The 115,343-nt window shown below is 29.8% G+C and carries 106 protein-coding genes and 2 pseudogenes (2 of these 108 running past the window's edge); 64 read left to right on the top strand and 44 right to left on the bottom strand.

Features of this window, described 5'->3' with window-relative positions; translation table 11 throughout:
* The 7 genes from AQ1685_RS15960 to AQ1685_RS15930 all read left to right on the top strand — a co-directional run.
* Window positions 1–1,952 carry the 3' portion of a hypothetical protein gene (locus AQ1685_RS15960; RefSeq protein ID WP_095073810.1) on the top strand. 457 nt of this gene lie to the left of the window's left edge, so 1,952 of the gene's 2,409 nt are visible here — the last part of the coding sequence; the start codon falls outside the window, past its left edge; its stop codon occupies window positions 1,950–1,952.
* A gap of 8 nt (window positions 1,953–1,960) precedes the next feature.
* Window positions 1,961–3,583 carry a contractile injection system tape measure protein gene (locus tag AQ1685_RS15955; protein ID WP_095073808.1) on the top strand — a complete coding sequence of 541 codons (1,623 nt, stop codon included), beginning with the start codon at window positions 1,961–1,963 and terminating at the stop codon, window positions 3,581–3,583.
* A gap of 36 nt (window positions 3,584–3,619) precedes the next feature.
* A complete protein-coding gene (locus AQ1685_RS15950; RefSeq protein WP_095073806.1) occupies window positions 3,620–4,999 on the top strand; it encodes an ATP-binding protein in 1,380 nt (459 codons plus the stop codon).
* A gap of 235 nt (window positions 5,000–5,234) precedes the next feature.
* Window positions 5,235–6,545 carry an eCIS core domain-containing protein gene (locus tag AQ1685_RS15945; protein WP_095073804.1) on the top strand — a complete coding sequence of 437 codons (1,311 nt, stop codon included), beginning with the start codon at window positions 5,235–5,237 and terminating at the stop codon, window positions 6,543–6,545.
* Window positions 6,546–6,680: 135 nt separating this feature from the next.
* On the top strand, window positions 6,681–7,457 hold the full coding sequence (locus AQ1685_RS15940) for an N-acetylmuramoyl-L-alanine amidase (RefSeq protein WP_157730258.1): 777 nt from the start codon (window positions 6,681–6,683) through the stop codon (window positions 7,455–7,457).
* 140 nt (window positions 7,458–7,597) lie between these two features.
* Window positions 7,598–8,266, top strand: coding sequence for a hypothetical protein (locus AQ1685_RS15935; RefSeq protein WP_095073800.1), 669 nt, complete (start codon window positions 7,598–7,600; stop codon window positions 8,264–8,266).
* A 3-nt stretch (window positions 8,267–8,269) separates the two neighbouring features.
* Window positions 8,270–8,848 (top strand): hypothetical protein, encoded by a 579-nt coding sequence (locus AQ1685_RS15930; protein ID WP_095073798.1) that lies wholly within the window; start codon window positions 8,270–8,272, stop codon window positions 8,846–8,848.
* An 80-nt stretch (window positions 8,849–8,928) separates the two neighbouring features.
* Here the strand turns inward: AQ1685_RS15930 and AQ1685_RS15925 are convergent, their stop codons facing one another.
* Window positions 8,929–9,594, bottom strand: a complete 666-nt coding sequence (locus tag AQ1685_RS15925) for an ABC transporter ATP-binding protein (RefSeq protein WP_095073796.1) — start codon at window positions 9,592–9,594, stop codon at window positions 8,929–8,931.
* A gap of 88 nt (window positions 9,595–9,682) precedes the next feature.
* Window positions 9,683–12,184, bottom strand: coding sequence for a DUF5916 domain-containing protein (locus AQ1685_RS15920; protein ID WP_095073794.1), 2,502 nt, complete (start codon window positions 12,182–12,184; stop codon window positions 9,683–9,685).
* A gap of 267 nt (window positions 12,185–12,451) precedes the next feature.
* Between AQ1685_RS15920 and sucC the strand changes: the two genes are divergently transcribed.
* Window positions 12,452–13,648: an ADP-forming succinate--CoA ligase subunit beta gene (gene sucC / locus AQ1685_RS15915; protein ID WP_095073792.1), complete on the top strand. Its 1,197-nt coding sequence runs from the start codon at window positions 12,452–12,454 to the stop codon at window positions 13,646–13,648.
* A 69-nt stretch (window positions 13,649–13,717) separates the two neighbouring features.
* On the opposite strand, the gene AQ1685_RS15910 is transcribed toward sucC, so the two are convergent.
* Window positions 13,718–15,259 carry a carboxypeptidase-like regulatory domain-containing protein gene (locus tag AQ1685_RS15910; RefSeq protein ID WP_157730257.1) on the bottom strand — a complete coding sequence of 514 codons (1,542 nt, stop codon included), beginning with the start codon at window positions 15,257–15,259 and terminating at the stop codon, window positions 13,718–13,720.
* A 314-nt stretch (window positions 15,260–15,573) separates the two neighbouring features.
* Here AQ1685_RS15910 and AQ1685_RS15900 point away from each other — a divergent pair, with 314 nt between their 5' ends.
* The gene (locus AQ1685_RS15900) at window positions 15,574–15,918 is read left to right on the top strand and encodes a hypothetical protein (RefSeq protein WP_095073788.1); all 345 of its coding nucleotides are present in this window, start codon (window positions 15,574–15,576) and stop codon (window positions 15,916–15,918) included.
* 59 nt (window positions 15,919–15,977) lie between these two features.
* Here AQ1685_RS15900 and AQ1685_RS15895 read toward each other — a convergent pair whose 3' ends face one another.
* A complete protein-coding gene (locus tag AQ1685_RS15895) occupies window positions 15,978–16,442 on the bottom strand; it encodes a hypothetical protein (RefSeq protein WP_157730256.1) in 465 nt (154 codons plus the stop codon).
* Window positions 16,443–17,045: 603 nt separating this feature from the next.
* Here AQ1685_RS15895 and AQ1685_RS15890 point away from each other — a divergent pair.
* Complete coding sequence (locus tag AQ1685_RS15890) at window positions 17,046–17,396, top strand: hypothetical protein (RefSeq protein ID WP_157730255.1); 351 nt, start codon at window positions 17,046–17,048, stop codon at window positions 17,394–17,396.
* A gap of 58 nt (window positions 17,397–17,454) precedes the next feature.
* On the opposite strand, the gene AQ1685_RS15885 is transcribed toward AQ1685_RS15890, so the two are convergent.
* The 7 genes from AQ1685_RS15885 to AQ1685_RS15855 all read right to left on the bottom strand — a co-directional run bounded on the left by AQ1685_RS15885 (window position 17,455) and on the right by AQ1685_RS15855 (window position 29,346).
* Window positions 17,455–18,273, bottom strand: coding sequence for a hypothetical protein (locus tag AQ1685_RS15885; protein WP_095073783.1), 819 nt, complete (start codon window positions 18,271–18,273; stop codon window positions 17,455–17,457).
* Between the two features lie 60 nt (window positions 18,274–18,333).
* Window positions 18,334–20,325 (bottom strand): excinuclease ABC subunit UvrB, encoded by a 1,992-nt coding sequence (uvrB, locus tag AQ1685_RS15880; RefSeq protein WP_095073782.1) that lies wholly within the window; start codon window positions 20,323–20,325, stop codon window positions 18,334–18,336.
* A gap of 56 nt (window positions 20,326–20,381) precedes the next feature.
* On the bottom strand, window positions 20,382–23,309 hold the full coding sequence (locus AQ1685_RS15875; protein ID WP_095073780.1) for a T9SS type B sorting domain-containing protein: 2,928 nt from the start codon (window positions 23,307–23,309) through the stop codon (window positions 20,382–20,384).
* A gap of 96 nt (window positions 23,310–23,405) precedes the next feature.
* Complete coding sequence (locus tag AQ1685_RS15870) at window positions 23,406–26,915, bottom strand: T9SS type B sorting domain-containing protein (protein WP_095073778.1); 3,510 nt, start codon at window positions 26,913–26,915, stop codon at window positions 23,406–23,408.
* Window positions 26,916–26,960: 45 nt separating this feature from the next.
* Window positions 26,961–27,809, bottom strand: a complete 849-nt coding sequence (locus AQ1685_RS15865; RefSeq protein ID WP_095075098.1) for an ABC transporter permease — start codon at window positions 27,807–27,809, stop codon at window positions 26,961–26,963.
* Window positions 27,810–27,819: 10 nt separating this feature from the next.
* A complete protein-coding gene (locus tag AQ1685_RS15860) occupies window positions 27,820–28,716 on the bottom strand; it encodes an ABC transporter ATP-binding protein (protein ID WP_095073776.1) in 897 nt (298 codons plus the stop codon).
* Window positions 28,717–28,845: 129 nt separating this feature from the next.
* Window positions 28,846–29,346, bottom strand: coding sequence for an IS1096 element passenger TnpR family protein (locus tag AQ1685_RS15855; protein ID WP_095073774.1), 501 nt, complete (start codon window positions 29,344–29,346; stop codon window positions 28,846–28,848).
* A 73-nt stretch (window positions 29,347–29,419) separates the two neighbouring features.
* Between AQ1685_RS15855 and AQ1685_RS15850 the strand changes: the two genes are divergently transcribed.
* From AQ1685_RS15850 to AQ1685_RS15840, 3 genes are read left to right on the top strand one after another with little or no spacing between them, the layout of a single operon-like run.
* Entirely contained in the window at window positions 29,420–29,848 is a 429-nt protein-coding gene (locus AQ1685_RS15850; RefSeq protein WP_095073772.1) for a PaaI family thioesterase, read from the top strand.
* Complete coding sequence (locus AQ1685_RS15845) at window positions 29,841–30,686, top strand: alpha/beta fold hydrolase (protein WP_095073771.1); 846 nt, start codon at window positions 29,841–29,843, stop codon at window positions 30,684–30,686. Before AQ1685_RS15850 ends, AQ1685_RS15845 begins: the two co-directional genes overlap by 8 nt.
* Window positions 30,683–31,735, top strand: coding sequence for an isochorismate synthase (locus AQ1685_RS15840; protein WP_095073769.1), 1,053 nt, complete (start codon window positions 30,683–30,685; stop codon window positions 31,733–31,735). Before AQ1685_RS15845 ends, AQ1685_RS15840 begins: the two co-directional genes overlap by 4 nt.
* A 77-nt stretch (window positions 31,736–31,812) precedes the next feature.
* On the opposite strand, the gene AQ1685_RS15835 is transcribed toward AQ1685_RS15840, so the two are convergent.
* Both AQ1685_RS15835 and AQ1685_RS15830 read right to left on the bottom strand, forming a co-directional pair.
* Window positions 31,813–32,172: a PUR family DNA/RNA-binding protein gene (locus AQ1685_RS15835; RefSeq protein ID WP_095073767.1), complete on the bottom strand. Its 360-nt coding sequence runs from the start codon at window positions 32,170–32,172 to the stop codon at window positions 31,813–31,815.
* A gap of 80 nt (window positions 32,173–32,252) precedes the next feature.
* Window positions 32,253–34,007, bottom strand: coding sequence for an ABC transporter ATP-binding protein (locus AQ1685_RS15830; protein WP_095073766.1), 1,755 nt, complete (start codon window positions 34,005–34,007; stop codon window positions 32,253–32,255).
* 176 nt (window positions 34,008–34,183) lie between these two features.
* Between AQ1685_RS15830 and AQ1685_RS15825 the strand changes: the two genes are divergently transcribed.
* The 12 genes from AQ1685_RS15825 to AQ1685_RS15770 all read left to right on the top strand — a co-directional run bounded on the left by AQ1685_RS15825 (window position 34,184) and on the right by AQ1685_RS15770 (window position 43,733).
* The gene (locus tag AQ1685_RS15825) at window positions 34,184–35,284 is read left to right on the top strand and encodes a Glu/Leu/Phe/Val family dehydrogenase (protein ID WP_095073764.1); all 1,101 of its coding nucleotides are present in this window, start codon (window positions 34,184–34,186) and stop codon (window positions 35,282–35,284) included.
* Between the two features lie 75 nt (window positions 35,285–35,359).
* Window positions 35,360–36,298: a transcription antitermination factor NusB gene (nusB, locus tag AQ1685_RS15820; protein WP_095073763.1), complete on the top strand. Its 939-nt coding sequence runs from the start codon at window positions 35,360–35,362 to the stop codon at window positions 36,296–36,298.
* 41 nt (window positions 36,299–36,339) lie between these two features.
* Window positions 36,340–36,804, top strand: coding sequence for a DUF1573 domain-containing protein (locus AQ1685_RS15815; RefSeq protein ID WP_095073761.1), 465 nt, complete (start codon window positions 36,340–36,342; stop codon window positions 36,802–36,804).
* Window position 36,805: 1 nt separating this feature from the next.
* Window positions 36,806–37,117, top strand: a complete 312-nt coding sequence (yajC, locus tag AQ1685_RS15810; protein ID WP_095073759.1) for a preprotein translocase subunit YajC — start codon at window positions 36,806–36,808, stop codon at window positions 37,115–37,117.
* An 80-nt stretch (window positions 37,118–37,197) separates the two neighbouring features.
* The gene (locus AQ1685_RS15805; protein ID WP_095073757.1) at window positions 37,198–38,133 is read left to right on the top strand and encodes a CdaR family protein; all 936 of its coding nucleotides are present in this window, start codon (window positions 37,198–37,200) and stop codon (window positions 38,131–38,133) included.
* A gap of 4 nt (window positions 38,134–38,137) precedes the next feature.
* The gene (coaE, locus tag AQ1685_RS15800) at window positions 38,138–38,719 is read left to right on the top strand and encodes a dephospho-CoA kinase (RefSeq protein WP_095073755.1); all 582 of its coding nucleotides are present in this window, start codon (window positions 38,138–38,140) and stop codon (window positions 38,717–38,719) included.
* 117 nt (window positions 38,720–38,836) lie between these two features.
* Entirely contained in the window at window positions 38,837–40,405 is a 1,569-nt protein-coding gene (locus tag AQ1685_RS15795) for a sensor histidine kinase (RefSeq protein ID WP_095073753.1), read from the top strand.
* Window positions 40,406–40,419: 14 nt separating this feature from the next.
* Window positions 40,420–41,121 (top strand): response regulator transcription factor, encoded by a 702-nt coding sequence (locus AQ1685_RS15790; protein WP_095073752.1) that lies wholly within the window; start codon window positions 40,420–40,422, stop codon window positions 41,119–41,121.
* A gap of 84 nt (window positions 41,122–41,205) precedes the next feature.
* A complete protein-coding gene (locus AQ1685_RS15785) occupies window positions 41,206–41,826 on the top strand; it encodes an L-threonylcarbamoyladenylate synthase (protein WP_095073750.1) in 621 nt (206 codons plus the stop codon).
* Window positions 41,816–42,517: a ceramidase domain-containing protein gene (locus AQ1685_RS15780; protein ID WP_095073749.1), complete on the top strand. Its 702-nt coding sequence runs from the start codon at window positions 41,816–41,818 to the stop codon at window positions 42,515–42,517. Before AQ1685_RS15785 ends, AQ1685_RS15780 begins: the two co-directional genes overlap by 11 nt.
* Window positions 42,504–43,229: a helix-turn-helix transcriptional regulator gene (locus AQ1685_RS15775; RefSeq protein ID WP_095073747.1), complete on the top strand. Its 726-nt coding sequence runs from the start codon at window positions 42,504–42,506 to the stop codon at window positions 43,227–43,229. Before AQ1685_RS15780 ends, AQ1685_RS15775 begins: the two co-directional genes overlap by 14 nt.
* Before the next feature lie 42 nt (window positions 43,230–43,271).
* Window positions 43,272–43,733, top strand: a complete 462-nt coding sequence (locus AQ1685_RS15770; RefSeq protein ID WP_095073746.1) for a GyrI-like domain-containing protein — start codon at window positions 43,272–43,274, stop codon at window positions 43,731–43,733.
* Window positions 43,734–43,775: 42 nt separating this feature from the next.
* Here the strand turns inward: AQ1685_RS15770 and AQ1685_RS15765 are convergent, their stop codons facing one another.
* Window positions 43,776–44,774, bottom strand: coding sequence for a glycosyltransferase family 2 protein (locus AQ1685_RS15765; protein ID WP_095075097.1), 999 nt, complete (start codon window positions 44,772–44,774; stop codon window positions 43,776–43,778).
* Window positions 44,775–45,022: 248 nt separating this feature from the next.
* Between AQ1685_RS15765 and AQ1685_RS15760 the strand changes: the two genes are divergently transcribed.
* Window positions 45,023–45,736: a response regulator transcription factor gene (locus AQ1685_RS15760; RefSeq protein WP_095073745.1), complete on the top strand. Its 714-nt coding sequence runs from the start codon at window positions 45,023–45,025 to the stop codon at window positions 45,734–45,736.
* Here the strand turns inward: AQ1685_RS15760 and AQ1685_RS15755 are convergent.
* A complete protein-coding gene (locus AQ1685_RS15755) occupies window positions 45,733–46,179 on the bottom strand; it encodes a type I restriction enzyme HsdR N-terminal domain-containing protein (protein WP_095073743.1) in 447 nt (148 codons plus the stop codon). The genes AQ1685_RS15760 and AQ1685_RS15755 overlap by 4 nt on opposite strands.
* A gap of 45 nt (window positions 46,180–46,224) precedes the next feature.
* On the opposite strand from AQ1685_RS15755, the gene holA reads away from it, so the two are divergent.
* Entirely contained in the window at window positions 46,225–47,226 is a 1,002-nt protein-coding gene (gene holA, locus AQ1685_RS15750; RefSeq protein WP_095073742.1) for a DNA polymerase III subunit delta, read from the top strand.
* Here the strand turns inward: holA and AQ1685_RS15745 are convergent.
* Window positions 47,223–48,458 (bottom strand): tRNA modification GTPase, encoded by a 1,236-nt coding sequence (locus tag AQ1685_RS15745; protein ID WP_095073740.1) that lies wholly within the window; start codon window positions 48,456–48,458, stop codon window positions 47,223–47,225. The genes holA and AQ1685_RS15745 overlap by 4 nt on opposite strands.
* A 60-nt stretch (window positions 48,459–48,518) precedes the next feature.
* On the opposite strand from AQ1685_RS15745, the gene AQ1685_RS15740 reads away from it, so the two are divergent.
* Complete coding sequence (locus AQ1685_RS15740; protein WP_095073738.1) at window positions 48,519–48,971, top strand: DUF1569 domain-containing protein; 453 nt, start codon at window positions 48,519–48,521, stop codon at window positions 48,969–48,971.
* Here the strand turns inward: AQ1685_RS15740 and AQ1685_RS15735 are convergent, their stop codons facing one another.
* Window positions 48,972–49,217: a hypothetical protein gene (locus AQ1685_RS15735; protein WP_095073737.1), complete on the bottom strand. Its 246-nt coding sequence runs from the start codon at window positions 49,215–49,217 to the stop codon at window positions 48,972–48,974.
* Window positions 49,218–49,389: 172 nt separating this feature from the next.
* Here AQ1685_RS15735 and AQ1685_RS15730 point away from each other — a divergent pair, with 172 nt between their 5' ends.
* Window positions 49,390–50,199, top strand: a complete 810-nt coding sequence (locus tag AQ1685_RS15730; RefSeq protein WP_095073735.1) for a DNA alkylation repair protein — start codon at window positions 49,390–49,392, stop codon at window positions 50,197–50,199.
* A gap of 2 nt (window positions 50,200–50,201) precedes the next feature.
* On the opposite strand, the gene AQ1685_RS15725 is transcribed toward AQ1685_RS15730, so the two are convergent.
* The 6 genes from AQ1685_RS15725 to rlmH all read right to left on the bottom strand — a co-directional run bounded on the left by AQ1685_RS15725 (window position 50,202) and on the right by rlmH (window position 54,648).
* Entirely contained in the window at window positions 50,202–50,564 is a 363-nt protein-coding gene (locus AQ1685_RS15725) for a DUF1304 domain-containing protein (protein WP_095073734.1), read from the bottom strand.
* Between the two features lie 61 nt (window positions 50,565–50,625).
* Window positions 50,626–51,663, bottom strand: coding sequence for a M28 family metallopeptidase (locus tag AQ1685_RS15720; protein ID WP_095073733.1), 1,038 nt, complete (start codon window positions 51,661–51,663; stop codon window positions 50,626–50,628).
* A 69-nt stretch (window positions 51,664–51,732) separates the two neighbouring features.
* Window positions 51,733–52,530 (bottom strand): ABC transporter ATP-binding protein, encoded by a 798-nt coding sequence (locus AQ1685_RS15715; protein ID WP_095073732.1) that lies wholly within the window; start codon window positions 52,528–52,530, stop codon window positions 51,733–51,735.
* Between the two features lies 1 nt (window position 52,531).
* Entirely contained in the window at window positions 52,532–53,563 is a 1,032-nt protein-coding gene (locus tag AQ1685_RS15710; protein ID WP_095073730.1) for a FecCD family ABC transporter permease, read from the bottom strand.
* On the bottom strand, window positions 53,564–54,142 hold the full coding sequence (locus tag AQ1685_RS15705; protein ID WP_095073729.1) for a non-canonical purine NTP diphosphatase: 579 nt from the start codon (window positions 54,140–54,142) through the stop codon (window positions 53,564–53,566).
* A gap of 32 nt (window positions 54,143–54,174) precedes the next feature.
* On the bottom strand, window positions 54,175–54,648 hold the full coding sequence (gene rlmH / locus AQ1685_RS15700) for a 23S rRNA (pseudouridine(1915)-N(3))-methyltransferase RlmH (protein ID WP_095073728.1): 474 nt from the start codon (window positions 54,646–54,648) through the stop codon (window positions 54,175–54,177).
* A gap of 122 nt (window positions 54,649–54,770) precedes the next feature.
* On the opposite strand from rlmH, the gene AQ1685_RS15695 reads away from it, so the two are divergent.
* The 15 genes from AQ1685_RS15695 to folE all read left to right on the top strand — a co-directional run bounded on the left by AQ1685_RS15695 (window position 54,771) and on the right by folE (window position 69,400).
* Entirely contained in the window at window positions 54,771–56,150 is a 1,380-nt protein-coding gene (locus tag AQ1685_RS15695) for a glycoside hydrolase family 71/99-like protein (protein ID WP_157730254.1), read from the top strand.
* Between the two features lie 78 nt (window positions 56,151–56,228).
* On the top strand, window positions 56,229–57,089 hold the full coding sequence (nadC, locus tag AQ1685_RS15690; protein ID WP_095073725.1) for a carboxylating nicotinate-nucleotide diphosphorylase: 861 nt from the start codon (window positions 56,229–56,231) through the stop codon (window positions 57,087–57,089).
* A 24-nt stretch (window positions 57,090–57,113) separates the two neighbouring features.
* A complete protein-coding gene (locus AQ1685_RS15685; protein WP_157730253.1) occupies window positions 57,114–57,554 on the top strand; it encodes a hypothetical protein in 441 nt (146 codons plus the stop codon).
* The gene (locus AQ1685_RS15680; protein ID WP_095073723.1) at window positions 57,554–58,174 is read left to right on the top strand and encodes a CatB-related O-acetyltransferase; all 621 of its coding nucleotides are present in this window, start codon (window positions 57,554–57,556) and stop codon (window positions 58,172–58,174) included. Before AQ1685_RS15685 ends, AQ1685_RS15680 begins: the two co-directional genes overlap by 1 nt.
* A gap of 9 nt (window positions 58,175–58,183) precedes the next feature.
* Complete coding sequence (locus tag AQ1685_RS15675) at window positions 58,184–60,292, top strand: M3 family metallopeptidase (RefSeq protein ID WP_095073721.1); 2,109 nt, start codon at window positions 58,184–58,186, stop codon at window positions 60,290–60,292.
* A 139-nt stretch (window positions 60,293–60,431) separates the two neighbouring features.
* Window positions 60,432–61,679, top strand: a complete 1,248-nt coding sequence (locus AQ1685_RS15670) for a hypothetical protein (RefSeq protein WP_095073720.1) — start codon at window positions 60,432–60,434, stop codon at window positions 61,677–61,679.
* Window positions 61,680–61,691: 12 nt separating this feature from the next.
* Window positions 61,692–62,123: a hypothetical protein gene (locus tag AQ1685_RS15665; protein WP_095073718.1), complete on the top strand. Its 432-nt coding sequence runs from the start codon at window positions 61,692–61,694 to the stop codon at window positions 62,121–62,123.
* 66 nt (window positions 62,124–62,189) lie between these two features.
* On the top strand, window positions 62,190–63,386 hold the full coding sequence (locus AQ1685_RS15660; protein ID WP_095073717.1) for a hypothetical protein: 1,197 nt from the start codon (window positions 62,190–62,192) through the stop codon (window positions 63,384–63,386).
* Between the two features lie 44 nt (window positions 63,387–63,430).
* Window positions 63,431–64,321: a hypothetical protein gene (locus AQ1685_RS15655; protein WP_095073715.1), complete on the top strand. Its 891-nt coding sequence runs from the start codon at window positions 63,431–63,433 to the stop codon at window positions 64,319–64,321.
* 181 nt (window positions 64,322–64,502) lie between these two features.
* Entirely contained in the window at window positions 64,503–65,207 is a 705-nt protein-coding gene (locus tag AQ1685_RS15650; protein ID WP_095073714.1) for a hypothetical protein, read from the top strand.
* Between the two features lie 54 nt (window positions 65,208–65,261).
* A complete protein-coding gene (locus AQ1685_RS15645; protein ID WP_095073713.1) occupies window positions 65,262–65,834 on the top strand; it encodes a pentapeptide repeat-containing protein in 573 nt (190 codons plus the stop codon).
* Between the two features lie 100 nt (window positions 65,835–65,934).
* Window positions 65,935–66,279: a hypothetical protein gene (locus tag AQ1685_RS15640; RefSeq protein WP_231970209.1), complete on the top strand. Its 345-nt coding sequence runs from the start codon at window positions 65,935–65,937 to the stop codon at window positions 66,277–66,279.
* 19 nt (window positions 66,280–66,298) lie between these two features.
* On the top strand, window positions 66,299–67,228 hold the full coding sequence (locus AQ1685_RS15635; RefSeq protein WP_095073710.1) for a YihY/virulence factor BrkB family protein: 930 nt from the start codon (window positions 66,299–66,301) through the stop codon (window positions 67,226–67,228).
* A 69-nt stretch (window positions 67,229–67,297) separates the two neighbouring features.
* Entirely contained in the window at window positions 67,298–68,662 is a 1,365-nt protein-coding gene (gene hisS, locus AQ1685_RS15630; RefSeq protein ID WP_095073708.1) for a histidine--tRNA ligase, read from the top strand.
* 48 nt (window positions 68,663–68,710) lie between these two features.
* A complete protein-coding gene (gene folE / locus AQ1685_RS15625; protein WP_095073706.1) occupies window positions 68,711–69,400 on the top strand; it encodes a GTP cyclohydrolase I FolE in 690 nt (229 codons plus the stop codon).
* 389 nt (window positions 69,401–69,789) lie between these two features.
* Here folE and AQ1685_RS20540 read toward each other — a convergent pair whose 3' ends face one another.
* Window positions 69,790–72,660 carry an FAD-dependent oxidoreductase gene (locus AQ1685_RS20540; RefSeq protein WP_231970208.1) on the bottom strand — a complete coding sequence of 957 codons (2,871 nt, stop codon included), beginning with the start codon at window positions 72,658–72,660 and terminating at the stop codon, window positions 69,790–69,792.
* 239 nt (window positions 72,661–72,899) lie between these two features.
* On the opposite strand from AQ1685_RS20540, the gene AQ1685_RS15610 reads away from it, so the two are divergent.
* Entirely contained in the window at window positions 72,900–73,967 is a 1,068-nt protein-coding gene (locus AQ1685_RS15610) for a hypothetical protein (RefSeq protein WP_095073704.1), read from the top strand.
* An 81-nt stretch (window positions 73,968–74,048) separates the two neighbouring features.
* On the opposite strand, the gene AQ1685_RS15605 is transcribed toward AQ1685_RS15610, so the two are convergent.
* The 6 genes from AQ1685_RS15605 to mtaB form a co-directional block, all read right to left on the bottom strand.
* On the bottom strand, window positions 74,049–74,300 hold the full coding sequence (locus AQ1685_RS15605; protein WP_095073703.1) for a hypothetical protein: 252 nt from the start codon (window positions 74,298–74,300) through the stop codon (window positions 74,049–74,051).
* 80 nt (window positions 74,301–74,380) lie between these two features.
* Window positions 74,381–77,386, bottom strand: coding sequence for a T9SS type A sorting domain-containing protein (locus AQ1685_RS15600; RefSeq protein ID WP_095073701.1), 3,006 nt, complete (start codon window positions 77,384–77,386; stop codon window positions 74,381–74,383).
* A gap of 358 nt (window positions 77,387–77,744) precedes the next feature.
* On the bottom strand, window positions 77,745–78,692 hold the full coding sequence (locus AQ1685_RS15595) for a lytic transglycosylase domain-containing protein (RefSeq protein WP_095073699.1): 948 nt from the start codon (window positions 78,690–78,692) through the stop codon (window positions 77,745–77,747).
* A 31-nt stretch (window positions 78,693–78,723) separates the two neighbouring features.
* Entirely contained in the window at window positions 78,724–79,383 is a 660-nt protein-coding gene (locus AQ1685_RS15590; protein WP_095073697.1) for an alpha/beta hydrolase family protein, read from the bottom strand.
* 8 nt (window positions 79,384–79,391) lie between these two features.
* Window positions 79,392–80,156 (bottom strand): DUF6438 domain-containing protein, encoded by a 765-nt coding sequence (locus AQ1685_RS15585; protein WP_095073696.1) that lies wholly within the window; start codon window positions 80,154–80,156, stop codon window positions 79,392–79,394.
* Between the two features lie 42 nt (window positions 80,157–80,198).
* Window positions 80,199–81,533, bottom strand: a complete 1,335-nt coding sequence (gene mtaB / locus AQ1685_RS15580; protein ID WP_095073694.1) for a tRNA (N(6)-L-threonylcarbamoyladenosine(37)-C(2))-methylthiotransferase MtaB — start codon at window positions 81,531–81,533, stop codon at window positions 80,199–80,201.
* A gap of 40 nt (window positions 81,534–81,573) precedes the next feature.
* On the opposite strand from mtaB, the gene AQ1685_RS15575 reads away from it, so the two are divergent.
* From AQ1685_RS15575 to AQ1685_RS15545, 7 genes are all read left to right on the top strand, one after another.
* Window positions 81,574–82,074 (top strand): GNAT family N-acetyltransferase, encoded by a 501-nt coding sequence (locus AQ1685_RS15575; RefSeq protein ID WP_095073692.1) that lies wholly within the window; start codon window positions 81,574–81,576, stop codon window positions 82,072–82,074.
* Window positions 82,071–82,388, top strand: coding sequence for an antibiotic biosynthesis monooxygenase family protein (locus AQ1685_RS15570; protein ID WP_095073690.1), 318 nt, complete (start codon window positions 82,071–82,073; stop codon window positions 82,386–82,388). The genes AQ1685_RS15575 and AQ1685_RS15570 overlap by 4 nt, the downstream gene beginning before the upstream one ends.
* Entirely contained in the window at window positions 82,372–83,973 is a 1,602-nt protein-coding gene (locus AQ1685_RS15565) for an ABC transporter substrate-binding protein (RefSeq protein WP_095073688.1), read from the top strand. The genes AQ1685_RS15570 and AQ1685_RS15565 overlap by 17 nt, the downstream gene beginning before the upstream one ends.
* Window positions 83,974–84,135: 162 nt before the next feature.
* Window positions 84,136–87,387, top strand: coding sequence for a M36 family metallopeptidase (locus AQ1685_RS15560; protein WP_095073686.1), 3,252 nt, complete (start codon window positions 84,136–84,138; stop codon window positions 87,385–87,387).
* Between the two features lie 248 nt (window positions 87,388–87,635).
* Window positions 87,636–88,007, top strand: a complete 372-nt coding sequence (locus AQ1685_RS15555; protein WP_095073684.1) for a hypothetical protein — start codon at window positions 87,636–87,638, stop codon at window positions 88,005–88,007.
* 179 nt (window positions 88,008–88,186) lie between these two features.
* The gene (locus tag AQ1685_RS15550; RefSeq protein ID WP_095073682.1) at window positions 88,187–89,335 is read left to right on the top strand and encodes a DUF3419 family protein; all 1,149 of its coding nucleotides are present in this window, start codon (window positions 88,187–88,189) and stop codon (window positions 89,333–89,335) included.
* 7 nt (window positions 89,336–89,342) lie between these two features.
* Window positions 89,343–89,969: a class I SAM-dependent methyltransferase gene (locus AQ1685_RS15545; protein ID WP_197697484.1), complete on the top strand. Its 627-nt coding sequence runs from the start codon at window positions 89,343–89,345 to the stop codon at window positions 89,967–89,969.
* 13 nt (window positions 89,970–89,982) lie between these two features.
* Here AQ1685_RS15545 and AQ1685_RS15540 read toward each other — a convergent pair whose 3' ends face one another.
* From AQ1685_RS15540 to AQ1685_RS15505, 8 genes are all read right to left on the bottom strand, one after another.
* Window positions 89,983–91,122: a geranylgeranyl reductase family protein gene (locus AQ1685_RS15540; RefSeq protein WP_095073679.1), complete on the bottom strand. Its 1,140-nt coding sequence runs from the start codon at window positions 91,120–91,122 to the stop codon at window positions 89,983–89,985.
* Window positions 91,123–91,157: 35 nt separating this feature from the next.
* Window positions 91,158–92,180: an endonuclease/exonuclease/phosphatase family protein gene (locus tag AQ1685_RS15535; protein ID WP_095073678.1), complete on the bottom strand. Its 1,023-nt coding sequence runs from the start codon at window positions 92,178–92,180 to the stop codon at window positions 91,158–91,160.
* A 5-nt stretch (window positions 92,181–92,185) separates the two neighbouring features.
* Complete coding sequence (locus AQ1685_RS15530; protein ID WP_095073677.1) at window positions 92,186–93,046, bottom strand: rhomboid family intramembrane serine protease; 861 nt, start codon at window positions 93,044–93,046, stop codon at window positions 92,186–92,188.
* Window positions 93,046–93,771, bottom strand: coding sequence for a rhomboid family intramembrane serine protease (locus AQ1685_RS15525; RefSeq protein ID WP_095073675.1), 726 nt, complete (start codon window positions 93,769–93,771; stop codon window positions 93,046–93,048). Before AQ1685_RS15525 ends, AQ1685_RS15530 begins: the two co-directional genes overlap by 1 nt.
* 2 nt (window positions 93,772–93,773) lie before the next feature.
* Window positions 93,774–95,639 carry a DNA mismatch repair endonuclease MutL gene (mutL, locus tag AQ1685_RS15520; protein ID WP_095073674.1) on the bottom strand — a complete coding sequence of 622 codons (1,866 nt, stop codon included), beginning with the start codon at window positions 95,637–95,639 and terminating at the stop codon, window positions 93,774–93,776.
* A gap of 3 nt (window positions 95,640–95,642) precedes the next feature.
* The gene (locus AQ1685_RS15515) at window positions 95,643–95,933 is read right to left on the bottom strand and encodes a riboflavin synthase subunit beta (protein ID WP_095073673.1); all 291 of its coding nucleotides are present in this window, start codon (window positions 95,931–95,933) and stop codon (window positions 95,643–95,645) included.
* Window positions 95,934–96,097: 164 nt separating this feature from the next.
* Window positions 96,098–96,604, bottom strand: a complete 507-nt coding sequence (gene ribH, locus AQ1685_RS15510) for a 6,7-dimethyl-8-ribityllumazine synthase (RefSeq protein ID WP_095073671.1) — start codon at window positions 96,602–96,604, stop codon at window positions 96,098–96,100.
* A gap of 3 nt (window positions 96,605–96,607) precedes the next feature.
* Window positions 96,608–97,396, bottom strand: coding sequence for a tetratricopeptide repeat protein (locus AQ1685_RS15505; protein WP_095073669.1), 789 nt, complete (start codon window positions 97,394–97,396; stop codon window positions 96,608–96,610).
* A 101-nt stretch (window positions 97,397–97,497) separates the two neighbouring features.
* Here AQ1685_RS15505 and recF point away from each other — a divergent pair, with 101 nt between their 5' ends.
* The gene (recF, locus tag AQ1685_RS15500; protein ID WP_095073667.1) at window positions 97,498–98,577 is read left to right on the top strand and encodes a DNA replication/repair protein RecF; all 1,080 of its coding nucleotides are present in this window, start codon (window positions 97,498–97,500) and stop codon (window positions 98,575–98,577) included.
* Window positions 98,578–98,580: 3 nt separating this feature from the next.
* Window positions 98,581–98,877: a DUF721 domain-containing protein gene (locus tag AQ1685_RS15495; RefSeq protein WP_095073664.1), complete on the top strand. Its 297-nt coding sequence runs from the start codon at window positions 98,581–98,583 to the stop codon at window positions 98,875–98,877.
* 71 nt (window positions 98,878–98,948) lie between these two features.
* Here AQ1685_RS15495 and AQ1685_RS15490 read toward each other — a convergent pair whose 3' ends face one another.
* Window positions 98,949–99,368 carry a nucleoside-diphosphate kinase gene (locus AQ1685_RS15490; protein ID WP_095073662.1) on the bottom strand — a complete coding sequence of 140 codons (420 nt, stop codon included), beginning with the start codon at window positions 99,366–99,368 and terminating at the stop codon, window positions 98,949–98,951.
* Between the two features lie 59 nt (window positions 99,369–99,427).
* Window positions 99,428–100,432 carry an alkaline phosphatase D family protein gene (locus AQ1685_RS15485; protein ID WP_095073660.1) on the bottom strand — a complete coding sequence of 335 codons (1,005 nt, stop codon included), beginning with the start codon at window positions 100,430–100,432 and terminating at the stop codon, window positions 99,428–99,430.
* Between the two features lie 83 nt (window positions 100,433–100,515).
* Between AQ1685_RS15485 and AQ1685_RS15480 the strand changes: the two genes are divergently transcribed.
* The 5 genes from AQ1685_RS15480 (at window position 100,516) to AQ1685_RS15460 (ending at window position 104,555) form a co-directional block, all read left to right on the top strand.
* Window positions 100,516–101,541 carry a DHH family phosphoesterase gene (locus tag AQ1685_RS15480; protein WP_095073658.1) on the top strand — a complete coding sequence of 342 codons (1,026 nt, stop codon included), beginning with the start codon at window positions 100,516–100,518 and terminating at the stop codon, window positions 101,539–101,541.
* On the top strand, window positions 101,534–102,079 hold the full coding sequence (gene gldI, locus AQ1685_RS15475; RefSeq protein ID WP_157730250.1) for a gliding motility-associated peptidyl-prolyl isomerase GldI: 546 nt from the start codon (window positions 101,534–101,536) through the stop codon (window positions 102,077–102,079). Before AQ1685_RS15480 ends, gldI begins: the two co-directional genes overlap by 8 nt.
* Entirely contained in the window at window positions 102,066–102,863 is a 798-nt protein-coding gene (locus AQ1685_RS15470) for an FKBP-type peptidyl-prolyl cis-trans isomerase (RefSeq protein ID WP_095073654.1), read from the top strand. The genes gldI and AQ1685_RS15470 overlap by 14 nt, the downstream gene beginning before the upstream one ends.
* Before the next feature lie 65 nt (window positions 102,864–102,928).
* Entirely contained in the window at window positions 102,929–103,981 is a 1,053-nt protein-coding gene (locus AQ1685_RS15465; RefSeq protein ID WP_095073652.1) for a peptidylprolyl isomerase, read from the top strand.
* Complete coding sequence (locus AQ1685_RS15460) at window positions 103,971–104,555, top strand: phosphatase PAP2 family protein (RefSeq protein ID WP_231970207.1); 585 nt, start codon at window positions 103,971–103,973, stop codon at window positions 104,553–104,555. The genes AQ1685_RS15465 and AQ1685_RS15460 overlap by 11 nt, the downstream gene beginning before the upstream one ends.
* A gap of 8 nt (window positions 104,556–104,563) precedes the next feature.
* On the opposite strand, the gene AQ1685_RS15455 is transcribed toward AQ1685_RS15460, so the two are convergent.
* Window positions 104,564–106,207, bottom strand: a complete 1,644-nt coding sequence (locus AQ1685_RS15455) for an ArnT family glycosyltransferase (RefSeq protein ID WP_157730249.1) — start codon at window positions 106,205–106,207, stop codon at window positions 104,564–104,566.
* Between the two features lie 133 nt (window positions 106,208–106,340).
* Between AQ1685_RS15455 and AQ1685_RS15450 the strand changes: the two genes are divergently transcribed.
* From AQ1685_RS15450 to AQ1685_RS15435, 4 genes and pseudogenes are all read left to right on the top strand, one after another.
* Window positions 106,341–107,363: a DUF6588 family protein gene (locus AQ1685_RS15450; RefSeq protein ID WP_095073648.1), complete on the top strand. Its 1,023-nt coding sequence runs from the start codon at window positions 106,341–106,343 to the stop codon at window positions 107,361–107,363.
* Between the two features lie 120 nt (window positions 107,364–107,483).
* Window positions 107,484–108,494, top strand: a pseudogene (locus tag AQ1685_RS20650) (outer membrane protein assembly factor BamB family protein); the annotation flags it as partial.
* A 1,024-nt stretch (window positions 108,495–109,518) separates the two neighbouring features.
* The gene (gene mdh / locus AQ1685_RS15440; RefSeq protein ID WP_095073642.1) at window positions 109,519–110,445 is read left to right on the top strand and encodes a malate dehydrogenase; all 927 of its coding nucleotides are present in this window, start codon (window positions 109,519–109,521) and stop codon (window positions 110,443–110,445) included.
* A gap of 82 nt (window positions 110,446–110,527) precedes the next feature.
* Window positions 110,528–111,016, top strand: coding sequence for a GNAT family N-acetyltransferase (locus AQ1685_RS15435; protein ID WP_095073640.1), 489 nt, complete (start codon window positions 110,528–110,530; stop codon window positions 111,014–111,016).
* 136 nt (window positions 111,017–111,152) lie between these two features.
* On the opposite strand, the gene AQ1685_RS15430 is transcribed toward AQ1685_RS15435, so the two are convergent.
* From AQ1685_RS15430 to AQ1685_RS15420, 3 genes and pseudogenes are all read right to left on the bottom strand, one after another.
* The gene (locus AQ1685_RS15430) at window positions 111,153–111,857 is read right to left on the bottom strand and encodes a glycosyltransferase family 2 protein (protein ID WP_262509604.1); all 705 of its coding nucleotides are present in this window, start codon (window positions 111,855–111,857) and stop codon (window positions 111,153–111,155) included.
* 31 nt (window positions 111,858–111,888) lie between these two features.
* The gene (locus AQ1685_RS15425; protein ID WP_095073635.1) at window positions 111,889–112,986 is read right to left on the bottom strand and encodes a glycosyltransferase; all 1,098 of its coding nucleotides are present in this window, start codon (window positions 112,984–112,986) and stop codon (window positions 111,889–111,891) included.
* Window positions 112,987–113,187: 201 nt separating this feature from the next.
* Window positions 113,188–113,706, bottom strand: a pseudogene (locus AQ1685_RS15420) (cell division ATP-binding protein FtsE); the annotation flags it as partial.
* A 134-nt stretch (window positions 113,707–113,840) separates the two neighbouring features.
* Here AQ1685_RS15420 and AQ1685_RS15415 point away from each other — a divergent pair.
* Window positions 113,841–115,343 carry the start of a tetratricopeptide repeat protein gene (locus tag AQ1685_RS15415; RefSeq protein WP_095073631.1) on the top strand. 1,503 nt of this gene lie beyond the right edge of the window, so the window shows 1,503 of its 3,006 coding nt (coding positions 1–1,503); the start codon lies at window positions 113,841–113,843; its stop codon lies beyond the right edge, outside the window.

Here is a 115,343-nt window from a genome sequence, read left to right as displayed (position 1 = left end):
AATTACATAAAAATAGAGGACTGTGTGAAGATTTTGAGGAAATAAGATTACTTGATAAGCAAAAGATTAGATTTTCTGGAGTTATAGAAATTTCTGATGCAACAGAAAATATTAATGAACTAATAGCAGATGTTTTATACAGTTTACATTGGCATTTATCACCTGGAATTACATTTCATTCTTTACAAGAGTTACAAAAAAATGGAAAGTCGGTTGAAGAAATTTTTGATGGTCCAACTTTAGCACATGGTTTTATAACAGATGAAGAATTAATCAAAAGATTAAGAAAATTAGAGATTCATACTTCAGATATTTTTAAAGTAGTTATGGATATTACAAATGTAATAACCATACAGAATTTCACTATAGCTTCTGGAACAAATACAGTTAAAAATTGGGTGTTTCCTTTAGATGAAACAAAAACACCAAGTTTAGATGTAATTGCTACTTTAGAAGGTTTAGCATTTCGTGTCAATGGTTTAATAGTTTCTACTAATAAAGAAAGAATTTTAGCGCTTTATAATCAGAAAGTAAAATCATTTACAAGTAAAAAGGTATTGCGTTTCAATGAGAAAGACATTGCAATTCAAAAAGGAGAAAATCAAGAAATAGAAAATTATTACAGTATTCAAAATGAGTTTCCCGCTAATTATGGAATAGGCAATACAGGATTACCTAGTTCTGCATCAAAAAGGAGACAAGGTCAGTCAAAACAGTTAACAGGTTATCTTACTTTGTTTGATCAGGTTTTAACGAATTACTGTGCGCAAATAGCTAATTTTTATCAATTAGTTGGTATAAATCCAGAAAGTACTACTACAAAGTTCAACCAAACTTTATTGGGAACAGTGCCAGGATTAGAAAACCTTATTCAAGATGAAAACATAGATGGTTATGAAGCTTATGTTAGCGGAGAAACATTAGATCCTCTAGAAGAAATTCAACAAAAACACACTTTTTTAAATCACTTATTAGCGCGTTACAGTGAAACATTTAAAGCGTATGGAATGGTTTTACAACGAGAAAGTGAAGATGTTTTAGAGAAAGAAAGAAAACTAATTCAAGACAAAATCGCTTTTTTGAATAACTATCCTAAAATAAGTGCAGAACGAGGAAAAGCCTTTGATTACACTAAAAGTACTTTAGAAAGTTCAAATAAATCAGGCTTGGAGTTTAGAATTCTTCAAAAGTTAGGTTTAGCTACTACTGAAAATATATATATGGTAGAACATATTTTATTACGACCAAAAAAATCAGATAAAACTACTGTAGATAATTATTACAAGATTCACGATGTAGAACAGTTCGACTTAATAGAAGAACAGTTCAAAATTTTTGGATCTAATCATGGGTTAGTCACTGGAATGTTTGTTGCCATTTTTGATAATCAGCAATTTCTAGGAGATTTTAAAGTAATAAAAACTACAGCAGATTCTTTTGAGATAGAAGGAGAGATGAATACGGAAATTATTACAGAAAATCCGAAGTTATCTTGGAGAAGAACAGATGCAGATTTACGTATTCATGTTTTAACAAATTCGATAACATCTTTTGAAACTACAGCAACAGGAACTACATTTTGCAATACAAAATATCAAGTTGAAAAAGGAGATGAAATTACTATTCTTGGATCCACATTTTACGATGGGAAACATTTTGTGAAAAGTGTAACCAACCAAGGTTTTGAAATTGAGCACTCTTTTATTGGAGAAGAACAGACCAAACCTCGTTTTAAAATATCAAAAACAATATCAGATCAATATACATTACAGGTAACCTTTATATTACCCAATGATGAGAAAAAGTTTCAAGATCAAACATTCAGAGATTTTGTAACAACTACAATTCGAGAAGAAACACCAGTGCATATCACAACACATTTTAAGTGGTTGTCTACTGAAGAAATGCGTGATTTCAAGAATGAATATCAAAAGTTTATAGCTGTTATTTAATAGAAACAATGTCTGTAACCCAGAATCATATCATTAATAAACAAATCGTTGAATTTCAGATTTCTGAAGCTAACTATAGTCTTGATATACAAAATACTATAAGTAAGTTATATCATGATCAATGGAAAAGTATAATTAATACTGTATTAGATGATCAGTTTGAAAATCCCAATGTACATTATCAAATAGATCGATTAACGATAGATTTGGGAGAAGTTACTTTAAAAAATATCACAGGAAAGCTGTCCAAGCAAATGACTGCTGTTCTAAATCAGGTAATACATAAAGAAGAAATACAAGCAGAAGAAGTAAAACATACTATTCCAGCTGAAGTTAAACCTTTACAAGCACTGATTTATTTTTTAGAAAAAGGTAGAATGCCTTGGTGGGGAATTCGTACAAAAACAGAATTAACTGCAGAGTTGGATGTGATATTACAGAAAACATCAACAGAATTAAAACAGCTATTAGTAAAGCTTAAAGAAAATAGAACATATGTTCAGCGTTATGTGCAAATATGTTCAAAAGAACAATTACGAAATTCAATACAAATCATTCTCGACTTATCAAAAGGAGAGTTATTAAATTTTGAAAATGATGTAGTGGCAATAGTAAAACAAAAAACATCAAAACAAAGTAAAGAGAAAAACATTTTAGAGATAGTCTATTCAATATTATTTCAAGAGTTAGATACTCAACTTTCATTAAAACAATATAAGAAGATCGTATTATCTAATATTGCCTCTAAGCTTTCTTTTTCATTTAAAGAAGAATCAAAGCACGAATATTACAAAGAGATAAAACATATAGATGATTTAATACAGAAATATCAAAAGTTACATACAGAAAATAACAAGTGGCAGGAGTTACTGAGTTACATTTTTACCTTGATTCAAGGAGATAATTTTGAAAAAATCCCTGTATTAGCTTTAAATGGCTTGCGAAAAGGATTAGAAAATCTTGACACATATGAAGAGAATGATTTTGATACAAAAGAAAAGATCAAAACAGAAAAATTAGTTTATTTAACAAAGCAACTGGTCACATTACAAAAAACAATTCAAAAGAATGAAATAAATGAAAAAACTACATTTATAAAGAGTAGAATTTCAGCCTTTGATAGTACAGATTTTATCAGTGTAGAAAATTCTGGTTTAGTTCTTTTATGTGCCTTTTTACCCCAGCTCTTTAAACATTTAAAACTTACCGAAGACAGAGCATTTTTAGATTTAACATCTGCTTATAAAGCATTAGCTGTATTACATTTTGTTTGTTATGGTGACAACATTTCTTTCTTTGAAGGTCAACTTTCGTTAATCAAAATTTTATGTGGATTAGATGCGGAGGAAAGTATTGAAATACAAGAATTATCAACTCAAGAAAAAACAATAATAGAAGACTTTCTAGCTGTAGTAATTGCACAAGGAGAAAGTTGGGGAAAACTCTCAATAGATGGCTTTAGAGCATCGTATTTATTAAGACAAGCTTCTTTAAAAATCAGGGATAATCATTGGCAATTACAGATAGAGACCAAAACACATGATATTGTATTAAACAAGATACCATGGAATTTTAAAATTATAAAATTACCATGGATGAAAAGAGTACTTATGGTAGAATGGAATGGTTAACGTTCGCATTAGAAATTTTACTTAAAAAGAAATAAAATGCAAATACTAAAAAACATAAAAAAAGAAACTTACACGATATCAGAAAGTGCAATTGTTTTAGAAAAAGAATTGGCTTGGTTAAGTGAAGTAATACATACAAGAATTGCCTTGTATTTTGAGCATGAAACAACGTTAACCTCAATACAAGATGTTTTACCACCAGAGTTATTAAATTACAATACTCCTTACGTAAACTTTATCAAACATGAGCGTTTAAGTGTAGAGGAAAGATTGCTGCTAATTTTAGCTTTAGTACCTCATTTAAAACCTGCATTATTAGATATTTTATCCACTAAGAACAAGGAGTACGATCGCCGATTTAGTGAATTTGGAGGTGTTTTTTTAGATGGCTATTCAAGTTTTATACCTACAGCACAAACAGCCTTATTCATTTTAACAGGAAATAATATAGCTGAAAGATTAAGATATCAACCTTTAGTAATTAATAAGGGAACTATCATAAAAAAAGATATTATTCAAAAGCAGCTTAGCAAATCGTCAACTAGTGATTTAAATAAAGTATGGAAAGTTGCTCAAGAATATGTTGATTATTTTCTATACGGAAAACCTTATGAGATTGGGTATAGCCCCGATTTTCCTGCACAGAAAATTGACACAAAACAATCTTGGGAAGATTTAGTTGTGGCCAAGTCGACAGGTAAAAAATTACAAGAAATTCGAGATTGGATAACACACGGAAAAACAGTTTTAGAAGATTTAGGATTGGAAAAACGATTAAAACCGGGCTATAAAAGTTTATTCTATGGAGCTCCAGGAACTGGAAAAACTATGACCGCAGCACTTTTAGGAAAAAGCACAGGGAAACAGGTATACAAAATAGATTTAAGCATGACGGTTTCTAAATATATTGGAGAAACAGAGAAAAATTTAGCCAAGGTTTTTGACCAAGCAGAACAGCACGATTGGATTTTATTTTTTGATGAAGCAGATTCATTATTCGGACAACGAACTCAAGTAAATAGTGCCAACGACCGCTACGGAAATCAAGAAATAGGGTATTTGTTACAACGTATAGAAGATTTTCCAGGTGTAGTGATTTTAGCCTCAAACCTGAAAGATAACATTGATGATGCCTTTACAAGAAGGTTTCAATCTATGATAGAATTTAAAGTCCCAGATGTAGAACAACGTTATCAATTATGGGAACAATCGTTTTCAGAAAGAATTCCCTTAGCAACAACAATTGATCTGTGGAAAATCGCTAAACAATATCAAATTTCAGGAGGCGTAATGATGAATGTAGTACGAAAATGTACGTTACAAGCCGTAGCAAAACAAGAAACTGAAATTACACAACAAAGTTTTGTGATGGCGATACAACAAGAAATGCAAAAAGAAGGAATTGTATTGACTTAGGTTGGTTGAAGTATAAAGTTGATTGTTGGTTCGATAGTAGGTAAAATATCACTTAGAAAGAGTAAGCCAAAGGAGTAAAAATATTTTATAGATATCAAGTTATCGTCAAGCTGAATTTATTTCAGCTTCTCATCAAGCGTCAGAGCTTAACTCATTATTTATTTATTTATTTATTAGAAAGTTTAATAAGAATATCATCATTAAGTAGAATATATATTTAAAACTATTCACAAAAATGAAAACAAAGGAAACTACACAGGAAGTAAAAAAAGATACAGTACAACGCGTACAGAAGGAAACAAGTACTGGAGGAAATGCGACTATAGTCAATAATCGACCTGAAACTTCTTACCAGAGAAAGGCAAAGGACGCAATGCAGCGTACAACAGTAAAAAGTCCAGTGATTCAACAAAAAAATACTCGTCCTGAGCTAAGTCGAAGAAACAATACAGGTTTACCAAATAACCTAAAGTTAGGTATCGAAAATTTATCGGGTTACAGTATGGATGATGTAAAAGTACATTACAACTCAAGTAAACCAGCACAATTACAAGCGCATGCTTACGCACAAGGAACAGATATTCACTTAGCACCCGGACAAGAAAAACATTTACCGCACGAAGCTTGGCATGTCGTACAACAAAAACAAGGCCGTGTAAAACCTACTAGACAATTGAAAAGTAAGGTGAATATTAATGATGATGCTGGGTTAGAGAAAGAAGCGGATGTAATGGGAGCTAGAGCAATACAGACAGAAAATATAAACATAGAATCATTAATCTATAGTAAACAATCTACTCAAAATAATCAATTAGTTCAACGATACGTCTATGAGAATAATGACGGCAACGATATAGCTTATGATCCGAATAATAATAATGTAACAGGTTATCAACCTTTGAATGCTGTAGTGAGAGTTGCTAGTAAAGGAATTTTGAGAAGAGTTTTAAAAGCATCAGAGCCTACAATTGATGAATCAGAGAGACATTTTATATCAAATGAATTATGGAATAGGTTTGGGAATAACCAAAACGATCATATAAATATGAGATTAGTAAGTCAGATAGTAAAAGACTTTAAGAAAAACAAAATGCATTTAACTTTTCACTCATTTAAATCTTTCCTTGATTCATACCTTGATATTCGAGAAACTAGTTTAATAAATAGGGATTCTGATACTCTTATTTTAGGGAAATATGTACCAACTGTTCAAGGAGGTCTAGATGATTGGTGGTTTCGAGGGCCTGGTAGTTATATACAGTTAGCAAGAGATAACGATGGAATGTATTTTAATATGGGTAATAGATGGGATGAGTTAATTCAGAGCAATAAATATGACTTGACAGATAGTGATTTATTTAACCTTTTTAATACTTACGTATTAGATTATGCTGTAGAAAGAAATGTTGAAATAGTATTTGTAGATCATCCAGAAGAATATAGGGGATCTGCTTTATATGATGAATGGATTTACCTACAAGAAAGACATGGTTATAAATCATTATATGCTAATGGAGAAGGTGAATATATTGCAAGTATAGTATAGTTTCATGAATTCATATCATTTATAAATTTATTTATTCAGAGATTCAAATGGAGATTAAACAGAATAGATTAGTAATCGAAACTCTCTGTGATATTTTTTAATAAAAATTACCAAAAAAAAGAAGAACCAAATAATATGAAAGCTACAAGTATTCCAAAACACGAAAAAACTTTTTTTGAGACCGGACGAGATTCCGACGGGAAACAATTTACACTAACAGAAATGACAGTGCCAATTAAAGGCAGCAATGAGGTTATGCGATATATAAACTGTAGATTAAAAAATAAGGACGAGTCATTTTTTGAGAAAGAAAAAAATACCAAAACACAAATAGTATTACATTATACAGCAGGTTACCTTAAAGGAGATGTCGCCGCATTATCTAGACCCAATTACCGAGTGTCTACAGCATTTATTTTACCAAGAAACGGAAAAATATTAAACATGTGGTCTTCTGCATACTGGTCGTATCATTTAGGCTCAGGAGCCATTGGTGGAAATACCAATGGGAGTAAACGTACCATAGGAATAGAAATTTCTAACATTGGTTTTTTAAAACGAATAGGAGACAATTTAGTTACGGTATACAGCGATACTGATGTGTATTGTACCATTCATGATACTAACTTGTATATCAAACTAAACACACCTTACAGAGGTGAAATGTATTTTGCAACTTTTACTGAAAAGCAATACCAAAGTTTACAAATTTTACTTCGTTATTTAACTGCAACCTATAACATTCCAGCAACTTTCCTTCCCGAAGAAAAAAGATATGATATTGTATCAAAAAATGAATTGGTAAATTTTAAAGGAATCGTTTCGCATGTAAATTATCGAACATCTGGAAAATGGGATATTGGACCTGCTTTTGATTGGGAGAGAATTATACAGGGCGTACAACAATTATAAAAAGTCGGTAAAGTGCTAGTTTTTGTCGGTATTGTGAAGCTAAATAAAGAAAGCAAAATAGAAATTTGTAATTAAAATAATTCAATAATCTACAAACTAACCTCCTAATGAAAGCAATACATAAAATAATCGTACTGATAATGATAATTTTGTGCATTTTATCTTGCAAGTCAACGTATTATGCAAATGGTAATCCAGCTTTAAAAACAACGGCTTCTAAAACGGAACAAGAGATTAAAAAAATTAAAAAAATAGCAAGTTCAGAGCAAAAGAAAGATAAAGATGCAAGTGGAGGTTTATCAGTTTTAAAAACAATTGATAAATTAGAAGACAAACAAAAAGAGTTATTTTATTTATTAGACGGTTGTAATGAAAGAAGTGCTTTAACCACCGAATATTTAAATTCATTAGAAGAGAGTTACAAAGCACTACAAAAAGTAGCCAAAGAAAAAGAAATTGTAAAACGCCAAAAAACTTTAGAGGCTATTTACTTAGATTATAAAGCTAAAGAAATAGCTATAAATTCAAGTGAAAATAATGATGCCAATACTAAAGTAAAAGTTATTGTAGATTCGAGTGAAGATCAAGGCTTCTTTGTGTTTGGAAAATTATCTTTTGAAGGAAACCTAAATATTAAGCGTTTTCGATTTACCAAACCAACACAACAGGCATCTCAAGATTTTGTTCCAGGATATTATCTTTTTTGGTTAGAAAAAGGTGATTTAATAGGAAAACCTGAACTTCATCTCATTACAATTAGTGGAGAAGAAAAAGAAAAAATTTTAGTTTTAAAAACACCAAAGAAATAAGCTATGCAAGTAACGAAGCTTAAAGATATTTGGAAAGAAATTGTATTGTTAAGTACATGGATTGTAACAGTTACGAGTGCTTTCATAATTCCGTTACCTTCATGGAACGCAACAGATGAGAATACAGGCTCTTTTGTAAAGTTTGGAGTATTTATTGCTACGATTCTTGCAGGTTTTATGATCCTTTTTTCATTACGAAATAAAATCATAAAAATATGGATGCGTTTATCCGTTCTTTTTTTAATACTTTTTATGGGATCTTATATCAGTTATCATTACTTAAGAGGTTCTAATACATTACCATATTTAGAAAAAGATATTGTTGTTGGTAATGAGCTTGTTAAAAATAATCCTTTTAAAATATTTGAAGACACTCATGGTTTTTTACCAGATAGAAAAGAAAGAATGTTAATACTACTTGGTGATCCAGAAAAAGCTTGGACTAAGAAAAGCATCCGTTGGAACAGAATAGAATTAATGATTTCGTTGTTTTTGTGCTATTTGTTTTCTGCAGTATTTATGATTTCTTTTTCTAACCTTATTCTACTGTATAAAGAAAAATATAAACAAAGTGACAATTAAATTAGAATCATAAAAACGTAGAATTTAGATGCTAATTTAATTAAGATTAAAAATTGCGAATTTTTGAAAAAGTTGTAAGTTTAAATATCAATAACAACTCCATCTTTCATTGTTAAAGTACGATCTGCCATAGCAGCCAACTCTTTATTATGTGTTACTAAAACAAAGGTTTGTCCGAATTTATCTCGAAGTTCAAAAAACAATTGATGTAAATTTTCAGCCGAAGATGAATCTAAATTTCCTGAAGGCTCATCTGCAAAAATTACTGATGGATTATTAATTAAAGCTCTGGCTACAGCAACACGTTGTTGTTCTCCACCAGAAAGTTCACTAGGTTTGTGATGCTCTCTGTGCGAAAGTCCAAGAAACTCTAATAATTCTTTAGCTCTTTGTTCTGTTTCTTTTTTAGGCTTTTTAGCAATAAATGCAGGAATACAAACATTTTCTATCGCAGTAAATTCAGGAAGTAATTGGTGAAACTGAAAAATAAAACCAATATGTTTATTTCTAAACATGGCAAGTTCGTTATCTGAAAGTCCTTTGATAGAGGTGTTATTTATCGAAAGGTTATAATTCTGTTCTTTATTTGCTTTGTCTAATGTTCCTAAAATCTGTAATAAAGTTGTTTTACCAGCTCCAGACGGACCAACAATAGCAACAATTTCTCCTTTTTCAATATTGATGTTAACACCTTTTAGAATTTCAACATCACCATAACTTTTATGTATATTTTTTCCTGAAATCATTTCGCTTATTCAATACAACGAATGTAAAAAAAAGAAATCAGACTAAAAGATATAATCTGATTTCTTACAAAAACAAACTAACGTAATGTTAGAAAATCTTTTTTATGTTGTTATAATCGATAAAGTATACTAATCGCAACGAAAATGTGTGCATCATGTTCTCATCAAAAAGACGATTAATATTATCTGAAAAATCGATGTCTGCCGGAGCAAAATCAGAATTAGGATTAATAGAATTTCTATAGAAAGCTATTAATTGACTTCCAGGAGCAAATTGCCAAACATAATTTAAATCTAAATTCCAGCTATTAAAATTTCTATCATAATTTCCCGTATGTGTACTTGGAAGTAATTGTCCGTTTGTAGTATCTAATTTTAATAATTGATCTTGATAAGGAACTTTACTCCAATTATGTCTAAAAGCTAAGGACAAAGAAGCATTGGTATTAAAACTATATTTTCCAGACAAAGAGTTTTCATAAGTACTTCTATTACGATCACCAAAAATGATATCACCATTATCTAATTGATCTACATAACCTAAATCATTGTCTACTTGATTATATTCGAAAGAATATGACATTGAAAAGCGGTTGTTAAAACGATATTGCGGAGTAAGACCAAATCCATAAGCATCCTTTTCAATAACATCAAAAAAAGTATGATAGAAAAAGTAGTTTAAAGCAAACTTTTTTCTAAAATCAGTATTTCCCCAATGATTAAAATTTACTCTTGTTGGGCGTTCAAAGAAAACACCAGAAGTACTACCTTGTCTTGGTTCAAAATAATCTTTTGTTGTAGTTCTTACGTTTAAATTTCCACCAAAATTGAATCGGTTACGCGTTTCAGACCAAAATGAAAGTCCAGTATTTGTTCCAGTGTAAATTCCAGATTCATGTTGAAAATTAATATTATACCACCAGTTTACACCGAAGTTGTTAAAAATTCCAACAGGTTTTAACTGACGATATCCTGTAAAACCATATACTGTTTGTTCGTTATTACTGAAAAGAATTCCTAAATCGTTAGGATTGAAATCTTTATTTTCAAAGTTATATCCAATTTCCCAACGCCAAGCTCCCGATTGTTTACCAATACTAGTATCGAAAGAGTAACCAGTTGTTGCATTGGCAGGATCGTCACTAATATCTGTCATTCTAAAACTACCATCAATATTATAGGTACTAGATTTATCTTCTACGTGCCACAATAATCCAGTTGCATTTGCATCTCTAAATCTTCCATCTCTAGTCACGTTAGTGTTAATTAAAGTAATAGCAGAATTTTGATTGAATTGCTTGTCTAATACCATAATATTATAATTGGTAAAAGGTTCAGTAACAGCTTTACGTTGGCTTTTAGTTGTAATAACTTCAGTGCCAATTTGAGTTTGTTCAGTTCTTTCAATGGTAGCTTCAGTTTTTTCAGTAATTGCATTAAAAAAACCAATACCCAGTCCGTCTTTAGTTCTTCCTGAAATTTTTATAGCGTTCAGCATTTGAACTTTTCCAGGATTATCAATAACTTTTTCATTTACTTTTTTGCCAGCGACAAAATCGTCGTCGTTTTGTAAATTTCCACCTACATTAAATTGATCTGTAGGGGAGCCACCAATTCTTCTTGAATAAAATAAACCACCTTTTGAAAATAACTCTGTTCCTTCAGTAAAAAACTGACGTTGTTCTGTGAATTGTTGCTCAAACGGACCTAAATTTAGTTGTACATTATCAAAACCAACTTGGCTAAAATCTGGAATTAATGTAGCATCTAATGTGAAATTTTCTGTTAAACCATATTTAATATCCATACCAACACTCCAATCGGTTTCTGTATTTCCTTCTTCGGTAATTACAGTTCCTGAGGCATAAGGATATAAATTTAATCGAGTAGGAGGAGAGATGTTACGAAAACCTTCTATAAGTCCATCATATTGAGTCCATCTTCCAACAGAATTATCAATGTAATTCCAAGTATATCTTTTATTTAAATTTCTAACTTCTCTATGAAAATTCATTCCCCAAGATTGCACTTCATTATTTGCAAATCGTAAAGCACGATATGGAATTTTCATCTCTACATTCCAACCATAATCTGTAATTTTAATATCGCTATCCCAAACGGCACTCCAGTTATAATCCTCATTATTACCATTAGATACTTTTGCATCTATTTGTACACCAGATGCATTTACAATAAACATTACCGGATTTTGTCCATCATCAATAGGATTTATCATGGCAAAAAAGAAATCTGAATTACCAAAGTTATCTCTATTTGTAAACTCAGCAGGAATTTTTTGAGGATTTGGATCAAGCATTTTAGCCGCTATATAAATTGCATTATCATCGTAAATTAATTTTACTTCTGTTTTATAGTCAGCTAATTCATTTTTACCATTATCTGGCCTAAATTCCATAAAATCTTTTGCAACTGGTATGTTTTGCCAGACAGCATCATTTAAGTTTCCATCAATTTTAGGAGATGATTTCACTCTTGTTGCTGAAAGTTTTTTTCTGTTTGCATTTACTTGAGCATTTGTGTAGGATATATTTAATACACAAATGACAAGTAATATAGTTAGTTTCTTCATTTTTAATATAGCACTTGATAATAGTTAAATAGTATAATAGTTGTATAGTCTGTTTGTTCTCCAGAAAAAATTGATCAATTACAGTAAAGACCACCGAAAAAAGAGACCGTTACAGATTTAAATTTTTTTAACAAATTTTTAGGAGAGCTAGAATCCAAAGAAAAAAACATCTAAAAGAAAAGTGAAATGATAATTTTTTAATGTGTCAAAGCTATTTTAGTTTGAATTGAATTTGTATTTTTGTTCGACTTTTAAAATTCATAACGAATGAACTTACACGAATATCAAGGTAAAGAAATATTAAGTAGTTTCGGCGTTCGTACACAACGCGGTATCGTTGCTAGTACTCCTGAAGAAGCTGTAGAAGCAGCAAAAAAATTAACTGAAGAAACAGGAACTGGTTGGCACGTAATTAAAGCTCAAATTCACGCAGGTGGACGTGGAAAAGGTGGAGGAGTTAAATTAGCTAAGAATTTAGATGAGGTAAAGAGCATTTCTAATGATATCTTAGGAATGATGTTAATTACACCTCAAACTTCTGCTGAAGGTAAGTTAGTAAACCAAGTTTTAATTGCTGAAGATGTTTACTACCCAGGTGATAGCGAGCCAAATGAATTTTATATGTCAGTTTTATTAAACCGTGCTACAGGAAGAAACATGATTATGTATTCTACTGAAGGTGGTATGGATATTGAAGCTGTTGCAGAAGAAACTCCACATTTAATTTTTACTGAAGAGGTTGATCCAGGAACAGGATTATTACCTTTCCAAGCTCGTAAAATAGCTTTCAACTTAGGTTTAAGCGGTGGAGCTTTAAAAGAAATGGTAAAGTTTGTTACTGCCTTATATACTGCTTATGTAAAGTCTGATTCTGCTTTATTCGAAATCAATCCAGTATTAAAGACTTCTGATGATAAAATTTTAGCTGTAGATGCTAAAGTAACTTTAGATGAAAATGCATTATTCCGTCACAAAGACTATGCTGCTTTAAGAGATGAGCGTGAAGAAAATCCAATTGAGGTAGAAGCTAAAGCTGCAGGATTAAATTATGTAGATTTAGATGGAAATGTTGGATGTATGGTAAACGGAGCTGGTTTAGCAATGGGAACTATGGATTTAATTAAGCAAGCAGGTGGTGATCCAGCTAACTTCTTAGATGTTGGAGGAACTGCTGATGCTAAGCGTGTTGAAACTGCTTTTGAAATTATTTTAAAAGACCCTAACGTAAAAGCTATTTTAGTAAATATTTTTGGAGGTATTGTACGTTGTGATCGTGTAGCACAAGGTGTTGTAGATGCTTACAAAAATATGGGAGATAAAATTAATGTGCCTATCATTTGTCGTTTACAAGGAACAAATGCTAAAGAAGCTAAGGAATTAATTGACAATAGTGGAATGGAAATCATTTCTGCTACAGAATTCCAAGAAGCTGCTGATAAAGTAGGTGAAGTGTTAAAAGCATAAAGATATTAGTGTGTAAACTAATTCTTAATTAAATATAGTAAAAGCCTCATTCATTTTGAATGAGGTTTTTTATTTTGGTACCGATTTCATCACTTTCATTAAAGGAGAATTAATAATATACTTATTAGTATTCGTAAAAGGTGTTAGTTTAGCTTTTGAAAGTGGTTTAAATTTATTTACGAAAGTTGTATTAGAATCGATTTTTTTATTTTTAAAAACTTCTTGTACAAAAAACTCTCGATATTGATAAATAGGTACTTCCTTAGTTTGGTAGATGAGTTGGTTGTAATGATCTCTAATATTTTTAAGTTCTATTTTAAACAGATCTTTATTTTTAAAGATAGCATTTTCATTAATTATAAGATTAGGAGTACTTACCAGTATCTTTTTTTCATTGATAACTTTAATAAGCTTTATCGGAACTTTTTTTCCTTGGTATGTAATTTTAAAATTCTGTTTTTTTAGAGTTTTCGTATCTATTTTTCTATTAAATTCAATATATAATGCTTTACTATCTTTATTATAACTGATACTTTTTTCCTTAAAAAAATCATTATCAGTAAAAAGAAACTTATTATGAAAACTCATGTAGTTTAAGTACATTTTATCATGAATCTTTTTATATTCAATATCTATATGAAGTATGGGGTCTGTAGAATTCAATTCATAAACCGTATATTCAAAACTATAGATAGAATAATCTAATACAGAGATTTTAAGTTTACCGTCTACAGTATAATTGTTTCCAATGCTATTTTTTTTGTTGAATATTATAGTTTGAATGACATCATCATCTGTACTAATTTTTTTGTCTTTTTTAAAGTTGTGATTTCGAATGAAATCGTTTTGCATTTCATTAACAAAAGAGAAAGAATTATGATTGAATAGTCGAATAGGATTGTGAGATTTTAAAATGCTAAGTTCATTTCCTCCAAAACTTAAAAGCTTAGCATCTCTAATATATTTACTAGAATCATTATAAGGTGTAATTAAGGTACTATCAGTTTTAAAATTTAAATTAGTTTTATAAGAATACAAAAGACTTTGATTTTTAGTCGCTGTTATTTTATGTGACAGTATACCACTATCAAACTCTTCAACAATCCCTTCATTTAAGTTGCAATATTCTCTTTCATTATTAATTTGATAGTCTCTATAGTAACCGATGTATGAATGTGGTGTGTCTGATAAGTTTTTTTTAATGGCTTTAATGGCTCTTCTAACAAGTTTAATTGCAGAGAGTTTTTTCTTTCTTTTTCCTTTTATAACTACTGTTGTTAAAGTCTCTTTAGAAGGAAATAGTTTGATTATGTTTATTTTCTTTAGAGAAAATGTGTTGATGTTAAAAGATGTTGTTTGATATCCTATAGAAGATATTTCTATACTAGTTATATTTTTGATTTTATCAAGTGGAAGTCCAAATTGACCATTATAATTAGCAATAACACCTCGTTGAGTTCCCATCAATTTCACAGTAGCAAATGAAATAGGTTCAAATGTTTCAGCATCTATAATCTCAGCAGTTATTGTTTTTTGTGCATAAACTGAACTGATTCCGATATATGCAAATAGTATACTAATTATAGTAGTTACAGTTTTTGTTGTTTTCAAAGCAATACAATTTTTAATACTTAAATATATTAAGAAAAGTTTTAATGGGATGATTATATTTTCTTAGTTTTCTTAAAAAGTTTAAGTTTTGTTTTTCAGTATTTTAACTCATTGTTAAGTTAGTTTTGAGATTACTATATTTTAGTAACATAAATCTTTCTTTTTGTTAATTCTATGATAACTAGCTTCTTATAGATGTAGTTTATTTTTGTATCGGTTAAGCGCTAAACCCATAGGCTCCTTATTAACAAAGATTAAATAGAATACAAACAGAATTAAGAATTATTAAAATCAGAAAACAAAAACCTACCCCGATGAAATCAATCAAATCACTATTAATTATTGTTGCATTTGCATTTGGATCTTTATTGTATGCAACTAACACAAATCCTGAAGCTAAAAAAATGAAATCTGTAGTGAGTCAGGAAGTTCAAAAACTATTAAAGAATCCTAACTTTTTAGTGGATAAAGATATGCAAGTTACCGTGAGACTTACGATTAACAAAAAAAATGAAATTGTTGTATTATCAGTAAATTCAAATAGAAAAAGTTACGAGATAGAAGACTTTATTAAAAGTAGATTAAACTATAAAAAATTATCTGAAATTGTAGAAGCTAAAGTATATACATTACCAGTACGAATGGTTTCTGTAATATAAATATCATTTTACATTCTCTCTTATAAGCTTCATAAATCTATTATGAAGCTTTTTTGGTTTTAGTTCTTTATGGTTGATTTCACTTGCTTTACAGCTATATTAATATTCGTTTTATTTAAAGGAATTCGAAATGTTAAGTTGTTGTAGAGGTGTTTTTTAAATTTTTCAGAGCTAACACTATAATAATTAAGTTTTTGAGTTATAAACTCATGAAGTTTTGGATAAATAGATATTTCATCTTTATTTTCCCCATCATAAGAATTTTCTAACATTATTAAATAATAGTGTATTTTTTTAATTTTTATACCTTCTTTTCTTTCTACTTGTTCATAAGTATAGTCTTTAAAATTAATTGAAACTTCTACAAGAGCGTTTTTATCTGTAAACGTTTTATGTATCGCATTTAAGTTGTTTAAAACAAATTCATAAGTATCAAGTTGAATTTCTTGAATACTGCATTTTTTTATTTGACTAAAAGTCAGATTATGCATTGCTATTGATATTATCAAGATTATTTTTTTCATAGGCATTGTTTAATTTGACTATTTCAAATTTTATCCATTTATTATTTATCCTCTTTTGATCTTTTTTTAGATTAAAGTTTTGTTCTTCATCGCTTTTAAATCGAAAAATTAGCGACGCTTTGCGAATAACTATTGTTTTTTTATGTTTAAGTCCAATAAAAAAACTGAGTTAAGACAGGTTTCTAACTGAGGAAGATGTGATCTTAGGAAATTGAAAACGTTGTAGTATATCTTTGAATTTTTGATTGTAAATTAAAAGTTAATAAATTGTAAATTAAAAGTTAATCAATATAAAGTAGGATTACATTATATTGATAAAAATGGAAGAAGAATTTTAAGAGATCATAATTATATTACCTTACTTTTTTACAAATTGATAAAGAATTGTTTTTTCTTGTTTTTCAGGTTTTAGAAACGAAAAAATTTCAACCGTTTTCGTAAGAATAGTGCTCTTTTTTGTTAAACTAGCGATAACATTAGTATTGTTTTCCTGTTGTAATTTTACATCAGATTTGCAAATCGAAATAGAGGATCATTATTAACACAATGTTAAATGTTTTAGTAACAGAAAAATCATTAAATGACAATTAAAAAACGATCACTATGAAATCAATTAAATTATTATTATTAGTATTTGCATTTGCATCTAGTATGATGACATTTGCTACCAACCCAAAAGCGGAAGACAAAAAGAGAGTTAGTGTAGAAGTGAGCCAACAAATCCAGGACTTATTAAAGAACCCTGAGTTTGAAGTAGAGAGAAATATGAACGTAACTGTAAAGTTTACTGTAAACGATAATAATGAAATAGTTGTTTTATCAGTAGATTCATACTCAAATGTAAAACAACTATCAAGTTTTATTAAGAATAGATTAAACTATAAAAAGCTTTCTACTAGAATTCAATCTAAAGCAATATACATATTGCCTGTAAAGATGATCTCTGTAGTTTAAATAGTTATTTTGTATAAATTTTAAGTAAAAATGAGCCTCACTTTTTAGTGAGGCTTTTTTATAATATTTTTGCTACACTTTTTTCCCACTTCTTTCGCTTTTTATTGAAATATTTCTTCTTTAAAAGCTTACTTGTTGTATTTGAACTACCGCCAAAAGAAACATAATTTTTATTTCCATAAAAAGAAAAATAGAATTGTCCATCAGGATAAATTATAATGACCTGATAACTTTTCACGGCTTCCTTAAAAGATTTCTTAAGCACAGAATAAGAGTCTTTGTAATAATTATAGTTTTCTAATACTTCTTTTTCTATACCATGATTGGTGTTATAAAAGTGGATTAATTCCGCAGTTTCACCTTTTTCAAAAGATTGAATTTCTTTCTTGATATCTGTAATATAATCTTCATAATTTCTCATGTGCTTGTGGTAGCTCGATTTAGAAGAAATACTATCAAATAAAGCATCATTTGATCCATAAGGAACATAGCCTATAAGTTCATTATTTTTATTATAATATGCATTACCAGATTTTTTAGGCATTTTTTCTTTGTCTGGTATAGAATCTATATAATGAATAAACCATGTTTTTGTTGTATCTATATGATATCTAACACTATATAGTTTTTTCATTTGCTGATGCTTGGTTTTATCTAAGTTTCCAAACACTTCGTTATACATTAACTTTTTAATGTAAGCAGTATCGTTTTGATATGTTACAGTTTTAAATAATTTAGATTTTTCTTGTTTTTTAAATTTTAAAAAAGGAATTTCTTTAAAATTAGCATCATAATAATGATACTTTTTTGTGTGAGCTGCTTTCTGAGCATTTATACTAAATACTAAGAATAGAGCAACAAAAATAAGCTGTTTCATTAGGTTTTTATCAGTTTAGATTTTGTTAAGAGTTACTTAAGTTCAGAAATGTTACCCGATTTAAACTAAATGTTCTTTCAGGACTTTTATTTCATCACGAAGTTTTGCCGCTTCAATAAAATCTAATGCTTTAGCAGCAGTTTCCATTTGTTTACGTTTTTCTCTAATTCTTTTTTCCAATTCTGGTTTTGGTAAGTATTCTAAATCTTGTTCTGCAGCTTTTTGTGTAGCCGATTCATATTGATAAGAAGTGGTTGTATTTTTTGATAAAGTATTGTCTATCTTTTTATTAATTTGTTTAGGAGTAATACCAAATTTAGTATTGTAGTTTACTTGTTTTTCTCTTCTTCTATTAGTTTCATCAATGGTTTGTTGCATGCTATTGGTAATTTTATCAGCATACATAATTGCTTTACCATTTACATTACGCGCAGCTCTACCAATGGTTTGTGTTAAAGATCTGTTTGAACGTAAAAAACCTTCTTTATCTGCATCTAAAATGGCAACAAGAGAAACCTCAGGTAAATCTAAACCTTCTCTTAGTAAGTTTACTCCAATTAAAACATCAAATAAACCTTTACGTAAATCTTGCATAATTTCAACACGTTCAAGAGTATCTACATCAGAATGAATATAACGACAACGTATTTGAATTCTAGTCAAATATTTAGCCAGCTCTTCAGCCATTCTTTTCGTAAGAGTAGTTACTAAAGTTCGTTCATCTTTTTCTACACGAACTTGAATTTCTTCAATTAAATCATCAATCTGATTTAAACTCGGACGAATTTCTATTTCTGGATCTAATAATCCAGTCGGACGAATAACTTGTTCTACAAATAAACCTTCTGTTTTCTGTAATTCATAATCTGCAGGAGTAGCAGAAACATAAATGACTTGATTTTGTAACGCTTCAAACTCTTCAAATTTTAGAGGACGGTTATCCATTGCTGCAGGAAGTCTAAATCCGTATTCTACCAAGTTTTCTTTTCGACTTCTATCTCCACCATACATAGCATGAACTTGCGGAACGGTTACATGACTTTCGTCAATAACCATGATATAATCATCTGGAAAATAATCTAGCAAACAGAATGGGCGTGTTCCAGCTTCTCTACCATCTAAATATCTTGAGTAGTTCTCAATTCCTGAACAGTATCCTAGTTCACGAATCATTTCTAAATCGAATTCTGTTCGTTCTTTTAAACGTTTAGATTCTAAATGCTTTCCTATTTCAGAGAAGTAATCGCATTGTTTTACTAAATCATCTTGAATTTGATGAATAGCGTTTTGTAAAACATCTGGAGATGTTACAAATAAGTTTGCTGGATATATATTTAAATGTTCAAATTCTTCTACAATTTGATTATTTTCAATATCAAAAGCTTCTATTTCTTCAATTTCATCACCAAAGAAATGAACACGATATCCATTGTCTCCGTAAGAAGGGTAAATTGTAACCACATCTCCCTTTACTTTAAATGTCCCGCTTTTAATTTCTATTTCAGAACGAGCATATAAACTAGTAACTAATTGATGTAAGAATTTTGTTCTTGAAATTTGTTGTCCGACTTCAATCTCAATCACATTCTTTTTAAATTCAATTGGATTTCCAATACCATACAAACAAGAAACTGAAGCGATTACAATGACATCTCTTCTTCCAGACAACAGAGAAGAGGAAGTACTAATTCTTAAACGCTCAATTTCATCGTTTATAGAAAGATCTTTTTCTATATAAGTTCCAGTGACAGGAATGTAAGCTTCTGGTTGGTAATAATCATAATACGAAACAAAATATTCAACAGCATTATTCGGAAAGAATTGTTTAAATTCTGAATATAATTGCGCGGCTAGAGTTTTATTATGAGCTAAAACTAAGGTCGGACGATTGACTGTTGCAATAACATTAGCAACACTAAATGTTTTACCTGATCCTGTTACTCCTAATAAAGTTTGATATTTTTCATCTGCGTTAATTCCATCAGCTAATTGTTTTATAGCTTGTGGTTGATCTCCAGTTGGTTGAAATTCTGAAACTAGTTTGAAATCCATAAAACAAAAATAAGCATAGTTTGGGTGAAAATCTATGCTTATTCATGTTGATTGTATTATTTTCTTAATAACGAAAAATGTCCTCTTCTAGTAAATGTTTTTCCGTTTCTATCTGTAAGTTCTATATTGAACCAATAATCGTTAGAAGGTAAATTTCTTCCATTGTAAAGTCCATTCCATCCTTCTCCATCAATTTGTAAGGAAGTTATTAATTTTCCGAAACGATCGAATATACTGATGTTACTTTTAGGGTAGAAAAAAGAATTGGTTCCTCTAACATTCCATAAATCATTAACTCCATCATTATTTGGGGTAAAAAAGTCTGGGAATTCTAAAACAGAAACATCAAGTTGAGCAACACCACAATTGTTCTTATCTCTGATAAGAATGGTGTAAATTCCCCCTTGTAAATTTTCAAACTTAGGCGAATCTTGAAAGTCTATCACAATTTGATTGGTTTCATCTTGTAAAGCAAATTCATAATCACCAATTCCTAAATTTGTACTAGAGTTATCAATTGTTATACTATTGTTTTGAGAATCATCTACAATAGTAACATCATTTTGATTTACCGATGCGATGATGGATTCGTTCACGATTATAGTTTTAGACCTTCTACATAAAGTAGTGGTATTTATAGCAGTTACTTGATAAGATCCACCTCTAGTTAAATCTAATGTTTGGTTATTTCCAATTACAGTTGGATCGCCATTTCTAGTCCATTCGTAATTATAGTTTCCATCAGGATTTTCAGCTTCAATACTAGAAAGATTATTCAAGCATAAAATTTGAGGCGAAGTAACATCAAAATTAGGTAATGGTAGTGTTCTAATAAAAAGTTTACTTAATCCAGTACAATTGTTATTGTTTCTATTTACGATTTTAACAAATACAGTTTGTTGAGTATTTGCAGGAATATTGGTGTTTCTGTAGTTTCTGATATCCGTAATTTGATTTGTAACAATATCTCTATCAGTTTCATTTTCAAAGAATAAAATATTTAGATCATTTCTTATGGCTGGAGCGAAAAGATCTTTGATTTCAGTTTCAGCATTGGAAAGATCAAATACTGTAATTCCATCAGTATCGTCATTGTTAGAAGTGTCATTTCCATCAGCATCAAGAAAATCGTCACAAGCTGTAAATTCTTTATCGTAGACAATATCCGCTGCGAAATTGATAGTGATATCAAGTTGAGATATTCTAAAACAGCCTTTATCAGATATGGTTCTAACCCAAACAGTGTCGTTATTATTTGCAGAATAATTAACAGGATCAGTAATTTCAGCAGAATCAGCTATAGCATCAGGCTGTGTAGGATAATATTTAAAGGTTTCGTTGGTATGATTATTAGAAATATTAATCTGTGCTTGTGTTAAATTGATAGTTGCAGCAAGATCACCGTCATTTTCACATTGTTCAATAAGTACATTAGGATTAGTTAAAACAGGTAAAGGATTAACAACAAGTTCAAACGGTAGAAAACTAGTTCCGGGTTCAGAAACTGTAAAACAATCGGTATTTGCTCTATTTTCTACTCTTACATATATAGTCTGTTCGTTTGTTGTAGTATTTCTATACGCGGCGTTTTTGTCAATACGATCAGTAGTATTATCAGTTTGTGCTCCGGAAAGTGAGGTATGATAAGTTACATTGTATTGAGCTGCAGAAAGACTACCTAAAATTTCATTGTCTTTTGAAGAAAGTATAAAATTGTTGAAAAATCCATCTGTATCACCACCATTTGCGGTATCATCACAAGCTTCATAATCTACAGGTTGAGTTGGAATAGGAAGAGAACTTACATTTAACATAAAAGAGGTTACATCAAAGCAAACATCAGGATTTCCGTTGTTGTGAATACGTGCGTATATAGTTTGATTGCTATTTGGAGAAGGATTGGTGTAGGGATTTGGTAATGCATTAGCCGTATTATTAGAATTTGCATCTCCAATATCTGAAAAGTAGACAACTTCAAACTGACTAGCAGATTGTGTTCCTAAAATTTGAGGATTAATATCGTTTTGTAAGTCAAAACTATGTAAACCATCACTATCGGAATCACAGAAGTCTATATTAGTTATATTGTTAGCAATGGGAACTGGTAAATAGGTGATTTGGATTTCATCCTCAGCTGTATTTCCAGTATCATCAGTTATAATTACTTTATAAATTCCAGATCTATCATCGTTTATAGTTAATGTAGCGGCATTTTCTCCTGGAATTGTAGTAAATCCTGATCCTGTATCTATTTGCCATTCGAAAGCAGTTGCTGTACCTCTAGTAGGAGTTCCATCTAATGTAATTGGAGTTCCATTACATTGTGCTTGATCGGGTCCTAATTCACCTGTAACAATAGAACAATCTGTTACACCAGCACCAGCAATACCAAAGTTAGTTTGTTCCAATTTTATTCTACCAGGAAGATTGTCGAAATTCGTTATTAATAGCACATAAAATTCGCCTGCCTGAGCATTATTAATGGTAAAATTTTCTATTGGAGAAGGATCAAAACTACAATCTACAATATTAGTTCCGTCTAAATTATCTGTATAAAAATTAGAAAAGCCTGGAGTGGTATTCGTTTGACAATCAATGGTAACTCCTGCAGAATTTACACATGTTCTAGCCAGAGAAGTACAATTACTATCAGGAGTAGCAAATGGTCCCCAAGCTACAAAATCAACATCAATTCTTCCACCAGTTGCGTTTCCAGCAGTATCAAAATCTGTAGCTTGAATAATTTGAAAATTTAAATTTCCACTATTTTGAACTCTAATAAAAAACCATGCAGGATTTGGTGTATTGGATAAACAACCAATAGGTCCACTATCAGGAATATTCACAACATTATCAAATATTTTTACTCCTCTACTATCCGAACACATCGGCTCAGCAGCATCACACGTTGAAGCTCCATCTTGAGCATTTATTTTCAAAAGAAAAATAAATAAAAAAGAAAGAAAAAGTATTTTTTTAATCATAGTTTCATAAAAGTAGAGTTTGTAAGTTAAACTAAGTTTTAACCTATGTAATATAACAGTTAAAGTTAATGAATTCCTACTTTTTAGACTAATCCTTTACTTTCTTAATAGTGAAAAGTGCCCTCTTCTAATTAATGTATTTCCATTTCTATCAGTAAGTTCTATATTGAACCAATAATCGTTAGAAGGAAGGTTTTTACCATTGTAAAGTCCATTCCATCCCTCTCCATCAATTTGTAATGAAGTTATTAATTTTCCAAAACGATCGAATATACTGATGTTGCTTTTAGGGTAGAAAAAAGAATTGGTTCCTCTAACATTCCATAAATCATTAACTCCATCATTATTTGGGGTAAAAAAGTCTGGGAATTCTAAAACAGAAACATCAAGTTGAGCAACACCACAATTGTTTTTATCTCTGATAAGAATGGTGTAAATTCCCCCTTGTAAATTTTCAAATTTAGGCGAATCTTGAAAATCTACTACAATTTGATTGGTCTCATCTTGTAAAGCAAATTCATAATCACCAATTCCTAAGTTTGTACTGGAATTATCAATTGTTATGCTATTGTTTTGAGAATCGTCTACAATAGTAACATCATTTTGATTTACTGACGCGATGATGGATTCGTTCACGATTATAGTTTTAGATCTTCTACATAAAGTAATGGTATTTATAGCAGTTACTTGGTAAGATCCACCTCTAGTTAAATCTAATGTTTGGTTACTTCCAATTACAGTTGGATCGCCATTTCTAGTCCATTCGTAATTGTAGTTTCCATCAGGATTTTCAGCTTCAATACTAGAAAGATTATTCAAGCATAAAATTTGAGGCGAAGTAACATCAAAATTAGGTAATGGTAGTGTTCTGATAAAAAGTTTACTTAATCCAGTACAATTGTTATTGTTTCTATTTATGATTTTAACAAATACAGTTTGTTGAGTATTTGCAGGAATATTGGTGTTTCTGTAGTTTCTGATATCCGTAATTTGATTCGTGACGATATCTCTATCAGTTTCATTTTCAAAGAATAGAATATTTAGATCATTTCTTATGGCTGGAGCAAAAAGATCTTTAATTTCAATTTCAGCATTGGAAAGGTCAAACACAGTAATTCCATCAGTATCATCATTGTTAGAAGTGTCATTTCCATCAGCATCAAGAAAATCGTCACAAGCTGTAAATTCTTTATCGTATACAATATCCGCTGCGAAATTAATAGTGATATCAAGTTGAGATATTCTAAAACAACCTTTATCAGATATGGTTCTAACCCAAACAGTGTCGTTATTATTCGCAGAATAATTAACAGGATCAGTAATTTCAGCAGAATCAGCTATAGCATCAGGCTGTGTGGGATAATATTTAAAGGTTTCGTTGGTATGATTATTAGAAATATTAATTTGTGCTTGTGTTAAATTGATAGTTGCAGCAAGATCACCGTCATTTTCACATTGTTCAATAAGTACATTAGGATTAGTTAAAACAGGTAAAGGGTTAACAACAAGTTTAAAAGGTAGAAAACTAGTTCCCGGTTCAGAAACTGTAAAACAATCGGTATTTGCTCTATTTTCTACTCTTACATATATAGTCTGTTCGTTTGTTGTAGTATTTCTATACGCGGCGTTTTTGTCAATACGATCGGTAGTATTATCAGTTTGTGCGCCAGAAAGTGAGATATGATAAGTTACATTATATTGAGCCGCAGAAAGACTACCTAAAATTTCATTGTCTTTTGAAGAAAGTATAAAATTATTAAAGAATCCATCTGTATCACCACCATTTGTGGTATCATCGCAAGCCTCGTAATCTACAGGTTGAGTTGGAGCAGGTAATGCAGTAATAGATAATTTAAATTGAGTTATATCAAAACAAGCATTCACAGCATCTTTATTGTGAACACGAACAAAAATATCTTCTGAAATAAAAGCAGTGGTATTCGTGTATGGAGAAGTAATTGCGTTTGTAGTGTTATTATTTTCGGCATCAGCTCTATCAAAATAGTAAAATACTTCAAACTGGCTAGAACTTAATGCTCCTAAAACCGTAGGTGTTACATCAGTATCAAAATCAAAAGAATTAAAACCGTCACCGTCAACATCACAAAAATTAATATCAGGTACACTACTAGCAGTTGCAGGAGCAAAAACTTCGATAGTAAATGTACCTTCTAATTTTGTAATTTCTCCACAGTTATTAGTAAGATTTACAGTTAAAGTGTAGGTTCCATTATTACTTGGATCTATATTATTCAGGGTTAATTTGGGTTGATTGGAAATGGTTGTTGTTGTAGTTCCGTTATTGAACGTCCATTCGTAAGTAATACCAGAACCCGTTACAGAGCCAGAATCAATCTCAATGGTGTCGCCAATACAATATTTTCTGTCTTGATTGTTGATGATTTCTCCAGAAGTTAAATCGATAATCTCTATAGGTAATAATAATGAAGAAATAAACGGAGGTAATCCTTGGGTTGACAATTTTCCTCCTAAATCGATAGCATCTTTTGTAAAGATAATATCTCTAGCTTTTGCTGTTGGATTTTCAATAACATCTAAATTAGGATCATCACCTCTAGGATCATCAAAAGCTAAGGGAATAGTTACATAGATTTTACTATCAGGACCTAATTGTAAACCGCCTCTAAATCCTGTTTCTTGGTGAATTAAACTTTTAGAACCTGGAATATCAGTTTCATTTAAATCAAAATGAAATAAACTATAAGTTGTTGGAGGATCATTTAAATCAAACCTAAAACTAGAAACAGTTGAGATGTATAATTTTCTTGAATCAACAGAAAATTCAACACCATAAGGACCACCATCGGAAACTCTGGTTAGAATGATTTCAGAACTAGGATCTACAGTTCCGTTGGTTGCATTAAAGTTGTAAAGATTAGCTGTTCCTAATTGATTGGCCACTGCAAGTTTAGTTCCATCAGGAGAAAGTTTTAAATAACCTCGAGCAGTAGTCGTAGTTGTTACTGTAGAAATTACAGGAGTCGTATTTACCCCAGTGTCATCAACTTTAAACGCATGAAAAGTATTGTTAACAGCAGAAACTACCCAAAATGTATCACACTCAGTTCCTCGAACTGCCGCTACTTTTTCAGACCAAATATCTGCTAAACTACCAGATAAAGGAATTGGACCATCTACAACTTCACCAACACCGCCATTCTTTGAGATATCAATAGTGTAAAGATTCAATCCTCTACCAGGTTGCCCAGGTCCACTAGGTCCATCGTCAACAGTAAAAAGATAGTAAATAGAGGTAGACTTTGGCTTTGGTATAATCATACCAGATTGACTACTAGAAGGATTTCCTAATAAGTCAATCGCTGGTCTTCCATCTGAATATTTCATTACATCGTGGTTTTTATCCCAAACTGTAATTCCATCAGAGTAAAATAGAAGATTTCCATTTTCATCAGAAAATGTAGAACATCCTTCTAAAGTATTTATTTGCCCGTCTGTTAAAACAGTTGGTGGAGATGTGTTGAAATCGATACCTGCATTTCTACCAAAGTACCAAATATTAGCTTCTTTTTGAGCATAAATATTTGTACTTATGATAACGACTAATAGTAATAAGGCTTTTTTCATTTTTGAACGTCCCAATTAGAGGAGATCAAAAATAAGGAAAACTACCTATAAATCACGCTTTTTTAACAAGGCGTAAGAAAGATAAACAAACAAAGCAGTCCAAAATAAAACGATAATTATGTCTGTGTAACGCACTGAATGATCTACTACAATATCCTCTCCAATTTGACGCGCAACTGATTTTACAGCTCCAAGTCTGGTAAAAGGTTCACGTATTAAATTAGATATAGCTTCTAAAGGAAAAAACTGCATGATTTCATTCGCGTGAGAAAAAGCTTGTTGTTTTAAATGTTTAAAATTCCATAATAAATATCCTTTAAATAAACTCTCTACAACTAGCCAAACAATCATTCCAGCAACTGCAAAAGCAGATCGTTTAATTAAAATACCTAAGAATAAACCGAATGAAAAGAATCCTACTAACTTTATGAAGAATGCTAACAAATATTCTAAGTCTGAAAGAATAATGCTTATCTCATTAAAGTCTGAATAAATTAATCCTAATACCAATGAAACTACAAAAACAAATATTGTAGAAATTAAAGCAAAGGCTATAACGGTGTAGAATTTAGAAAGTATAAATTCTTTTTTGCTTAGTCCGTCTATGAGGTTTTGTTTCAGGGTTTTATAGCTATATTCGTTAGCCATCATTGATACGATAACTAATAGAAGGAAAAATTTTAAAATAGCAGCAATGTAAGTGTTAAAATGCCATATATAAGGAAAGTTAAAAATACCTTGATCGGCTAAATGAAACTTTATAGGACCTATATTAAATTTAATAGCAGCGATTAGTGCTATTGAAGTCAATAGTCCGAAATATATTAGTGATAAAACTTTACTTGCACGATTGTGCATTAGTTTATGAAATTCTATTTGTAAAAGACGTAGCATAGTAATTTTTTTAGTAGTTAGTAAGGTTAAGGAATTGTTCTTCAAGGCTAGGCTTTCGTTTAACTAAGTGAGAAACGATAATTCCTTTTTCAAACAAGTATCGATTGATGTCAGTTGCAGAAGTTTCGTTTTCTAAACGAGCAATAATTAAATTGTCTTCAACATTAACAGTAGCAATATCATAATAGTTTTTTAAAGCATTAACTAGAGCTTCTTGGTCACCATCAGTTTTAACTTCAATAATTCCATTAGAAGCCACCATGTTTTCTACACGTCCGCTATATAGTTTTTCTCCTTTTCTAATAACAACTACATGAGAGCACACTTTTTCTACTTCATCAAGTAAATGTGAAGCAAGTAAAATCGTAGTTCCATTTTTAGCAATTTTCTTTATGATTTGTCTAATTTCATGAATCCCTTGAGGGTCTAATCCGTTAGTTGGTTCATCTAAGATTAAAATTTCTGGATCGTTAAGCAATGCTGAAGCAATAGCAAGTCGTTGTTTCATTCCTAAAGAATAGGTTTTGAACTTACTGTGTCTGCGCTCAAATAAGTTAACGACTTTTAATTTATCATTTACATTTTCTTTAGAAACTCCTTTAATTTTACAGATAAGCTCTAAGTTTTGAACTGCTGTCATGTAAGGATAAAAGTTTGGTCGCTCAATAATTGCCCCTACTTTTTTTAAAGCTTCGTGTGTAGACATTGCTCCATTAAACCAAGAGAATTCTCCAGAAGTTTTATTAACAACGTTTAAAATAATACCTAGAGTTGTAGATTTACCACTTCCATTAGGTCCTAATATTCCGTATACATTTCCTTTTTCTATATCAAAAGAAAGATTTTTCACCGCATGAACTCGTCCAAATTTCTTGTCGAGATTTTTAATTGATAAGATAGTATCCAATCGCAAAAAGTTTAGTTAATTTCTTATATGACGAACAAGATACCAAATTGTTACTATTAACAAGCTTAGCTAAGTAAAAAAATAAAATTTTAAATTTTAGTAATGTTTTGAAATTAAGAATATTATTGTCTAATATTTGTCAAAGTCAATATCATCAATATTATCAAAATCATTAAAGGAATCGTTGAATTCAGAATCAAAATCATCATCGATTTTATCAGATTCAAAAACTTTATTTGGAGCTTCTTTAGGAACATCTCCAACGCTTAAAATAATTTTTGTCTCAGAAATTTTTTCTTCTGTTTTTTCAATTACTTCCACATAGAATGTCCACATTTCAAGAAAATCATAGACATAAATTAATTTATCATTTTGGTGAGGTAAAATTTCATTTAAAATACAAGTGGTCATAGATAAACCTACACCAGTTTCCGACATGTTGAAAAGAGGTATTTCTTCTCCTTGATTCCAACCGTTATCACTAGTGTAAAAAGAAGCCATTTCATTTCCATCGAAACCAAAAGCATTTGCTATTTGTATATGTAGCTTTTCTAATGTTTGATGCTCATCTACAACTAATGTTCTAATCACATCTTCTTCTACGTCTAATATTACTCGAACTTTGTACATTATTCAATTTTTAATCACTACAAAAATACGTATTTTTATCCTCCATAATTTTATATTGATATTTTTATCAAAAATGAATTTAGAAGAAACCTTACAAAGACTCAATTCTTACAATAAAAATACACTAATGGAAACTCTAAGTATAGAGTTTGTTGCTGTTGGAGAAGAATCAATAACAGCAAAAATGCCAGTGAATTCCACTGTTCATCAGCCTTTTGGGATTTTACACGGAGGAGCTTCTGCAGCTTTAGCAGAAACAGTAGGAAGTGTTGCTTCTTTATTTTTTTTAAAAGAAAAAGATAAAGTTGTAAAAGGAATTGAATTGAGTGTAAATCATCTTAAAAGTAAGAAAGATGGTGTGGTTTATGCTACTGCACTACCTATTCATAAAGGAAAAACAACACATTTGTGGGAAGTTAAAATCACAGATGAAGAAGATAATCTCATTTCCATATGCAAACTCACAAATATCATTTTAGATAAAAGTAAAAATAATGCTTAAGAAAGTGCTTAAAATAGTTGGTGTAATTATTATTTTAATTGTTGTAGGATTATATTTTGCTTTCAGAATTTTTACTGCTCCAAAACCTGATGCTAAAATTCTTGAAGCTTATGAAAATAGTCTTGTAAAGCCAGTTCTAACAAGTGAAACATACAATGGTTTTAATTATAGAAAGCTTTCATTAATAGTTAATGATTCTTTACCAACAATGGTTTTTGTTCATGGTACAATTGGATCGATTAACGATTTTTCAAAATATATATCGGATAGAGATTTGCAGACTAAATGTAATATGATTGCTTATGATAGAATAGGTTATAATTACAACGATGAAAATCACGTACAAGAAAGCATCAATTTTGAAAGGAATATGTTAAAAGATGTGATAAGTAATTTACCTTCTGAAAAAACTATTTTAGTTGGGTATTCTTATGGCGGACCAATAGCTTTGGCTGTTAAGGAAAAGGTTAAAAAAATTATTTTATTAGCGCCTGCTGTCCATAGTAGCGTAGAACCAATGCCTTGGATGATTAATTTTTACAAATGGAAATTAACACGTTGGCTGGTTCCAAGAATTTGGAAAGAAGCGTCTAAAGAAAAACTTTCTCATAAAAAAGATTTGAAACATTTTGAAGGCGATTGGGAAAGTACACCTAATAAAGTTGTCAGCATACACGGTTCTGGAGATTGGATTGTACCTTATGAAAATTCAAAATTATTGGAAGATCAATTTCCAGAAGATCAATTTAAGTTAGTAACAATAGATAAAGCTAATCATGGGTTAGTTTGGTCTAATTTTGAAACGATTAAAAATCAATTTTTAAAGATTTTAGATTGAAAATATTTAAAAAAATAAAATTGTCTTTACAAGATAATTTACCTTTTGTGGTTTACAGAAAACCAAACTCTAAACAAGTACAAAGTTTTTTTCAGAAAAATACTACTTTGTTTTTTTCAAATGAATTTGATGAAGAGGGTTTTGTTTTTGCTCCTTTCGATAATACTAAATCATCTATTTTAATTCCTTTGAATGAGTCGGAAGTTATTCATGAAAACTTGGATGATTTGTCAGATAATTCTAAGGTTGTGTTTGAAAGTGATTCACTTAAAAATAAAGCGGATATTCATATTGATTTGGTAAAAGATGCTATAAATGCTATTAAGAACAATCAATTTAAAAAAGTAGTATTGTCTAGAGATGAAGAGGTATTGTTAAAGGATTTTGATGCTATAACTGTTTATCAAAGGTTATTGGTGAATTATCCAACAGCTTTTTGTTATCTGTGGTTTCATCCAAAAGTAGGATTATGGATGGGAGCAACACCAGAAACTTTATTAGATATTAAAGACAATGAATTTTCTACAATGTCATTAGCTGGAACACAAATTTATAATCCTGAAAAAGAAACTTCTTGGGGAGAAAAGGAGCTAGATGAACAGCAATTAGTTACAGATTATATAACTGAAAAACTTAGAGAGGAAAGCGAGTATTTGACTGTGGATAATTTAGAGACTATTAAAATTGGAAACTTACTCCACTTACGAACTAAGATATCTGGTCGTGCCAAATATGATATAAAAAGTGTGATTAAAGTTTTGCACCCTACACCTGCTGTTTGCGGATTTCCAAAGGAAGAATCAAAATCATTTATACTAAAGAATGAAAATTATGATCGAAGTTTTTACACGGGTTTTTTAGGTGAATTGAATCTTACCGAAAACAACACGAGATTTTCTAGTCTATATGTAAATCTCAGATGTATGCAAATAAAAGAAGATAAAGCTATTCTTTATATTGGAGGAGGGATTACAAAAGATAGTGATCCAGAAAAAGAGTGGGAGGAAACTAAAGTAAAATCTTTAGCAATGAAACGAGTTCTATCATAAAAATAAAAACCACTAATGAAACTATTGTAGTTAATTAGCGGTTTTACATTGTGTAAATTGAATTTGAACTAAATCGTTTATATATCGTCGAATGAAACGTCTGTAAAACTCTCTGCAGTTTGTTCTACAAAACTTTCAGTACTCTTTTTAAAATCTTTTTGATGTCTTTCACTAATTACTTCGCTACCTTTTTGAGTAACAATGTAGTCAGTTGCTTTGTTTAACATCTCTTTAAAATCGTTAAAATCTTCTTTATAAAGATAAATTTTATGTTTTTGATAATGGAAAGATCCATCATCATGTGTAAATTTTTTACTTTCAGTTACTGTTAAGTAATAGTCGTCAGCTTTGGTTGCTCTAACGTCAAAAAAATACGTTCTTCTTCCTGCTCTTAATACCTGTGAAAAGATCTCTTCTTGTTCAACTCTCTCGCCCATAATTCAAATCTTAAAATACTAGTTAATTGTTTTTTTCACTAACAAATCTAACAAAATATTTCACTTATGCATACAAAACACTAAATTTCTTTTTCTAAAAGTTGTTGTTCATATAGTGAATTATAAATTCCTTTTTGATTTATTAATTGATTATGAGACCCTTGTTCGATGATTTTTCCTTCGTCTAAAACTATGATTTTATCAGCGTTTTTGGCAGATGATACTCTGTGGCTAATAATGAAAGTAGTTTTGTCTTTGGAAATTCGTTGCAAGTTACTAAGAATTTTCTCTTCAGTTTCAGTGTCTACGGCAGATAAACAATCATCAAAAATTAAAATTTTAGGATCTTTGATAATAGCTCTAGCTATAGAAGTACGTTGTTTTTGTCCTCCCGAAAGTGTAACACCTCTTTCTCCTAAAATAGTTTGGTATCCATTTGTAAAACCAGAAATATTATTGTGTATTACAGCATTTTTAGCTGCTTCAACAATTTCATCTTGAGTTGCATCATTTTTACCAAATTTGATATTGTTTTCAATAGTGTCAGAAAATAAAAAAGGATCTTGCGGCACAAAACCTATTTGGTCTCTAATATCATTTAAGTTTAAGTCTTTTATAGGTTGATCATCGATAAGTATTGTTCCTTCTGTGGTATCATACATTCTTGAAACTAAATTTGCAATAGAGGATTTTCCGCTTCCAGTTTTTCCCATAATAGCTATAGTTTCCCCTTTATTAACATCAAAAGAAATTTTGTTTAAAGCAGTAATGTTTGTGTCGTCATAAGTTAAAGAAACATCTTTAAACTGTATTTTTCCGTTTACATCTGTTTTTGAATTATTAAAGTTTCTAATTTCAGGTACTTGTTGTAGAAATTCATTAATTCTTTGTTGTGAAGCTTCTGCTTGCTGAACAATTGAGGTTACCCATCCCACAACAGCTACAGGCCAAGTTAAAATGTTAACATATAAGATAAACTCAGCGATAACACCGATTTTAATTTCTCCAGCTATGTATTGTTTTCCTCCTATATATAACACTAAAATATTGCTGATACCAATTAACAATATCATTAAAGGAAAGAATAATGCTTGAATCTTAGATAACTCGATATTTTTCTCTTTAGCTTTATCAGCAAGTTCATTAAAGTTATTTAAAACTGATTTCTCAATAACATAAGATTTCACCACATTGATTCCAGAGAAAAACTCTTGGTTAAATGTGGTAAGTTTAGAAAGGTATTCTTGTACTATCGTTGTTCTTTTATTAATCTGTTTACTTAAAATGAAAATAGATACAGACAACACAGGGAAAGGTATTAAAGTATACAATGTAAGTTGTACGTCTGTTTTTAACATTTTAGAAAAACCAATGGTAAATAAGACAATCATATTTAATGAATACATAATTGCTGGTCCAAAATACATTCTAACTTTTGAAACGTCTTCAGAAATACGATTCATCAAATCACCAGTTCTATTTTTTTTGTAAAAATTAACTGATAATTTTTGATACTGCTCGTAAATTTCATTTTTCAAGTCAAATTCAATTAATCGAGACATAACAATAATGGTTTGTCGCATTAAAAAAGTGAAAAAACCAGCGAGTAAAGTAATACCAACTATGATTAAAATATTGTAAAAAAGCTGCTCTTTAACCATAGATAAATCTGTCGTTTCACCATTTAAATATTCTTCAACAATATTTAAAGAGTTCTTTATGATCTCAGGTATTTTTAGTGCTAATAACTTGGATAGTACAGTAATAAGAATTCCAATAAGCAGTCTCCACTTATATTTTATGAAATATTTATTTAAGTATTGTAAGGCTTTCAATTTATATTATATAATTATTGAGTGTGTTTTTTGTTTATATGTAAAAGAAAACGTTTTCTTTTTATGTATTTTTCAATTTACAAGTCTTTTTTTGGTTTGTAATTGCAGAATCTGTATTTTAGCAGTCCTAATATTAAGGAATAGTTAAATTCTTTTTAAGTAAAACGTAATATACTATGATGTCTGAAATTATTGATACTAAAGACCTTAAAAACGATCCTGTTTTCGGACAGTTATCTTTTGACGGTCACGAACAAGTTGTTTTTTGCAACGACGAAGATACAGGTTTAAAAGCAATTATTGGTATACACAATACAACTTTAGGTCCGGCACTTGGAGGTACAAGAATGTGGCAATATAAAACAGAGTGGGAAGCTTTAAACGATGTATTACGTTTATCAAGAGGTATGACTTATAAGTCCGCTATCACTGGTTTAAATTTAGGTGGAGGTAAGGCTGTAATTATCGGAGATGCTAAAACTCAAAAGAATGATGCTTTAATGCGTAAATTCGGAGAGTTTGTAAACTCTTTAAGTGGAAGATATATTACTGCTGAAGATGTTGGTATGGAAACTAGAGATATGGATGTTATTCGCGAAGTAACTCCACATGTAACTGGTGTTTCTGAAGCTATTGGAGGATCAGGAAATCCTTCTCCTGTGACTGCTTACGGTGTTTACATGGGAATGAAAGCTGCAGCTAAATATAAATTTGGAACAGATAATTTAGAAGGAAAGAAAGTTTTAGTACAAGGTGTTGGTCATGTAGGTGAAACTTTAGTAAAGCATATTACTGATGAAGGTGCTCAAGTTATCTTAAATGATATTAATGAGGCTAGATTAGAAGAATTGAGTAAAAAATATAATGCAAATGTTGTTTTAGGGAATGATATTTACGGTTTAGACCTTGATATCTATGCGCCATGTGCTTTAGGAGCTACAGTTAACGATAATAGTATTTCACAATTAAACGCTAAAGTAATAGCTGGGGCAGCCAACAATCAGTTAGCAAATGAGTTAAAACATGGTAAAATGTTGCAAGAAAAAGGAATAGCTTATGCTCCAGATTTCTTAATCAATGCAGGAGGAATTATCAATGTTTATGCTGAAGTAGCAGGCTATGGTAAAGAAGAAAGTAAGAAAAGAACAGAAAATATATATAATACTACGCTAGAGATATTTGAATTAGCGGAGAAAGAAAATATTACAACTCACCAAGCAGCTTTTAATATTGCACAAGGAAGAATTGATGCACGTAAAAAAGAACAAAATAGCTAAGGTAAGTCGATAAAAGTTTTATTTTTGCAGGGCGATAGAAAAAATTCTATCGCCTTTTTTAAAGTCCTCAATTTAATGATAAACAGAAGACATATTCGTTTAAAGGTGATGCAGTCTGTATATGCAATGCAGCAATCACACAATACCGATCTTGTTAAAGAAGAGAAGTTCTTAAAATTTAGTATTCAAAAGATGTTTGATCTATATGTTTTGAATTTTCAATTGCTTCTTGAAGTACAAAAATTGGCTCATAAAAAAATTGAGCTTTCAAAAAAGAAAATCTTAGCAACAAAAGAAGATTTAAATCCAAATACCAGATTTATAGATAACACACTTTTAAATCAAATAAAAGACAGTGTGAGCTTAGAAGGATATGTGGAGTTAAATAAATTAGACAACTGGGATTTAGATGATGAGTACGTTAAAATCGTTTGGGAAGAACTAAATAAAAGCGATTTTTACAAAGAATATATGACTTCAGATGACAGCTCATATAATACTGAAAAGAATTTTATTATCACGTTTTTTAAGGAAATTATTGCTCCAAATGAAAAACTAGCAGATTATTTTGAAGATGAAATGATTTCTTGGGTTGATGATATTCCTTTTGTGAATACATGGGTAGTGAAAACTTTAAATAAACAAAAAAGTTCTTCTCCTTTTGTTTTAGGTAATCTTTATAAAGATGAAGAAGATAAAAGATTTACTTCTGATTTATTCAAGAAAGTAGTGCTTAATCAACATAAGTACGATGATGATATTAAGGAGAAAACTCCTAATTGGGAAACTGATAGAATTGCTGATATTGACATGATTTTAATAAAAATGGCAATTACAGAATTTTTACATTTTTCTTCAATACCAAGTAGAGTAACTATAAATGAATATATTGAGTTAGCTAAAGATTACTCTACAAGTAAAAGTGGATATTTTATTAATGGAGTTTTAGATAAACTATCAAAAGATTATCAAGAAAATAATAAGATGGTAAAAATAGGTAGAGGTTTGCTATAGCTATTTTAATTAATTATTTTTAACCAATAAATTTATAAACAATGAGAAAAGCAATAATAACATTATCAGCTGTTTTATTATCAGTTGTGTTAGTATCTTGTAAGGAAGGTAATGCTGCCTCTAAAGTAAATCTTACTAATGTAGAGCAAGCACAAAAAAGAGATAAAGAGATCAAAGTAGGTGCTCCTGAAGTAGTTTTTGATAGAGAAATACACGATTTTGGAGTTGTAGATGAAGGATTCGTAGTTGAAACATCTTTCAAAGTAACAAATACTGGAAAATCTGATTTAGTGATCACAGATGCAAAAGCTTCTTGTGGTTGTACAGTTCCTACTTGGCCAAAAGAACCAATAAAACCAGGTCAAACTAGTGAAGTTCAAGTGAAGTTTAATACTTCTGGGAAACCAAATAAACAAAGTAAAACAGTTACTTTATACACAAATACTGTAAAAGGTAGAGAAGAAGTAAAGATTTCTGGAATGGTAACACCTAAAAAGAAAGCATAATATGTTTCAAATGATTTTTTTACAAGCATCTGAACCAGGTATGATGAATATGTTGATGCTAGTTGCTTTTATAGCTGTTTTTTATTTCTTTATGATTCGTCCACAAATGGCAAAGCAAAAGAAAGAAAAACAATTTAGATCTGAGATTAAAAAAGGTATTAATGTGGTTACCACTAGTGGTATTCATGGAAGAATTGTAGAAGTTAATGATACCAATAATACAGTAGTTATAGAGACTGGTGCAGGTAAAATCAGATTTGAAAGAGCAGCAATTTCTATGGAGTTAACTAAGAAATATTCAGAAAGCAAGTAAATTAAATAATTTCAGGATAAAAAATTTGGTGAGCTTTTTGCTCACCATTTTGTTTTTAATTAGATTGCAATAAAAGACTATTGGCTAAAACATTACAAATACCTAAAATTTTCTTTGGATTTCTAACGGCTTCATTTTTAATGTGGATGTTAATTAATTTATCAAAAACATATACGTCTAAAATTGTTTATAGAGTTGAGTATACCGATTTACCTCAAAATAAAATACTTCAAGAAGAACCACTAAAGAAAATTTCAGTAACAGTAAAGGGTAATGGATTTAATCTTTTGGCTGCTAATTTCTCTTCAAAAAAAATAATATTATCGTTAAAAAAGATAGTAAGAAAGAACACAAACGATTTCTTTTTGCTTACTGCCAATCAACAAGAAGAAATTCAAAAAAGATTAAATTCAGGTCTAAGTTTAGAGAAAGTGAACAGAGATTCTATTCATTTTAAATTAGGAACATTAGGTAGTAAAAAAGTGCCAATTCAATCTGATTTAAATCTGAATTATAAACTAGGATATGGATTAGAAGAAATAAATTTAAGTCAAGATAGTGTTTTGGTCTCAGGCCCCGAATTGCAATTAGCAAAGATTAATGTAATAAAAACAAACACTATAACACTTCAAGAGATAAGTGAAGATGTAGATTTATCACTAGATTTATTAGTTCCAGAAGGTTCTACAGGAATAAAAATGAAGTTAAATAAAATTAAAGCTAATATTCTGGTAGATAAATTTACCGAAGGTACTTTCGAAATACCAATAAAGATTATAGGTATTCCTAATCGATTAAAATTAAGTACTTTCCCAAAGAAAGTAAAGGTGATCTATAAAGTTGGGCTTAAAAACTATCAAAAAATAACTGAAGATCTTTTTGAAGTTGTTTGTGATTATCGAAAAACAATTAACGATGATCTTTCTTATTTAATGCCTGAAATTAAAAGAAAACCAGAATTAATTTCTTCCATAAGAATTTCACCTCAAAGAATAGATTTTTTAATTCAAAAATAAGACAATGTTAGTTGGTATTACAGGAGGAATTGGTAGTGGAAAAACTACAGTTTCTAAGATGTTTTCACAATATGAAAATGTTCAAATTTATCATGCAGATGATGAAGCTAAAAAGTTGATGAATACGAATGAGAACATTAGAAAACAAATAATTCAAGAGTTTTCAGAAGAAGCCTATAACTCAAATGGGTTGAATAGACCTTTTTTAGCAAAAATAGTTTTTGAAGATAAAACAAAATTGAAGTTGTTAAATACTATAGTTCATCCAGAAGTTCATAAACATTTAGAAAACTACATTCGTATGCATTCTGACAAGGATTATATTTTATATGAAAATGCGATACTGTTTGAAAATAATAGTCATGTTCTGTGCGAAAAAATAATTATGGTTTCTGCTCCTGAAGAAATTAGAATACAACGTGTTATGGAAAGAGATCAGGTATCTAGAGAATCAGTCTTAAATCGAGTAAAAAATCAATGGTCAGACACTAAAAAAACGATACAATCTCATTATCTGATTATTAACACTAATTTGAGTGATGTTGAGGTTATAGTGAGTAGTATTCACAATAAATTAACACAATAATTTTAATTAATTATTGATATCTTAACATATTTCTTAAAATTCTCTTAAAAACATATTATCTTTGTTAATCTAAGTTAAAAGCAATTGAGCTTTAGCTTATTAGTTTATTTTTGATCGATGGGAAAAAGAATTTTTATTCTAATTGTACTGCTCATGAGTATTTCCTTAACAGGAATAATTGCAGTTCAGTTATATTGGGTTAAAAATGCCGTAAAGAGCAAACGTTCGGAGTTTGAAGATAATGTGAAGATAGCTCTGGCAAAAACATCCGAAAGAATAAAGGAAAGAGAGTATAATGAATTTGTTGATAAACATAAAAAGGTCTTTGAAAATAGTGAATCTATAAGCACAGCTGAGCTTAAAAATTACCTATTCCAACAAATAGATACTGTAGCGAAGAAAAAATTTACATTCGGAGCTACAATTCTAGAAGAAAACTTTAAGATCCCCGTTGATTTTGTAAATAGTGATACAATAATCATCAAGAGGTTTTCAGGAAAGGAAGATTTTTCACAAACCATTACTTATAGCTCTGATAATGGAGATTTTAAAAGTTACACAGATGAAAATAAATATTCAAGACTTTTAAAATATCCTAGTTGGCAAAAAAAGCAAGTTGAGTATTTGTTTAGTCAAAATCAGAAGCACATGCCTATTCATAAAAGAATAAGTAACAGAGAGTTAAATAATACTCTTAGAGACGAATTAGGCAAAAGAAATATAGATCAAGAATTTAAATTTGGTGTATATGAAGGTGGTTTGGCTACAAAAATAAAATCTGGTTACTTTAAAATAGATGAAGAAAATAGTTATTTCTATCCGTTGTTAGAAGACGATAGTGGAAACAGTAATTATAAATTATATGTTACGTTTCCAAATGAGAAACAAAGTCTTTTATCAAGCATGATGTATGCGCTATTATTATCATTATTTTTTATAGGTATTGTTATAGCGGCTTTTTCTACTTCTTTGTATCAATTAGTGAGGCAAAAGAAAATTTCTGAAATAAAAACAGATTTCATTAATAACATGACACATGAATTTAAAACACCTATTGCCACAATAAATTTGGCATTAGATGCTATTAAAAATCCTAAAATTATTAATGATGAAGAAAAAGTAAAACGTTATGTAAAAATGATTCGTGACGAGAATAAACGAATGCATGGTCAGGTAGAAAATGTATTAAGAATATCGAAGTTAGAAAAGAATCAGATTGAAATAACAAAAGAAGCAGTTGAAGCTACAGATATCATAGAAGAAGCAATAGACCATGTTAGTTTATTAGTATCAGACAAACAAGGAACAATAAATACACATTTTAAGGCGATTTCTTCTGAGGTTTTAGGAAACCAGTTTCATTTAACTAATGTAGTTGTTAATATATTAGAAAATGCAATAAAATATTCAGAAGGAACTCCCAAAATAGATGTATATACAGAAAATACAAACAAGTATTTTATATTTAAAATAAAAGACGAAGGAATAGGTATGACTAAAAATGCTCAAAAATATATTTTCGATAAATTTTATCGAGAACATAAAGGTAACATTCACAATGTGAAAGGGCATGGACTAGGATTAGCCTATGTAAAAGAGATTATCGACAACCACCATGGCACGGTTCATGTGGCAAGTGAGAAAGGTAAAGGAAGTACATTTACAGTTAAACTACCATTAATATAAATTGAAGGGTAACAATGGGAACTAGAAAAATTCTATTAGTAGAAGACGATCCAAATTTTGGAACAGTATTAAAAGATTACTTAGCATTAAATGATTACAATGTAACTCATGCTAAAGATGGAATCGAAGGTTTGATTATGTTTAAAAATTCAGAATACGATTTATGTATTTTAGACGTAATGATGCCTAGAAAAGATGGTTTTTCATTAGCGCAAGATATTCGAGCGACTAATAAAGAAGTGCCAATTATTTTCTTAACTGCTAAAACAATGAAAGAAGATGTTTTAAAAGGATATCAAGTTGGAGCAGATGATTATTTAAATAAACCTTTTGACTCGGAAGTTTTATTACATAAAATTAAAGCAATTTTACAGAGAAAAGAAACTGAGAAATCAAAAGACGATGATCAGTTTGAGTTTACAATTGGAAGATTTGCGTTTAATTCTAAATTAAGACATTTATCATTTAATGGAGATGATCCATTAAAACTATCGCCAAAAGAAAGTAAACTTTTACGCATGCTAGCAGTGCATAAAAACGATTTAATGCCTAGAGAATTAGCATTAACTAAAATTTGGAGAGACGATAATTATTTTACGTCTAGAAGTATGGATGTGTACATCGCTAAACTTCGTAAATATTTAAAGTTAGATGAAAACGTTGAAATTTTAAATATTCATGGAGAAGGTTTCAGACTAATAGATAACGAAGCTTAACTACTAAAAAATATAAAAAAAACTTCCAATATGATTACATGTTGGAAGTTTTCTTTTTAGCTTTATATTAAAGTTCAATTTATAATGGCTCAATTTTTAAAAATATATAATGATAATCCGAATCCAAAAGAAATAGATAAAGCTGTAAAGGTATTGCAATCTGGAGGTTTAATTATTTATCCTACGGACACAGTTTACGGATTAGGTTGTGATATTACCAATATGAAAGCAATGGAAAAAGTTGCTCGTATTAAAGGGGTGAAATTAGAAAAATCTAACTTTTCTTTTGTTTGTAATGATTTGAGTCATTTATCAGATTATGTTAAGCAAATAAGCACACCAGTTTATAAAATTTTAAAGAGAGCCTTACCAGGGCCTTATACTTTTATCTTACCTGGAAGTACAAGTTTACCGAAAGCATTTAAGAAAAGAAAAACTGTGGGTATACGTGTGCCAGATAATAATATAGCACGAGCTATTGTGCAACAATTAGGAAATCCTATTGTTTCAACGTCAATTCATGATGAAGATGAAGTAATTGAATACACTACAGATCCTGAACTGATCTTCGAAAAATGGCAGCAAATTGTTGATGTTGTTATAGATGGAGGTTATGGAGATAATTATGCGTCTACAGTTATTGATTTAACACAAGATGAGCCAGAAGTAGTAAGAGAAGGAAAAGGAAGCTTAGATGTTATTTAGTATTATTCAGAAATTCCCAAATGACAGCGGACCAATTTATCAAGAAACCATAGAAGGAAGATTACCAGTAGAACCCTTCAATACATTTAGTAATCTCATATTTATCGGTATTTTAATTTATTTTGGTTCAAAGATCTACAAAAATCCTAAAAAACATCCTTTTTTTCTATTTGCAATCCCTGTAATTTTCGCGAGTTGGATTGGAGGAACAATGTTTCACGGTACAAGAAGTCATGAGTTTTGGTTAGTTCTAGATTGGTTGCCAATTATGGTAGTTTGTCTTGGAGGAATTATTTATTTTATTGGCAAAATTGAAAAACAATGGTGGAAAAGAATTTTACTATTATTAGGCTTTTTGGCATTGTCAATTTTTCCAAGAAAAATTCCTCTTCCTGATGAGTATAGAATTTCATTTGGTTATTTAGTAACAGCTTTAGCAGTGGTAACTCCTTTTGTTTGGTATGCTTATAAAACAAAATGGAAAAATGCTAAACTCATATTATATGGATTTTTAATATTCGGAGTAGCAGTTTCATTTAGAACTTTAGATAATTTAGTAGTGAAAGGAACTTTAACTCCAATTTTACCTATGGGAACACATTGGTTGTGGCATTCTTTCGGAGGTGTAGCTGTTTTTTTCTTATTAAATTACATTTATAAAGACAGAGAAGAATTATCTGATGAACAATAAGCCGCGTATTTCTCGCTTAACAGCAATTATTACACAATTACAATCAAAGAAAATTGTAACAGCAACTTATTTGGCTGAAAAATTTGGGGTAAGCGTTAGAACTATATATAGGGATATAAGAACTATCGAAGATTCTGGTATTCCAGTTTATACTGAAGAAGGAAAAGGATATTCGCTTCTAGAAGGATATTATTTGCCTCCAGTAATGTTTACTGAAGAAGAAGCCAACGCTTTAATTACAGCAGCTTATTTAATAGGTAAAAATAAAGACCAATCTTTAGTTGAAAATTATGAGAATGCTATAACGAAAATAAAGTCTGTTTTTAGAAAACAACAACAGCAAAAATCAGAATTATTAGAACAAAGAATAGAGTTCAGATACAATCCAGAAAAAGCAACAACAAGTAAAAATTTAATTACATTACAAACAGCAATAACAGACTTTAAACTAATTAAAATTAAGTACAATTCTCTAGAAAATAATTTGACAAAACGAATAATAGAGCCTTTTGCATTATATAGTACAAATGAAAACTGGCTTTTAATAGCATTTTGCCGACTTAGAAATGACTTTAGAGTTTTTCGAATCGATTTAATCGATCAGATAGAAAATTTAGATAGCAACTTTACTCCACACGAAATGACGCTCAAAGAATACTTTGATATTTGTAGAGCAAAATATTATCCTACCCCTGACACACCTTTGACATAAGCTGGTTTTAGATTTGTGGTAAATAATTTTAAAACTACAAAAATGAAGAAAACACAAATCGATTCGTTCAACATTATTGGAATTAAAGCAAGAACAACTAACGCGAATATGCAGGCAGCAAAAGATATTCCTGCATTATGGGGAAAGTTTATGTCTGATGATGTTTTAAGTAAAATAAATCATAAACAGAATAATGATGTTTATGCTATCTACACGAATTATGAATCTGATTTTACAGAAGCCTATGATATTATTATTGGGTGCAAAGTTGATCAGCTAAAAGATATCCCAGAGGATATGATCGGTATTCAAATAGCAAAAGGTAATTACGAAGCATTTTCAGCAGAAGGAAAGTTAGAAGATAATATAGTGTATAATAAATGGATGGAAATATGGAATAATACAGATTTGGACAGGAAATATGAAGCAGATTTTGAAGTTTATCCAGCAGATGTCGATCAACAAAAAGAAACAGAAGTTAAAATTTATATTTCTACAGAATAAGAGTAATGATAGCTGTTTGAATGTAGAAATTCGAACAGCTTTTTATTTTAAGGTGTTAAATTTTTTACGCTGTAGAACAAAATGTTGCCAAACTACCGAAGTGTGAATGCTATAATTTGATTTACGCTGAATTTGTTTTCTCTTCTTAGTGAATTTTACCAAGTTTTTATAAAAACTAAAATGCGCTTTTACTATAGACCATGTATGTATTGGCCTTAGTTCTACTATAAATTTTAAACCAGCAACGCCATCTAAAATTAGGCGCATAAAAATAACTAAGAATAAATTTTTACTTGGAACATTTTTTAAAGCGGTTAACAAGCTATTTCTAAAATTGAGGTAGGTTTTTCTTGGATTAGATTCTTGTAATGTAGCTCCTCCAACATGATAAACAGTAGAATTTCCCACGTACTTTACTGAAAGTCCTTCATTTTGAGCTCTCCAACAAAGATCAATTTCTTCTTGGTGCGCGAAATAATCTTCGTCAAATCCTTCTAACTTATGGAAAACTTCACTACGGATAAAAAAGCAAGCTCCAGAGGCCCAAAATATTTCTGATGTTTCATCAAATTGACCAGTATCAGTTTCAAGACAATTAAAAACTCTTCCTCTACAATAAGGATAGCCTAAAGTATCGATAAAACCTCCAGCTGCACCAGCGTATTCAAACTTTGTTTTATCTTTAAAATCTAAAATTTTTGGTTGAATAATAGCTGTATTCTCATCATTTTTAAAAGTCTCAATAATCGGAGTTAACCAGTTTTGAGTTACTTCAACATCAGAGTTAATTAAACAATAAATATCAGCTTCAATGTGTTGTAAAGCATCATTGTATCCTTTAGCGTATCCGCCATTAAATTTATTAGCTACAATTTTTACCTGAGGAAAATTATTCTTAACAAATGTTATGGATTGATCTGTCGATGCATTATCAGCTACGTAAATAGTTGCATCATCAGAAGAAAAGTTAATAATAGAAGATAAAAATTGTTCTAACAACTTTTTCCCATTCCAATTTAATATGACTACAGCAGTTTTCAAGTTTGCAAACATACACCAATAAAATTATTTTAAAATGTAAAGAAGTATTAATTTTTTAGAACGTTGAAAAAAATAATGTTTAAAGGGTAGGAATTTTATGAATTCAACTGTATTATATATGTACTTGGAATTCTTTTGGGGATAAGAAGTAAGCAATTGTAATTGAGAGTGATAAAATGTAATATGCTCACTGTAAGATTGTTTGTAAAAGTACGACTAGAAATTAGGGGGCATAAAAAATATATTTAATGAGGTCGATAAAAATTTTATTGATAGATGAAGATGTAGACTTTGGAATGGTATTAAAGAATTATTTACTTTTAAATGGTTACAATGTAACTTTTACAAGTTCAGTAAATGATATTTCTTTATTAATAAGTAGTTCTAGGTTTGATTTATCTATCGTTGATTCTAAGTTGATTACAACAAGTAGAACAGAGTTTATAGATTCTGTTAGAAAAAATAACAATGATTTTCCTGTGATTTTCCTTTCAGAAGAAATTCTGTTAGAAGATGTATTTGAGATAAATAAAATTCCTTTAGTTGATTATTGTTTTAAAAAACCATTTTCAACAGAAGTTTTAATTGAAAAAATAAAAGGAATAATAAAATCAAAAGAAAGGGAACATAACAAGAGATTTAGTGCAATAGAATATACTATTGGAGATTTCACGTTTAATTACAGAACGCGTCAATTGTCGTTCAAAGGAGAAGAACCAAGAAGACTTACTCCAAAAGAAAGCAAGTTATTAAAGTATTTATCTGAATATAAAAATGCAATTATGCCGAAAGCCATAGCATTAACAAAAATTTGGAGAGATGATAACTACTTTACTTCTAGAAGTATGGATGTTTATATAACTAAACTTAGAAAATACTTAATGTGTGATGAAAACATAGCTATTGTAAATGTTAGAGGTGAAGGATATAAGTTGTTAGATAATACAGTACAAAGTGCTTAATTTTTGTATTCAGGAATATCTCTTAAAAAAGTATAGTTTTCATCCTTAGTATTCATGATACAATAGTAATGTTCTATTCCATTGGTTACAATCAAATACTTTGCATTTAATTTTAAATTATAGCGAGCTATTTGATCGAAAGTATCTTGAGTAATTTTTATAGAAGGAGCTTTACATTCTACAATAATATCAGGAGTGCCATTTGAATTAAAAATCAAAATGTCGCTCCTTTTTTTTAGGTTATTAATAACCAACTGTTTTTCAATGGCAATTAAAGAAACAGGATATTTTTTTTCTTGTATTAAGAGCTGTACAAAATGTTGTCTTACCCATTCTTCTGGTGTTAAAACAATATATTTTTTTCTAATTTCATCAAAAATCAGATAGTGTTTTTCATTACTTTTGATCTTGAAAGTGTAAGAAGGTAAATTCAATTTTTGCATCGATCAAAAGTAGTAAAAGTTTGAATTAAATTTTGTTGAAAATTAATGAACGAAGTAAAACAAATTGTCGACGATATAAAACAAGGTAAGTTAAAACCTATTTACTTTTTAATGGGAGAGGAACCTTATTATATTGATAAAATTTCAAGTTACATAGAAAACAATGTGCTAGATGAATCTGAAAAAGGATTCAATCAAATGGTAATGTATGGAAGAGATGTAACTGTAGATGAAATCGTTTCTTCTGCAAAAAGGTTTCCCATGATGGCTGAACATCAAGTTATCATTGTGAAAGAAGCTCAGGATTTAAGTCGATCTATTGAAAAATTAGATAGTTATGCTGAAAATCCGCAACAATCAACAGTTTTAGTTTTCAATTACAAATACAAAAAGTTAGATAAGAGAAAGAAAGTATACAAAGCAATAGCAAAAAATGGATTGATTTTCGAAAGTAAGAAGCTATATGAAAATCAGGTTGGTGATTGGATCGCAAGAGTTTTAAAAGGTAAAAAATTTACAATAGAGCCAAAAGCAGCTCAAATGTTAGTTGAGTTCTTAGGAACAGATTTAAGTAAAATAAGCAATGAATTAGATAAGCTTACTTCTGTTTTAGAAGCTGGAACTATAATAAACCCAAGTCATGTAGAAGAAAATATCGGGATTTCTAAAGATTTTAATAATTTCGAATTACGAAAAGCTGTTGGTCTTAAGGATGTTGTAAAAGCAAATAGAATTATTAATTATTTCAGTCAGAATCCAAAAAATAATCCACTGGTAATGACGATTTCATTATTGAATAGTTTTTTCACACAGTTATTATCATACCACGGGTTAAAAGATAAATCTAAAGCTTCTGTTGCACGAACACTAGGAGTAAATCCTTATTTTGTTGATGATTATGTTAATGCAGCAAGGAACTACCCAATGCGTAAAGTATCTCAAATTATAGGATTATTAAGAGATGCAGATGTAAAAAGCAAAGGTGTAGGAGCAAATCAGTCCCACAGTGATATTTTAAAAGAGTTAATTTTTAGAGTATTACATTAAAACAAAGCGTAACCTAAAATAATAGAATTTGTGCTAAATTCTGAATCCCAATTTGTTAAGTTTTTCAGCTTTTTATTGGTGTAGTGTCTAAATTCTAAGATAAATCTTTTGTGTTTTAAACCAGCGCCAATGGCATAGTTGTTAGTAAAAGAGATACTTAAAGGATTTATCGTAGGGCGATCATTTTCAGAAATAAATTCAATACTTGAAGAATCAAAAGTATTATTAAAAACGACTTGTAAATTTACAAATAAACTTAATTTTTCGTTTAAAAACATGTAATGGCGAATACCTACAGGTATTTCAAGTGATTTATATGTTATTTTACCTTGTTCATTAGCTAAAGAAACAGGATTTACAAATTTCTGCCCCAAAGATTCATATTCAAAATAATTAGCTTCAATAATTACACTCCATTTATTTTTATTAAAAGGTAAAAGCAATTCTGCTTCAATACCTAATCCAAAATTTGTTTTACTCTCAAAAATAGCACTCCTAAATCCTTGAAAAATTGAAGAGTTAGCGATAGATAAAGAGCTGTTGTTTATTCTCGGTCTTACATTTAAATTAAAGAAGTCAGAGAAACTCTTAGAATCATTTTTAATTTGATTGGTATTTAATTCGTTAGTTGATTCATTGTATAAAGAAAAAATACCTTTTAAGCTTTTTAAATTATACTTCAGCCATTTAATTTTACTATTTGATATTTTATCTGAATCTAAATTCTTTAAAATTTGTTGTTTGTAATAATTGTTAGTCTTAATCTCGCTAACATTAGCTAAATATCGTTTATATACTAACTGTGTAATTTTTTTATTGGGCTTACTAAAAAAGAATCGAGTTAAATTATTATCACTGTAATAATATAAATTAGCTTTTCCTTCTTCTAAAACTTTTAAGAAGATCAATTCATTTGTAAAGTTCGGATTTCTTTCTCTAGTTAACAAGTGTAAAACATCAGACGATCTATCTATTGCAACTTCTGCTCTAATAAATTTTGAAGAGTTTAAAATTGAAAACTCTTGTACTTGATGTATTGATAGCTTTTTTTCAGGACTATTTTCATTGTTTTTGTAAAGAATCTCTGTAGGATTATTTTGCCAGTCTAAATTTTTTATCAAACAATCAATACGTTCACCAGTATTGTTAATGAAATAACCTTTTTCAAAAGAAATTTGAGCAAATAAAGTGTTTACTACTAGAATGAATACTAGGGCAATTTTACGAGTCATAGAAGATTTTTTTCAAATATAAAAAGTATTTATCTTTATTTATGAATTAAATAAAAAGAAATGAAAAACATTTTTACGAAAGAAGTTACAGAAGAAGTAATTTCTAGAATCAATACATTAACTTCAGAAACTCAGCCTGAATGGGGGAAAATGAATGTAGCACAAATGATGGCTCATTGTTCAGTTTCATACGAGGGAGTATACACAAATAAGCATCCAAAACCAAATGCTTTTATGAAATTGATATTGAAATTATTAGTGAAGAAACAAGTAGTTTCTGAAAAACCATATCCTAAAAATGGTAAAACTGCGCCTCAGTTTTTAATCACGGAAGAGAAAAACTTTGAAGCAGAAAAACAAATTTTAATCGATTATCTTCGTAAAACTCAAGAATTAGGAGAAGTTCATTTCGATGGAAAAGAATCAACTTCATTTGGTAAATTAACCAAACAGGAGTGGAATAATTTATTTTACAAACATTTAGATCATCACTTAACGCAGTTTGGAGTATAGCTAGAAAAAATCTGTGAAGTATAGGTAAATAAAAGAAATTATTATAATTATAGAAATTACAGAATACTTAATAAGAGATTCTTTTTTTTGAGTTTTCTTAGCTTCTTGACCATATTTTTTAATGACACTTTTAGAAGCCTTAGGAAAGTTAAATCTAGTTTTAGAATAAACAGGAGAACTTAATGTTTTATCTCTAGCATCTTTTAGTTTTTTCTTTCTTTGTTGGTTTCCTTGTTGTCTATTCATCAACATTTTTAGTGAGCCCCATCCGTCCATAATAAACAATTTTTAAAGTTGAATTTTCAATAAGCAATACTTTAATATAATGAAAATAAAGCTTTTTTCTAAATTTATAGAACATTATAAAGTTTCATTCAATGAGTTTTCTAGTTGAAAATACTATCTAAAAAATAATTTTATGCAGAATATACCAGAAGCTATTTTAAATAGAAAAGGAGCCAGAAGTTCTAAGGATTTGAATCCAGAAGCAATAGAATATTTAAATAAAGGATTGATAGAAACTAAAAACTTAATGGAATGGTTAGCAGTTGATCAGTTAACTTTATTACAATTAGTTTTAAAATCTTTAGGTAAGAAAACATGGTTTTTAGATTTTGAACAAGCGGTTAATAACCAAAAGAAACCTACGGCAAACAGTAATACAAAAGTCATTGGTCATACTTTTGGGGTATTAACAAACGATAAAAATATTTATGATATACTAAAAAATCATACTTCTGATGTGGTAAGATGTTGGTCTTGTTGGGCGGAAAGTTTACATTTTGATGAAATAGAAGAACTATTGAATGCCATGCAAGTTTATGCTGCAGATACTCATTTTGGGGTACGAGAAGTAGTAATTTTTGCCACTAAAGAACGAATGATTGAAGATTTAGATACATCTATAACTATTTTGTCTTCTTGGACTACTCATACTGATGAAAATGTGAGACGTTATGCAGTAGAGTCGTTAAGACCAGTTGGAGTATGGACCAAAAAGATAGCAACTTTTCAGGATAATCCTGAAAAAGGAATTTCTCTACTTAATCCATTAAAATCAGATCCTTCAAAGTATGTTCGAGATGCAGTTGCAAATTGGTTAAATGATGCTAGTAAATCTAAACCAGAATGGGTTTTAAATGTCTGTAAACAATGGGAGAAAAAGTCTTCTTCTAAAGAAACAGCGTACATCATAAAAAGAGCGCTAAGAACAATAAATAAGAAATAAACTTATTGTATTAAGACAATCACAAGAGTAATAATAGCAGGCAATCCTTGAACAAAAAAGATCTTCTTGCTTGCTGAAAGCGCTCCATAAATACCAGCAATAGCCACGCAAGCTAAAAAGAAAATAGAAACATTAGTTTTCCATTCAATGTTCTCAATAAAGAAAGTCCAGATCAATCCGGCGGCTAAAAAGCCATTATAAAGGCCTTGATTGGCTGCCAAAGCTTTAGTTTTTGGGAATAATTCCTTAGGGAAGTGTCTAAATATTTTAGGACCTCTAGTTTCCCAAGCAAACATTTCAAACCATAAAATATAAAGGTGAAAAAAGGCGATAAATCCTATTAATATGTTGATTACAATAAGCATAAAAAAAGTTTTCTTCAAGATATAAAAAATAAAAAACTCATCAAACGACGAGTTTTTTTGTTTATTCAGCTTTATCAACGATAAGCCTATTTTCTCTATTAGCTACTTCCCAAGCCGTGTAGAACACAAGTTTTGTCCTTTTTTCTAGTAAATTATAATTTATTTTATCAGGTGTATCAGTAGGTTTATGATAATCTTCATGAACACCATTAAAGTAAAAAATAATAGGAATATTATGTTTTGCAAAGTTATAATGATCAGATCTATAATAGAAGAAATTAGGATCAGTTCTTCTGTTATACCTGTAGTTTAACTTAATATTTGTGTATTTTGTGTTCATAGAATCAGATATATTATGGAGTTCGGTGCTGAGTCTATCTGAACCGATTAAATAAATATAGTTAGGATTTTCTTTATGTCTTTCATCAACTCGTCCTACCATATCTATATTTAGGTCTGTAACCGTGTTTTTTAAAGGGAAAACAGGGTTTTCTGTATAGTATTTAGAACCTATTAAACCTTTTTCTTCAGCAGTTACATGTAAAAAAAGGATAGATCGTTTTGGACCTTTTCCTGCTTTAGCTGCTTTTTGAAAAGCTTGAGCAATTTCTAAAACAGCTACAGTTCCAGAACCATCATCATCAGCTCCATTATAAATTTCTCCATCTTTTGTTCCAACGTGATCTAAGTGTGCTGAAATAACAACAATCTCATCAGGTTTTTCAGTCCCTTTAATATATGCTAATACATTTTCAGAATCTTTCAATTCACCACCTCTGTGGTTTTTAGTTAAATAAGAAGAGGGAATTTCTTGGAAATAATCATCACCACCTAAAGGAGAAGCGATACCTTCATTAACATAAAAATCTTTTAAGTAGTTGATTGCTTTTTTCTGACCAGGTTCACCCGTATTTCGACCCTCAAACTCATCAGAAGCATAAATATAAAGATGTTTACTTAAGTCTTTCGCAGTGATAGATTTTGCATAAAAAGCAGCAAAATCTTTAATTTTAGCATGCTTTTTTGATGAAGTCGCTTGTTGTCCAGAACTACAAGCTAACATAGCAAATATGCATGTTGCATAGATAAAATTCTTCATAATAAATATAATGGTTTTGAAAAATAAGAGGGGATTCAAAAATACAAGAATACTCTACACAACTCAAATTTAATTTTTGTTAATTACAAATTGCTGTAATTCTTTATTGAAGCTAATGTTTTCTGAAGGAAAAAGCTCAGAAAATGCATTTTGATCGATTAAGCTAGAAGTATTACCGTTAAAGACTTGTTTTTCTGTTAGTAGAATAAACTCATCTGCTAATTGTATGGCCAAATTTACTTCGTGAGTAGAAATAATAATAGTTTTATTAGTGTTTTTTACAAGATCTTTTAACAGAGAAAAGACTTTATATGTATGATGGATGTCTAGATGAGCTGTGGGTTCATCTAAAATAATAATTTCTGTGTCTTGAGCTAGTGCTCTCGCTATAAGAACTCTCTGTAATTGTCCATCACTAAGTTGATGGAAAGGTTTATCTTTTAAATGAGTAATAGCTGTTAAATCTAATGCTGTTTGAATTTTTTTTATATCGGTGATTGATAAACGATCTAACCAATTGGTGTAAGGTTGTCTCCCTAAAGCAACGATTTCAAAAACTGAAAGCTGACTCTCAGGTAAACGTTCTGTTAGTACTACGCTTAAAATTTTAGCTAATTCAGTTTGACTATAGTTTGCTAAAGAAGAATTTTGAATTAAAATATCACCAGATACTGGCTGTTGAACTTTACTAAGTGTTCTGAGCAATGTGGATTTACCTATACCGTTTTTACCTAACAAAGCGATTAACTTACCTTGTGAAACAGTTAAATCTATCTCTGAAATTATAGTGTTGGTTTGTCTTTTTGAAAGATAACCAATAGAAAGTTTTTTAGTTTCTAGAATTATATTTTTTTTGTCTAAACTCAAACTATACGTAAATTTTTTTCTTTCTTACTAAAAGCCAAATAACAACAGGAGCACCGAATAATGATGTAATAGCATTAATAGGTAATGTAAATTCATATCTAGGAAGCTGAGCTATTGTATCACAAATTAATAAAATAATGGCTCCAGTAATTACAACAGCAGGAATTAATACTTTATGATTGGAGGTTTTAAAAATTAGCTTAGTAATATGCGGAACTGCAAGTCCAATAAAAGCTATAGGACCACAAAATGCGGTAATTATGCCTGTTAATATACTTGTTATGATAAAAATTATGTTTCTGCTTTTTTTGGTGTTAATACCCAAACTCTGCGCGTAATTTTCACCAAGTAAAAAACTATTCAAAGCTTTAATAGAAGTAAAAATTCCTATTCCGCAAATAAAATAAATTCCCAAAAAAATAAAAATTTCATTCCAAGTTAAATTTCCAAGGCTTCCAAATCCCCAAAAGACAAATTGTTTTAATTGTTCTGCTTCACTAAAATAAGATAATACATTTATTATTGAAGAAGTAAGTGCACCAAACATGAGTCCTATAATTAAGATAGACATTGTATTTCTTACTTTGTTGGCAGCTAGTATTATTGCAATTAGAACAAAAAAAGCACCTAAGCTAGCAGCTAAAGGCAAACCTAGATCAAGAATACTTAATCCCCATAGGCTACTAATAAATCCAGATCCTAAAACAAATAAAGCGACTCCTAAACTAGCTCCAGATGAAATGCCCAAAACAAAAGGACCTGCTAAAGGATTTCTAAATAATGTTTGCATTAATAAACCACAAACGGATAAACCAGAGCCAACTAAAACAGCAGTTATAGTTTTAGGTAACCTATAATTGATAATAATTGTTTCCCAGCTAGCTTTAGACGAGGTTTTTCCAACCAGAATACTTAAAATTTCTTCTAAAGGAATAGTTACAGATCCTAGACTAAGATTTACAAAACAGAAGAGTATTAAAACGAAACTCAGTAAAATAAAGTAGAAATAATATGTTTTCTTAAAAGAAGTCAATTAATATGTTTTTTTAAGAAACTCAACAAGTTTTTGAATTGCCAGTCCTCTATGACTTATTTTATTTTTAGCTTCAGAACTCATTTGTGCAAATGATTTTTGGTATCCTTTAGGTTGAAAAACAGGATCGTAGCCAAAGCCTTTTTCTCCTTTTCTATTAGTTAAAATATCACCTTTACAAATACCATCAAAAAGGAATTGCTCACCGTTTAAGTTCAAACAAATAGATGTTCTGAATTGAGCAGTTCTATTGGTTTTATTTTCAAGATTTTTCAGAAGTTTAGTCATATTGTTCTCGGCATTAGCAGGTTCGCCTGCATATCTTGCAGAATAAACTCCCGGTTCACCATATAGAGCATCTACTTCTAAGCCTGTATCATCAGCAAAACAATTATAATTGTAATTCTCAGAGATATGATTGGCTTTAATTTTTGCATTGCCTTCCAAGGTTGTAGCTGTCTCTTCTATTTCTTCAAAACAATTAATGTCTTTTAAAGATAAAAGTTCAATTGATTTAGGTAACATTTCTTGAACTTCTTTTAATTTATTTAAATTATTGGTAGCAAAAACTAGTTTCATAACTAAAATTATATGAAGCAAAAGTATGTTTTTTATTCATGATGATAAGGTTCATTTTTAAGAATAGTATAACCACGATAAATTTGTTCAACAATAAATAAACGAATCATTTGATGAGAAAATGTCATTTTCGATAAAGATAATTTTCCATTCGCTTTTTTATACACAGCATCAGAGAAACCATAGGGCCCACCAATAACTAAAACCAATTGTTTAATTCCAGAGTTCATTTTTTTTTGTAAAAAATTAGAAAACTCAATAGAAGTATAATGTTTTCCTTTATCATCTAAAAGTATCAATTGATCTGTATTTTGAAGTTTTGAAAGTATAAGTTCGCCTTCTTTTTCTTTCTGTTGTGCTTCCGAAAGATTTTTAGCATTCTTAATATCAGGAATAACTTCTATTTCAAACTTAACATAATGTTTTAATCTTTTTTGATAAACATCGATTAACTGAATTAAATTTTTATCATCAGTTTTTCCTACAGCAAGTAATTTAATTTTCATGTTTAACGATTTTGGGCAAATCTAAATCAAAAAATCAGTTAATTTCCTGTTTATTTTAAGAATCAAATAAATAATTTTAAGACGTAAACATTTGAATACTAATTATTATGAGATTCCCCCCAATGAATTGCATAATAATCTTATTGAGCTTTTTACTAACTTCATGCTCAGAAGATTATTTAGTGCAAGAGACTACACAACAGTCAACAAAACAACAAAAAACAACTGAAAAGAAATTCTACGAAAATTGGAATTTTGAAAAAGAAGATTATGACTTACAAAAAGTTATAAATGAAGAAGAAAATACACCAATAGTAAATGTGAGTAATGAACTTCAACAACGTGGAGGTTCAACAAGAAGAGGAAAAAAAATATATGTACACTACATGCCTTGGTTTCAGTCTAAAAATACAGACGGATTCTGGGGACAGCATTGGACTATGACAAACAAAAATCCTGATCTTGTAGATGCTAATGGAAAAAGAGAAATTGCTTCACACTATTATCCTAAAATTGGTCCTTATTCAACAAACGATGTCGACTTACAAAAATACCACTTGTTACTAATGAAACTAAGTGGCGTAGACGGAGTTATTTTCGATTGGTATGGTGCTAGAGATGTTTTGGATTTTGAACTTATAAAAAACGGAATGAATAGTTTTATTCCAGAATTAGATAAGACAAAAATGAAGTTTGCCGTAATGTATGAAGATAGAGTTGTGAGTGAACAAGGTAGAGGATTATCTAATATTCAATTAAATCAAGCTAAAAGAGATATCAAATACATAAAAAGAAATTACTTCAAAAAAAGAAATTATATCAAAGTACAAGGAAAGAAAATGTTAATGATTTTTGGACCTAATTACATTACAGAGTCATCAGATTGGCAAGAAATTTTAAAACCAGTAGTAAAGCAAAGTAAAGTGCTTACATTATGGAACGCAAGAGAAGTTATAGGAAATGATATTTGTTCTGGAGAATATGCTTGGATAGACAAAGATCATATGCAAACACTTAGAGGTTATTATGATTTTGAAGCAAGCTTTAGAGATGAAGTTGTAGGAGGTGTAGCTTATCCAAGGTTTAATGATTTTTATAAAGAAGGCGGATGGAGATCTACTGAAGCTTATGAATGGGAACTTGAAGATAATGGTTTACAAACTTTTGAAGAATCTTTTCTTGAGTCAAGAAGCCAAAAAACAGATTTCATTCAAATAGCAACGTGGAATGATTTCGGTGAAGGAACAATGATTGAACCTACAGAAGAATTTGGTTTCGCGCATTTAGAAAAATTACAAGAGTATACAGCGGTAAAATATCGTAAAGAAGATTTAAGAATTCCATATTACATCTACAAATTTAAAAAGCAATTCCCAGAAGAGAGAGCTGTTCAATTCTTATGTAAGAGAGCAGAACATTATGCAATGAGAGGAAGAATAAGGAGATCAAAATTCTTATTAAGTATTTTATTCTATTACTACGGAGACGAGTTTATTTCATAGTTTTATAAAGTTAATAGTTCGAGTTGAATTTTTATTATGGAGGTAAAACATTATTTTTACCTCTATAATAAAATTTATATGATACCTCAAGAACAATTTAATAAAGAACTAGAGTTAATTATAGCAAATGCAATCCGTGAAGATGTTGGAGAAGGAGATCATACATCTTTATCTTGTATCCCTGAAGAAGCCACAGGAAAAGCTAAATTATTGGTAAAAGATGAAGGAATAATTGCTGGTGTAGCATTTGCAAAACAAGTTTTTGCTTATGTGGACAAAGATTTAAAAGTAGAAACTTTAATAAATGATGGAGAGAAAGTAAAGTATGGAGATATCGTTTTTTATGTCTCAGGAAAATCTCAATCAATACTTCAAGCTGAACGCTTAGTTTTAAATGCAATGCAGCGTATGAGTGCTATAGCAACCAAAACAGCCTATTTCATGGGATTGTTAGAAGGAACCAAAACAAAAGTGTTAGACACGCGTAAAACAACTCCAGGTATTAGAGCACTAGAAAAATGGGCAGTAAAAATTGGAGGAGGAGAAAACCATCGTTTTGCATTATATGATATGGTGATGATTAAAGACAATCATATCGACTTCGCTGGTGGAATTACACAAGCCATCACAAAAACGAAAGCTTATTTAGCAGAGAAAAATTTAGATATTAAAATTATAGTAGAAGCTAGAAATTTAGATGAAATCAAAGAAATTTTATCCAATGAAGGAGTGTACAGGATTTTAATAGATAACTTTAATTATGATGATACAAGAAAAGCCGTAGCACTTATTGGTGATCAATGTTTAACTGAAAGTTCTGGAGGAATCAATGAAAAAACTATTCGTAAATACGCCGAGTGTGGTGTTGATTTTATCTCTTCAGGAGCGTTAACACATTCTGTTTATAATTTAGATTTAAGTTTAAAAGCTGTAGAATAGTTTATGGTAAGAAGTTTCTTACTTATGTACATATTTATTTCTCAGTTTGGTGTTTTTTCTCAAGCTTGCGGATCTGGAATATTTAGATTCGAGATTAAAACTGAAACAAATACAGAAGAAATAACGTATGAAATTCTACAAATAAAGAAAAGTTCTACAGATCATAATCAAGACTATTATTATGGTGTGCTATTGGATGAAAAACAATTAAAAAATTTCGAGTTTGAAAATTTTAATATTAATAATTTACCACCAATACTAAGAAATACGGTTTATACAGATTATGATTCTACAAATCGTGTGATTAAGTTCACAACAATAGAAGGTTTAAATAGAAATTATGTTTTAAAGATAAAAGTAAACAAAAGAACGATATATGTTTTGTCAAACTTTTTTGGAGGTTGTGACAGAAAAACAACCCTAATCATATCAAAAAAACAGTATTTAGTAAAATCTAGAACGTAATGCAAGGCCCAAATAAAGACGAAATTTTTCCTTTACCGAATTATGATAAATTATGTTTTCTGAAAAATGTAATTAAAAATCCCAATATTATTGTTGGGGATTATACCTATTACGATGATTTTGAAAATGTCGAGAATTTTGAAAAAAATGTAAAATATCATTTTGATTTTACAGGAGATCAACTAATCATTGGTAAGTTTTGTATGATTGCTTCAGGAGTTAGTTTTATCATGAACGGAGCAAATCATTTAACTGATGCAGTTTCTACATATCCTTTTGCAATTTTTGGAAACGGTTGGGAGAAATCAATGGAAGGAAAGTCATATCCAAATAAAGGAAATGTTATTGTTGGTAATGATGTTTGGATCGGTCATAATGCAACAATAATGGCTGGAGTTACCATTGGAGATGGAGCTATAATTGCTACAAATTCAACAGTGATTAAAGATGTTCCTCCTTATACAATTGTAGGAGGGAATCCAGCGAAAGAAATAAAGAAACGTTTCAATGAAGAAACTATTGATAAATTGTTAATGTTAAAATGGTGGGATTGGCCGATTGAAAAAATCACGGAAAATCTTCAAAATTTAACAGGTAATTTAATTGATAAACTTAAATAACAATCCAACATGAAAAAACATATACTAATCGTTACAGTGCTAGCCCTTACATTTAGCTGTAATACAAAAGAATCCAAAAAAGAAAATACCGAAGATATGAGTACTTCTGAAAATCCTTTATTAGTAAAAAGTAGTTTAGATTATGGAGCTCCAGATTTCACCAAAATAAAGAATGAGCATTTTATGCCTGCTATTTTAAAAGGAATGGAAGTTCAAAATTCTGAAATTGCAAAAATAGTATCCAATACCGAAGCACCAACTTTTGAAAATACAATCTTAGCTTTAGAAGAAAGTAGTAAAACGTTAGATAATGTAAATGCTATTTTTTCTGCATTAACTAGTGCACATACGAATGATGTTATTCGTGAAAATCAAAAAGAACTAGCGCCTAAATTTTCTAAACATGGAGATAATATTTTATTGAATACAAAGCTGTTTGAAAGAATCAAAACAGTTTATAATAGTTTAGAAAGTTTAAATTTAGATCCAGAGTCTAAACATTTAGTAAGTGAATACTACAAGAATTTTGTAAAAGCAGGAGCTAATTTATCAGAAGATAAAAAAGAAGAATTAAAAGCAATTAATGCGCAATTAGCTAGTTTATCTAACGATTTTGGAAAAAAAGGGATAGATGCTATGAAAAAAGGAGGCGTTGTAGTTGCTGAAAAAAGTGAATTGAAAGGTTTTTCAGAAGAAAAGATTAAATCTATAGAGAAAGATGGGAAGTATGAAATTCAATTAATTAATACAACACAACAACCATCTTTACAAACATTAGAGAATAGAGAACTTCGTGAAAAGTTATTCAAAAAATCTATTTGTAGAACTGAAGGAGGAACTTACGATACTTCAGACTTAGTAAAGCAAATGGTAGAATTAAGAGCTAAAAAAGCTGAAATTTTAGGTTTTGATAATTATGCAAGTTGGAGTTTGCAAGGAACTATGGCAAGCACACCAGATAAAGTTTTTGAAATGTTTAAAAACTTAATTCCAGGTTCATTAGAAAAAGCAGCTTCAGAAATAAAAGAAATTCAAGCAGAGATTAATAAAGAAGGAGGAGATTTTGAATTAACGCCATACGATTGGAATCATTATGCAGAGAAAGTTCGTAAATCTAAATACAATTTAGATGAAGAAGAAGTAAAACAGTATTTCGAAATTAATAATGTTTTAGAAAAAGGAGTCTTTTTTGCAGCGAATAAATTATACGGAATTACATTCAAAAAGCGTGAAGACATACCAGTTTATCATCCAGATGTTGTAGTGTACGAATTGTTTGAAGAAGATGGAAGTAAATTAGGTTTGTTTTATGGTGATTTCTTTGCTAGAGATAGCAAAAGAGGAGGAGCTTGGATGAGTCCTTTTGTGAAACAATCAAAATTACGTAATCAAAAACCTGTAATTTACAATGTTTGTAATTCTCCAAAACCAGCAGCAGGAGAGCCTGCTTTAATTAGTTTTGATGAGGTAGAAACCATGTTTCACGAATTTGGTCATGCATTACATGGTTTCTTTGGAGATCAGCAATATGCTTCAATTTCAGGAACAAGTACAGCTAGAGATTTCGTTGAGTTTCCATCACAGTTTAATGAAAATTGGGCCACACATCCAGAAGTGTTAAATAACTATGCTTTACATTATAAAACTGGAGAAGTAATTCCTGATACTTTATTGAAAAAAATAAAAGCGGCAGGTACTTTTAATCAAGGATATTCGATTATAGAGAATTTATGTTCATCAAATTTAGATATGCAATGGCATACTATTGGTACAGATGTAAAAATCGAAGATGTAGCAAAGTTTGAAAAAGAAGCCTTAGAAAAAATGAATTTAAATATAGATCAAATCCCTCCAAGATACAGATCTACTTATTTTGCTCATATATTTAGTGGAGGTTATGCTTCAGGTTATTATTCGTATTTATGGACAGAAATGTTAAGTCACGATGCTTATGATTGGTTTAAAAATAACGGATTATTAACTCGTGCAAATGGAGATAAATTCCGTAAAGAAGTATTGTCTAAAGGAAACACAATGGATTATGCTGAAATGTATAAAGTGTTTGCAGGGCGCGATCCAAAAGCAGAACCAATGTTGCAGGCTAGAGGATTGAAATAGTAACTCTAATTTAAAACACAAAAAGATTATTTCTTTGCAGAAATAAATTGAAAGCAATCAGAATTGTATTATTCTGATTGCTTTTCGCTTATATATTTTATTTTTAACTGTTTAATATGTTTTTCTAAATATCATTTAAATGAAACAAATTTCAACTGTAATAGTAATAATGTTAATCATCTTTAGTTGTTCTACAAAGTCAAAAAAAGAAGATTTAGAAAAAATTGAACGTTTAGAAAAAGAAATAACAAATCAGAAATATCAAATACAAGATCGAAAAGTAATTATAGAAAAGCTAAAGAAAGCAAATAATGAAAGTTTAGAACAAGTAAAAGAGAGTGTTACAAAACTAAAAAGAGAACGAGATTCTATATCTAAATTATATAAAATAGCTAGGGGGATTGATGCTACAGTTAGCAATATGAATTCTGAATATGCTAAAGTTTTGAATTATAAAATAACTTCTGATGATAAGTATTGGAAAAGGGGAGCGTATTATACATCAGAAAAAAAAGGAGAATATCTTTATAATGTTAGAACTTCCATTATAAATAATCACTTACGATTTTATTTTATGGGAGTACAACAACCGTTTGATATTAAAAATCCAGTAGGAACTATTTATGAACTAGATGAAAACAAGAAACTTCATGTTATAGATACCATAAATTTATTACCAAAGATTAACTCAGATTCAGAGTACCAACTTTCTTTAGATAAGGAAACTCATTTGCAGGAGTTTATGTTATTACAAATGGATAATTTAATTGTAAAAGACGGTCGATTGTATTATTATAAAATTAATGAGTTGGATAAAACTTACTTTTATCAAAAACCAGAAAAAGAATTTTATGAATATTTAATCGGTACAAAAACGGCTCCAAGAAAAATTAATACAACGGTATTTTCAAACACTATTGTAGAATCTTCATTATCAATTTATGCAATTAGCCCAGATAAAACAAAAGTAGTAGATTACTGGGGAGAAGAATTAAATTTCTTTAATATATCTGATTGGAAAAATGATAGTCAAATCATTTTCTCTGGAGGAAATTTATCTAATAATTTATCAAAAATAGATTTTGACTTAAAACAATTTTTTAAATATTATGATGACGATTTATATGGTGATCCTGATCATGATAAAGATGTGCTTTTGTTCGGAGGAGTTTGTTGGCATACTAGAAAAAACATTTTGTATTTTGATAATAGTGGGATGATGTTTCGATGTATTTGGCAAATAGATTTTGATAAAAATAAAGTCACGAAAATAGTACCAGAGCATGAAGCCATTCATCCATATTTCTTTGAGATTAAAACAAATGAATATGTTGCATATGTAGAGAAAAATAAAATAATGATCTGTGAATCTCCTGATAATAATTAAATAGATTTCCTCATGAGACTCAAAACAATAAAATTAAATATAGTTTTTATAATTATTGCTATCAACCTTCAAGCACAGCAAACAAAAGAAAGTTTAGTTGGTAAAATTTTTTCAGCTAAAGTAGGATACATATGTGAGGAAACGCCAGAGCCAAATCCTTGCGCAGGACAACAAATATTCTTAGTGTTACAATTCAACAAAGAAGAAGTTACAATTACAGAGAAAAATAGATCAAGTTGTGATAAAGAAACAGTAGCATATCAGTTTAAATATGCTTGGAGTTTAGATGACGAAGTTGTTGTTATTAACTCAAATCCAGAAGAGGTTAGATATACTTATTTAGAAAAATTGAAGTTGAATTTGAAAAATGGAAAATTAAAAGGCGCTATCACATATCCAAATGGGCAAGATAAAGAATATGATTTTAAAGAGAATATTAAATAGAAAACGCCGAAATAACTTGAAGAAAAGAATAAATACTTAAAAAATAATTTTTAATAATTAATTGATATGAAAATTTTGATAGTCGTTCTATCGATTCTATTTAGTTTAATAGAAGTTAAAGCACAAAGTAAGAATACTTTTAAAAAAGATACAACAACTTATTATGTACTAGCTACAAATGGATTGAATTATAGAGCAAAACCTTGGGGGAAAATATTAGGTAAACTAGCACCTCTAACTAAAGTAAAAATCACAGAACGCACAGGTAACCTTAGTAGTGTAAAAGTAAACTCTAATTATATTGAGGGTGAATGGGTTGGTGTAAAAATTACCGAAAACTCAGATACAGTTTATGTTTTTGATGGTTTTTTAACTAAGCTTCAAAAAAGGGTAGAACCTAAGTTATATGACTTTCAGAGCTATCATATAAAAGAAACAAATCAATATTTTGGATTTATTCCTTTAACAGATGATGCATCTTTATATCAGTATAAAACAGGAGAAATTATTCAAAAGGAATTTTTAGGAGAAAACGAAGCTAGGCGTAACATAATTAAAGGAAATTACAGAAAAATATTTCTCTTTAAACTAGGAATTAAAGAATCAGATTTTATTTACATATATAATTATTTTCAGGATAAAACTTTAAAAATTAAAGTGAAAGATTTAACTATAGTAGCAGAACCAAATCCTTATGGTGTAAGTGATAATGTAGATGAATGGGAATATATTATAGGATTTAGTATGCGTAATAAAATAGCAGCAAAAGAGACAGATGTTTATTACAGGTCTTTTGTGGGAATAGGTAGTCAGAACCCATTTGCAAAAGGAAAATTAATTCCTTTGATTTGGAATAAAGTTGATAAAAGAAAGTATTCGCAAGAGACTATTGAGATTATAGAATCACTTGAAAAAAATAAAATGGAGAGTATTGAGATTTTTGAATTTCACTACAAACATTATACTTATTTCTTAAGAATACAAAAAAATAAAGAGAGGTATTTTCAAGATCCATTAATTACAATAGTTACTGATAATAAAATAGTTAAAACATTAGTAATGGGAGGAGGAGAAGGAAGTTCACCTACGCCATTAACATTCAAAGAATCAAAACAATATTTAATGCAATGGACTGGTGTTTTATTGAAAAATAGAAATCCAGTGATTTTTGGCTTATCTTATCAATCATTTGGTTGTGAAGGAATTCATTTTCTAAATGAAAAAGAAAAAAGTATTTATGTTTTATGTGATAATAGACATTAGATAATTAATTAAAGATAAATATTAATAAAATAGAAATTACACTAATGCAAAATACTATTTTGATATTACTTTTAACACTTGTCTTTTCTTTAAAAGCACAAGAAAAAAAAGGATTATTTAATATCTACAATGTTCAAACCTATGAAAAAAATAATAAGGAAAATTACTTTATAATTTTATCAGATGGAATTGATTGGAAAGAAATTGAAGAAATGGATTTAAAAGAAACATTGACTCCAAAATCTAGAAAAAAAGTTCTTGAAAAAATAGGTATTAAAGAGTTCGATAGTGTATTTATTTATAGTTTTATCATAAATGAAATAATTACATTTAAAGTTAAAGATTTATCTATAATAACCAGAGAAGATGCTTATGGAGGATATGATTATATAGCTTTTGATTTAAAAAATAAAGTTAAAAAAGGAGAGCTAGATAATTATGTAGAATCGTATGTTTTTATAGGTGATCAAGATCCTTTTAATAAAGGAGGCATGAAACCAATTATTTGGAAGAAGATAAAAAAAGATAAATTTCCTACAGTAAAAGCTTTGGCTACAGATTTTAATAAACCATTTTTATTTAATAAAACAGATACATTACAATATTATAGTTTTATAAATAAGGATTACACATATTACTTGAAAATAAAAGACAAAGAAGATATGTATAACAAAGTTTTTCATTTGATAATTAAACAAAAAGAGAAAATAGTTTATAATGGTTTTTTTCATGGTAGCGAAGGAGCAACACCAGCTCCGTTGGCTTTTCAACAGAAGGATAATAGCCAACATTATGAGCAATGGACAGGTAAATTATTTAAAAATAAACCACCAGTAATACTAGGGTTTATGTATTATTCATTCAATTGTAATAGTATAGAATTTTTAGAACCATCGTGTAACAGATTATGGGTGAAATGTGATGCTAGGCATTAAGATTATTATTGCAAAAATGAATTGCTACAAGAAAATAAAAGAATTGAAATGGTCAAATTTTAAATATTATCACTGTTCTTATTTTATAATGATAGTAAAAATTACTATGTAATTATGATACTAAATAAAAGGAGAAGTATTGTAGTGTAACTTTTAGAAGTAGTTTTAAATTGTAAAGAAAATGAAAAAAATATTACTTGTGTTAATTTTTTCAACCACGTTATCGTGTTTAGGTAAAATCAAAGAAGAAGAAAAAGTAGATAGAGAAAATAAAAAAGAATATGTAGCTTTTATAAAAGAAATACTATCCAAACGAAATACTTTTAAACAAGAGTACATAGCTTCAAGTCCTGAAGAGAAGAAGATTATTTTACAAAAAGCCAGATTGTATTTAGTAAGTAGTATCGGAACAGAATTGTTTCCGTATTGGTACGGTACAAAATGGGATTTTAATGGAACTACTAGAATTCCAAAACAAGGTAAAATTGCATGCGGATATTTCATCACTAATATTTTAACAGATGTTGGGTTTGATATCCCAAGGGTGAAATGGGCACAGTCTGCATCAGAAGTCTTTATTAAAAGATTAGCCAAAAATAAGATCAAGCGATTTGTAAATAAGCCGATAGAAAATATAGAAAAGTATCTTGTAAATTCAGGAGATGGTTTGTATTTGGTGGGTTTAGATTCACACACAGGTTTTATCTACGTAAATAAAAATAAAGTCCGTTTTATACATGCTGATTATTACGAACCAGAAAAAGGTGTAGTTTCAGAAAAATTAAATTCTTACAGTCCAATAGCATATTCAAAGTACAGAGTGATAGGAAAGTTAATGTCAGATGAAATGATAGAATCCTGGATTATGAATAAAAGAATATCTTAAAATAATTTATTTGAGAAATTTATACTATTATTATTCTAACATAAGAATAGTAAGATGAACGATTATTACGACAATGAAACATTTAAAAAAGTAGCTTTTACAAATGATCAAATAAGCAGATCAGATTTTGATTTTTGTATATTTGAGAATTGCGATTTTTCGGATATGCATATTGTAAATTCAGAGTTTTTAGAATGTGAATTTATCGATTGTAATTTGAGCAATACAAGATTGAAAGAGAGTAGTTTTAAAGAAGTCCATTTTTATAGTTCAAAATTATTAGGAATTAAATTCTACGAAATAGATCCTTTTTTACTGAAGATAAATTTTACTGATTGTCAAGTTGATTATTCTTCTTTTTATCAGTTAAAAATGCAAAATTTTCAATTTGTAAATTGTAGTGTGAAAGAAGTAGATTTTACTGAAGCAAATCTTCAGTTTAGTTACTTTGATGATTGTGATTTACTTGGGTCAATTTTTGAAGCTTCAGATTTAAGAAATGTAAATTTCAAAACTGCGCGTAACTTTTCTATCGATTTAGAGTCTAATAGAGTAGAAAAAGCAATTTTTTCAAAAGATAATGTTGCTAATTTGCTAGAAAAGTATAAAATCAAAATTGTTTCATAAATTGGATATAAACTCCATCATTTCAACTTTTTTTATTTCTATCATAATCTTGTTTTTTATAACAGGTGTAATGTATACGATGAATCAAAAAAAGAAAACAATGCATTTGCTTTCTGAAGAGCCATTAATAAATTCATTTGCCAATGTTGAAATAAAAAATATTGAATCTATCAAGAGAAGTTTTTGGATTGGTAATGTGAAGTTGTTTAAAAATTATATTCTAATACAAAGTAAGTTTAATTACGATGTAATTCAATTAAATACCAACTTAGAAAATAATTTAAAATTCAAAATTTTGTATCAATCTTCTTCACTAGAAAACAAAACCATTAAAATCATTGGAACCAAAAACAGGCTATTTGAAAAGAGTTCTATTCAATTAAAAATTAAATTTGATAGTGAATCAGATTCAAAAATGGTCTATTCATTTTTAAATCAGGGATAAAAATCAGATTTTTGCATTAATGTCTAAAAGAATAGAAGAAAATCTAGAGAAAATTCCAATAGTAAATTGGCTCGTTAAAATCGGAAAAGAAATTAAAATTCCCGGTTTAGAAGGCTTATCCTTATACGATGTTATCGAAATGTATATTATCGGAATTGTTAAAGGAGCATTAACGACTAGAGCAGGAGGAATTGCTTTTAGTTTCTTTATGGCAATTTTTCCATTCTTATTATTCATTCTAACCTTAATTCCATACATACCTGTTGACGGTTTTCAAGAAGGATTATTCGATTTAATTCGAGAAGGTTTACCACCAAAAACGTTCGATGCTGTAGATGGAGTAATTAAAGATATTTTAAATAACCAATACGGGGGGTTATTATCGTTTGGTTTTTTGACCTCTATTTTCTTAATGACCAATGGTGTAAATGCCATTTTTGGAGGTTTTGAGTATTCGTATCATGTTCAGGAATTTAGAAATGTATTTAAAACATATATCGTTTCTCTAGGTGTATCACTTTTAATGTCTTTCTTTTTAATTATTGTAGTTTGTTTGGTTGTATTATATCAAATAGCATTATCTAGAATAGATGAAATTGGTTGGTTCGATACAAGCGAGTTAAACTTATTTTATTTAGGAAGAGGTTTTATTTTCTTAGTTATGATTTACACAATTGTGTATTTATTATTCAGATACGGAACAAAACAAGGAAGAACAGTAAAGTTCTTTTCAGCAGGAGCTTTTTTAACTACAGTAGTGTCTTTATTTACATTTTATCTTTTTGGAATTTATGTATTAGAATTCGCTAAATACAATCAACTTTATGGATCTATAGGAACATTATTAATTTTAATGCTATTCGTTTGGTTAAATGCGATAGTGTTGCTTTTAGGATTCGAATTAAACGCTTCTATCTATCAATTAAAACGTAGAAATAAAACTTCATAATCCGCCGATAAATTCGGATATTTGCAGGCTTAAAACGAAGTAATTAAAGAATTAAATAGCATATTCTATATGAAACCAGGAATTCCAAAAGGAACAAGAGACTTTTCATCAACAGAAGTAGCCAGAAGAAATTTTATTTTTAATACAATAAGATATGCTTTTGAGTTGCATGGTTTTCAGCCAATTGAAACACCAAGTTTTGAAAATTCATCAACCTTAATGGGGAAATATGGAGAAGAAGGTGATCGCTTGATTTTTAAAATTTTAAACTCAGGAGATTATTTGAATAAGGTTGATAATGAATTGTTAGCTTCAAAAAACAGCACAAAAGTAACTTCAAAAATTTCAGAGAAAGCTTTGCGTTACGATTTAACTGTACCATTTGCGCGTTATGTAGTGCAACATCAAAATGAAATTACATTTCCATTTAAAAGATATCAAATACAACCAGTTTGGAGAGCAGACCGTCCTCAAAAAGGAAGATTTAGAGAGTTTTATCAATGCGATGCAGATGTAGTTGGTAGTGATTCTTTATGGCAAGAAGTAGAGTTTGTTCAACTTTACGATGCAGTTTTTAGTAAGTTAAATGTAAAAGGAACGACTATCAAAATCAATAACCGAAAAATACTTTCAGGTATTGCAGAAGTTATTGGAGCAAAAGATAAGTTAATTGATTTTACAGTTGCTTTAGATAAACTTGATAAAATTGGTAAAGACGGAGTGATAAAAGAGATGCTTTCTAAGGAAATTTCTGAAGAAGCTATCGAAAAAGTACAGCCGTTATTTGATTTTACAGGTAGTAATACAGACAAGTTGGCATCTCTAAAAGCGATGTTGTCAGATTCTGAAGAAGGGTTAAAAGGAGTTGAAGAGTTAACTTTTGTGATTAATCACATTGCTGAGTTAGGTTTACAAACAGCAACTTTAGAGTTAGATGTTACTTTAGCCAGAGGTTTAAATTATTACACCGGAGCAATTTTTGAAGTTGCAGCACCAAAAGAAGTAAAGATTGGCTCTATCGGAGGAGGAGGAAGATACGATGATTTGACCGGGATATTTGGCTTGAAAGACGTTAGTGGAGTAGGGATTTCCTTTGGTTTAGATCGTATTTACCTAGTTATGGATGAATTAGGGCTTTTTGAAACCGTAGCTTTACCCAAACCTAAAGTTTTATTTTTAAATTTTGACGAAGATGAAAATTTGGTTAAAATGAAAGCAATTAACGAGTTAAGAGCTAACGGAATTAAAACAGAATTATATCCAGATGTGGCTTCAAGTAACAATCAACAGAAGAAACAATGGAAATATGTAGATAAAAGAGGCATAGAGTTTGTAGTAACCTCTATAAAAGATGGTAAGTTTAAGTTCAAAAACACTCAAAACAGAGAAGAAAATGATCTTACTATCAAGGAAATAATAAAAAAAGTACAATAAAAACAACTTTTTGTTTTATCTTTACATAAAAACATTAAACAAAAAGTTATGTTCGAGATCCACAATAATATGACAGACGAAAGAATAGACGAAATAGGAGAAAACCACATCGGTACATCTGCTAAGACACCATTGCGTGCTGATGCTTTTGATATTTCGGACGAAGAGAAGATAGAAAAGATCCAAGAAAGTGTAAAAGATATTTTAATCACTTTAGGAATGGATTTGACCGACGATAGTTTAAGTGGTACACCTAAACGTGTAGCTAAAGCTTTTGTAAATGAGTTGTTTATGGGGCTAAATCCTAAAAATAGACCTAAGGCATCTACTTTTGACAATAATTACAACTACGGAGAAATGTTGGTAGAAAAAAACATTATAGTTTATTCTACTTGTGAACATCATTTATTGCCTATAGTTGGTAGAGCTCATGTAGCTTATATTTCAGATGGAAAAGTAATTGGTTTATCTAAAATGAACCGTATTGTAGATTATTTTGCCAAAAGACCACAAGTTCAAGAGCGTTTAACAATGCAAGTAGTTCAAGCAATGCAAGAAGCATTAGGTACAGAAGACGTAGCATGTGTTATAGATGCAAAACATCTATGTGTAAATTCTCGTGGAATTAAAGATATTGAAAGCTCTACAGTTACCGCAGAATTTGGAGGGAAATTTAAAAATAAAGATACTAAAAGAGAGTTTTTAGATTATATTAAAATGGATACACCTTTCGATTAACAAACCAATCGAAGTTTACTATAAATATGAAGTGCGGTGAAAGCCGCACTTTTTAAATTAAAAAAATCCAGTAAAATTTTACTGGATTTTTTAGTTTAAATAAAATAGCAATTAATTATATAATCAGAAACTATGGTTAGGATAGTTTGTGATGTGTTTTTATTTCTTTAGGCAATTTCCCCACATTTATTAGGATACTTAGATGTATTGATTTGTAGCTTTTCTCTTTCTAATATTTCAATTTTTTTTAAATCTTTGATGTTACTCATGATCTATAATTTTACTGTTACTATTCTTATGTTCATGAAAGAATTTAAATGTTACCAATAAAAAAGAAAAAAATGAAATAAATTTTAAAATATAAAAATGCAGTACAGTCTAGATTTATTTTACCAACCTAAATAGTAGTCTTTATCTAACCATTCAGGACATTCGAGTTCATATTGTTCTCTCATAATATGTTCAGTAACACAAAATGCTCCTTCAACCCATCCTTGTTGATCAGAGTAGGCTTCACCAGTAATAAAAATACGCTCTTCTTGCTTTGGTTGTCTTATATATGGCATTACTTCCCAAACTTTATAACTATTTTTCCAAGCGTGGTAACCACCACCATAAGGATCTTTAGTCCAATCTTTGTAAGCAGAAGTATAAGGTGCAGGTACATTAATATTTGGTCCGTGTAATTCTTCTACTTGACTCATAACTTCATCAACCATAACTTTACTCGCATGTTCATAATTAGGATAAATGGTATTTTTAGCTCTAACTAATTTAGTTTCTCTAGTTTGAAATTTTTCTCCTTCTTCTAATGCTTGCCAAAAGCTAACAGTTCGCATATCATTGTAACTTGCTAAAAATAGAGAGTGTGAATTTTTAGGATCTACACCAAAATAATAACACTGCCTCATGGGCAAGTCGGTGATAGATTCACCAGCCATTGCTCCTAAATCTTTTTTCCACCAAGGTTCTTCAAATCCTAACAAGATTTTAACTGAAGGTTCTGGTATAACTGAATTTAAATTATTGTGGAGTTTATGTTGTTTTTCAGCATTGAAAAAGAAGTTGTCTTGATCTAATAATTCTAAAGATCGCTTAGGCATTCCTAGAATTATATCCTTAGCTTCAACTTCCCAATATTCTTCTTTTTCTAAGTTATAGAATTTTAATATATATTTATACTTACTTGATTTTTTAGGGTTTTTCTTAAATGTTTTAAGCTTGTTTTTTGTGTAAATACTACCTCCTTTTTGAATAAAATCATCTCCTAAACAAGTTAGAATTTGATCGTAACCGCCATCAATAGTTTTATATTTTACTGCATCACTAGCAAAATCACCCACCATATAAGGAAAAGCTTCAGCTGCATTCCAGTTTATAGTATTAGAATAGTAACCGCCAGCCTGAGCTAAAAATTCATAACATTCTTGCGATGATCTATCTTTTAGTAAGTTCCAAAATCCAATTTCATATACTTTTAGTCCGTTATAGGGTCCTTCAAATCTATATGTAAGTTCTTTCTTTACTCTATTCCATTCTTCTCTCGGATTAGGATTTTCTTGAATTTGTTTAAGAGAGTATCCATCTGCTAGCAATACTTCACTAATAATTTCTGTGAAAATATCATCTGAACTTTTTCCTTCAAAACGTTCTTCAACAAAGTATCGAGTTTTAAAGTTTTCACCAGTTATTTTTGCTTGATCAAACCTATTCGCAAAAAATCTTTGTTTTCTCAAATAATATAAGTGATGATTGGCATCTCCCATAGGGAAATCTATAGGATTCAGTCCATATTGAGTTGAGAAAACATCTTCAATTAAAGCAGTTACAATTTTTTGTTCAGTCATATATCTCATACCCCCAAGTTCACCAACAACATTCATTCCTGGTAATTTAATAGATTCTAATCTTCCTCCAATACGATCACTCATTTCAAAAATAGCAACATCAAGATCGAGTTTTTTTCCTTTCTTATTAGTTCCGTTTAAAAGACGATATCCAGAATATAAACCAGATGCACCAGCTCCTATTATAGCAACATCTAACTGTAATCGTTTAACTTCTTCAGTAATAAACTTATTACTTACTTCACCACGAACTACAGGCCATTGAATTTTAAATGGAGAAATGTCAAATTTCGTTTTACCCTTTAAGGCGATATCAGACAGGATTTTTCCTAAAAGAGGAATAAATTTAGCAGCCCACCCACCAGTATATACAACAATATTTTTATGATTATGAACCCAATTAGGTAATGTATCTAGCATTAATTCTTTATTGTTATTGTTTAGTGTTATTAAACAAGTAGAAGTAAATTCAGGTGTGTCACTTAGACCTTTCATGTGGTTTTTAACCCAATTAGAGTTTAGTTGTAAACTCTTTTCGTTTGGAATTCCTGACCTTTCTGATGGATCTTTAATAATTTGATCAGGAATATCAGGTGCAACTCTAATGTATCCAGGATTTGCCCAATTTTCTTCAGGAAATCCATAAAATAGACTTGTATTTTGAGGTTCTTGAAAAACAAACCAAGTTGGTAATTTAATGTCTTCTGTTTTTTTGTAATATGCTGAAGACATTTCCCAAATATCTACATTAACTGAAAGGCCGAAGTGTTTTAAGATATCATTAATGTAAGCACCAGGAGTAATCACTAATTTTTCTGTAGAATACGTGTTTTCAGAAGTTGATACTGTTATAATTCCAGTATTTAAAGATTCAATATTGGTAACTTTTGTAAACTCAAGTAAATCGATATTTTTTGCTTTATCAGCGATATTAAATAACGCTTTCAATGTAGCTTTCAAGTCAATAATCCCTCCCTGGTCCTGAAAAAAACCATAATAGTCTTTTGGTAATTTTTTGAAAGGAAAATCTTTTTCGATTTCTTTAGCTTTTAATTTAGTGTATGGAATGTTTAATTCATCCATTACTTCCATTGCAGCTTTAATTCCTCCTTCTTGTGAGCTTATGTTTGGGTCTCCAAACCATAATGAACCTACTTTTTCAATCAGTGTATCTTTGGTTGTTTTTTGAAGTTCATCCCAATATGGAATAGTATCCAAAGCAAGTTGAGCCATATATTTTTGAGCATACTGAACTCTAAATTGCCTCGATAATCCTGCAGAGCTTCCCTTGTCATTAAAAAAAGAAAATTGTTCGAGTACCAGAACATTTTTCTTTGTCTTAGCAAGTTCGGCAGCTGTTGCTAATCCCATGGCACCACCACCAATAATGATAATATCATATTCAGTTTTCATTGTTTATAATTTTAATAGTTGTATTAATTGATATATTTAAAAGTAGCTGTTTTTTTAAGCGAAGATTTCTTTTAAGTTTTAGTCGTATGATATTTGGTTATAAGCGTATTCTTTATACGTGGATTACAAAGTAAAATAGATATAATTAGGTAGTTAATTGCTTATAAGACAATTCTTTTTGTTATTGTTGAATTGTTATATTTGGAAAAAATAATTGTCAACTTTTAAAAATTTTAATTATGAAAAAACTATGTTTTTTAGCACTAGCTTTATGTGTTAGTGTTTATTTTACCTCATGTAGTAGTGATTCTTCACCAACAGCAGGAAACGAGGAAGTAGCAGAACAACAGAACGCATTAGAGGATAATAAAACTCCTGTTTCTACAATAGAAAACGGTATTGTTATTAGTGGAGCTACAAAAGAGTCAGGTACACCTCCAGCTCCAAATAGTGATCTCGATTTTCAAATTAATTCAGATTTGAAAACAGGTTTTCAAGGTTCAGGTTTTGATATTAAGTTTACTTCTACAGATAATGTAGCGGGAGCTTATGTACAGTTTAAGGATAGTGAAGGAAATCCAACAAATACATTTTTTGATATTCCAGCTTCGTCATTTTCTAGCAGAATGGTAGATGGAACTTCTAATTTTAAAAGTATCTTTAAAAAATCAGATCATAGAATTTCTTCGCGTATGCAAGAAGAAACAACAATTAATGTTGATTTACAAAACTCTGTTCCAGCTGGTGAATTTTGCTATGATATATGCATTTATGACAGTAATAATAACATCAGTAGAATCGAAACGGTTTGTGTAACTATTGAAGCTTGGGGTGGAAATGCATCTATTGTTGGAGAATGGGTTCCTGAAGATGATGAAGATGCAGATGTGGAAATGGTTATATGTGACAACGGAAGTTCGGTTTCTGTAGACTTCGATGCTTTAACGCAATCGTTAGGTTACATCAGTTTCAATCAAGACGGAAGTTTCTTTGAATCTTTAAAAGGAGAATATGCTACTTTAGATTACAGTAGTACAAAAGAAACTTGTACTCCTGTCTTTGATGAAGTAGTAAAAGAAGAATATAGAGCTGATGGTAATTGGGCTTACAATGAAGACGATAATTCGTTAACGGTTGTTTTCTTTAGTTTTACTGATTTTATAGATGGAGGAAATTCTGAAACGTATAATTTTGGAAATGTTGCAATTGATGGTTTGTTTGTAAAAGAAGTGACTTCCGATAGATTGGTATTAGAGTTTGGAGATGATTTTATTGGAACTATAGAACTTGTTTTAAAAAGAAGGTAAAAAAAAATTATTCAATATAAATGAAGAGCGTCTATAAAAATAGACGCTCTTTTTATTTTAATCTTTGTTAGATTAAGTACGTTATCCTACAGTACAAACTCCGTTGATAACACCTCCGTAACATCTAGATCCTGGAAAGGCTCCTTTAGATGCTCTAGATGGAAATGAACAGTCGTTAGTTCTTACTCCGTTAATTATGATTTCTCCTCCTTCAAGGATGTAGTTTGAACTAGAAGCACAAACAGAAGGTCCGAAAGGTCCAAAACCTCCATTAATATTTTGTTGCTCAGTTTTGTTTAAAGATTTTCCTAGATTTAAGATTGATTTTTTCATAATATTTTGAATTTTTAAGTTTATTTTCCTTGATCATTTTAAGACATTCAAGGTGTATGTCTATTGTCGCGAAAATTTCTTTATTGTTTTATAAAACGTTTTATGCCTTTACCTTTTTCAGTTTCTATAGCCACTACATAAAGTCCATTACTTAACTTAGAGATATTTATTTCTTTACTTTTAAAACTATGCATTACTTGTTTTCCTTGTAAGTTGTAGATGGCTACTTTTTTAACTTTTCCGTCAAACTTTACGTTTAAGATGTTATTAACCGGGTTAGGGTATAAGTTAAAATTATAAATAGTTTCATCGTTTACACTAGCAGTAGCTCTACAATTACTGCTATATCTTGCAGTAGCATCTTTTGCCCAAGTTCCAGGAACTGTGAAATTTTCATCTATCTGAATACAAAGCAAATTAGGATTATTATTTGCTCTCATATCAATAAAATTACTGTTATTGCCATTTCCTATATTTAGTGTAGTTAAATTATTACCATCACAGAATAAAGTATTTAATTTAAGTTTGTCAGATAAATCAAGACTGGTTAAATTATTATCACCACAACCTAATCTTTCTAAGTTTGGGTTATTTGAAATATCAATTGTACTTAGCGTATTACTCTTGAAAAATAACTGCTTTAATAAAGGGTTGTTGGTTACATCTATAGAGCTTAAAGAATTGTTACTACACCATAAAACTTCTAAATTAGGATTGTTAGAAACATCTATATTGGTTAGTGTATTTGTTCCACAACTCAATACTTTTAAATTAGGATTATTGGCTACGTTTAACTCTGTTAAAGAATTATTTACGCAACCTATTTGCAGAAGAGCAGGATTTTGAGTAATATCTAAGTCACCTATAGGATTGTTTGAAGGTTGAAAAAGTAAGAGTTTAGGATTGTTAGTTACATCTATACTTGTAAGTTGATTGTCATTACAAAATAGGATATCTAATTCGCTATTATTACTCACATCTAAGCTTTCTAGTTTATTTTCTTGACAGCTCAGAGAAGCCAATTCGGTATTTTGTGAAACATCTAAATTTAATAGCTCATTATTAATACAATTTAATACGACTAAATCTTTGTTGTTAGTAACATTTATAGAAGTGATTTTATTGTTATTGCATTGTATATTAGATAGTTTTGTGTTTTGAGAAAGATCTAAATAAGTTAAATCATTATTATCACATATTAATATTTGGATATCTTTAAAAGCTTCTATTCCAGTCAAATCTGAGATGCCTTTATCACTAAGATCTAATAGGACGCCTCTAAAAGCCAAAACTTCAGTACATTGTATTTCACTATCTTCGTTTAAGTCAATTTTATCACTGTTGTTTAATAGTGCATTTTTGAAATTTGCATCAGGAATGTCAACCGTACAAGAACAATCGTTGCTGTAAAAAGCTGTTTCAGGTTTTCGCCAATTATTTGGAGGTGTAAAACCGTTGTCTATTTGAATACAATTTAATTTTGAATTAGCTGTTTCTAGCCAAATTGTATTTAAACTGTTATTAAATCCATTAGCTAAGTTGATAGAGAATAACAAAGGACTATGTGAAATCCATACTTCTTCTAAAGAAGTATTTGTAGATAAGTCTAAAGATGTTAAGTTACTTCCTCTAATTTGTAATCTATTAAGTCTTGAATTGTTGCTTAAATCTAATGCTGTAATTTCATTAGAAGAACAGTCTAGGTATGATAACCATACATTTTGACTTAAATCAACATTAGGTAAATTATTAAATGAATAATCTAAAGAAGATAAATTTACATTTTGTGAAACATCTAATAAATTAAGATTATTACTATTACAAGATAAGGATGTTAAACTACGATTATTAGATACATCTATACTTGTTAATTCATTACGACTTAATGTAAGTTGATTTAAATTCAAATTATTAGATACATCTAAACTTTGTAAGTTATTATCAGAGCAACGAAAATTGATTAAAGAAGTATTATTGGTCAGATCAATACTATTCAGTTGATTTGAGGAGCATGATATACTTTTTAATTGTAGGTTTTTAGAAATATCAATATCGATTAACTCATTATAAGAACATGATAAATATTCTAATTTTGTGTTATGAGACATATCTAAAGCTTGTAACTGGTTACCATCACATTCAAGTCTTGTAATGTTTACAAAACTTTCAATCCCAGATAAATCAGCTATAGAATTATTGTCAATATTTAAAGTTTCAGTAAGATTTTCAGCTTCATAACATTGTATTTCACCATCATTGTTGATGTCAATAATAGGAGAATGATTTAATAATGCATTCTTAAAGTTTTGATCAGGTAAAGTTACATTACAGTTACAATTTGAACCATAACTTGTATTAACGTCTTTATTCCAAATATTATTATTTGGCACTGTAAAATTAGCGTCTATTTGTACACAAAATAATCCAGTATTCTCAATAGAAGAGAAAGAACTTACATTATTGTTATTACCATTAGAAATATCTAATGCTGTAAGACTATTTCTAGCACAATCTATATGTGTTAGTACAGAGTTAAAAGAAAGATCTAATGATGTTAAGTTATTATCAGCACAACCAAGAGTTGTTAATTTAATATTTTTGCTAACATCTAAAGTGTTTAATTCGTTAGCGTAGCACCATAATACTTCAAGATTAATGTTATTACTGACGTCTAAAGAAGTTATCTTGTTACTATAGCATTCTAGACTTTTTAATGAAATGTTTTGAGATATATCTATAGTTTCTATACTATTTAAATGACACCATATATATTCTAATTTTGTGTTTTTTGAAGTATTTAAAGAAGTTATAGAGTTTTCTGTACAGTCTAATAAAGTTATATTAACAAAGGCTTCGATTCCTGTAAGATCTAAAATACGTTTATTTGAAATAGACATTCTTCCAGTTAAATTTTCTGCTTCAGAACACTGAATTTCTCCATCATTATTACTATCTATAATAGGAGAATGATTTAGTAAAGCATTTTTAAAATTTTGGTCAGGAATATTTACAATAGTATTGCATTGTGCAAAAAAAGGAATGTATATCATAAACGATATAGTAACTAGAAGTAATTTTTTTTTCATCTAATTTTTGGATTATTTACATAGTTCTTTTGTCTTATCAAAGGTAGAATTTGGGACTTAGAGGAAAAAGATATTTGGGTTTATAAAAGCAAAAAAGGGTATGCTTTTTATAAAAAGGTGTATGGAATTCTAGCTGAAATAATATAAAACTATAAAATATAAAAGAAGTTTTTTTGGTTTAAAGTGTTGTTTTGTATAGGGTTATGAATTGTTTTTGGTGTAGCGATGTGTAGAGAAACAAAAAAACACATGTAATTAAAGTTAAAATGAAAAATAACTTCAATTACATATGTCTTTTTATAAAATGACATGTTATTTGAATCTGATTTTTTGAATTTCAGATGTCTTTTAATTCATGTTAACGAGTTGGAATCTTAATTATATATTCCTTTTTACTATTGTTGTTTAATTTAGTTTCTCTTAACCAAGGATTCACTAATTTTAATTCTTTATAAGTAATATTATATTGTTTAGCAAAGTCAGCTAAATCAGGAATAGGGTAGTCGACCAATATTTCTTTTACTTCAGGAAAAGTGTACAAATCTTCTTGATCGAATAAAAAACCATATTTTTTTGGGTTAGACATGATTTCTTTTAAAGCAAGGATTCTAAAAACATATCTCCCAGTTTCAGGGTTTAATAAAAGATCATAATAACTTGTTACTTTTTGTTCTTTCAAACGGGTTGAAATTCTACCACTCCCAGCATTATAAGCTGCTGCGGCTAATGTCCAACTACCAAATTTATTTTTAGCTTTCTTTAAATATTCAGCAGCAACTTTTGTAGATAATTCTAAATTATAACGCTCATCTACATTGCTGTTTACTTCGAGTCCATATTCTTTTCCAGTTCTAGGCATAAAATGCCAGTAACCAGCGGCTCCTTTGTATGAGGGAACTTGAATTAAAGCACTTTCAGCAACGCATAAATATTTAAAATCGTCAGGTAAACCATGTTTTTTGAGTAATGGTTCAAGTAAAGGAAAAAATTTATTAGCTCTTTTCATTAATAGAAGACCATTAGATTGCCAATATGTGTTAACTAACAATTCACGATCTAAACGTTCCTGTATGTCGAGTTGATCTAAAGGTACAGCTTCACCTGCAAATTCCATTTTTTTAGGAAGTTTGATAGCTTTCACTTCATAAAGATGACTAACGTTTTTTTCTGTTTTTACTATTGTTGAATCTTTTAATGATTCAATTTGTTTGGTATTATTTGTTTTAGCATTGCTTAAATTTAATAGTAAAAAAGAAATACTTAAAAAAGAAAGGACGTAAAAGATGCGTAATAATTTTACCTGCATAAATATGTTTATATTTTAATTAAAAGTGAAATTAATACTCGCATTTTTCAGCCAAAATTTTAGAAATAGTTTTAGCTTTATTTAAAATCATAATGTGAGTACCATTATCCACTTCTATAGCGTTTTTAATATGTTTAATTGGAAATACTTCATCTTTATTTCCATGAATATGAACAATGTCTTCTAGTTCGTAATCTTGCTGCCAATTCAAAACATTATGAATTGCCCACTCCAAATAATCTGCATTACGGATTGATAAATACATTTTATATAATTCTGCTCTTTTCTTTAAATAATCTCCAAAGAACAGATGTTCATAATCTTCAATGTTTTCGACTATTTTAGTCGGAAACAATTTGTAAGCCTTAGTTTTTTGAGCAAGTTTTAATCTGGTTGGTAATTCTTTATTACTTTTCATACTAGAAATAATAATCACCTTTTTACAGTCTTTTTGTTTGCTCATTTCTTGTACCATAACTCCTCCAAAAGAAACGCCTACCAAAATTGGGTTATCATGCTTTATAGATTCGCACATGCGTTTAGCATAACTCTCTATGGTTTCTTCAACAGATAAAGGCAAAATCCATTCCAAAAAATGGGTTTCAAAATTTTCTTTCGGTAAATCTAAGTACTCAAATATTTTCGTGTTTGCAGCTAAACCTGGAACGAAATACAAATGAGTTTTTTCCATATCGTTTTTTATTCAAAGAATTTCTTTTTTAATAAAATACCTTCTATATATTCATGTAAGTCAATTAATTCGTCAGGAACATCATCGTTCCATAATCGAATTGTAACTTGTTTACCATCATGTAAAATATGAGTTGAAGCCAAATCCATTATTTTAGGATTATCGTAAACATCATTAAAAGAAGAAAATTTCTTTTTGTTTAATTTGTTATTTATTGTTTCTAATTCTTTTTCAGTTAGTTGGAATTCTTTTTTACCTTTTTGTAATACATATTGTTTCCCATTATATGAAACAATACCTTGTTTGTCAATAGTAATATCGTAGGTAGGACAGTCTCCAAAACACCCAGTTTTTCTCATAGATAACAAAGTGTTTTCTTCTTTTTTGATAAGATCTTCAACTACATTTTCAGCATTTACTTTTACCGTTTTAAATTCACTAGAATTTCCAAGAGCATTTAACCAAAAATCATATTTGTCATTTGGTATTTCAACAACTGCAATTTTTGACGTTCCATTATCAAAAACCTTCTTTTTCCATTGAACACCACTATTTTTTAAGAACTCCTTAGTTTTATCTTCTCGTTTAGGATCATTTAGAACCAACACTAATTGTCTATTGTAAAGATTTACTTCGATTTCTTTTTTATCAACGCTAGGTGGAGCTACTTCGTGAGTCTCTTTTTCTGAATTCGATTCAGTTTTATTGGTATCTCCTTTCGGAGCGCCACAACTTAAAGCGAATAAAAAAACAGATAGAAAAAATATTTTCATAATGTTATATTGAGGTGTTTTTTGATTTTATGTGGAAACAATTTAATGAATAACTTCCGTATCAACAAAATCAAAACGAACTAATCCGTCTTCATCAATTTTCGTTAGCTTTACATTATGAATAGTATTAACTAATTCAGGGTTCCAAGGTGCTTTTACTTTCACATAGTTTTCAGTAAAACCATGAATGTATCCTTCTTTGTTTTCACCTTCGAATAAAACAGATAATGTATTCCCTATCTGACTCTCGTAGAAAGCTCTACGTTTTTTTACAGAAAGTCCACGTAACATTTTACTACGTTTGGCTCTAACATTTTTTGGCACTACACCATCCATTTCAACAGCTTCTGTATTCGCTCTTTCAGAATAGGTAAATACGTGTAAATAAGAAATTTCTAATTCAGATAAATAATTATATGTTTCTAAGAAAAGTTCATCAGTTTCTCCAGGAAAACCAACAATTACATCTACACCAATACAAGCATGTGGCATTACTTCACGTATTTTAGCAACACGATTGGTGTATACTTTACGTAAGTAACGACGTTTCATTTTCTTTAGTAATTCATCACTACCAGATTGTAAAGGAATATGAAAGTGAGGTACAAAAGTATCTGATTTAGAAACAAATTCTATTGTTTCATCTTTCAATAGGTTTGGTTCGATTGATGAAATGCGTAATCTGTGAATTCCTTCAACTTTATCTAATGCTTGAACTAATTCTAAAAATGTGTGTTCGTGTTTTTTATTTCCGAATTCTCCCTTACCGTAGTCACCAATATTTACTCCAGTAAGTACAATTTCTTTAATTCCTCTTTCAGAAATTTCTTTAGCATTTTTTAAAACGTTTTCTAAAGTATCGCTTCTAGAAATTCCTCTAGCTAAGGGAATGGTACAATAAGTACACTTATAATCACATCCGTCTTGTACTTTTAAGAAAGCACGAGTTCTGTCTCCAATTGAATAAGAACCAACATAAAAATCAGCATCTTCTATTTCACATGAATGAACTTCTCCGACATCATTTTTTGTTAAATCATTGATGTAACTAGTTACATTAAATTTTTCAGTAGCACCCAAAACTAGGTCAACACCATCTACAGCTGCTAATTCTTCAGGCTTTAATTGCGCATAACAACCTACAGCAATTAAAAAAGCTTCGTCATTTTGTTTAAGTGCAGACTTAACAATTGTCTTAAATCGCTTGTCTGCATTATCTGTTACAGAGCAAGTGTTAATTACATATATATCAGCTTTTTCTTCAAATTCAACGCGTTCAAAACCTTCGTTAACAAAGTTTCTAGCGATAGTAGAAGTTTCAGAGAAATTTAGTTTACAACCTAATGTGTAAAAAGCTACTTTTTTTTCCGCATTCATTCTTGTACATTTAACCGATTGCAAAAGTACAATATTGAAAATGATTTTTGAAACTGAAAGACTAGAAGTTAGATATCTAAAATTAGAAGATATAGAAGGATATTATAAATTACAAAGTGATCCTTTAGTTTTAAAATATGCTACAGGAGAAGTTGATACTTATGAAGGTGTTCAGCAGAATTTAAAAGAAGTAATAGCTAAATATACATTGCCGAATAATGATTTTTGGATTTATGCAATTGAAGATAAAAAAACTAAGAATTTTTTAGGAACAGTTGCGCTAGTTAAAGATGAACAAAATGAAGATGAAATAGGATATCGATTTATTAGAGAGTATTGGGGGAATGGATTTGGATATGAAATTTGTGAAGGATTAATAGTATATGCTAAACAAATAAAAATGACAAAGCTGATTGGTAATGTTGTAAATGAAAACATAGCCTCAGCCAAAATTTTAGAAAAATTAAATTTTAAACCAGTGCATCAATTTGTTAGTAAAGACATTGGCTTACCTGAAACTAAATACGAATTAAAATTATGATAGCGAAAATTTTCACAGCACCATATTACGCAGTAATATTCACAACAATATTAACTGATAATATAGAAGGATATCAAGAAATGGCAGAGAAGATGGATAATTTAGCTAAAGAACAAGAAGGGTATTTAGGTATAGAATCTGCCCGAAGTGAAATTGGTATTACAGTGTCGTATTGGAAAAGTTTAGAAGCTATATCTAAATGGAAAAATAATGTAGAACATACATATGCTAGGGAAATGGGACGACAAAAATGGTATCAACAATACCAATTACGAATATGTAAAGTAGAACGAGAATATGGTTTTGAGAAATAGTTTTATACTATTATTATGTGTGTTTTTAGGATCTTGTAAGAATGAATCTTCTAAGTTTAAAGATGATCAAGTATTTCGTTATAATGAGCATTCTAATATTTCTTCTTTAGATCCGGCTTTTGCAAAAGATCAGCCTAATATATGGGGAGTTCATCAGTTATTTAATGGTTTAGTGCAATTAAATGATAGTTTAAAAGTAAAACCAGACATAGCAAAGAGTTGGACTATAACTGAAGATGGATTAACGTATACATTTATATTACGAAACGATGTTTATTTTCATAAACATAAACTTTTTGGTGATCGTAAAACAAGAAAAGTAGTAGCTAAAGATTTTGAGTATTCATTTCGTAGATTATTAGATGAAAAAGTTGCTTCTCCAGGTAGATGGGTTTTACAACATGTAGATAATTTAAAAGCAATAAATGATTCCATATTTAAAATAGAATTAAAACAACCTTTCCCACCTTTTTTAGGTTTGTTAAGTATGAAGTATTGCTCAGTAGTTCCTGAGGAAGCTATAGATTTTTTTAAAAATGATTTTAGGTCAAATCCTATAGGAACAGGACCTTTTCAATTCAAATTATGGGTAGAAAATACCAAGTTAGTTTTAAGAAAAAACGAAAAATATTTTGAAAAAGATAAAGAAGGAAATTCTTTGCCGTATTTAGAAGCAGTAGCTGTTACTTTTTTACCTGATAAACAAAATGAGTTTTTACAGTTTATTCAAGGGAATATTGACTTTATGAAAAGTTTAGATGCTTCTTATAAAGATGAAATTTTAGCTACAGATGGTACTTTACAAGAAAAATATAAAGCTAAAGTAAATATGCAAAAAGGGGCATATTTAAATACAGAGTATTTAGGAGTTTACATGGATGTAGCAGATGAGTATCCCACAAAATCAAGGTTAATTAGAAAAGCAATTAATTATGGTTTTGATAGAGTAAAAATGATGAAATTTTTACGTAATAATATTGGGGAACCAGCTATTCATGGTTTTATTCCTAAAGGATTACCATCGTTTTCAGGAATTAAAGGTTATACATATCAACCTGAAAAAGCGAAACAACTTGTAAATGATTTTAAAAAGTCTACAGGGAAAAAAGAAGTAATAATAACAATTACTACAAATAGTAATTATTTAGATTTATGTGAATTCATTCAACGAGAATTACAAAATATAGGTTTAGATGTTAAAGTAGAAGTGATTTTACCGTCTACTTTACGACAAGGAAAAGCCAATGGTAAACTTCCTATATTTAGAGCTAGTTGGATAGCAGATTATCCTGATGCAGAAAACTATTTATCACTGTTCTACAGTAAAAATTTCACTCCTAATGGACCAAATTATACACATTTTAAAAATCAGGCATTTGATTCTTTGTATCAATTAGCAATCAAAGAAACGAATACTATTCATCGCTATCGTTTATATCAAGAAATGGATAGCATTATAATTAAAGAATCACCAGTGATACCATTATATTATGATGAGGTAATTCGGTTTTCAAGAAAGAATGTGAAAAATTTAGGTATAAACCCAATTGATTTATTGAGTTTAAAACAGGTGAGAAAAGAATAATTTTAAATAAATGTTTTTTTAACGTTGTTTTTGTTAAATTTTTAAAAAATTAAGTTAAAATAAAACAGTTTTGTCTTTTTTGTTGGTTTTGAAAGTAAATTATTTTTAAAGGATTGATTTTGATATTTTTAGAATAAGTTAACCTTTCAAAATTAAAACAAAATGAAAAAAATCTACGTTGTTGTAGTGCTATTTCTAGCATTACAAGTAAGTTACTCCCAAAACTCAACTAAAGATTTAAGTGTTTTAGATCAACACTTTAAATCTCTTCAAAAAAAGAGCGAAAATAATTCTTCAGATTTTAAAGAATGGAAAGTAACAAGTACAGCTTCGTCACTTAAAAAAGGACTTACGCATTATTATGTTACTCAGTATCATAAAGGGATACCTATTGTTAATGCTACTTCAAATTTGTCGGTATTTAATAGTAAAATTAATTTCGAAAAGAATCAGTTTATTACTGGTTTAGCTGCTAAAATTCCTCAAAATAGAGGAAGGCAAATACGAGAAGACGCAGCTATTAACACTGTGATCCGTGCTCATAACTTGAAGCCTGCGCAACGACTAGTAAAAACGATAAGTCGTTCTTCAGAAGGAGATAGTTTTAGTAAATATTTAAACACAGGTAATACTCAAGATAATGAACCTATAACTGTAAAGAAAGTATATGTTTCTCATAAAGGGAAATTGCATTTGTGTTGGAATGTAACTCTTTATGAAGAAGGAGGTCAAAATTGGTGGAATAGTTTTGTTGATGTTTCATCAAATACCATTATTACTGAAGATAACTGGGTAATCTCATGTAACTTTGGAGATCATGATCATACGCACGTTTTAAAACACAGAGAGCATAAAGAAGAAGAAAATCATGTAATGGCTCCATATGCAAAAACTTCTATGATGTTTGCTCCAGATTCTTACAATGTATATCCAATGCCTTTAATTAACCCTGATGATGGAGGTAGAAGTATAGTTGTTGATCCTGCTAACACAACCGCATCTCCTTTCGGATGGCATGATACGAATGGAGCAAATGGAGCAGAGTTCACTATTACCAGAGGAAATAACGTTTGGGCACAAGAAGATGCCAATGGAAACAATGGAACTGGAGCTTCACCTAATGGAGGTTCAGGATTAGATTTTGATTTTCCAGTAAATTTGAATCAAGCTCCTAGTTCATATAGAAGTGCTTCTACAACAAATTTATTTTATTGGAACAACATTATGCATGATGTTTGGTATCAATATGGTTTCGATGAAGCTAGTGGTAATTTTCAAGAAAATAATTATGGAAGAGGTGGTGCAGGAAGTGATTCTGTAAATGCAGATTCTCAAGATGGAAGTGGAACTAATAATGCAAACTTTGGTACACCACCAGATGGAAGTAACCCAAGAATGCAAATGTTTTTATGGAATAGAACAAATCCAGGAAGAGATGGATCTTTTGATAATATTATAATAGCTCATGAATATGGACATGGTATTTCCACGCGATTAGTTGGAGGAAGAAATTCCAATGTTCTTGGAGGTTCTGAGCAAATGGGAGAAGGTTGGTCTGATTGGTTTGGATTAATGCTCACAATGAAAGCAGGTGATCAAGGAACAGATAGAAGAGGAGTTGGAACATATGTTTTAGGGCAAGGTTTAGATGGATTAGGAATTAGACCAACAGTGTATTCTACAGACAGATCGATAAACGATACAGATTATGCTGATATAGGAGGTTTAGCTAGACCGCATGGAGTTGGGTATGCTTTTGCAACTATTTTATGGGATATGACTTGGTTACTGATAGACCAAGAAGGTTTTGATCCTGATTTTTATAATGGTACTGGTGGTAATAATATTGCAATGGCTCTAGTTATAGAAGGATTAAAAAATACAGCAGCAAATCCTGGTTTTGTTTCTGGACGTGATGGAATTTTACAAGCAGATCAAGATTTATACGGAGGACAGTATAGCTGTTTAATTTGGAAAGCTTTTGCTGAAAGAGGAGTAGGTGAAGGAGCTAATGAAAATAATAACGGAGGTTCAAACGGTCAAACAGACCAAACAGTTTCATTTACAAATCCATGTGATGGAGGTAATCCAAATCCAGGAGGAGATGAGTGTTCAGGAGAAATAACAAACTTTCCATTCAGTGAGAGTTTTGAAACTAATTTTGGAGACTGGACAAACGCGACAACTGGTGATGATATAGATTTTACAAGAGATGCTAATGGTACACCTTCTAATAATACAGGACCAAGTTCAGCAGCAGATGGAAATACATATATTTATGTAGAAGCTTCTGGAAATGGTACAGGTTTTCCTAATAAAAGAGCAGTTTTAAATTCACCGTGTTTAAATTTTAGTACGTTAACTAACCCTAGTCTTTCTTTTGAATATCATATGTTTGGAAGTACGATAAATTCATTAACAGTTGAAGCTAGAGCAAATAATGGTGAATGGGTGTCTGTATTTACAGAAACTGGAAATCAAGGAAATACATGGCAATCAGCTAATATCGATTTAAGTAGTTATGCAGGAGAAGCTAAAGCTCAAGTACGTTTTATAGTAGTTACAGGTTCTGGTAATCAAGGTTGGCAAAGTGATATAGCTTTAGATGCAATTACGATTGGAGAAAATACTGGAGGTAACCCAGATCCTGGGTGTACTTCGTTAAACTTTAATGATTTTACTATAACTCCTTTTTCTAATCAAGATTCAGCAGGTGATTTTTCTATCGGATCCAGTGGAGCTTCGTTAACGTTAACAAATAATACATGGAAATTCATTCCTTTAGATTACACGGTAACACCAAATACAGTAATAGAGTTTGAATTTAGTAGTACTTCTCAAGGTGAAATTCACGCAATTGGTTTTGAAGATGATAATACATTAACAGCTACACGTTATTTTAAAGTACATGGAACGCAGAATTATGGAATTACAAATTTTGATAATTACACAAGTGGAACAACAACCTATGTAATTCCTGTTGGAGATTCTTATACCGGAACAATGGATCGCTTAGTCTTTATTAACGATAATGATGGTGGTTCAGGAAATAATTCAACTTTTACAAATGTTAGAATTTATGAAGGTAGCTGTAGTAGTTCTTCTGCAGTAGTTACAAATGATTTTGGTACTAGAGTTGATATTCTAGGAGATGAAGATGAAGGGATTTTAGCTTCATTAACAATAGCTCCAAACCCAGTACAAAAAGGATATTTATTAAATTTAATAGGAGGATCAGAGAAAGACCTATCAAATACAACATATACTATTATTAATATGTTAGGTCAGGTAATTGAGCAGGCTCCTTTAAAAAATCGAAGATCTATAAATATCGATCGATTTGAATCTGGAGTTTACATGTTGAGACTTGAAAATGAATATGCATCAGATGTAAAACAGTTCATTGTTAAATAGTTTGTAGAGAACTAATTTTTTAACCTCTTGAGAAATCAAGAGGTTTTTTATGCGCTTCGGTTAAGAATAAAAATTAAACGGTAAAGTCTAAATAATATGCTTTTAAGGTATTTGTTTGTTTTTGAGCGGGTTAAATTTATAAATTAGAAGTAACTAATCAATACACAGCGGCCACTGTTTTATGAAAAGTGATGGCGTCCCCTGAAAAGCCAAAAAATAAATAGAGTAGGGAATTAAAAAACAAAATTATGGGATTTTACGGTAAAGAACCAGTTACTCAAAGCGAGTGCAAAGTAGTGTATGTATGGACTGGATTAGGAACTCCTGGTTTCTTCAGTGTTTATGTTCAAGGAGAAGCTCAAAATTATTCTTACGGATTTGATTTGGTAAGAGATCCACATTTCGTTGGAGGATTAAAAGTTGATGTTATGGGATGGACAGGACCTTTAGGTGAAGGAACAACTCCTTATAAAGTTCACGGAACTTTCCAAGGTGCTTTTCAAGAGGAAATTATTATTTCAGCATCTAATGGGAATTTCACAGTAAAAGTAGAAGAAATTCCTCACGATGAAGTAGAGAATTATATTAAATCTAAATCTTTAGAAGAAGCAAGCTATTAAAATACTTAAGTTTTAATCATTTGTTGTTAACAGATTATTACTGTTCTTAGAAAAACCACTTGATGTTTCAGGTGGTTTTGTTTTTTTATTAACAATAAGATCATAAATACTTAATTATTAGGATCTCTTTAGTTTAAATGTCCAAGCTATTTTTATGAAACTTTCATTAAACTAAAAAAATGAGTAGACTACAAAACTGGTTTTTTCATCAAATACACGGAAAAAAATTAATATATAATGCTTGTTGGGAAGATCCACGATGCGATCGAAAATTATTACAATTAAATAAAAATAGTAAGCTTGTTATGATCACAAGCGCTGGTGATAATTTACTAGATTATCTTTTAGATGAACCTACGGAAATTCATTCTGTAGACATGAATTTTAGGCAAAACGCACTTTTAGAGTTAAAAAGAACTATGTTTCAATATGGAGATTATGAAGCATTGTTTCAGTTTTTTGGAGAAGGAAATTTTAAAGAGGCTAAAAGTTACTACAGAAAATATTTGAGGGAAAACTTACCAGATTATGCAAAAGAATATTGGGATGAACACATTCACTATTTTCAAGGGAAAGGAAAGAGAAATTCATTTTATTATCGTGGAGCTTCAGGAGCTTTAGCTTATTTGTGCAGAAAGTATTTGTATACGAGCAAGAAGATAAGACAGAATTTAGAAAACTTCATGACTTCAAATACCTTAAAGCAACAAGAGAGTTATTACACAATTTTAGAAGAAAAGATATTTAATCCTTTTATCTCTTTGTTATTGAATAATCATTTAACCATGTATTTAGCTGGAGTTCCTAGAGCTCAGCAGGCATTAATACAAGAAAGTTATTCTGGAGGAAATGTTGCTTATATCAAAGAATCGTTCAGAAATGTTTTTACACAACTAGATATTGGAGATAATTATTTTTATCAAGTGTATTTAAAAGGATTTTATACCCAAGAATGCTGTCCTGAATATTTGAAACAAGATAATTTTTTAAAATTAAAAGATCAGCAAAACAATGCATACAGTTACACAACTACACTAAGTGGTTTTTTAAAAGAAAATCCAGCTGAGTATTCTCATTATGTACTTTTAGATCATCAAGACTGGCTTGCAGCTAATAATGTGCCAGCATTAGAAGAAGAATGGAGTTTGATTTTAAAAAATAGTAAACCAGGAACTAGAATATTAATGAGATCAGCGGCCAAAGAGATTGACTTTTTCCCAGATTTTGTTAAGGATAGAGTTGATTTCGATAAAGAACTCTCAGATCAGTTACATAAAGAAGATAGAGTAGGGACTTATGCAAGTGTATATTTAGGAATAGTAAAGTAATATGGATATGAATGTAGAAAATTCAATCAAACAGAATCAATTAATTCAGAATTATTATCAATTTCAATCTATAATTTACGATGTTACTAGATGGTCATTTCTTTTTGGAAGAAAATTAATTATAGATAAGATTGCTGAGGTTTGTACTCCTAAAACTATTTTAGAAATTGGTTGTGGTACAGGATATAATTTGAAAAACTTAAGTAAGAAATTTCCTGAAAGTAAAATTATAGGAATGGATGTTTCTAGAGATATGCTTAGTATCGCAGAGAAAAAAGCAAATAAATATTCGAATATTGAATTAATTGAAAGTCCTTATGGAGATTCAACTATTTTAAATAATATCCAACCAGATGTTATTTTATTCTCATATATGTTAACTATGGTAAATCCAGAGTTTTCGTTTATGATTTCACAAGCTTACAAAGATTTAAAACCTGGAGGTTATGTAGCAGTTGTAGATTTTTATAACTCTAAACACGAATGGTTTCGTAATCATATGGGAAACCATCATGTACGAATGGAAGGTCATTTAACCCCTGTTTTAGAGTCTAAGTTTGAAACAGTGCAAAATGAAATTCATCGTGCATATTTTAATACTTGGCAATACTTTACATTTTTAGGGAAGAAATAAAAAAAGAGTTAGTTTAAAATACTAACTCTTTTACTTTTTTAGAAATAGCTTGTTTAATATCGGTCGGATAAGAACGGTCGCCATGAAAAATATCAGCCATGGCATCGCTAAATCTTTGTCCGTATTTTTTCAATAGTACATTACGAATTGTTTTTTGTTCATAAAACCATTTCGCTAACCATAATCCAGTTTGAATTTCAGGAATTAATCTTTCGTTCAGTTTTTCTAAGTATAATTCACTAGCTTTTTCAACGTTCGAATTACTTTCTATAATGGCATTAGCAACCAAAACTCCGCTGTAAATAGCGTTAGAAATTCCTTCCGCAGTAATTGGATCGGCAAAACCAGCTGCATCACCAATTAAAAACACATTGTTTTTTACAAAACCATCTGTTCTTGGAGCGATTGGAATTTGAAAACCATGCTGAGATTCGCTAAGTATATTTGTAATGCCTAACGTTTCTAAATATTCTTGATAGTATTTTTTTAAGTTGATTCTAGCTTTTTTAGTAGAAGCTACACCAATTGATAAGTGATTTTTCTTAGGGAAACTCCAAGCATAGCCATAAGGAATAGCATCGATATCAAAACGTACACTATCTTTTAATTGGTTAAAATCTTCTTCAGAAACTTCTACTTCATATTCTAAAGCAGGAATTAATTTACGAGTTTCTTCATTCCATCCCGCCATTTTTGCTGTCGGACTTAAAGCTCCATCTGCAGCAATAATAAATTGAGCAGAAATTTGTTGCTTATCAGTGGTAACTATTGTTTTTTCATCTTGAAAATCTAACCCAATTAGTTTGTTGTCTTCAAGTAAAGTAACTCCTAATTTTTTAGCTTCTTCAACAATTAAATTGTCGAAAGAATCACGCATAATCATAGTAATCGTTGGATCTTTACGTACAGTTTTAAAATGAAGTTTTTTACCTAATAAAATATCAACTGTATTAAATTCTCTTTCAACCACGCTAGAAATATCAAAAGGTAAATCCTTTCTACCTCTATACACAAAACCACCACCACAAGTTTTGTAACGTGGTAATTTTTCCTTTTCTATAATTACTGTTGAAATTCCTTTTTTAGCTAAATGAAAAGCAGTTGAAGCTCCCGAAGGCCCACTTCCTATTACTGCAACTTCAAAATGTTTCATAAAGAGTAAATAGTTTAGTAGACTGCTAATATAAACTATTCAAAATTTATTCGAGACATGATCGGGAAATGATCTGAATATTTTGGGGTGTAGGTTTTAAAATTATTGATGTTTGTAGATTCATCAGTTAAAATGAAATCAATACGCATAGGGAAGAAGTAATTAAACGACTTTCCAAAACCATTTCCAGCTATTTCAAAAGCATCTTTTTTGTCCTTACATAATTGTCTGTAAACCCAAGAAAACGCAGTGTTGTTAAAATCACCACAGATAACTTTTTTACGATTCCATTGTTTTTCGTGAGCTAGAAAGACTTCAACTTGTGAAGCTTGTTTTATGAAACCATTTTTTAAACGTCCAATTAGTTTCTCAGAGCTAGACTCACCAAAATTTTCTTTTTTAGGATTTAAACGTAAAGACTGTAAGTGTAAATTATAGACTCTAATAGTATCTTTATTTTTTATAACATCAATGTAAATTGCATTATTAGCACTGTTTTTAAAATCCAAAGAACCTTTGTTAATAATTTTATATTTGGAGAAAATAGCTAGTCCAAAATTGTTTTTCTTCGACTTTGGAACATAATATGAATATGGAAATTTTAAATTTCTTTTTTTAGAATGATGATATTCTTGAATAGCTAAAATATCAGGATCTTTTTCTTTAATAAACTCTGTGATTTTCTCGCTAATTCCGTCTTCTTTTATCCAGTTGTAAAGATTAAACATTCTTACATTATAACTCATTACTTTTACATCAGTATTCCTTGCTGTATTTTTTGAAGAAAATTTAATAAAAGGAGGAAGGAATAACCAGCCAAGCAGTAATATTAATCCTGATAAAATAAAATGTTTCCTTAATTTAAAAACCCAGTATACAAAGAATATGGCATTAGCTATGATTAAAAAAGGAACAGCTAAACTTGCCACAGAAAAAACAGGAACTGTTTTTGGTGAGACAAAGGCCAAAAAGTAAGATAAAAGTAGTGCTGTAGCAACAATGGAGTTTATGAAGTACAGTAATTTATCTAAAAACGAATATTTCTTTTTCTTTGGCAACGTATTTATTTTTTTCCTTGTTCAAATAAAAAATCTTTTTCTTCTTGAGTTAGAGAATCATAGCCAGAGTCTCCTATCTTCTCTAAGATGATATCAATCTTCTTCTGCTGATCAGATTTACTTCTGTAAGGACCTCTAGGAGTTAAATTATTTGATTTATGTACTGTTTTAAGGTTAGTTTTTTTCTTTTTAGAAGTTCGCTTAAATGAAGGGAAAATATCGAGTTCTTTGTTGCCTGCGTATTTAACATAAAGAAATCCAAATAAGGCACCACCTAAATGAGAAAAGTGGCCGCCACCGTTTCCGCCAGATAAACTAATTAAATCCATAAGAATAAAAAATAAAGCTAAATGCCAAACTTTTATGTATATGTTAATTAGAGGAATTCGTAATTCATAATTTGGAATATGGGTTGCTGTACCAATAATTATTGCAGAAATACCAGCAGAAGCACCAACTATTGGAGGTTTTGCACCACTGAAAATTGGAAAATAATTCATGGCAATTAAAAAAGCCATACCACCAAAAACGGTTCCTAATAAATAAAAGTTTAGTAACTGTTTGTCAGTGAAGTATTCAATAAATAATCTGCCAAATATATATAGCCAAATACAATTAAATAATATGTGCAAGAATCCTGCATGTAAAAAACCATAAGAAACTAATGACCATGGTCTAGTTATAAATTTATCTAAATCAGACGGTAAGGCAAACCATTCTGTTAAAAAACTAGTTCGTGTTCCGTATAGGCCAGAAAAAGAAATGGTTAACAAGCCTATTATAAACACAGCTATATTTATATAGATTAATTTTTCTAGCATTCCAGCACTAAGGAATCGTTGTTTTAAATTATTAATAGTTTCCATTAGTAATTTCTAAATTGATTTTTCTTCCAATACCAAGCAATAATAAATCCAATAATTGCACCACCAACATGAGCAAAGTGAGCAACATTTCCAATCGAGTATTTTGTCAATCCAAAGAATAAATCACTAACTATAATAAGAGGTACAAAATATTTAGCCGCTATTGGTACAGGGAAGAATATCATAGCAAGTTTAGCATTAGGAAAAGCCAAAGCAAAGGCTACTAAAACTCCATAAACAGCTCCAGAAGCTCCAACAGCTGGGGTGTGATAAAGTGAGTAAAATTTACTCATTTGGAGATTACTAAGTGTTACTATGTTTTCATTATAACTTCCAGAAATTAAAATATTTTTAATTTCATTTTCTGATAAACCTAGATTTAATAATTGTTGAAATGTATCATTAAACTGATAATAATTCACTAAAGTATAAATTAAACCAGCACCTATACCAGCTGAAAAATAGAAGAATAGGAACTTGTTTTTTCCCCACATTTGTTCTAAAGGAGTTCCAAAAGCCCATAAACCATACATGTTGAATAAAATATGAGCTACACTTCCATGCATGAACATATGTGTTGCATATTGCCAAAAACCAAAATGATCATTTTGAGGAAAATGCAAGGCAAGAATATTTGTTAAGTCTAAATTTAGCAGTTGAGGTGCAAAAAATAGAATAGCATTTATTATAATTAGGTGTTTAATAGCAGGTGTTAATTGTTGCATAACTAATTACTAAAAATATTATCGATTTCTTGTAAAGTTAAGGTTTTAAATGTTGGTTTCCCAAGGGGAGAAACACTAGGTTCTTTACAAGAAAATAAATTATTTACTAAAGTTTCTTGTTCTTTTACAGATAAAATAGTTCCAGTTTTTATAGCTAAAGATTTAGCAAATGATTTAGCCATAACATCATAATGGCTAAAGCTAGCATCTGGAACTTCTAATTTTAAATCGTCTAAAAGTTGTTCTAAAATTAAACTAATTTGACTTTCTGATATTGATGTAGGAATTCCACCAATAACTACACTTTCTTTTGTAAATTCATTAAATACAAATCCAGCACTTTCTAAATCAGACTTTATACTAAAAATCATTTCAATGTCTGACGAAGAAAATGAAATATTTATTGGAAATAATAACTGTTGACTATTAGCATCTTTAATGGTAATATTCGTTAAAAATTCTTCGTATAAAACGCGTTGATGAGCTAAGGATTGATGAATTAAAACAACTCCAGATTTTATAGTGCTTAAAATATATTTCTTTTGAATTTGAAATGTTTTACCCGTTTCTGTTTCTTTTTCACTTTCAAACAGTTTCTCTTGTTGAGTACTTTCGTATGTGTTTACATATAAAGATTCCCAGCTTCCTGCATCTTTTTTATAATCAGTTTTAAAAGATGATGTTTTTTGAGCAGGAGACGATGATGGTATCGCTTCTCTTTTTTGAGTTACTGGTGCAGGAGAACTAATTTGTTCATTTTTAAACGGATTAAAATCAGGATCAACAATTATTTTAGGTGTTGAAACAGCTGGTTTGTCTTTAAACGTATATGGTGTGTCTAAAGTAGCATCTCTATTAAAGTCTAAAACAGGAGCAACGCTGTATTGTCCTAAACTATGTTTAACAGTTGCTCTTAAAATGGCATATAAAGCTTTTTCATTATCAAATTTCACCTCAGTTTTAGTTGGGTGAATGTTGATATCTATCGTGTTCGGTGGAACATCAAAATAGATGAAATAAGTTGGATGATATCCATTTTCCAATAAACCGTCAAAAGCGCTATTTACAGCATGGTTTAAATAAGAACTTTTTATAAAACGATCGTTAACAAAAAAGAATTGTTCGCCTCTCTTTTTCTTTGCATATGAAGGTTTTGCAACAAAACCTCTTATTTTCATGATGTCTGTTTGCTCGTCTAAAGGAACTAATTTTTCATTCATTTTGTTACCAAAAATAGCAACAATACGTTTTCTTAAATTACTTTCTTTAAGATGATAAACTTCATTTCCATTATGGTGTAATTGAAAAGCAATATCAGGATGCGCCATTGCAACACGTTGAAATTCGTCAATTATGTGTCGAGTTTCAACAGTATCTGATTTTAAAAAGTTTCTTCGTGCAGGAATATTATAAAACAAGTTTTTAACGGCCAAACTTGTTCCTTTAGCTGTAGAAACTACGTCTTGAGATATTACAGAACTTCCTTCAATTTTAATAGCCGTTCCAACTTCTTCGTTGTGCTGTCTTGTTTTTAATTCAACATGAGCAATCGCTGCTATAGAAGCCAAAGCTTCTCCTCTAAAACCTTTTGTGTTTAGATTAAATAAATCTTTAGCATCTTTAATTTTAGAAGTAGCATGTCTTTCAAAACACAAACGAGCATCTGTAGTGCTCATTCCTTTTCCGTTGTCGATTACTTGAACTAAAGTTTTACCAGCATCTTTTAAAAGTAGCGTAATGCTAGTCGCACCAGCATCAATTGCATTTTCTAGTAGTTCTTTTACAACTGAGGCTGGCCGCTGAACAACTTCACCTGCTGCAATTTGATTTGCAACATGATCGGGAAGTAACTGAATAATATCTGACATTAATTATTTGCTAAAAAATATAGATAGATCAAAATCTATCACGTATAAAAATATAAAAGTTAAAATCGAAGCAATAATAACGATAGTTTTATTTATTCCACCGTTTTCTGAAGTTTTAAATTCATTGATTGCAGCTTTAAATTTTTCTTTTAAGTTTTTCTTTTTCCCTACTGTGGTTCTGTATTCATCAAACTTGTGTTTGAATTCATAAGGATTTCCTTCTCCTTTGTAATAACGAGGTTTGTACTCAAAAACATTATGAGTCTTTCCTTTAAATTTACTCCATCCTAACATAATAATTGATTTTAAAATTTAAGGTATCAATTCAAAAACCACACCAAAAAACATATGAATTCAAAATTACGAATAAAAGATAAGCTATCAAATCGTATGTTTGTGAAATTAAAATAGCCAAGTGTATAACTCGGCTATTTTAACATATTTTTTAAAAGTTTCTTTTAGAAACCTACAGTATTCTTTTTGATACCGATGTTCTTTAATGCAGCCATTTTTACTGCAGCTACAGCACATTCAATTCCTTTGTTTCCTAGTTTTCCACCAGAACGATCGATAGATTGTTGTCTCGTATTGTCTGTTAATACACAAAATATTACAGGTACGTCATAAGCTATATTAAGATCAACAATACCCTGAGTCACACCTTCACAAACAAAGTCGAAATGTTTTGTTTCTCCTTGAATTACATTTCCAATAGCAATAATGGCGTCAAGTTTTTCAGTTTCGATCATTTTCTTACAGCCATAAACCAATTCAAAACTACCAGGAACGTCCCAAGAAACAATATTCTTTTCTTCAGCTCCGCAATCAATTAAAGTATCGATAGCTCCTTTATGTAAACTCTTTGTAATTTCAGGATTCCATTCTGAAACAACAATCCCAAATCGAAAGTCTTTCGCATTTGGGATTGTATTTTTATCGTAATATGATAAGTCTGTTGTAGCCATATGTTATTTAGCGTATTTGGCACTGTTTAAATACTTATCAATATCTCTACCTATTTGAGTAGTAGCATATTTTTCTTTGATAGCTGTAAAATGATTTAAAGCTTTATCGTACTCACCTAATTTCATTGCTGTTTGACCAGCTTTAAATAAAAACATAGGAGTTGTAAATTCATTACTTTTCTTAGTAGCAGCTTTTTCATAATATTCTAAAGCTTCTTTAGTTTGATTAATATCAGCGAAAGCGTCACCGATAGCACCTAAAGCAGTTGGTCCTAATAATTCATCATCTGAATCAAAGTCACTTAAGTAAGAAATTGCATTCTTATAATCTTTTTGTCTTAAATATGTAATACCAGCATAATAGTTTGCTAAGTTTCCAGCTTTAGTTCCTCCAAAAGATTTTGCGATATCTAAGAAACCATATTTTCCATCAGCACCACCTTTTAATCCTAAAGTATATAAGCTATCAGCTTTTTCACCTGCAGCTTTTTCAGCTTGATCAAAGAAAGATCTAGGATAAGCTAATTCGTTAGCAGCATTTACTTCGTTAGGTTCAGAAACAAATTTATTGTAAGCTAAATACACTAAGATCAATGCAGCGACACCTACTAATCCAATGAATAATGGCTTGCTGTTTTTTTCAATCCACTGCTCTGATTTATTAGCAACTTCATCAAGGCCGTCAAAGGTTTTTGCGACGTCACTTTGTGACTCATCAAATGTTTCTTCGATAACTTCTTCTACAACCTTTTCTTTCTTAGGTTTATATCCTCTCTTTTTATATGTTGCCATAACTTTTATGAAATTAGTGGCGCAAAAATAGTTTTTTTAATTGGATTTTAAAAGACGATTTTTCGTTATTTTGCATTTCCTGTCTGAAAACGAATAGTGTAGTGTATTTACAGAAACTGTCTTTAGTTAATTTTAAAAATATTGAAGCCCAAACATTTAATTTTGAGAAAAAGATTAATTGTTTTGTGGGAAATAATGGAGTGGGAAAGACAAATATTCTCGATGCAATCTATTATTTATCTTTTGCTAAAAGTTATTTTAACCCAATTGCTGGCCAGAATATTCGACATAATGAAGATTTTTTCATGGTTGAAGGAGATTATTTGGTGAAAGAACGTTCCGAAAAAATTATTTGTTCTTTAAAAAGGGGTCAAAAGAAGGTATTGAAGCGAAATGGTAAAGTTTATGATCGTTTTTCAGATCATATAGGTCAATTTCCTTTAGTTATAATTTCTCCAGCAGATAGAGATTTAATTATAGAAGGAAGTGAAACACGACGTAAATTTATTGATGGAGTTATTTCTCAACAAGACAAAAAATATTTATCTTCTTTGATAGCTTATAATAAAATTTTGAATCAGAGAAATGCCCTACTGAAATTTTTTGCAGCTAATCGAACTTTTGATGCATTGAATTTAAAAGTGTATAACGAGCAATTAATTCAGTTTGGAGAAGAAATTCACGAAAAGAGGAAAGAATTTTTAGAAAAGTTTACTCCAATTTTCAACGAGAAATATAAAGTGATATCTAATGATAATGAACAAGTAAACTTATCTTATAAAAGTCAGTTGAATACAACATCTTTTAGCGATTTATTGGATTTGCAATTAGAGAAAGATAAAATTTTACAGTATACTTCAGCAGGAGTTCATAAGGATGATTTAACTTTTGGAATTGGTTCGTATCCAATAAAAAAGTTTGGTTCTCAAGGACAACAAAAATCATACTTAATCGCTTTGAAATTAGCTCAGTTTGAGTTTATTAAAAAACAATCGGAATTAACGCCAATATTGTTGTTAGATGATATTTTTGATAAACTTGATGAAAATAGAGTTTCACAAATAGTGAATCTAGTGAATGACGATGAATTCGGACAGATTTTTATCACAGACACGCATTCTGAAAGAACAGAGAATGTAGTAAAGCAGAGTAATAAACCATATCAGATATTTAATCTTTAAGCTATGGCAAAAAGACAAAACAATAGTATTTCGATAAAAGACCTAATGGGAGCTTTTATCAAAGAAAATAAGTTAGAAAAAGGTTTTCAAAAAATAAAAATTGAAGAAGCTTGGGAAAAGCTAATGGGGCCAGGTGTACAATCTTATACGAATGAAGTTAAACTTCAAAATGGCACTTTAATTGTTAGATTAAATTCTTCTGTATTACGAGAAGAATTGAGTTATGGTAAAGAGAAAATTATCAATATGCTTAATCACGAAATGGGAGAAGCTGTTGTTAGGAAATTAATGCTAGTTTAAAAACTTAATTTTAGATAAAACAAAAAACTCGTTATTTAAAGCGAGTTTTTTGTTTTATATTTTGAATGTTCTTAGAACATCTCTCTACCAGCAAAGTGGAAGTTGCTTTCGATTTCAGCATTTTCATCAGAATCAGAACCGTGAACAGCGTTTTCTCCAATAGAAGTAGCATAAAGTTTTCTGATTGTTCCTTCAGCAGCTTCAGCTGGGTTAGTAGCACCAATTAAAGTTCTAAAATCCTCAACTGCATTATCTTTTTCTAAAACAGCAGCAATGATAGGACCACGAGTCATAAATTCAACTAACTCTCCGAAAAAAGGACGCTCATTGTGTACTGCATAAAAAGTTTCAGCATCACGCTTAGTCATTTGCGTTTTCTTTAATGCTACAATTCTAAATCCAGCCGCATTAATTTTTTCTAATATAGCTCCAGTATGTCCGTTTTCAACAGCATCTGGTTTAATCATTGTAAAAGTTCTATTTGTTGCCATTTTATTTTTTGTCTATTTTAATTTCGCGCAAAAATACGCTTTTTAATGTTACGAACAAGTTAAGGATAAATTTGTGAGAGTTCATGTAAAACTGCATTACCGTTACCACGCATCTGAAAGATTACTTTTTTACTTTCAAAGTTAAACTTTAAAACACCAAAACTTTCTCTAAAAATTACGTCTCCAACACGATTACTGTTTAACTCACTTTTAAAACCTTTGTAAGCATGAGTTAATCCGCTGGAAGTAAAATCGATTAAAGGGTAAGGTAAGTTTTTAATACTAATTTTAGAAAATTCAGAAATGTGTCTGTCTCCAGATAATAAAATTGTGTTTTTAGCTTTTGAGGCTTTGATTAACTCAAACAAGCGTTTTCTTTCATGAGGGAAATTTTCCCACTTTTCAAATCGATGTTCGCTAGAAATTACTTGAATACTACTCATTATAATATTGAAGTCTGCTTTTGAATCATGTAATTCGTTTGTTAGCCAATTCCATTGTTTTTTACCGAGAATAGTTCCTTCATTGAATTTACTAGAAATATATTTTTTTTGTGGACTATTCTTATCCTTTGTCAAAGGGCTCCTGTGGTAACGTGTATCTAAAATGATAATTTTTACAGATCCTTTTTTAGTTTTAAACACTTCAGAATGATATACACCTTCACGTTTTCTTCTTGAGTCTGATCTACTCACTTGTAAGAAGTCCAAAAATAATTGTTGACTTTCTCTTTTCATTTGATATTCTTCACCTGCATCATTTTTTCCATAGTCATGATCGTCCCAAGTTCCTAAAATATTAACTTTTTCTGTAAGTTCTTTGTATCCTTTCTGGTTCCATTGTGCTTTGTAAAAAGCTTTCATTTCTTGCATATTATCGGTATCTGCATAAATATTATCTCCACCCCAAATCCAAACATTTGGATTTAGAGATACTATATCGTCCCAAAATAAGTTCTCTATTGAAGTTTTATTGCAAGAACCAAAAGCAATGGTGAAATCATTTTGACTATAAATGAATGAATTCAAACAAATGCAAAGAAGTAGTATGAATGTTTTTTTCATGATTGTTTTTAAATGGTCAACAAATTAACAAATCAGATATTATTAAATTTTTAAAAGAATATTAAATTGTATATTCGCTGTCTATGATTCTAAAGAATTTTAAAGAACTTTCTAAGTACCTTGAAACGTCTAGACGTATCGTAATAATAGGACATAAAAATCCTGATGGAGATGCTATAGGGTCTACCTTAGGATTGAAACATTATTTTGATAAAAAAGGACATCATACTCAGGTATTAATGCCAAATGAATTTCCTGATTTTCTACACTGGATTCCTGGAGTGGAAACTGTATATCGTTTCGATCGTCAAAATAACCAGTGCGTAAAAGCATTAACAAAATCTGATATTATTTTTCTTTTAGATTTTAATGCGCTACATAGAGTTGGTGACGATATGAAAAATACCTTAGTGAAATATGAAAATGATTTTGCTCTGATTGATCATCATCAACAACCAGATGATTTTGAATATATGTATTCAGATACAACAATGTCTTCTACTTGTCAAATGATATACAACTTCATTGAAATGTTTGATGATTTAGACCTTGTTGATGAAAATATTGCTACGGCATTATACACAGGAATCATGACAGATACAGGTTCTTTTCGTTTTCGCTCTACAACAAGTAGAACGCACAGGATTATTGCGGATTTGATAGATAAAGGAGCAAAGAACGATAGAATTCATAGTAATATTTATGATGCTAATTCGCATAGTAGATTAATGCTTTTAGGAAGAGCATTAAGTAACTTGAAAGTATTACCTGAATATAAAACCGCTTACATCACATTAACTCAAAAAGATAAGGACGAGTTTAATTATGAAAAAGGAGATACAGAAGGCGTAGTAAATTATGCTTTATCTCTTAAAGGAATTGTATTTGCTGTGATCTTTATTGAAGATGTAGAGCAGCGAATTGTAAAAATTTCTTTTAGATCTAAAGGGAGTTTTTCGGTAAATAAATTTGCAAGAAATCATTTCAATGGAGGTGGACACGATAATGCTGCTGGAGGACGATCTGATGTGAACATTGAAGAGACAATCAAGAAGTTTACCTCACTATTACCAGAATATAAAAATGACTTATTTAGTTCTTATGAATAGTAAGTGTATTTTCATATTAGCATTAGTAGTTTTAGTGGGAGCTTGTAATTCGCCAGAAGCTAGAAGACCTGTAAAGCATACGACTTCTAATTTTTACAAAGAAGTAATAGAAGAAAACATAAAACTAAATCAGTTAGAAAAGAAACAAATAGAAAATAGTTTAGCAAAAGATACTCTGAATAATTATTTGAGTTCTCCGAGTGGTTTTTGGTATACTTACAATAAAAAAGATTCATTAAGTACTATAACTCCAAAAAAAGGAGATGTGGTAACTATACAATATTCTATTACCGATTTTTACAATTCTCCAATTTATGAAGAACAAAAAATAGAATACAAAGTAGATAAAGAAGATTTTATTCCTGCATTACAAGAAGGAATAAAGTTGATGAAAAAAGGAGAAACTATTACATTTGTCATTCCTTCTTATCGAGCATACGGAGTTACTGGTGATGGAAACAAGATAAGAATGAATCAAACATTAAAAAGCAAACTAACATTAATCGACATTAAAAAAGTAAATAATGAAATTAACTAAGGTTATGGCTATTGCAGCCATGGGAATGACTATTGTTTCATGTAACAATACTCAAGTAAAATCAAAAGCAAACTTAGATACTTATATAGATTCAGTAAGTTATGCAATTGGATTGAACACAGCAATGAGAATGAGCTCTGATGCAGCAGCGAAAGAGTTAGATTTAGATTTATATATACAAGGGTATTCTGAAGGTATAGATTCTACAAATACAACTTTAATTGATAGAAAAGATGCTGAGCAAATTATCAGTAAATATTTTCAGAAGTTAAGAATGGATCAAATGAAGAAGAGGGAAGAAGATATGAAGAAAAAAGCTGAAGCAAGCTTTAAAGAGTACAAAGAAGAAAACGAGAAATTCTTAGCAGAAAATAAAACAAAAGAAGGAGTTATAACTACTGCTAGTGGTTTACAATATAAAGTAATTAAAGAAGGTAGTGGAGATGCTCCTAAAACTACAGATAAAGTTAAAGTACATTATCACGGTGCTTTAATTGATGGAACTATGTTTGATAGTACTATGGATCCACAAAAAGATCCAGCGGAATTTGGAGTTACTCAGGTAATTAAAGGTTGGACTGAAGGTTTACAATTAATGAAACCAGGAGCAAAATATAAATTCTTTATTCCTCAAGAATTAGCTTATGGTTATCAACAAAGAGGTCCGGTTTTAAAGCCTTTTTCAACTTTAGTTTTTGATGTAGAATTATTAGAAGTAATGCCTTCTACGCCTCCTTCACAATTAGGAGACGGACATAGTAAAGGAGATGGTCACGGTCACTAAATAAATTTATTACAAAAAGACATTGATCATATTTATCAATGTCTTTTTGATTTTAATTCAAACATATGAAATCAATAAAATTTTTAATAGCATTAACAGTACTTGTTTTTTCGTCATGTAAAACCGTAAAATACCCTGAATTAAAGGATGGTTTATATGCAGATATTCAGACAAATAAAGGTGATATTTTGATAGAGTTACATTCTGAGATAGTTCCTATGACAGTAGCGAACTTTGTTTCCTTAGCAGAAGGAAACAATCCTAAAGTAACAGATTCTTTAAAAGGTAAACCTTTTTATGATGGAATTAAATTTCACAGAGTTATTAAAGATTTTATGATTCAAGGAGGAGATCCTACAGGTACTGGTAGAGGAAGTGCAGGATACCGTTTTGATGATGAATTCCCTTTAAATGAAAAAGGAGAATTAATTTATAAACATAACAGTCCAGGTATTTTATCTATGGCCAACTCTGGACCGGCAACAAATTCTGCTCAGTTTTTTATAACGCACAAAGAAACGCCATGGTTAGATGGTAAACATTCTATTTTTGGTAAAGTGACATATGGACAAAATATTGTTGATACTATTGTTCAAAACGATTTCATTAACAAAGTAGAAATAATTAGAGTAGGTAAAAAAGCTAAAGACTTTAATGCTCCTGAAATTTTCCTTACTGAGTTATCTAATTCAGAAGAAAGAAAAAAAGAAAGAGAACGAAAAATTAAAATAGCAAAAGAAAATCTTAAAAAAGAGTTAGACTATTACAGTGCTATTACTACCAAATCTGGACTTAAAGTTGTTAAAATAAAAGAAACTTTAGGTAAGAAAGTAAATCCAGATTTACCAACAACTGTTCATTATGTTTTATTGGATGATTTAGGTAACAAAATAGCTTCAAGTATAGATCAAAATCAACCTTTTACATTTACTATTAATGATCCTAATTATCCTTTAATTGCTGGCTGGAAAGAAGGTGCGGCTATGCTTAAAGAAGGAGAAAAAGCGCGTCTTTTCATTCCAAGTTATTTAGGTTACGGAGAAGTTGGTCGTTTGCCGGTAATCAAACCGAATACAGATCTTATTTTTGAAATTGAAGTTTTAAAAGTTGGAAAATAGTTTGCTCGATACGCTTATAGCAAAAGATAAAGCCCTATTAATTTATCTAAACAATTTAGGAAATGAACAATGGGACAATCTTTGGTTATGGATTACACATCAGTTCAATTGGATTCCTTTATTTGTTGTAATATTGGGATTAATAACATGGAAGTTTGGAGTAAAAAAAACACTTTTTACACTATTGTTTATCGCAATCTTTGTAGCTTTTTCTGATCAGTTTACAAACTTAATCAAAAACCTGACAGGAAGAACGAGGCCTTGTAATGCAATTGATATGCAGGAATATTTAAGACAATTTTCATACAAACCTCGAGGAAAGAGTTTCTGGTCGGGTCACGCTTCGTTATCAACTACATTTACAACTTTTATTATCTTGTTATTGCGTAATAAAATAAAATACATTTACGTGTTAATTTTATTTCCTTTAGTATTTGGATATAGTAGATTGTATCTTGGAGTTCATTATCCAATAGACGTTTCAGCAGGGTATATTTCGGGTATTATTTTAGGAACTTTATTTTACAAATTATATAAAGTTATATTTCTTAAGGTTTTTAAAGAGTCGTTGTAAAGAAAGATTTATTCTATAAACGAACACTTTTCCATTGTACTTAAACGAACTGGCCAAATTTTAGGGTTAGGTGTTCCAACTATTTGAATATGAGTTGGTGTAGCGTCTAGTAGAGGTAGTTCGAAAGTAATTTGATTGTCATTAAGATCTGCTTCTATGATTTCTCTAGAGCTTCCTAATTTTAAAATTACAGATAAAGCTAAAGTTCCATCAAATTTATTTAACAATTGTTTGTCATAGGATACAGTCACACTGTTTTTAGCTTCTGCTTTAAGTATAGGGTTTTTAATTTCGAATTTTAGATTACCAACTTTTTTGTATCCGTTTGTATTGTGTTCAATAAATAATCGACTTCTATTTTTTTTAGTGATTGAATCTGTTGCATATCCAGTTCTGCTAAATGTTACTATCGAGAACTCTTCCAATTCAAAATTCTTGTTGTATTCGTATAGATCATACTGGTTTTTTCTACTGTTCCAAGTGTTAATTTGAATAGGTCTTTTACCAGAATAAAACCAATACAAAGAAGTGTTTTGATATGAATTCAAAAAAAGAGGTGTAATATCTCCAAGCTCATTTTCTATTTTTTCTACCCATTTTTTATTTCCATGCATTTCAAATTGTTTAGGTAAAATACCATCGTTGGCCATACATATTCTAATACCAAATGTCACAATTAAGGTAGCTAAAGCTAGTTTTTTAAATAATTTTAAATCTTTTACATGATTTATTAAATAATAAAAAGGAATCACCACTAGTGGAATAGACATAGGAACTATCCATTGTGCTTGGACTTGGTTTTTAAAAGAAGAAATAAAGAAAAACACAGCAAAACCAACAGCTAAAAAGCGTAAGGCTGTTTCAAATTTATCTTTGATATGTAATCTTTTGTATAATGCTTTATAAATAATAGGGAAGGTGAATCCTATAATAACCATCAGATTTAAAAAATGATAGGCAGTAAAATAGAAATGATACCTTCTTGAACTTCTTTCATAAAGATGGTATTTTATAGAGGGAAAGTCGTTACTAAATTGCCAATAAAGATGAGGGAAAAATAAAATGATAGTAACCAATGTAGTAAACCAAATTTTCCAATCTTTTAAAACCTTTAAATTAGATAGTAAAACAAACAAAATAATTAGTACAGCATGATATTTACTGTATAGCATGCCAGCCATAGCAACAGCGAGTATAAGGTAACTTAGAAAGTTTTTTTGGTCTAAATATTTTTGATATCCTAATAAAAACAATGAATAAAAGAACATTAATGGAGTATCTGGAACAGTAATAAATCCATATACATTAAATAATGATGTACTTAATACTAATAAAATGTAAAGCCATACATATTTTTGTTTATTTGGGTGTTTAATTAAAAGCCAAACCCAAAAGAATGTAATTGATAATGTAATTGATGAAAAAAAACGAACACTTAATTCCCCTGATGAAAAGAAAAACTTAGAGATTGAAATCCAAACTGCAACCATTGGAGGATGATCGAAATATCCCCAATCCATATAGTTACTATAAACCCAATAGTAAGCTTCATCAGCTATTAGTTCAGTTGTATACCCTTGAATTATATTTATTACAGAAAGTAAAACAAGAAATATTAATAAGCTGTATTTCGAAGTCAAGATTTTTTTCATCGCAGCAAAACTAAAAAATAACTGGTCCATTTGGGGGAATCACTGAAATTATTTTAGTGTAAATACCTAAAATTGGGTAGTTGTTTTGAATATAGTTTTCATATTTTTACCAAAACTATCAATACTATATCATATGAAGAAAATTTTATTGTCACTTTTTGTTTGTACTTCAATTAGCTCATTTTCACAAGAGTTAGAAACAATATTATTAGCAAGAGAAGATGCAGCAAAAATAACAGATGCGTATTTACAACCAGCATTTAAAGGTTTTATTTACAGTATGAATAATGGATGGTATCATACAGCTAAAGTACATAAGAAGTTTGGTTTTGATATAACTATAGGGGCTAGTGCTTCTTTAGTTCCTGAAAAAGAAGAGATCTTTGATTTATCAACTATTGGTTTATCAAATTCAACAAGATTTGATCGTAATCTTACACCAACGGTAGCAGGAGATTCTGATACACCTGCAACAATTACATATGAATCTACTGTAGCTGGTCAAAACGTTTCAGCTAGTTTTCAAATGCCAAACGGTATTAAAGAAGATCTACCTTTAAATTCAGTGCCAGCTCCATCTATACAAGTAGGAGTAGGTTTGCCATTTAAATTAGATGCTATGGTCAGATATACACCTAAAGTTGGTTCAGATGACGTAAAAGGAAGCATTTTTGGTTTTGGTTTAAAGAAAGAAATCACAGATTGGTTTGGTATTGTAGGAAAAACACCTTTGCATATTTCTATTTTAGCAGCTTACTCTAATATGAATGTAGATTATGTTATTGGTGATGTTAATGAACAAGAAATTTCAACTCGTAATGCGTTAACAGAATTTAAATTAAATGCGTACACATTTCAAGCAATAGCCTCTTTAAATTTACCAATCATTAATTTTTACGGAGGTTTAGGTTTCAATTCAGGAAATACAACTTTAAATATGTTAGGAGATTATACATTACGATATAACACAGGAAATCCTGTATTACCTACAGTTGAAGAAACAATCACAGATCCTTTTTCTTTAAGTGAAAGTGCAAGCAGTTTTAATGCTACAATAGGAACTAGAATTAGTCTAGGTTTTTTCAAAATATTTGGAAGTTATACCTTACAAGAATACGGATCTATAAATGCAGGAATTGCTTTTAGTTTTAGATAAAAACAAACAAAAACATATGTCAAAAAGCCTAGAAAATTTCTAGGCTTTTTATTTTTCATTAATTTGACTACTTTAGCGGACATTAACATAATTTAACATAGTTTAATATAAAAATCAATTATGAAGATTAAAATAATCCTTGGGCTAATGCTTTTATCTTTTATTAGTTATGCACAAAAAAGTCCAGATCAATCAATTACTTTAGATAGTAAAATAGTCAATATTAATTTACATCAAATTACAGGTATTCCAGTAGTAACAACTAAAGGAGGAGTGTATGGAATAAATGGTGAGACTGGTGAAAAAATCTGGGAATTTAAAGAAACAGGTTTTATAAAAAGTTTAAACCAATTAGGTCAAGATGGAGGTACTTCTTTCAGTGAAGTTCCTTTTTCTCCATACGGTAAGTTTAATCAAACAGTTTTCAATATAAAATCTGGAAATAAAATTCTTAATGATAAAGATAATGGGTTTGAAGGTGTAGTTGATTCAAAATACATAACAGGTAAAAAAGGAATTTTATTTTTTGGAAGAGTAGCAAAAACTGAAGCTAAGCTATTTTTAATAAGTATTGAAAATGATAAATTACTTTGGGAGTCAAAAATAAAGTCAAATAAAAGAATTCAAAGTAAACTTACAGGTTTAGGAGGTATTTCTAACTTTATACAAAATGAAAATAGAATCGCATTTACAACAGGAAAAACAGTATTCCTAGTAGATAAAGAAAGTGGGAAAATTATCTTAACAGAGAAATATGATGCTGGTAAGTTGTTCTTTTCTGAAGATAACAAAGCTTTAATTGCTGTAGAAAATAAAAGTAGTTCACTAATCGGGGGCGCTTTAAAAGCTGGATTTACAATGGGGCTTTCATTACTTAAGAAAAAAGTAATAGGTAAAGAAGTATTAGCTTTTGACATCAATACAGGGGAAGAGTTTTGGAGAAAACCTATCAAATTAAGCGAAGGTTTTATTGATTATCAATTTGTTGATGGTAAATTATTTTTAATGCATAAAGATGGAGCTAGTTTATATGATCCTACTTCTGGAAAGGAAGTATGGAAAAAAGAGTTCAAAAGAAATAAAGTGAAATATGCTGAGAAAACTCCTGAAGGATACATGGTTTTTTATAAAAATAAAAAACACTTAGTAGATAATGTTGGAAAGAAAATTTGGAAAAGACCTGAAAGAGTTGTTAAGAATGCTGATTTTGAAGTAGATGATGATGAAGATTATACTTCTTTTGAATATGAGAGTGGTGTGGTATTTATGACACCAACTCGAATCGAGTATTTTAAGAAAGGAGAGCAAAGGAGAGATTATAGAGTTAAAATAAAAGAAGATGATAAATTAAGTTATGATGAGAAAAATAATAATATCATCTTAATTAGAAGAAAAGAGATTCTAGTTATCAATCCAGATAAAGGATTAGGCTTAGATGAAGTTAAAAAAATTGACTTTCATGATCATAAACTTATCACAACAATAGAAGTAAGAGAAGGAGGTTATTTTATATATGGAAGTTGGGAGTATGTAATTACAGATTTTAAAGGTAGTACAATAAAACAAGAACGTTTCAAGCAGCCAGGTGAAGGACTTCGTCATTTAAAAAATGTTGGATCTGCTTTTTTAGCTGTTGGAGGTATGGTTAATGCTGTATCTGGAGTAACAAATGCAACTAGTGGAGCTGCTTTCACAAGTGGAGGAGCATTAGTTGGTAGTAGAAACCTTATGGATGATGGAAAAAGAAAAATGAGAACCGGAGCAAATCAATATCAAACTGGACGAGCAATGGTAGGTGCTGCAAACCTTTTATGGGATGGAGAACGTTATAATGCATTTAAAGCTACTAAAAACAGTGCTTTTTTCTACACAAAGAAAAATGATAAAAAAGTATTGTTACAAATTAATAAAGACACAGGAGATATTGTAGAAAGTTTTGAATTTGGTGTGAATGAACCAAAATATAAATTAGATGAACTATCAAAGAAAATATATTTCAGAAATGGGAGTGATTTAAAAATTTTCACATTTAATTAAAATACGTTAAAACCATCGAAATTCGATGGTTTTTTTATAAAACGAGCTTATTTTTTTCTTAAAAAAGAATTATTTTTGCTCAACTTAGATTATTAATTTTCAATAAAAAATATATAAAATGAAAGTAACAGTTGTTGGAGCAGGTGCTGTAGGTGCAAGTTGTGCTGAGTACATCGCGATTAAAAACTTCGCTTCTGAAGTTGTATTAGTAGATATTAAAGAAGGTTTTGCAGAAGGTAAAGCAATGGATTTAATGCAAACAGCTTCTTTAAACGGATTTGATACTAAAATCGTAGGAACTACAGGAGATTACAGCAAAACTGCAGGTTCAGACATCTGTGTTATTACTTCTGGTATCGCTCGTAAGCCAGGAATGTCTCGTGATGAGTTATTAGGAATTAACGCTGGTATCGTAAAATCAGTTTCTTCTAGTTTAATTGAGCATTCTCCAAATACAATTATCATCGTAGTATCTAATCCAATGGATACAATGACATATTTAGTTCATAAAACCACTGGATTACCAAAGAATAGAATTATCGGTATGGGAGGAGCTTTAGATTCTGCTCGTTTCAAGTACAGATTAGCGGAAGCTTTAGAAGCACCAATTTCTGATGTAGACGGAATGGTAATTGGAGGTCACTCTGATAAAGGTATGGTTCCATTAACTCGTTTAGCTACTCGTAATTCTGTTCCAGTTTCTGAATTCTTATCAGAAGAAAGATTAGAGCAAGTAAAGCAAGATACTAAAGTTGGTGGAGCTACATTAACAGGTTTATTAGGAACTTCTGCTTGGTATGCTCCAGGTGCTGCTGTATCAGGTTTAGTTCAAGCAATTGCTTGTGACCAAAAGAAAATCTACCCATGTTCGGCTTTATTAGATGGTGAGTACGGTTTATCTGATTTATGTATCGGAGTTCCTGTAGTATTAGGTAGAAATGGTATCGAAAGTATTGTAGAAATCAATTTAAGTGATGCTGAAAAAGAACACTTGGCTGCTTCTGCTGATGCTGTAAAAACAAATAACGCAAACTTAGAATTATAATAAATTTTAAGCGAACTATATTAAAAAGCAATCTCATTAGAGATTGCTTTTTTGTTTTATCTTAGTCATAAAATTTTCGAAAGTGAGTGTAATTTATAGAAAAGTAAAATCAGAAGACAATCCTTTTTTAGCAAAAGTGATTCGTAATACAATTGAAGAGTTCGATGCACCAAGAACAGGAACTGTATACTCAGATGAATCTACAGATCATTTATTTGAATTATTCGATATTCCTAAAGCAATTTTATGGGTAGCAGAACAAAATGGGGAAGCTGTAGGTTGCTGTGGTATATATCCTACAGATGGTTTAGATGAAGGAGTTTGTGAGTTAGTGAAATTTTATATTTCTAATTCAGTTAGAGGAAAAGGTATTGGAAAAGAATTAATGCTAAAAAGTATCGATTCCGCTAGAACGTTAGGATACACAAATATTTATTTAGAAAGTTTACCACATTTTTCTAAAGCAATAGCGATGTATGAAGAATCTGGATTTAAAACGCTAGATGTACAATTAGGAAATTCAGGCCACTCAAGTTGTAATGTTTGGATGTTAAAAGAATTGAAATCATAACAACAAATGTGAAAGAAATCTTAAAAAGTGTTAAAGTAACAAAGGTTTTGTAAGTAGGAAGATAAAGCTCCGTCTACATTGCCAGAGACGTATTTAAAGTTTCTTTTTCATAGTTTTTCATAGCAATTTCCCGCTTCTACTTCGAAGCGGGTTTTTTATTTAGTTTTCTGAATAGATATTTAGATATTCCTAAAGTCCAGAAAAAAATAGCAAAGAGAATATTTGAGTTTTTTATTTTCAAACGAATATCTTCTTTATATAAATTCCAATTATAATTTTTTGAAATTCCTTCAGCTCCGCATATAGCTATAGTTTCGTTGATCTTTATGTGATTAACTTTGTTTCTGAATAAATATAAATTAAAATGATAATCTGCTAAAACCTTAAATGAAGTGTCGTATTTTATGTTTCTAAATAATATTTTCTTATAGAATACAGACTGATGATGTAATGTGTTTTTAATCCATAGTTTACTAGAAAAACTAGAATAAAAATTTTGGTTTTTAGGATAGGTAATATTGCCAATAATCAAATTCTTATCATCAAAATCGTTTGAAGAAAAAATTGAAGCTAAAGTAAGGTTAAAGAATAGTTTATCGTCTGCTCCCATAAAATATAACCATTCTCCATTTGCTAAATCAATTCCTTTGTTCATGGCATCATAAATACCATTGTCTTTTTCTGATATAAAATGAAATTGAGGAGGTAAGGTTTTTAAAAAATCTATTGTTCCGTCGGCAGAAGCACCATCTATTATCCAAACTTCAAAATTAGTATAACTTTGTGCTTGTATGCTTAGCAAACATTGTTTTAACTTCTCTAAGTTATTAAATGTAGGAATGATTATGGAAACCTTAGGTTTTATAATAGTATTAATTAAAATATGAATCTAGTTTCATTTGTTCTTTTTCCCAGCATAATTCTTTACTAGCTTTTCGTTGATTATGCTTGATTTCATGATATAATTCTTCGTCTTCTAAAATTAGTGTTATTGCTTTAGCAATAGCTTCAGGCTGATATGAGTCTACAACAATGCCAACTTTATAGGAATTTACAATATTAGAAATTTCTGGTAAGTTTCCAGAAATCAAAGGTAATTCAGCATGAATATAATCAAATAATTTGTTAGGTAAAGAAAATTCGAAACTCTTACCAAGAGGTTCTTCTAGTACCATACCAAGATCAGCAAGTTTTGTATAATTAGGTAACTTTTCGTGAGCAACTCTACCTAAAAAATGAACTCTTGATTCAAGTTTTTCTAATTGAACAAAATCTTTTAATTCTTGTTCTACTTTTCCGTAGCCAATAATAACTAAATCAATATTAGGAAGTAAATGTAGCGCTTTAATCATGGGCTTAATTCCTCTTCCTGGATTTAACACACCTTGATATAAAATCACTTTATTTTTTGTAGGAAAACTTACTTTTTCTTCAATAATTTTTCTGTCGAGTAAAGGTAAGTTTCGAATTAGTCCCATATGGTTGTTATGCCTGTTATTGTAAAACTTAACAATAGATTGACTAACGGTGTAAGATTTTCTAATTTTCGGTAAGAAAAAGTACTCTAACTTTCGCCAAAATCCTTGCACAAATTTACGTCCTTGTAATTCCGGTCCTTCAGAAAATAATTCATGACTATCATATACCAATTGTGTATTTCGTTTTAAAGAATTGGCAAAAAAACAAGCAGGTAACGTATCTAAATCATTAGATAATATGTAAGAGTGTTTACTAAAAAGTAAATAAAAAAATAATCGAATATTATATTCTGCGTAAAAAAGAAAGTTATTGTTAAACCAATGTTTTTTTCGAACTATTTTGTACGGTCGATCAATTTCAATAGTATTTGGTAGCACTCTACCATATACCAAAATATCAAAGTTATTTTTTAAAAGATAAGTACAAACTTTATGAACCCTTTGATCTGTAGAAATATCGTTAGTAACAGCAACAAAAACCTTTTTTTTCAATAACTATGCGTTTTCGTTTTTCTCTTGATTCTGAATAGGAGGAGTCTGTTGAACAACTTCAAATAGTTTTCCACCTTCACATTTTACGGTTTTCTGCTTAAATTTTACAATTAACTGATAATCGTGTGTTGCCATAAAAATAGTTTTTCCACTTTTATGAATTTCATTTAAAAGCTCCATCACCTCCAAAGAGGTTCTTGGGTCTAAATTACCAGTTGGCTCATCAGCTAAGATCAATTCAGGATCGTTAAGTAAGGCTCTAGCTATAGCCACACGTTGCTGTTCACCACCAGAAAGTTCGAAAGTTTTTTTGTAGTATTTTTCTTTCATACCTACTTTATCCAGAACTTCGTAAATTTTCTCTTTACGTTCGTTTTTATCTTTCCATCCTGTTGCTTTCAAAACAAACTCAAGATTATCAAAAACATTACGATCATTTAAAAGTTTGAAGTCCTGAAAAACAATTCCTAATTTTCTTCGTAAAAAAGGAATGTCTTTTTCTCTCATTTTCTTTAAATCAAAACCAACAATACTTCCTAAACCACGTTGCAGTCTTAGATCTCCGTACAATGTTTTTAATAAACTACTTTTTCCACTACCAGTTTTACCGATTAAATAGTAAAAATCACCTTTGTTTAAGGTGAAGTTAATTTTGGATAAAACCAGAATGTCTCTTTGGTAGATATCTGCATTTTCTAAATGCAGTATTGGCTCTTGCATAAAAAGAAAGTTTTTACAAATCTATTATTTATTATCAATTTAAACCACTTTTTTTATTTTTGCCGATTATTGATCAAACAAAACAGAAAAAATAGCGTTATCTTACAGGGAACGATACAAAGATAAATTCTAAAATGAAATATAAATATTTATTTATAACACTTTGTTACTTTTTAAGTTTTTTAAATGCTGAAGGGCAAAATACTGAAGTTCAAACTAATATTGATGCGAAGTTTCACAGAGCTATAACTTTGTACAATAACAAAGCATACTCAGGAGCACAAAGAGTATTCAAAGAAGTATCAGAAAATACGGCTAAACATAATCTACAAACAGATTCAGATTTTTATGATGCCATGTGTGCGATTAAGCTTAATCAGACAGATGCAGATAAAAAAGTGCTCGATTTTGTTAAAAAACATCCTTACAGTAGTAAAAAGGAGAAAGCTTTTTTAAATGTTGGAAATTATTATTTCGCAAACAGAAAAGCTTCACATTCTTTAAAATGGTATTCTAAAGTAAATCCTGCTTTATTAAATGTTGAAGAGAATAAAGAACTGAATTATAAAATGGGTTATGCGCTTTTAGTTTCTAACTATTTTGAAGATGCTAAAAAGAAGTTTGCTACACTATTAGGTGATCCGAGATATGGTACTGATGCGCGTTATTTTTATGGATATATTTCTTATCGACAAGAAAACTATGGAGAGGCTGAAGATAACTTAAGTCAGTTAGCAGATAACGAAACTTATAAATCTGAAGCCAATTACTATCTTTTAGATATGGCTTTTAAAAGTGGAAAGTTTGATAAAGCAGCTCAAATTGGAGAAAAGATTTTCCCGAAAGCTAAAGAAAAGCAAAAGTCAGATATCAGTAAAATTATTGGAGAAAGTTATTTCAACTTAGAAAAATATGATAAAGCTGTTCCTTATTTAAATCAATATGAAGGAAAAAAAGGAAAATGGACAAACACAGATTATTATTATCTAGGATATTCGTATTATAAATTAGAAGATTACGAAAGTGCAATCGGGCAGTTTAATAAAATTATAAACGGTCAAAATAGTGTTGCTCAGAGTGCTTACTATCATTTAGGAGAATGTTATTTAAAAGCAGAGAAGAAGAATGAAGCTCTAAATGCATTTAAAAATGCAAGTGAAATGAATTTCAATCCTGTAATTACAGCAGATGCTGATTTTAATTATGCAAAATTAAGTTACGAAGAAGGAAATCCATACAAAAGCGTTCCTGATGTGTTAAAAGCGTATTTAGCAAAATACCCACAATCACCAAATTCAAAAGAAATTTCTGGGTTATTAATTACTTCTTACTTAAATCAGCAAGATTATCAAGGAGCGATAGATTATTTAAAGACAAATCAAAGTGCAGATAATAATGCGTTGGCGAATGAAGTGTCTTTATACAGAGGAATTCAGCTATTCAATGAACAAAAGCTGAAAAAATCATTACCACATTTTTTAATTGCTACAGATGCAGTAAACGATACTATCAAAAATAAAGGATATTACTGGTTAGCAGAAACGAATTATCTTTTAGGAAATTATGATAATGCCGTAAAGTCTTTTTCAAAAATTTCAAGTCCAAATTTTGAAGAAGCAAAATACCTAAATTACAAT

Source organism: Tenacibaculum jejuense, assembly GCF_900198195.1.
GTDB classification, from domain to species: domain Bacteria; phylum Bacteroidota; class Bacteroidia; order Flavobacteriales; family Flavobacteriaceae; genus Polaribacter; species Polaribacter jejuensis.
Note: the sequence above shows the minus strand (reverse complement) of the source record. Positions and strands in the feature narration are given on the sequence as shown.

Coding starts and splice junctions, on each gene's coding strand:
- AQ1685_RS15955 (WP_095073808.1), top strand. CDS start 1,961: ATGTCTGTAACCCAGAATCATATCATTAATAAACAAATCGTTGAATTT.
- AQ1685_RS15950 (WP_095073806.1), top strand. CDS start 3,620: ATGCAAATACTAAAAAACATAAAAAAAGAAACTTACACGATATCAGAA.
- AQ1685_RS15945 (WP_095073804.1), top strand. CDS start 5,235: ATGAAAACAAAGGAAACTACACAGGAAGTAAAAAAAGATACAGTACAA.
- AQ1685_RS15940 (WP_157730258.1), top strand. CDS start 6,681: ATGAAAGCTACAAGTATTCCAAAACACGAAAAAACTTTTTTTGAGACC.
- AQ1685_RS15935 (WP_095073800.1), top strand. CDS start 7,598: ATGATAATTTTGTGCATTTTATCTTGCAAGTCAACGTATTATGCAAAT.
- AQ1685_RS15930 (WP_095073798.1), top strand. CDS start 8,270: ATGCAAGTAACGAAGCTTAAAGATATTTGGAAAGAAATTGTATTGTTA.
- AQ1685_RS15925 (WP_095073796.1), bottom strand. CDS start 9,594: ATGATTTCAGGAAAAAATATACATAAAAGTTATGGTGATGTTGAAATT.
- AQ1685_RS15920 (WP_095073794.1), bottom strand. CDS start 12,184: ATGAAGAAACTAACTATATTACTTGTCATTTGTGTATTAAATATATCC.
- sucC (WP_095073792.1), top strand. CDS start 12,452: ATGAACTTACACGAATATCAAGGTAAAGAAATATTAAGTAGTTTCGGC.
- AQ1685_RS15900 (WP_095073788.1), top strand. CDS start 15,574: ATGAAATCAATCAAATCACTATTAATTATTGTTGCATTTGCATTTGGA.
- AQ1685_RS15895 (WP_157730256.1), bottom strand. CDS start 16,442: ATGAAAAAAATAATCTTGATAATATCAATAGCAATGCATAATCTGACT.
- AQ1685_RS15890 (WP_157730255.1), top strand. CDS start 17,046: ATGAAATCAATTAAATTATTATTATTAGTATTTGCATTTGCATCTAGT.
- AQ1685_RS15885 (WP_095073783.1), bottom strand. CDS start 18,273: ATGAAACAGCTTATTTTTGTTGCTCTATTCTTAGTATTTAGTATAAAT.
- uvrB (WP_095073782.1), bottom strand. CDS start 20,325: ATGGATTTCAAACTAGTTTCAGAATTTCAACCAACTGGAGATCAACCA.
- AQ1685_RS15875 (WP_095073780.1), bottom strand. CDS start 23,309: ATGATTAAAAAAATACTTTTTCTTTCTTTTTTATTTATTTTTCTTTTG.
- AQ1685_RS15870 (WP_095073778.1), bottom strand. CDS start 26,915: ATGAAAAAAGCCTTATTACTATTAGTCGTTATCATAAGTACAAATATT.
- AQ1685_RS15865 (WP_095075098.1), bottom strand. CDS start 27,809: ATGCTACGTCTTTTACAAATAGAATTTCATAAACTAATGCACAATCGT.
- AQ1685_RS15855 (WP_095073774.1), bottom strand. CDS start 29,346: ATGTACAAAGTTCGAGTAATATTAGACGTAGAAGAAGATGTGATTAGA.
- AQ1685_RS15850 (WP_095073772.1), top strand. CDS start 29,420: ATGAATTTAGAAGAAACCTTACAAAGACTCAATTCTTACAATAAAAAT.
- AQ1685_RS15845 (WP_095073771.1), top strand. CDS start 29,841: ATGCTTAAGAAAGTGCTTAAAATAGTTGGTGTAATTATTATTTTAATT.
- AQ1685_RS15835 (WP_095073767.1), bottom strand. CDS start 32,172: ATGGGCGAGAGAGTTGAACAAGAAGAGATCTTTTCACAGGTATTAAGA.
- AQ1685_RS15825 (WP_095073764.1), top strand. CDS start 34,184: ATGATGTCTGAAATTATTGATACTAAAGACCTTAAAAACGATCCTGTT.
- nusB (WP_095073763.1), top strand. CDS start 35,360: ATGATAAACAGAAGACATATTCGTTTAAAGGTGATGCAGTCTGTATAT.
- AQ1685_RS15815 (WP_095073761.1), top strand. CDS start 36,340: ATGAGAAAAGCAATAATAACATTATCAGCTGTTTTATTATCAGTTGTG.
- yajC (WP_095073759.1), top strand. CDS start 36,806: ATGTTTCAAATGATTTTTTTACAAGCATCTGAACCAGGTATGATGAAT.
- coaE (WP_095073755.1), top strand. CDS start 38,138: ATGTTAGTTGGTATTACAGGAGGAATTGGTAGTGGAAAAACTACAGTT.
- AQ1685_RS15795 (WP_095073753.1), top strand. CDS start 38,837: ATGGGAAAAAGAATTTTTATTCTAATTGTACTGCTCATGAGTATTTCC.
- AQ1685_RS15790 (WP_095073752.1), top strand. CDS start 40,420: ATGGGAACTAGAAAAATTCTATTAGTAGAAGACGATCCAAATTTTGGA.
- AQ1685_RS15785 (WP_095073750.1), top strand. CDS start 41,206: ATGGCTCAATTTTTAAAAATATATAATGATAATCCGAATCCAAAAGAA.
- AQ1685_RS15780 (WP_095073749.1), top strand. CDS start 41,816: ATGTTATTTAGTATTATTCAGAAATTCCCAAATGACAGCGGACCAATT.
- AQ1685_RS15770 (WP_095073746.1), top strand. CDS start 43,272: ATGAAGAAAACACAAATCGATTCGTTCAACATTATTGGAATTAAAGCA.
- AQ1685_RS15760 (WP_095073745.1), top strand. CDS start 45,023: ATGAGGTCGATAAAAATTTTATTGATAGATGAAGATGTAGACTTTGGA.
- AQ1685_RS15755 (WP_095073743.1), bottom strand. CDS start 46,179: ATGCAAAAATTGAATTTACCTTCTTACACTTTCAAGATCAAAAGTAAT.
- holA (WP_095073742.1), top strand. CDS start 46,225: ATGAACGAAGTAAAACAAATTGTCGACGATATAAAACAAGGTAAGTTA.
- AQ1685_RS15745 (WP_095073740.1), bottom strand. CDS start 48,458: ATGACTCGTAAAATTGCCCTAGTATTCATTCTAGTAGTAAACACTTTA.
- AQ1685_RS15740 (WP_095073738.1), top strand. CDS start 48,519: ATGAAAAACATTTTTACGAAAGAAGTTACAGAAGAAGTAATTTCTAGA.
- AQ1685_RS15735 (WP_095073737.1), bottom strand. CDS start 49,217: ATGAATAGACAACAAGGAAACCAACAAAGAAAGAAAAAACTAAAAGAT.
- AQ1685_RS15730 (WP_095073735.1), top strand. CDS start 49,390: ATGCAGAATATACCAGAAGCTATTTTAAATAGAAAAGGAGCCAGAAGT.
- AQ1685_RS15725 (WP_095073734.1), bottom strand. CDS start 50,564: ATGCTTATTGTAATCAACATATTAATAGGATTTATCGCCTTTTTTCAC.
- AQ1685_RS15720 (WP_095073733.1), bottom strand. CDS start 51,663: ATGAAGAATTTTATCTATGCAACATGCATATTTGCTATGTTAGCTTGT.
- AQ1685_RS15705 (WP_095073729.1), bottom strand. CDS start 54,142: ATGAAACTAGTTTTTGCTACCAATAATTTAAATAAATTAAAAGAAGTT.
- rlmH (WP_095073728.1), bottom strand. CDS start 54,648: ATGAAAATTAAATTACTTGCTGTAGGAAAAACTGATGATAAAAATTTA.
- AQ1685_RS15695 (WP_157730254.1), top strand. CDS start 54,771: ATGAATTGCATAATAATCTTATTGAGCTTTTTACTAACTTCATGCTCA.
- nadC (WP_095073725.1), top strand. CDS start 56,229: ATGATACCTCAAGAACAATTTAATAAAGAACTAGAGTTAATTATAGCA.
- AQ1685_RS15685 (WP_157730253.1), top strand. CDS start 57,114: ATGTACATATTTATTTCTCAGTTTGGTGTTTTTTCTCAAGCTTGCGGA.
- AQ1685_RS15680 (WP_095073723.1), top strand. CDS start 57,554: ATGCAAGGCCCAAATAAAGACGAAATTTTTCCTTTACCGAATTATGAT.
- AQ1685_RS15675 (WP_095073721.1), top strand. CDS start 58,184: ATGAAAAAACATATACTAATCGTTACAGTGCTAGCCCTTACATTTAGC.
- AQ1685_RS15670 (WP_095073720.1), top strand. CDS start 60,432: ATGAAACAAATTTCAACTGTAATAGTAATAATGTTAATCATCTTTAGT.
- AQ1685_RS15665 (WP_095073718.1), top strand. CDS start 61,692: ATGAGACTCAAAACAATAAAATTAAATATAGTTTTTATAATTATTGCT.
- AQ1685_RS15660 (WP_095073717.1), top strand. CDS start 62,190: ATGAAAATTTTGATAGTCGTTCTATCGATTCTATTTAGTTTAATAGAA.
- AQ1685_RS15655 (WP_095073715.1), top strand. CDS start 63,431: ATGCAAAATACTATTTTGATATTACTTTTAACACTTGTCTTTTCTTTA.
- AQ1685_RS15650 (WP_095073714.1), top strand. CDS start 64,503: ATGAAAAAAATATTACTTGTGTTAATTTTTTCAACCACGTTATCGTGT.
- AQ1685_RS15645 (WP_095073713.1), top strand. CDS start 65,262: ATGAACGATTATTACGACAATGAAACATTTAAAAAAGTAGCTTTTACA.
- AQ1685_RS15640 (WP_231970209.1), top strand. CDS start 65,935: ATGCATTTGCTTTCTGAAGAGCCATTAATAAATTCATTTGCCAATGTT.
- AQ1685_RS15635 (WP_095073710.1), top strand. CDS start 66,299: ATGTCTAAAAGAATAGAAGAAAATCTAGAGAAAATTCCAATAGTAAAT.
- hisS (WP_095073708.1), top strand. CDS start 67,298: ATGAAACCAGGAATTCCAAAAGGAACAAGAGACTTTTCATCAACAGAA.
- folE (WP_095073706.1), top strand. CDS start 68,711: ATGTTCGAGATCCACAATAATATGACAGACGAAAGAATAGACGAAATA.
- AQ1685_RS20540 (WP_231970208.1), bottom strand. CDS start 72,660: ATGAAAACTGAATATGATATTATCATTATTGGTGGTGGTGCCATGGGA.
- AQ1685_RS15610 (WP_095073704.1), top strand. CDS start 72,900: ATGAAAAAACTATGTTTTTTAGCACTAGCTTTATGTGTTAGTGTTTAT.
- AQ1685_RS15605 (WP_095073703.1), bottom strand. CDS start 74,300: ATGAAAAAATCAATCTTAAATCTAGGAAAATCTTTAAACAAAACTGAG.
- AQ1685_RS15600 (WP_095073701.1), bottom strand. CDS start 77,386: ATGAAAAAAAAATTACTTCTAGTTACTATATCGTTTATGATATACATT.
- AQ1685_RS15595 (WP_095073699.1), bottom strand. CDS start 78,692: ATGCAGGTAAAATTATTACGCATCTTTTACGTCCTTTCTTTTTTAAGT.
- AQ1685_RS15590 (WP_095073697.1), bottom strand. CDS start 79,383: ATGGAAAAAACTCATTTGTATTTCGTTCCAGGTTTAGCTGCAAACACG.
- AQ1685_RS15585 (WP_095073696.1), bottom strand. CDS start 80,156: ATGAAAATATTTTTTCTATCTGTTTTTTTATTCGCTTTAAGTTGTGGC.
- mtaB (WP_095073694.1), bottom strand. CDS start 81,533: ATGAATGCGGAAAAAAAAGTAGCTTTTTACACATTAGGTTGTAAACTA.
- AQ1685_RS15575 (WP_095073692.1), top strand. CDS start 81,574: ATGATTTTTGAAACTGAAAGACTAGAAGTTAGATATCTAAAATTAGAA.
- AQ1685_RS15570 (WP_095073690.1), top strand. CDS start 82,071: ATGATAGCGAAAATTTTCACAGCACCATATTACGCAGTAATATTCACA.
- AQ1685_RS15565 (WP_095073688.1), top strand. CDS start 82,372: ATGGTTTTGAGAAATAGTTTTATACTATTATTATGTGTGTTTTTAGGA.
- AQ1685_RS15560 (WP_095073686.1), top strand. CDS start 84,136: ATGAAAAAAATCTACGTTGTTGTAGTGCTATTTCTAGCATTACAAGTA.
- AQ1685_RS15555 (WP_095073684.1), top strand. CDS start 87,636: ATGGGATTTTACGGTAAAGAACCAGTTACTCAAAGCGAGTGCAAAGTA.
- AQ1685_RS15550 (WP_095073682.1), top strand. CDS start 88,187: ATGAGTAGACTACAAAACTGGTTTTTTCATCAAATACACGGAAAAAAA.
- AQ1685_RS15545 (WP_197697484.1), top strand. CDS start 89,343: ATGAATGTAGAAAATTCAATCAAACAGAATCAATTAATTCAGAATTAT.
- AQ1685_RS15540 (WP_095073679.1), bottom strand. CDS start 91,122: ATGAAACATTTTGAAGTTGCAGTAATAGGAAGTGGGCCTTCGGGAGCT.
- AQ1685_RS15530 (WP_095073677.1), bottom strand. CDS start 93,046: ATGGAAACTATTAATAATTTAAAACAACGATTCCTTAGTGCTGGAATG.
- AQ1685_RS15525 (WP_095073675.1), bottom strand. CDS start 93,771: ATGCAACAATTAACACCTGCTATTAAACACCTAATTATAATAAATGCT.
- mutL (WP_095073674.1), bottom strand. CDS start 95,639: ATGTCAGATATTATTCAGTTACTTCCCGATCATGTTGCAAATCAAATT.
- AQ1685_RS15515 (WP_095073673.1), bottom strand. CDS start 95,933: ATGTTAGGATGGAGTAAATTTAAAGGAAAGACTCATAATGTTTTTGAG.
- ribH (WP_095073671.1), bottom strand. CDS start 96,604: ATGGCTACAACAGACTTATCATATTACGATAAAAATACAATCCCAAAT.
- AQ1685_RS15505 (WP_095073669.1), bottom strand. CDS start 97,396: ATGGCAACATATAAAAAGAGAGGATATAAACCTAAGAAAGAAAAGGTT.
- AQ1685_RS15495 (WP_095073664.1), top strand. CDS start 98,581: ATGGCAAAAAGACAAAACAATAGTATTTCGATAAAAGACCTAATGGGA.
- AQ1685_RS15490 (WP_095073662.1), bottom strand. CDS start 99,368: ATGGCAACAAATAGAACTTTTACAATGATTAAACCAGATGCTGTTGAA.
- AQ1685_RS15485 (WP_095073660.1), bottom strand. CDS start 100,432: ATGAAAAAAACATTCATACTACTTCTTTGCATTTGTTTGAATTCATTC.
- AQ1685_RS15480 (WP_095073658.1), top strand. CDS start 100,516: ATGATTCTAAAGAATTTTAAAGAACTTTCTAAGTACCTTGAAACGTCT.
- gldI (WP_157730250.1), top strand. CDS start 101,534: ATGAATAGTAAGTGTATTTTCATATTAGCATTAGTAGTTTTAGTGGGA.
- AQ1685_RS15470 (WP_095073654.1), top strand. CDS start 102,066: ATGAAATTAACTAAGGTTATGGCTATTGCAGCCATGGGAATGACTATT.
- AQ1685_RS15465 (WP_095073652.1), top strand. CDS start 102,929: ATGAAATCAATAAAATTTTTAATAGCATTAACAGTACTTGTTTTTTCG.
- AQ1685_RS15455 (WP_157730249.1), bottom strand. CDS start 106,207: ATGAAAAAAATCTTGACTTCGAAATACAGCTTATTAATATTTCTTGTT.
- AQ1685_RS15450 (WP_095073648.1), top strand. CDS start 106,341: ATGAAGAAAATTTTATTGTCACTTTTTGTTTGTACTTCAATTAGCTCA.
- mdh (WP_095073642.1), top strand. CDS start 109,519: ATGAAAGTAACAGTTGTTGGAGCAGGTGCTGTAGGTGCAAGTTGTGCT.